The following is a 112,575-nucleotide window of genomic DNA, read 5'->3' as shown; positions in this document are numbered from 1 at the left end:
TCTGGAGCGGCTGGGGGAGGATCTGTCCGTTCCTATTTCCCCTCTGGCTCTGGAGCGGCAGCAGAACGTAGGACAGTGGGTGCTGCTCCACGCCCTGACCCGCCCGGAGGCAGGGGGGGTGAGGAAACTGGCTGGTCTGCCCGATATCAGGGCGGAGGGGCTGGGACCAGCCTGGAACATCCGCTGGATTGATGGAGCCCCCCTAGCAGAGGACCGTAAAACGGAAGGACGTTACACTGACCTGCCGGAGTTGGTACAGAAAGATATATCGGAGCTGGCGGCTCAACTAAGATGGACCTACCCGCAAATGGTTTGCGCCAATGTGCCTTCTAAGCTGACAGCGACCCAGATCAAGGGTCGTCCCCAGGATCAGGAGGCGGCGGAGGAGGCCGGGGAGCTGGTCGAGACTGTTGGGAGAGAGCGCGGAGTCATTTACCGCCCCCGGTTTATGACAGAAGAAAAGGGCCTGACTCCAGCCCAGCGGGGTACGGCCATCCACCAGGCGGTCCAATATATTCCCTTGGAGGGGGACCACAGCCAGGAGAGAATCGGTCAGTTGTTGGACCAACTGGAGGACAGGGGCTTTCTGACAGCCCTCCAGCGTGAAGCTGTATCCGCCCAGCGGTTGGCGGCTTTTTTCCAGAGCCCACTGGGAAAGGCCATGGCCCAGGCAAGAGAGTGCCGTAGAGAATTCAAATTTTCCATCTTGGTGCCGGCGGAGGAGTATTATCCCCGGACGGAGGGAGAGCATATCCTGCTCCAGGGCGTCATTGACGCCTGGTTTGAGGACGGGCAGGGGATCACAGTTCTGGACTTTAAGAGCGACAGGATAGTTCCGGGGGAGGAACTGGCCCGCGCTGAACAGTACCGGGCCCAGTTGGATGCCTACGCGCGGGCACTCTCCACCATACTGGACAGACCCGTGGCAAGAAAGGCGCTATGGTTTTTTGCCACGGATACCGCTGTGGAGCTGTAAGAGAACAGGTAAAAAGGCCGCCCTAGTGGGCGGCCTTTTCTGTGGATACGACGCATTTGTGCCATGGGAGGCGGATGAGCGTTCAACCACGCCTGGGCGTTCTCCGGCTTCCGTGGTCTTCCACCAGAATAATATCCTCTCCAAAGCGCCGAACGGCGCTCCAAGGGATGTATTTATCCTCCTCTCGGCCGAGCAGCCCAAAGAAGCGGCGGCGGCCGGGGACGACCAGGGCTCGTACCTGCCCAGTGTCCATATCTACTTCCATATCTCCTACGTAACCAAATCGGCTGCCATCCTCAACGCTGATGACTTCCTTATAGCGCAGTTCTGCGATACGAGTTTCCATCCTCATTCCTCCCGAATTCTGTGTTGATACAGGGTATGAGGGGAGAGATTGTCCCTATACATAAAATGGGAAAGGCCCCCTCGGACTATTCTGAGGGGGCCGGATCATATTTACTGTGCCAGCAGGCCCTTGTTTACTAGAAACTCTCGGGCGACTTCCTGTACGGAACGACCGTCGACATCCACGGCATAGGTCAACTCCACCATATCCTCACTGGATACCTGGTTGGTAAGCAGCTCCAAAACCTGCTCCAGATTGGGCGCAGCCTCATAAAAATCATCAAACAGGTCGTTGCGTACCAGAAATGCCCCATAGTACTCCGGGAAGAAGCCCTGGTCGTCCTCCAGAATGGTCAGGCCGGCACGCTTGTTCAGGCCGTCAGTGGCGTAGACCACCATGACGTCAAAGGCGCCCTCTTCTACGGCGTTGTACTTCAGAACCACGTCCACCGGCTTGGCGGACTGGAATGTGAGTCCATAGTAATCTACAAAGGGCTGATACTTCATGCTGCCCTCTTCGGTATAGAACTCATGTTCCGCGCCGAAGCGAAGCTCACCCGCGATGGGGATAAGGTCAGAGATCTTGGAGACACCATAGCGGTCAATGATTTTCTGGGTCACGCCGATGGCATAGGTGTTATTCAGACCGACCTTGCCCAACATATGCAGGCCTTCTAGTTCACTCACTGTCTGGTTGACGAAGTCATAGAGCGTCATTCCCTCTGGAATGTCGGTGGTGTCCATCCCAAGGAAGGTGGTGAGGATGGTCCCGTCATAGCTGAACATCAAGTCACAGCTTGGATTGCTGCCCTTTAATTCATTGTGGTTGTTCACCTGAGTCATCTGGTCCAGGATCACCACTTCCAGATCGGTCTTATCCTCCACCAATTGCTCCACCATGGAATGCATCAGCTTCACCTCAGAGTAGTCCCCATCATAGAGGGTGAGCTGGCCTCCCGTATCAGCGGGGAGAAACATAGATACCACCAGAGCAACACCGGCTACGGCTAAGACCGTGCTGCCCACGGCCTTGACAGGGGTGGGCAGCTTCTTCCGACTGTGGCTGGACAGCCTGTGTTCCATATAGCTCAGTCCAGCATCCAAGACAAAGGCCATGACCATGAGTACCAGTGTGCCCACGAAGATCATGCCCATATTTTCCTGACGGATGGCGGTGTAGAACAGGCCGCCCAGACCTCCTCCACCCACGAAGGAGGCAAACACGGCGGTGCCGATGGCGTTGACTGCGGCGATGCGGATGCCTGTGACCAGCATGGGGACCGCAAGAGGGACTTCCACATGGAGCAGCCGATAGGTCCCACTCATTCCCATGCCAGTGGCCGCCTCCTTCAGGTGTTCAGGCACCTGGGACAGGCCGAGAGAGGTATTGCGTACGATGGGAAGCAGGGAATATAGAGTCAAACCGATGACGGCGGTAGGGGAGCCGGGGTCCATTACCACCATGATGATGCCCAGCAGGGCCAGGGCGGGGACGGTCTGGATCAGGTCTACCACCCAGAGAATGGCTTTTCCAAACCGGGGAAACAGGTAAGCCAGCAGGCCCAGGGGAACACCGACGCCCACAGCCAGGATGAGGGCGGAGAGGACCAGAGAGAGATGGTCCCATATCAAAGCAACGTTCATTTCCCCACCCCGCCTTTCCGCAGGCCCCGGGGGACCACATGACGCTGGAGCAGATCCACCAGAGCGCCAAGTGTGAGGGCCAGAACAGCCGCCGGAATGGCCCCTTGGAGGATGAGCTCGTTGTTGTTACTGCTGACGCCCTTATAGACAAAGTCGCCCAGTCCGCCTTCTCCGATCATGGCGGCTAGTACGGCCCAACTGACGGTATAAACGGTGGACAGCCGAAGCCCACCGATGATGGTGGGCATGGCCAGAGGCAGTTCCACCAGATACAGCCTCTGGAAATGGCTCATGCCGCAGCCGCGGGCTGCCTCTTTATATTGGGGGTCCACGCCATTCAGTCCGGTGACCGTGTTTTTCAACACCGGGAACATGGCGTAAATGGACAGGGCAATGATGACGGTGGCCGGAGTCATACCGATCAGAATGAACAGCACACCAATAAAGACAATACCGGGTACTGTGTTCAAGATAGATAACAGGGGAAGCAGATACTTAGCCAGGGTAGGCAAGCGGGAAAGTCCAATACCCAGGGAGAGGCCCAGTACAAAGCCGATGGCCACGCTGATGAGGGTATAACCAGTATGTTCGGCGGTCTTTTGCAAAATGGACAGCAATACTTCGGACATACGCTATCACCCCCACAGCTGTTCAGCCATGGCGGAGGCCATGCTGGTCTTTGTGATGATGCCGGCCACCGTCTGATCGTCATTCAGGACGACCAGATAGGGGAAGCCGCTGGATACCAGCTGGTCAAAGCACTCCTTGGCGTTGTCGCCCCTGTGGACCGTGGGCGTGCTGTTCCGCACCAGAGGGCCTATGGTCTTGACTACATGGCCGGTGAGGCGGATGTCGGCGATGGAGACAGTGCCCTGATAGTGACGGTACTCATCCACCACCAGCAGGGTGTCCACGTTGTGGTGCTGCATCCGGCTGACACACTCGTTGACACCACGGTTCTGGTTGACCGTAATGATTCCGGTACGCATGAAGTGGTCCACCGTCAGCTGTTCAGGGGAGGGCCCGGCGTGATGCTTACCCAGGAAATCCCGGATCTGGTCGGTGGCGGGATTTTCCAGCATCTCCTCCGGCGGGGCCATCTGCACAATATTGCCGTGGTCCATAAAGATGATGACGTCGGCCAGATCCAGAGCCTCCTCCATGTCGTGGGTGACAAAAATAATGGTCTTGTTCAGCTTTTGCTGCAGATTCTTGACTTCAATCTGGAGGGAGCGCCTGGTCATGGGGTCCAAAGCACTGAAGGGCTCATCCATCAGGACAACGGGAGGGGAGGCGGCCAGCGCCCGGAGGATGCCGATGCGCTGCTGCTGCCCACCAGACATCTCCGAGGGATACTTGTGGGCATACTGGTCAAAGGGCATATTGACCATTTCCAGCAGGTCATGGACTACCTGATCACACTTCTCCTTGGGCCATTTCAGCAGTTTGGGCACCACACAGATGTTCTGTGCGACGGTCATGTTGGGGAACAGACCGATCTGTTGTATGACATAGCCTGTGTGACGGCGGAGTTCTACCCGGTCCACGGCACTGATATCCTGGTCATTTAGATAAATATGTCCGCTGTTGGGCTGGATGAGCCGGTTTATCATCTTCAGCGTGGTGGTCTTACCGCAGCCGGAGGGGCCGATGAGAACGGCAAACTGTCCCTCCTGTATTTCAAAGGATAGATCATTTAATATGGTTTGACTGCCGTAAGAGAGAGAAACATGGTCGAATCGAAGCAATATAGACCTCCTTTTCCGTTGGCCGCAAGAGACGGCCGGGCCATAAGGAAAAAATCACCCCACATCAGAACAGAAAAACGCCAGTGGGGAAAATAGCGATTGGTATCCGCAGACAGAAATCTTAGGTGACTTTAAATGAGTGAAAAAGGGCATAATTCACAAAACTAGTATATCAAAAATTGGAAAAGCTGTCAAATTAATAAAATGTAAATTTTAGTCGATGAAAAATAAGGCAGTATTAAGAGCGTGAGGAGGGAGAGATTAAGAATAGCTTTACCAAATCTTAATGAATCCAGCAGTCTATCCTTAATATTTTCCTGTTAGGATCAGAAGCAACAAGACAGGGAGGCGAACAATATGGAAAGACTGCTGCTATCAGCCATTCTGACACTGACGGGCATATCAGGTCTGGCCGTGGCCCTGTGGGGAGGATATTACCTGCTCACCGGATTCATGTCCTGGAGAAAGCCAGTGGACTGTGGCTGGCACCCGGCCAGGACACGTTTCGCCATTCTGGTTGCCGCACGAAACGAAGAACTGGTCATCGGCCCCCTCATTAATAGTCTTTTAATGCAAGACTATCCCCAGGAACTGTACGATATCTGGGTCATTCCAAACAACTGTGTGGACAACACGGCACTGGCCGCTCGAAACTTCGGGGCCCGGGTGCTGGAGTGTCCCTTTCCGGTGCGCAGCAAAGGCGAGGTCCTTCGCTTTGCCTATAACCGCCTCCGGGGCCGGGAGTACGATGCGTGGTGCGTCTTTGACGCGGATAACGTGGTGGACAGTCGGTTTCTGACTGAGATGAATAACGCCTATATGTCCGGAGCCCGTGCCGCACAGGGCTATCGGGATAGCAAAAACCCTTACGATACCCTGATATCCGGCTGCTGTTCCATCTACTACTGGATGATGGACCGGTTTCACAACGGGGGCAAAGCGGGGATGGACCTTTCGGCCATGATCGGAGGGACCGGCTTCATGATTTCCTCAAAAGCACTGGAGAAGCTGGGCGGTTGGAACTCCTCCACCATCAGCGAGGATCTGGAACTCACTGCCCAGTGCGTTCTGGCTGGAGAAAAGGTATGGTGGGTGCCAAAGGCTGTCACCTATGACGAGCAGCCACTTACCTATGAGGAGTCCGTCAAGCAGCGCCGGCGGTGGTCCAGCGGCACGCTCCAGGTAGCCCAGGCCTATCTCTCCCGCGTTGGTTCCTCCGTCTGCCGGGAGGGAGGAGGCCGGCTGGCGGATCTGGGCTTTACTCTGATGATTCCAGCCTATCAGGTGGCAGCGGTAGCCAATCTCCTGCTGTCCTCTCTGGCGGCCGCTCTGTTCGGACAGACGGTCGGACAGGCTCTGGCGGCCTTTTTGGGCGCCCTGGTGTTCAATCTGGGCCTGACCGCCCTTGGCTCCACCCTGGCGGCCGGACTGGTGCTGGCTGTGGAGGGAAAATGGGACAGGCGTCTGTGGAAGGCGCTGGCCCTGTACTGGCTGTTCCTCCTGTCCTGGATCCCAATCACCTTTGGCAGCTTTGTGAAAAAGACCACCGTATGGGAGGAGATCCGCCATACCCGTGCCACCATCCCGGAGGCATTGACCCGGTAAAAAAGCCCCCGGACATCCACAAGATGTCCGGGGCTTTTTTTATTCGGGCTGGAAGTGGCTCTTGTCAGCCCCACACAGTGGGCAGGTATAGTCGTCAGGCATGGGGCCCTCGGTGGCCTCATCATAAATAAAACCACACAGATCGCAGATATACTTCACCAGGCATCCTCCTTCCTTCCTTGGTGGTCAGGGGCTATCAAAAGACCGATATCTTTACCGGCCGGCCCTAGAATAGAAGGCTCGCGTCAGCCGCCAGAAAAGTCAGGTGACAGGCTCAAAGTCACTGGCAGGCCGACGGCAGATTGGGCAGACGAAATCAGGGGGCAGGGTGTCACTCTCATAGATAAAGCCGCAGATCTTACATACAAAGCCCTTGGGCTTGTCCGCCGCGGGCTCCTGGACAGGAGTAGATGCCTCACCTTTGACAGAGGCGGCCAATACCTGGGCCAATTCCTCCAACTCTTTCTCCTGACCTGGGGCAAGAGCGGACTTCAGAGTGATGGGCTCCTGAAGCAACTCCATATTTTTCATCTCACACAGTACCTGGGTCATCAGCTTCCCGCTGGCGGGGGCCCAGGAGCCGTTCTGGATCAGGGCTACCTTCCGGTTTTGCAGGTTGTGATGGAGCAGGTCACGGAGCAGGTGCTCCATAGGGTCGAAGATACCATTATTGAAGGTGGGGGAGGCAAAGACGATGTGACTGTACTTGAAGCAGTCGGACAGCACATAGGAGTAGTGAGTTACCGACACATCATACATTTCCGTCCGGATGCCCAACTCAGACAGCCGGCAGGCCAGGATAGCGGCCGCAGTCTCGGTCCCTCCGTAAATGGAGGCAAAGGCGATGAGGACGCCCTGCTCCTCGGGCTCGTAAGCAGCCCACTTGGAGTATTTGTCCAGAATATAGCCCAGGTCCTTACGCCAGACGGGGCCGTGGAGGGGACAGATCATTTGGATATCCAGCCCGGCAGCCTTTTTCAGCAGGGCGGCCACCTGGGGGCCATACTTGCCCACGATGTTGGTGTAGTACCGCCGGGCCTCATCCAGCCAATCCCGGTCAAAGTCCAACTCATCGGCGAAGAGGACGCCGTTCAATGCGCCAAAGGTGCCGAAGGCGTCGGCGGAAAACAGGATCTTGTCGGTGCTGTCGTAGCTGACCATCACCTCGGGCCAGTGGACCATGGGAGCGTTGGCAAAGGTAAAGGTGTGCCGGCCAGTGGAGATCGTATCCCCCTCATTGACCAAAATGGCGTGGTTCGGATCTGCGCAGTGGAACTGACGGATCATGTTCACCGACTTGCCATTACATACGATGCGAGCCTCGGGATACCGGATCATCAGGTCGCCCAGGGTGGCGGCGTGGTCGGGCTCCATGTGGTGGACAAAGACATAGTCCAGCTTGCGTCCATGGAGGGCCTGCTCCAGATTTTCAAAGAACTGGGTCTGAACGGCCCGATCCACCGTGTCAAAGAGGACGGTTTTCTCATCCAAAAGGAGATAGGAGTTATAGGACATCCCTCTGGGAACGGGGTGGGCGGCCTCGAACTTGGGAGTCTGCCGATCATTTCCGCCAATCCACAGCAAGTCATTTGTCACTTTGCGGATACAGTACATATCTGGACCTCACTTTCTAAAAGGAGATTTTTACCACCGCTATCATACCACATTTTCTTCCAAAAAGATAGTAGGAATAGTTCTTTTTTATTAGAAGCTTTTGATTTCGGAAAAGTACATTGAAAAAGAGGAAAAGATACCGTATAATAAGACAAAATAGCTGCGATAGGAGGGAGTGGCCGTTCCATGTATCACATTGATATTATGACATTATTTCCAGACGTGGTGGGAGATATGCTATGCGAGTCTATTTTAGGGCGGGGACAGGAGCGGGGCTATATCCGCATCGACTGTCACCAGATCCGGGATTATACAAAAAATAAGCAGAAACAGGTGGACGATTACCCCTACGGCGGCGGAAGAGGTGCTGTCATGCAGGCCGATCCCCTCTATCAATGCTGGAAGCATATTTGTGATGAAGCGGGGGAGAGAGTCCACACTATCTATATGTCTCCGGCGGGCAGGACCTTCCGGCAGGCCGACGCCAGACGACTGAAGGACGACTATCAGCGCATTATCCTGGTCTGTGGGCACTATGAAGGGATCGACCAGCGGTTTATCGACGAGTGTGTGGATGAAGAGATCTCTATTGGAGATTTTGTGATGACCGGAGGCGAGATCCCCGCCATGGCGGTGGCCGACGCTGTGTGCCGGCTGGTGCCCGGCGTGCTGTCTGACCCATCGTGCTATGAGAACGAAAGCCATTGGAACGGTATGCTGGAGGCGCCTCAGTATTCCAGACCGGAGGTATGGCACGACCGAACAGTGCCCCCGATTCTTTTGTCCGGCAATCACGCCAAAGTGGAACAGTGGCGGAGAAAGCAGTCCATCCTCCGAACTAGGGAGCGTCGGCCGGACCTGTATGAGAAGCTGGACCTCTCATCCAAAGAGGACAGAAAGCTGTTAAAGGAGCTGGACGAGGAGCTGAGAGATGAGAGGCCCTATGCGGAGAATACCCCTGACTGATTTTTCTTTACTTTCCACGAAGGGTGTGGTAAACTAGTTTGCACAATCTAATTTTAAAGACTATGTTTGGAGATGGGATACATGAGTTTTAAAATCGTTGTGGACAGCTGCTGCGACCTATCCCCCCAGATGCTGAAGGACCCTTGCTTTGTTAAGGTGCCACTGACCATCCGCTCGAATGGCAGTACCTTTGTGGACGACGAGGGCTTCGATCAGGCTGATCTGCTCTGGTCCATGCGACAGAGCGAAGACGCTCCCTCTACCTCATGTCCATCGCCTCAGTCCTATCTGGATGCCTACCGTGGAGGAGCGGAAGATGTCTATGTAGTTACCCTGTCCGCTCTACTCAGTGGGTCCCATAACAGTGCGGTCCAGGGTAAGCTCCTACTGGAGGAAGAGGAGCCCCAAGTCAATGTCCATGTGTTCAACTCCTGCTCCGCCTCCTCCGGTGAGGTGCTTACCGCCCTGAAAATACGGGAGCTGGCCTCCAGTGGTATGGCCTTTAAGCATGTGGTGCGGGAGGTGGAGCAGTTCATCTACCAGATGCAGACCCTTTTCGTATTGGAATCCCTGGAGAATTTGAGAAAGAACGGTCGCCTAACTAGACTCCAGGCAGTGGTCACCGGAGCGCTGAAGATTAAGCTGCTTATGGCCGCAACCCCAGAGGGGGAGATATGCAAGCTGGGTCAGGCCCTCACCACCAGACAGGCTCTGGTCAAGATGGTGGATAAAATGGCCGGCGATCCGGGGCACCAGGGCAAGACATTGGCCATCACCCACTGCAACTGTCTGGAGCGGGCCTTTCAGGTTAAGGATATGGTAGAAGCCAAATGTAAGTTTGCCCAGACCATTATTTTGGAAGCCGGAGGTATCACCTCTGTCTATGCCAACGACGGCGGTATTGTGACCGCCTATTAAAGTTTCTGTAGGTCTGGACTGTGGGGAAGCGTCCTTTACAGAAAAAGGGCTATAGGAAAGAAAAAATAGGAAGTGGATATGATGTCTATCACTAGACAGCAGGCGTGGGACCTGCTGACCAAATACAATGAGGAGCCCTTCCATCTGCGCCACGCCATTACCGTGGAGCACGTCATGGGATGGTTCTCCCAGGAGCTGGGCTATGGTCAAGAGAAGGAGTTTTGGTCCCTGGTGGGCCTGCTCCACGACCTGGATTTTGAACGCTGGCCGGAGGAGCACTGCGTCAAAAGCCAGGAGCTGATGCGGGAGGCTGGAGTAGAGGAGCCCATCATCCACGCGACAGCGAGCCACGGCTGGGGAATGCGGGTGGAGATCAAACCTGAACATGAGATGGAGAAGGTACTCTATGCTGCGGATGAGCTTACCGGACTGATTGGGGCGGCCGCTCTGATGCGTCCCTCCAGAAGTGTGGCGGATATGGAGCTCAAATCGCTGAAAAAGAAATTTAAGGACAAGAAGTTCGCCGCTGGCTGCTCCAGGGATGTAATCGCCAGAGGGGCAGAGCTGCTGGGATGGGACCTTGATAAGCTGCTAGATATGACCCTGCGAGCCATGCGGCAGGAGGAAGCAGCGATTGAACAGGCCATGACAGACCTCGTTAAGAAAGATTAAAAAATCCTGCCCGGTCCTTGACAATGGCAGGAAGTATGTGATACGATGTGTGCTGTTAAGGGGAGTAGTCGGCGCGGCCCTCCGCGCGGCAAGCCAACAAGCATGAAGGTGCCAGTCGCCTTCTGGTTTTGCCTGAAATGACCAGACCTGCGTTCCAAATATGGGAACGCAGGTCTTTTTTTACGGATATCGGGCAAACTTCCCACACAAAGATATTGAAGCTGGAAGAGAAAGGAAGTCGGAAGAATGGGACTTGAGTTTTTGTGGCAGGGTGTGCTGTCCATTACGCCACAGCAGGTTGTCATGTATGTGGTGGGCGGACTGCTTATTTGGCTGGCCATTGAAAAGGGGTTTGAGCCGGCACTGCTGATGCCCATGGGCTTTGGCGCGATTTTGGTAAACCTGCCCCTGTCCGGAGTTATCAACCAAGTCAGCGAGGGCATCGGAGAGACCCACGGTATCATCCAGTGGCTCTTTGAGGTGGGCATTGAGGCCAGCGAGGCCATGCCGATCCTGCTCTTTATCGGTATTGGCGCCATGATAGACTTCGGCCCCCTGCTGGCCAATCCCAAGCTGTTCCTGTGTGGCGCGGCTGCCCAGGCGGGCATCTTCCTGACCATCCTGTTTGCGGCTGGACTGGGCTTTGACTTGAAGGATGCCGCTTCTATCGGTATCATCGGCGCCGCTGATGGGCCCACCTCTATCCTGGTGTCCCAGATACTAAAATCCGACTATGTGGGTGCCATCGCCGTGGCGGCCTACTCCTACATGGCCCTTGTACCCATTATCCAGCCCTTTGCCATCAAGCTGGTCACCACAAAAAAGGACCGGGCTATGCGGATGCCCTATCGGGCCCAGGGAGTGTCTAAGCGGCTGCGCATCCTGTTCCCCATCGTGGTTACCGCCATCGCTGGTCTGGTGGCCCCCTCCTCGGTGGCACTGGTGGGCTTCCTTATGTTCGGCAACTTGATTCGGGAGTGCGGCGTGCTGACCAGCCTGTCCCAGACGGCTCAAAACGAGCTGGCAAACTTGATCACCCTGCTGCTGGGCATCACGATTTCCTTCTCCATGCGGGCAGAGCAGTTCGTTCAGTGGCAGACCCTGATGATCATGGGGCTGGGCCTGGTGGCCTTTGTGCTGGACTCGGTGGTGGGTGTTCTCTTTGTCAAGGTGCTCAACCTGATTACCCCAAAGAATAAGATCAACCCCATGGTGGGCGCCGCGGGCATCTCTGCCTTCCCCATGTCCTCACGGGTCATTGAGAAGATGGGGCAGGAGGCTGACTCCCAGAACCACCTGCTGATGCATGCGGTAGCCGCTAACGTGTCCGGACAGATCGCCTCTGTGGTGGCCGGTGGCGTGGTACTGCAGTATTTCGCTAATAATCCTATCCTGTAACAGTGGAACAAGGAGGAAAAGAATATGAATGAGAATATAATCCATGCCCTTGGAATGATGGGGCAGGGGATGCTGGGCATCTTTGTGGTGCTGGGATTGATTGCCGGGCTGGTAGCCCTGATGCAGAAGTTTGAAAACCGAAAGAAGTAACAGATGTGCCGGGCCCACCTAAGTGGGCTCGGCACGATTTATTTCCAGTCATCTATTACGTCCTCCAGACTGACAGGTCCCACAAGGTTGTCCACTAAAAGGGTCATCAGCTCATCAATGCGGACAGGGCTTGTGGTAATGGATGGCACCGAGGCGGAATCCCCATCTTCCTCGTCAATCCGTACACCATAGTCCTCACAGCAGAACTGACCAACGGGTATCTGATCCACTGTGAGATAGTAGTGAAATGTACGCTGTCTTCCTAGGTCGTCCGCGCAGCTTCTTGATGCGATTTTCATTTCCATCATCTTGTGCTTCATCTCCCGGATTTTCGTTGTAAATACATTATATAGTGGGTAATGGGAGAATGAAAAGAAAAAGATATCGCAAAAGAGAGCCCAATTCGCTGCTATTCGACACTCTTTTTTAGCCAGAGAGAGGAGAAAAGGAAAAACGGGTCGAAAAAAGAGACGTTAAGGGGAAAAGAAATCCCCTCCGCCAGAACCGGCGGAGGGGAGAGGGGTCATTTGACGCGGAGGCGCTTGGATAGCTCACCATCAGGGGTCACCCAGGCGGTTTCATAAGTGGTGTATACCACCATGCCGGGGCGGGCACCAGCGGGCTTTTTCACATACTTTACCGGCGTATAGTCCACTGGGACCTTGCCGCTGTCCCGGCCCTGGGAGAACCAGGCGGCCAGACCCGCGGCCTCGGTCAGGCTCTGGGCGTCGGGCTGCCTCCCCTCGGTCCACAGGATGACATGGGAGCCGTGTATCTTCTGGGTATGGAACCAAATGTCGCTCTTGAAGGCTTGTTTACAGGTGAGCAGGTCGTTCTGTATATTATTTTTACCTACCGAGATGCGCAGCCCGGCGGAGGAACGGAACTCCATAGGCTTGGAGGACACCCGCCTCCCTCGATCACGCGCCTTGGCTTGGCGGCGCAGGTATCCGGTGTCGGTGAGCTCCTGACGGATCTCCTGAAGGTCACGCTCCCCCTCTGCCAGAGTGATATTCTCCAGAACGCTGTTCAGGTAATCTAACTCCTTGCGCCCCTTCTCAAGCTGGATGGTCAGCATCTCCTCCGCCTTTTTGGCCTTGTTATAATCCTTATAATACTTTGCGGCGTTCTGCTGGGGAGTCAGGAGGGGATCTAGCTTGATGTCTACTTCCTTGCCATCCGGGTCATAGAAATCTACCGTCCGAAGTCGGGACATCCCCTTTTTCATCAAATGGAGACTGCTGGTCAGGATGTCACCCAGCTCACGAAGTCGGTCGCGGTCCAGCGTGGCGACCAGCTCCTTTTCCTGATTGCCAATTTTCCGGGCGGTGCGGTCCCTGGCGTTGGTGACAGAGCGGATCAAATCCTGCCCCTTCTGTTTGATCCGTTCCAGACTTTCTTTCTGCTCGTAGAACTGGTCCAGCATAGCGGAGAAAGTGGGCCAGCTCTCCAGCTTCGCCGCTCCACCATACTGAGTAACCGGAAGAAATGTGAAATCCTTTGCCTTCCCATCGAGGTAGATAAGCGTCGGATGAAAGTGGTTTTCCTTCACGGAACGAATGAGCCGTTCCAGTTGGTCCAACAGCCTGGTCCGGCCCGCCGGGCCCAGGACATTCAGACGAATGTCGGTGCTGCCGCCCGCCTGCTGGGCCAGTTCCCGGCAGACTAGGGGAGAGAGTCCTCCAAAAGTGTCCAACAGCCATTTGTCGGCCTGGGCCTCGTCTGGGGCGGTGGACAGCAGTTCCTCCAGCCGCTGCCTGTCCGCATGTAGCGGGTCCTCCTTGCTCTGGGCGGGGGGGAGGCGGTAGAACATCCCAGGCTGGAGGAGCCGTCCGCTCCCGGTGCCGTCAGACAGGCCGGAGTCCACCCGGCGGATACAGTCCAGGATGCGGCCCTCGCCATCCAGCAGGACCAGATTGGCCCGGTGGCTGATAACCTCCAGCATCAGTCGGCGTTCCACCCGGTCGCCCAGCTCGTCCAGGGCCTCCAGACGAAATTCTACCACCCGCTCCAGCGGAGGCTGAGTGACTTCCAGAATCCTCCCAGAGGTGAGGTGTTTGCGAAGCAGCATACAGAACATAGGGGGGGTATCGGGGTTTTCACGGGGCAGCTGAGTGAGCTGGGGCCGGGGGTGGCTGGGATTGGCGGACAGCAGCAGCTTTGCGTTGCCCCCTTGGGTACGGAGAGCCAAAAGGATCTCATCCCGGCCGGGCTGATAGATCTTATCAATCTTGGAACCTGCCAGCGCTGTATTCAATTCATGGACGATGCCGGAAAGGCAGAGTGCGTCTAAGGGCATAGATATCCACCTCGCAAAAGAACTGGGGAGGGATGGGGCGCTTATTCCTCTCCCATCATCACTTCAAACAGCTGATTGAGCCGCTCTGTCCTCCCTTGGAGATACAGCCATCCAAACAGGGCCTCCAGTCCGGTGGCAGCCTGGTATTCTCCCCGGCTGGCCGCCTTGGGGACCGAGTGGGGCGCGGTATTTCGTCCACGCCGAAAGACATCCTCCTCCTCCTGGGTAAGCAGGGGCAGGATTCGCTCCAGCCGCCTGGCCTGAGCGGGCGCGGCCACATAGGTTACGGTCGCCCGGTGGAGGTCCTTTACCTTGGCCTTGCCATGGAGGCAGAGCCAGGAGCGTACCATCACCTCAAATACGCTGTCCCCCAAGTGGGCCAGCCCGAGGCTGGACAGGGCCAGAAGCTGATCCCGGCCCATATCAAGATGGAAATAGTCAGTCATCAAAATAAGACCTCCCTGCGGATTTTGGCCCCTTATGATACCACGTCTGAGTGGAAAATACAAGGGTGGGTGAGGAGCGGGTTGCGACAGTTACAGAGTCCACAGAATCGAAATGTAAAAAACTCTTGACATATTTTGAAGTCTATGATATCTTAAAAATGTCAAAAGAGTTTGACATATATCAATATGGAGTAGGAGGAACCTGGTTATGACTATGACGGAGATCGGCCTGCTGGCCTTTGGCGTATTTCTGCTGCTTCTGATTGTGCTGGATGTGGGGATGATCGTCTCTCTGGTGCGCCAGGGGGATGAGCGGAGGCAGATGATTGTCTGGAAGACCAGTACCTATACATTATTGGGGGCCTCTGGTGCCCTGGTGTTGGATATCATTGAAAATCTGGTGCGGAGCCAGCCCATGGCCGTCAATCCCTTTATTCATTTGGCTTCGACAGCGACGATTTACTTTGTTGTGCTGATGATTTATAGAAAGAAATATGGTGATTGACCGTGGAGAATAGGATCCGTGAGCTGCGAAAAGAGCGGGGCATCTCACAGGAGGAGCTAGCGAAGCTCTGCCATGTATCCCGGCAGACGGTCAACGCCATCGAGAACAATAAGTATGACCCGACGCTGGCCCTGGCGTTCTGCCTGGCCCGGGTGCTGGGCACTCCGGTGGATGCCCTGTTTCGATGTGAATGAAAAAGAAACTCCCCCTGTCCTTATGAGGACAGGGGGAGTTTTTATAGGAAGAATCTGGATAATTTATAAAAGTGTACTTTTCCAAATTTTGGACAGTACATCTTTCTAATATCAAATATAGCATTAACGCCAGAAAAAAGCAACAATTTAATTTTGTTTTTATTCTAATCTCCAAATTTATAAAAGTACACTTTTTCAGGATGCCGATAGCAGATTATTAAAATGAATAAGGAGGTAAATGGGAAGTCGTCCTATACTGCAAGCTCTGCTTCGGCATCCTGATGCACAGCACATTAAAAAAGGAGGTCAAAAAATGAACGTTCCCAGCAAGCGCACATCCCGGATGATCAGTATGCTCTTGGTACTCACCATGCTTATGGGGCTACTGACGGTGAGCGTTTCTGCACAGCCCGCCGCACAGGGCTCGAAAGTGGAAGATGCCATTCTTTACACGATCAATGCAGATAATGAGCTAGAGTACAACGTAGTTTATTCCTCCGCAATGACAGAGGCAACTCATGTGTCAGGAGAGGGCATTAGTTCCATTGACGAATTGAAAACCGCCCTCGGCACGCCTGATGACCTCGGCGATGCAATTACCGCAAATCTAACCATTACAGACGGTTCAGTTACAGAGATACAATCCATTGCCGAACGCCCCATTATCGGAATTTCCTGGAAGAAAGATTCCATTGGAAGTGATTACAGTGGCTTCGCTGAGGCGTTTGAGCGCAACGGCGCAATTTCCGTTTTTCTGCCACAGGTGAAAACGGAAGAAGAGGCCGCAGATGTCCTTTCCTCTATTGACGGTATTTTCTTTACTGGCGGAGAGGACTGGAATCCTGACCTCTATCATGAAATACAAACTCCCCACGGGTCTTCCGGCTGGAACGATGCCCGTGATACCTCAGATATTTACCTGATGCGTAAGGCTGTTGAACTAGACGTGCCTCTGCTGGCCGTCTGCCGGGGTGAGCAGGGTTTCAACGTCGCCCTCGGCGGCAAACTGATCCAGGACGTACCTTATTATCTGGGGCAGCAGGTGCTCAAAGGAAAGATCTCTCCTGCCCGCGTCACTGGCGTGCTTTCCGGCCCCTCTGAGTCGGAAATGGCCCAGCTTGAAACCGTCTGTGAAGAGTTCGGCCTTGAAGGAATCCCCGAAATCCTGGCTGAGTCCGTACAGGACACTGGCTACACCAAGTATGACGAGGACGGAGAAAAACTTGGCAGCACCTACGACAAAGGGACTGGAACTTACACCGAATTTGGTGAAGACTGTAAAGCTGGTCACCTGCGCGTGCAGATTGACGGGCTGGTCCACAGCGGCGGTAAGGGTTATCATAAACTGGACGCCGGCACAGACGGCGATGGCATAGGTATTGCGACGGATTCCAAGTGGCTGTATGACATTATCGGCTCTGATGAGATCGAACTGGTTGCCACTGCCCACCATCAGTCCATCGATCCTGAAAATCTGGCCGATGGACTGACCGTAGTGGCAAAGTCCTCCGACGGCATCATCGAGGCTGTGGAGTACCAAGAGGCTACATTCGCTCTGGCGCTTCAATGGCATCCTGAGCGTGACGCTCTGGAGGATACCAGGGACATTGACGTGGACCAGGATTTGTCCAACGCCCCTCTGCGGGCTCTGGTTGAGTATGCCAGACTCAAGATTGAGGAAGAAGAGGAAGAGATCCCAGGTGGCGGTGATGAAGGAGATGATGAGCCGTTCCAGCCCGCAGTTACCTATGAGTTCACTGTTACTGACGAGGAGCGCGCCGCAATTCACGAGGCTGTAGATAACCTGGCCGGTTACGTTGGTGACATGGTGGTCGGAGACGAAACATATAATCCTTATACATTGGTAGGGGCTCTGGCTGAGGGCTCTAGCTATGACTCTATCTCCTATGGCGCAACTGCATCTGGTGACGCGCCAACGGAGTATCCATTCTATGTGCCCAACACCGAGGCCAATAAAAATGAGCATGATCGCAAGGTAGCCAAGCTAGCTTGGGTCAAGGAACTGGGTGAGGCATTAGGGCTAGAAGTGGTCCAGCGCCAGGAGGATAAGTACGTTTATGTAGAAATTGGCGATCCCGACGCCCCCGAAATGGTCATGGCCCTTAGTCATTTGGACTCGCCTACCGGCTCAATTTCTGATGCCCAGCTGAAACGCTGGAGAGATCCAACCGGGAAGCTGGGTGCAGAAGGCGGTGACCCAGCAGCCTACCACACCCCCTATGTAAAGGACGGTTGGCTGTACGGCGCTGGCGTCCAGGACGACAGCGGTCCCACCCTGGCTACCCTCTTTGCGGCTAAGGCCCTTCAGGACTCCGGTGTGGAGTTCGACCGCCGCATCCGCATAGTCATGGGCTGCTATGAGGATGGAAGTCCTGCAAAACCGAGTGCGGACGACACTTTGAACTATATCGATATTCCATATTACAGCGCCCCTAGCTTCTATGACAACTGGACCTATAAGACGCTGAACCGGGAAGAAATCCCCATCGCTGCCTATACCTCTGATTCCCGGTTTCCTGTGGTGGTAGGCAATACAAAAGCGTGGACTCCCACGCTTACTATGAACCTCTCAGGGGACCTAGGTAAGCCCTTCGCCTTAGTAAGCACCGGCGCCGGCGTGACCCTGCGCGAAGGCGACCCCACTCTGAAGGACATCGTGTACGGTAGTGCCAACCAAATTGCCTCCCGTGCTATTTTCGTGTTGGACACCTCCAATGCGGAGAAGGCCGCTGTGGAGGAATTCTGTCGGAAGGTAGAACAGGCCGCCGAGGAGTGCGGCTGGCTGCCCAAGGAAGATGGCAAGACCCAGAAAGTCCAACTGACCGAAGATAACAGCACCTTAACCATGGAGATCAACACCGATGTGCCCATGGAGTATCCTATGCCCATGTACAGCAAAAACGCCGTGGTCTGGGGGATGTACCTCCTGTCCCAGGCGCTCCCTGAGGACATGGAGCTGAAAAAGGCCGCCGATGGCATCTCCAACCTGTTCTTCCAGAACTGCGTTGAGGGCGAAGCCTATATTGGCAAATACATGGACATCCCCGAAGATCTGTTGCGTAACCCCAATGACGGAACAGCCAATCTGACCATCGCACCCATGGGCACGATTAACGACGAGGACCCCTCGAAGTTCCCATTTTATGACCAGGAAAGCAAGACTTTGGAAATTCCCCTGGTCATCAGAAGCATCCACTCTAATGAATCCGACTATAAGACAGCAACCCAGGCGGTAGTAAGTGCTTGTGAGAAGAATGGCTTTGCTCTCTCTGGAAACGTACCGTCTTTCTCCGCACCCAGTCTGTACCTGACCCATGATAATCCCCTGACCGCTCTCCAGTATGCCAGCTATAAGGCAACTATTAGGTTTGCTCCCGATGAGTTCAGCGGTCCCAATGAACTGCTGGACATCAGCTATCCCGTTGGTACCACAGGCGGTACTCTGGCCAGTGACTATCAGAATAAGATGACCGCCTTTGGCGCTGTCATCCCTGGTAACGAGCGTTGGTGGCACTCCGCCAACGAGCGCATCAGCGTTGAGTCCATTGTGCAAATGACCAAGATGATGGCTGACGGAATGCTGGAGATGGCCCGCTACTCTGGCTCCGCGGGCGCACAGTTTATGTGGGCGGATCTGGAAGGCCTTAATGCTGACCGGGCCGACTTGGACCTGCTGGACGTAACCATTGACACCTACCAGGACGCATCCGATGAAATCAGCACAACCATTCTGGACGGAGATGAATTGATCGGTGCCACTGACTTTGAGATTCATATGTGGGCCAAACGGGGGAACGGCACCAAGAGCCAGATTGCATATGATCTGGGGCACGAATCAGGTGGCGTGTACCTGTCTCTGGACGATCAAGACTTCCAGGAGAACGACTTTGTTCTGCCCATGCGCCTTGAATTTAAGTATGAACGTCCCAGCGACATGAGTTCTGCTGACTGGAACGCTCTCCGCAGCGGAGAACTGGATATGGTCAGTTTCAGTCTGTTGAAGGATGGTACTTCCGTCGCACTGACCGTTCCTGACGATCAGAAGGCTGAGGACTACTTCTCTATCCGTGTGGATGAGAATAATGAAGACGCAGTCTATGTGGCGGTCAATGTGGCTATCATCGACGGCGAGTATACCGGTGTCGAGCCCGTGATGGCCGACTCCAAGACCGACCTGTTTAAGCTGAATGAAGATTGGCTGGCTGCCGGAAACGAGAATCCTTTCCCTGAGCGAGGACAAATCGAGAAGCGCGGTTTCTTCCTATTCGGCGACGATGGGAAGGACGCTTGCTTCCAGTCCCCGGATGCAATCTATGCTGTGCTCAACACGGACCAGATTACAGGTGGCGGTAGTAGCGGCGGTGGCGGCGGCTCCAGCAGCTACTCCATCAGCGTGGACAAGAACATCGAAAACGGCAGCGTGACTGTCTCCCCCAAGAGCGCCTCCAGCGGCCGGACGGTGACCATCACCGTCAAGCCCGACGAGGGCTATGAGCTGGACGAGCTGACCGTCACCGACAAGAACGGGGACGAGATCGAACTGACCGACAAGGGCGACGGCAAGTATACCTTCAAGATGCCCCGGTCCAAGGTGACCATTGAGGCCTCCTTCGTGGAGATCGACCACCAGGATACCTGCCCCGCCGCCGGCTTCCGGGATGTGGACGAGGACGCCTGGTACCATGAGGCGGTGGACTACGCTCTGGACAACGGCCTGATGTCCGGTGTGTCCGACCGGGAGTTCGCCCCCGGCAGCACCCTGACCCGTGCCATGGTGGCCCAGATGCTGTACAGCCTGGAGGGCAAGCCCGCGGCCGGCAGCGCTGACTTCGCTGACGTGGCGGAGGGCGCCTGGTACGCCGACACCATTTCCTGGGCGGCCGGTGAGGGCATCGTGTCCGGCTACGGCGACACCTTCGGCCCCAACGATCCCATTACACGGGAGCAGCTGGCGGCCATCCTGTACCGCTACGCCCAGAACGAGGGGTACAAGACCAGCCAGAGCGGCAAGGGTACAGAGGGCTATCTGGACGCCTCCTCCATCTCCAGCTATGCCGTGAAGGCCATGGACTGGGCGGTGAACGCCGGTCTGCTGTCCGGCAAGGGGAACAACACCCTGGCGCCTACCGCCGGGGCCACCCGTGCCGAGGTGGCGCAGATCTTTATGAACTTCTGTGAGAATATCGCAAAGTAAATATAGGTACTGCAAGCGGGGCGCCCTATGAGGCGCCCCGCTCCTGTTCTTGCTAGATATGCCTTTTCCAACATTCAGTGGGGAAAAGGCCCGGAGGAAGGGCAAAAACAGGTGACCGGAACAATAGATTGGACTTGCTTTTTTCGGCCAGACGTTATAAACTACTTTCATGGCAGAGTAGGATCACACGTGCTGGCCGGGTTCCGGCCTTTAGTGTCGGCGGGACGGGGAGTTGTCCGCCGGACGAACAGCGGTACCGCGCAAGCGGCCCGCGGCAGTGGGTGGTCCGCATCCCGCTGCCGCATATCGGGGTAAAATTGCTTCCTTTGTGCGGCGTTCCCTTCCGGGGCTGCCGAAAAACAAAAGGAGGTATTTTTATGCCACAGACACAAAGTGTTGACCAACTCTACCGTACCCCCCTTACCCCGTCCTATTGGCGGCAGGCGAGGGCGGCTCTGTCCAGCCCTAAAATGCTGGTCTTTGCCGCGCTGATGGTGGCCCTGACCCGGGCCCTGTCCATTCCACCCAGCATCCCTATCGGGCACACCAGTCTGTCCTTCGGATTTTTGGCCCGGTCCCTCTGCGCCTTGGTATGCGGCCCTGTGCTGGGGCTGGCCTTTGGGTTTGTGGAGGATATTCTGGGCTTTATCCTAAAGCCGACCGGCGAGTTCTTTTTCGGTTATACCCTATCCACCATGCTGGGGGTGCTCGCATACGCTCTGTGCTTTTACCGGGCAAGGATCACGGTGTGGCGGCTGGTGCTGGCCAATCTGCTGGTCAATCTGCTGGTCAATGCCGCGCTGGGGTCGGTGTGGACGATGATGGTCCGGGGCGGAGGCTACTGGGGCTGGTTTGTCCCCAGTCTGGGGAAAAATCTGCTGACTATCGTTCCGAAGGCGATTCTGCTCTATATCCTGTATCAGGCCCTGCTGCCCATTCTGCGCCAGATGAGGATCATCCCGAACCAGTTGGGGCCGAAGGGATTGATCTCCTTCTTCTGACCCCAAGCTGATTCAAACGAAAGGGAGGGCCGGACCATGCGGAAATTGGCGATTCTGGCCTTTTCCTTTTCCGGGGCTGTTTTTGCGGCCGCCCGGCTCCTGCCAGAGAATTGGCTTCCTGCCGGTGCTGTGGCTGCGGGATTCCTGTTCCTTGCCCTGCTGGTTTTTCGTCGTGGGCTGGGGGATAGTGGACTGGCCCTCCGCCTGGTCTGTGCGGGCTGCGCCTTGGGGCTGGCCTGGACAGCTGCTTATATCCAGATATTTTTCCAGCCAGCCAGAGAACTGGATGGGCAGACTGTCCTTCTTTGCGCCGAGGCGGCCGATTGGCCCCAGGAGGGGGACTACGGCTGGTCCGTGCTGATAAAGATGAAAACGGACAGGGGGATATCCCTGTCCACCGTTCTCTACTTGGATGAGCAGGGAAGCCAGGTCAAACCCGGAGACCGGCTCTCTACGGTGGCCCACTGCACCCTTGGGGACCGGACTCTGACAGGGGAGGAGATCACCTACTATACCGCCAAAGGCATCTTTCTCCGGGCACATGCATATGGACGGCTGGACATTCAGCGTCCGGAGCGAGTCCCCATCCGGTACTGGTCCGCCCTCCTGTCGAAGGAGCTGAAGGCGGGGATCAGCGCCGCCTTTCCGAAGGATACCGCTCCCTTGATCCAGGCTCTGGTCACCGGAAACCGGGATGGGCTGACCGATCAGTTTACCACATCCCTCCAGCGCACCGGGCTAAGTCATACGGTGGCGGTCTCTGGGATGCATCTGGCCTTTTTGTCCGGCCTTTTGACGCTCCTACTGGGCAGGGGAAAGCGGTCCACCGCTGTTGCAAACCTCGTCTGGGCGGTGCTGTTCTGTGGGATCGCGGGCAATACGCCCTCGGTGCTCCGGGCGGCGGTGATGATATCGATGCTCCAGTTGGCCCCTCTGTTCCGCCGGGAGAGGGACGGGGCCACCGCGCTGGGATTGGCCCTGATGGGCCTGCTGGCCTGGAACCCTTTTTCCGCCGCCCATCTCGGCCTTCAACTGTCCTTTGGCGCGGTGGCTGGGATATTACTGGTATCTGATCGTATCCAGAATGGAATGCGGAGGCTGCTTCGATTGGAGGGCCCTCGAAAGAGTCCTGTGACTAGGTTGCTTCTTGTGGTCCCGGATTTCCTGGTGTCCACCTTATCCGCCACACTGGGCGCGTCCCTGTTGACGGTACCTCTGGTAGCCGTCTATTTTGGTTATCTCTCCCTGATCGCGCCCCTGGCGAATCTGCTGACCCTTTGGGCGGTAGCCGTCCTCTTTGTGGCGGGGTTGTGGCTTGGCGTTTTTGGGGTTATCCTTCCAGGGGCGGCGGCTGTTATGGCAATACCCTTTACAGCATTGGCTCGCTATTTGGATTGGGTGGTGGATGGAATGTCCTCTCTTTCCCTGGCCGCCCTGCCTATGGATTCTTTTTATTATCGGGCCTGGGTCGTCTTTCTCTACCTGATGCTGGGAGCGGCGCTGCTGATCCGGGGGAAGAAGCGGATACTGGTCCCGCTGTGCGCCGGAGCGGCCACGCTGGCCTTCTGCCTGCTCTGTTCCGCGCTTGCCTTTCGGGCGGGGGAGCTGACTGCCGCCGTTCTTGACGTGGGCCAGGGGCAGAGCGTGCTCCTTCGGACTGGGGACTATCTAACGCTGGTGGACTGCGGCGGAGAGGGACAGCGAGACCCAGGGGATGTGGCCGCCGACTACATCCAGGCCCAGGGAATGGCCCGGCTGGATCTGCTGGTAGTGTCCCATTACCATACCGACCACGCTAACGGCATCCCCCAGCTGCTGCGCCGGATCCCTGTAGGGACAATTGCCCTGCCCGACGTGGAGGAGGGCGATCCGCTGCGGGAGGAGATCATCGCTCTGGCCCAGGAGCGGGGAAGCGAGCTGTATTTTATCCGCCGGGATACCAATTTTGACCTGGGTGAGGGGCGCTCCATAGAGATCTTTCCACCTGTGGGCCAGGGTAGGCAGACAAACGAGCTGGGACTGACTGTGCTGGCCTCCTCCGGCGGCTTTGCGGCCCTCATCACCGGGGATATGAGCGGGGAGTCGGAGAAAGAGCTGCTGGCCCATGCGGACCTTCCAGACATTGACCTGCTGGTGGCGGGGCACCACGGCTCACGGGATTCCACCACAGGAGAGCTGCTGGAGCGGGTGCGGCCAGAGCTGGCTGTCATCTCTGCGGGGAAGGGGAACAGCTACGGACATCCCGCCCCGGAAACGCTGGAGCGTCTGGACGGGGTGGGAGCCCTGATTTACCGCACGGACCTCCAGGGGACTGTGGTGGTCCGGGCAGATGGGCAGGCTCCCGCCGAGGGGTGAACCAAACAGAAGAACAGGAGGGTGCGCCATGCCGCCCAAGGGAAAGCCGGATACTGCCGGCTACGAGAAATTTTTAAAAGATCTGGAGAGCGGAATTTTCGGTCAGCTCTATCTCTTTCACGGGGAGGAGACATATCTTCGGGACCACTATTTGGGCCAGTTGAAGGACAAACTTCTGGCTGGTGGGATGGGGGCCTTTAACCTCCATGAAATCGCCCCCAAGGATATGTCCCCTCACGCCATGGAGGAGGCGGTGGACTGCCTGCCCATGATGGGGGAGCGGACTGTCGTGCTGGTGACGGATTTTGACCTGTCAAAAACAGGTGAGAAGGACCGGGAGGACTATATCCGCATTTTTTCGCAGCTGCCGGAATACTGCTGTGTCGTGCTGGTCTATGACTTAATTCCTTACAAGCTGGACGCCCGGACCAAGCTCGCCTCGGCCATAAAGGAGCACGGTACTGTGGTAAACTTTGTCCGGCAGGAGGAAAATGAGCTGGTAAAGTGGGTGACCCGCCGATTCCGTGCCCTGGGCAAGCGGATCGACAGCCGTCTGGCGTCGGAGCTCATCTTTCTGTGCGGCGATCTGATGCACAACCTGGTGGGCGAGATCGAGAAGGTCGGGGCCTATGCCAAGGGGGAGCAGATCACCCGGCAGGACATTGAGGCGGTGGCCACTCCCCAGCTGGATACCGTGGTCTTTCGCATGACCGATGCCATTGGGGAGAAAAATTTTGACCGGGCTGCGGGCGTACTCGGGGAGCTGTACCAGATGCAGGAGACGCCCTATGTCATTATGGCCTCTCTGGGCAGACAGATGCGGCAGCTGTACTCGGCCAGACTGGCCCTGGAGCAGGGGAAAGGGGCCTCCTATGTGGCGGACCTGTGGAAGCTGAAGCCGTACCCGGCCGACAAGCTGATGACAAGCGCCAGGCGGTTTTCCCTAAAGTGGTGCCGGAAGGCCGTGGTCCGCTGCGGTCAGACCGATCTGGCGATGAAGTCCACCGGACAGGACGGCAAGGAGCTGCTGACTACCCTTCTGTTGGAACTGGCCGATCCGGCCTGAGAAACGGGGGCAGAGAGATCCATGCTTCGTATCAGAGAGGCCATCGTGGTAGAGGGCCGGTATGACAAGAATACGCTCTTACAGGTGGTGGATACCCTGATTTTGGAGACCGGCGGCTTCCGGATCTTCAAGGACCCGGACCAACTGGCCCTGCTTAGGCGGGCTGCGGAAAAACGGGGGCTTGTCGTCCTCACCGATTCCGACGGGGCGGGATTTGTCATTCGAAACCACATCAAAAGCGTGATTCCGGGCTCTCTGCTGAAGCACGCCTATATCCCGGATGTATATGGCAAGGAGCGGCGGAAGCGCCAGCGAGGGAAAGAAGGCAAGCTTGGCGTGGAAGGGATGCCGCCCCGGGTGCTGGAACAGGTCCTCCGCCGAGCGGGGGCGACCTTTCTGGATGAGGGAGCGCGTTCGGAGGAGGCGGGGCCGCCGCTGACTAAAGCGGATTTGTTTGCTGCCGGGCTGTCCGGAGGGGCAGACAGCGGAGCCCGGCGGCTGGCCCTGCTGAAAAGGCTGGCGCTGCCGGAGCATATGTCCGCCAACGGACTGCTGGCCGTCCTCAACGGCTGTTACAGCCGGGGGGAGGCGCTGGAACTGTTGAATCAGAAGAAGTGACAAGGCTGTGACCTTTATAGGTCACAGCCTTGCTTTTTCTTTATTGCACCATCTCCGCCAGCAGGTCCAAGTGGTCGGACAGCTTCTCCACCCCGGCGTAGCAGAACACCGCCACCCGGCTGCCCCGGCCCACCGCCGCCATCTGCCAGGGGTCATCCTCCACGGTGGCCAGGATGACAAAATCGGTGCCCGGCCAGTCCACCTCCTCATAGCTCCAGTACAGGTTGACCAGACGGTAGAGATCCATCTGGGCCCGTGCCACCGGCTTGGCCAGAGGGGGGAGGGTGTGGAAATAGGTCATGTCCAGGTTGGGGGAGTAGGTGTACTCGCCACCGTGGGGATCGGGGGAAAAGGTGGACGGTTTTCTCCCCGGCTGGAGGGCATCCAGATCCTGGCTGACCTCGTACCACACCGGGGACAGCAGAGAGAAGTACCGCTGGGCTACATTCTCACTGCTCAACCCGGAGTTTTTCCGGTATACGGTCTCATAGGGGCCCAGGGGGACCTGTTCCAGATCGTACAGGGAGATATAGGGGGCTGTAAACTCCTCCACCGGTCGGAGGGTCAGCCGGCTGTCGCCAAACTGATTGTACAGAACAAGCGCCACTAAAATAGGGCCCAGCACCAGCGCGGCGATGTTCTCCCGGACGATCCGCCTGCTGGGCCCTGGTGACGGGGGCGGCGGAAGCCCATCCTTCAGGGCGTTGTAGGTGGAGAACAGGGCCTTGCGGTCCCGGCGGTCGATGGGGCGGGAGTAGAAAAATATACCGGCCAGAAAGAGCAGGAGAATCGGATCGAAGGCGTAAAGCAGGATCAGGGGCAGGCGGACGAAATTGTCCGGCTGTACATCGTATTGATGGCCCAGGAACAGGGCGGCCAGGAACAGGATACCCAGCAGGCTCCACAGCACGATCTTCCGTCTGCGGTAGGAGCGAAGGCTGTTGGCCAGCCGGTCCAGGGAGAGCCCCTGACTCTGGTAATCGGAAAACAGCTCGGGTGTATGGGGGTCCGTGGTGTAAAACAGGAAATAGGCCCGGCCCACCCGGAAGGCATATTCCCACCCGGCCTGCCGGTACAGCTCCAGCTTTTCCTGGGTAGGCTCCACCCCCTCGCCGGCCCGGTTGGCGAAGGGGTCCAGCCGGAAGCGGGTGCCGGGTACGCCCCGGTCCTCGAAGGTGGCCCAGGAGCCCAGGTGGGTGGGGAACAGCCCCTGGTTTGCCTGGCCCTCCAGCCACTGCTCCAGTCCGGGGATATCATAAAGGGAAAAGGGGATGATTTTTCTGATAGTTGACATAAAATTCACTCCCAATCAGTTATATTATAGCAGACGGACGGTCAGGACGCTTTGCCCTCTGCCATTTTGATAATATCCTCCAGATGGCCGGACAACTCTCCGTGTCCGGTGTAGCGGACCAGGACGACCTTATCCCCTATGGCCACGGCGGCGGTCTGGAACAGGGTCCCCTCCTTGCGGGCCGTGGACAAAAAATTCACACGGGAATCAGAGTGCTTTGACACCTGCCAGGTCCCGCCCTCCGGATTGGTCCACCAGATATCTTCATCTAACCGCATAGCTTTGGACAGCAGTTCATTGGCCAGGGGGACGGAGAGGAAGGACAGGGGGGCGGGGATGTCATACCAGTCGATCTGCATCCAGTTCAGCTTTCCAGCCAGATCCGGCTGTCCGGCCTGAAATACCTCCCACTGGTTCCAGCACAGCAGATAGTGGTTCTTTCGGCTGTAATTGAAGTAGTCCGATTGGTCGTGATTCTCCGTTTCATAAGGGCGGTAGCCCTTCCCCTCCACCTGCGCCAGAGAGAGGGGAGAGAAGTCCGACACCTGGCTGACGGGCCTCATGTCGCCCCCCAGGAAGGGCAGGATGTAACGGGGAAGGATCAGCAGGACGATCAGAAGGATGCATAGAGTGAAGGACAGCAGAGGGACGAGCCGCCGCCGGGAATAGGGGGAGTGGTGGTCCATCGGCTCACCCGCCTCCAGGCGGCGCGCCAGTCTGGACAGGTTCCGCACATCGGCCCAGGCGGCGGGCAGGGCGCACAGCTGGTACAGCGCAAAGAGGAGCAGGGGGACGGCGGAGGTGGTCAATAGATTGAGAATGGGAGTGTCGTTCAGCAGAAGGGCGGTCAAAACAACTGCCAGGACAAGAAATGCCACATTCCCCACAAAGCCCCGGCGGGCGGAACGGTACAGCTTTTTCCACCGCTGGCTCTGGAGCTTCGGATCAGTGTGGAGCTCCGGGGCGTCCAGGTCCTGAGTGGAAAAAATCAGCATGGAGTTGTCCACCGTGTCTATATAGTCCCAGCCGAAGTCCTGGTACAGCTCCAGCATAGAGCGGGGCAGGTCGTCATCCAGGCGGAGCCGAAAAGGCTCCAGGCGGTAGCGGGTCTTTTTTGCCGGGCCGGGGGTAAAGGTGCAGAACAGGGGGCGGAACTTCTTGAGATAGAGCCCCTGCAGGGCCATGTCCTCCAGCCAGCTCTCCAATCCCTCCCCGTCCGCGGAAGACACCGGGGTGATCTTTCTGACATATTTCATAACAGGGCGCCTCCTTTTGGTGCTTTCAGGGGTCCAGCTGGGCCAGAAACAGCTCCAGACATTCCGCCTGGTCGGGGACGCCCCGGCAGAGCAGGCGAAAGACCTGATTGCCCCGGCGGCCCAGGTAGATGTGGTTGGGGGGATCGTCGTCGTATTGCAGGATTGTGTATTCCAGACTGTCCAGGCCGGGGCGGGTCACCGCCTGGAGGGGCTGGTGGACCGTGAGGACAGTGGGGTGGATGAACTGCTCCTGGTTTTTCCGGAACTGCTCCGGCTCATGGGCCTCCTCCGTCCGCAGGGAGGAAAACAGCCACTCTGCCGCCCAGTCTGTCCTGGTTCGATAGAAGTCCACGGCGACGATGGCATTACCGCTGTATCCATCGGAGCGGACCTCTCCGGAACTCCACCAGTCGTACTGCTCCGGGCACAGGAGGGAGGCGGTTCTGGTGTTATACCGGGTCATCATCTGGGGAGTGTCCAGGGTGATGTCCGCCTCCCCGTGGAAGGCTTGCTCCAGGGTGACATGAGGGAAGGTCCACTCCTCCGGGCCGGACAGCTTATGGACGGACTGGGCGCTGACCACACCCACCAGAATGGGAAGGGGAAGGAGCAGAGCGGCAGCGCACCAGCCCGTCACCACCCAGGGGACCCGGTTCCGGCGGCCCTCCTTCAGAGGGATACCGTTGGCCAACTGCCGCCACATCCGCTTCCAGCGCTTCATCATATTCGTCTGAGGCAGCAGGGAGAGTATGGCCCAGCCGGCCAGCAGGATCATCAGGGTGAGGAAAATTTCCGTTTCCAGTACCACATACTGCCCCAGCATCCAGGGCTGGGTGGCGATTTTTACCAGAGTCTTGCGAAAGCAGAAAAGAAGCCATAGCACCAGCAGGAAACGGCGGCGCCGGATTCGGCGGATTAGGGGGGTGAGGGTTTCGCTCTGGGTCACCGGGTCGGTGTGGAGGGGCGGGGCGTCCGCTCGCTCTGTCCGGTAGACATAATACAGATTGGAGAGGGTGGTCACGTAGGTCCAGCCCGCCTCCCCATAGGCCGCATTGCGCTCCGGATCGATGCCGTAGAAGCCGGCGATCTCCAGACCAAAGCGGGTGCCGGGGGTTGGTTCTCCCCGTCGGAACCGGGCGGTTTCCGAGGACAGCTTTACCAGATGGAGCCCCTGGGCCGCCATGTCGGCCAGCCAGCGCTCCAGACCGGCCATGTCATAAATCTCCACAGGGATGATCTTCCGGACCAGCTTTTCTCTCTGTTTCATATGGATGACCTCCTTTGGTCCAAGGTGTCAAAGGGCTTCCAGCATTTCCGCAAACCGAGGGAGAAATTGGGTCAGATCCTTGGAGCCCTCGTACTCTACCCGCATGACGAGGCCGCCTTTGCGGAGGACGAGGTAATAGAAGTCGGGGTTTCGTTCGCTCTGATAATACCAGATCTCCTCCAGGCCGTGAGCGGGCTCCAGAGCCCGATAGTTCTCATGTCCGCCCCAGGCCCTCCACTCCCAGACCCGCCGCTCCGCCACGGCGGGGAGGAGATAACGGGTAATGTTGATTTCCAGATGGGGGATGTCAGCCAGAGAGCCGCCGGAGCCAAAGACCCGGTTTGACTCCCACTGCCGGTAGTACCATTCCTCCGGTGTGAGGGGGGTGTCGCCGTGGGAGATGTAATCCATGTTGAACATGATATCCCCGGTGGGTCGGAACTCCGGCCCCTCGATCTCAGTCATGGTGACAAAGTTGGAGTCGGCCAGGTCATAGGGGAAATAGCCGTGGGTAAAAAAGACGAATACGATCTCCACCGTCACCAGCGCCAGGGGCAGGATGGAGAGGGAGGTCAAAACACCGCCCAGCCGACGGCCGGGGGCAGGGGAGAGAGGCAGACCCTTTTGACTCCGCCGGTGGAGCCGCCAGAGGGTGAACAGGCCGAGCAGATAGGCCAGGTCCACCAGCAGAAGGCCCAGCAGGGCCAGCAGCCAGGGGAGGGGGCCGTCCGCCAGCGCCTCCGCCCAGAAGTAGCGGAGATCGGACAGAGAAAAGGCGTTGGAAAAAGGATATAGGAATTTGTATAACAGAAAATTGACGATTGCCAAACCTATGCCGCCCAACAGCTTCTGCTTGAAAAAGCGGCGGATGGCGTAGTCCAGCACATCGGGGTCTGTGTGGGCCTGGGCCGCCCGGTCGGCGGTGGCGAACACAAAGAAGTTTTTACGGAAGATGCCCAGATAGCTCCAGCCCGCCGCCCGGAACAGGTCAGTCAACTCCGGGTCCTCCTGGTCTGTCTTGTTGTGGGCGGGCTCCAGATGGAAGCGGAGGGGAGCGGGCTCCTGTCGGGCAAAAAGGGTCAGAGGGCCCGCCGTACAGTCAAACACCAGACCCTTGCCAGCCATTTTTTCCAGCCAGATTTCCAGCGCCGGGATATCATATCCACCCACGGGGCAAAGGCGAAAGACAGTGCCGCTCATGTTCTTCTCCTTTCTGATTCAACCAATATGTCTGCGTACAGGTCCAGCCAGCGCTCCAGCCCTTTGAAGTCGTACAGGCCGCAGGGAAGATGCTTCTTGATGCGCTTATTCATCGTTCTTCCTCCTCTCCGTCCAGAACACAGGCCCGAAGCCGGTCCAGCTCCTCATGATAGGCCTGCCGCCCCTGATCTGTCAGCCGGTAGGTGCGCTTTCGTCCATCGACCTCCGTTTCCTGAATAAAGCCCTCGTCCTGAAATTTAGCCAGCAGGGTATACAGCGTGCCGGGACCCAGCCGTACTCTGCCGCGGGTACGGCGCTCGACAAATTCAGTGATCTCGGTCCCGCACATATCCCGGCGGAGAAATGACATCAGGACATAAAACATGGGTTCGGTCAGAGGGCCTCTTTCCTTACCGGCCACAGTAACATCCCCTCTCAATATTGAAATGCGATATCGACTATCGATATTATATGGGAAAAGAAGAAAAATGTCAATGGGAGAGGGGAGGAAAAGGCGGTTTTCCGCAAATTCTTTCAACCGAAATCTGACCGGTTTTTTCCGGTCAAGCACCTATAATAGAGTCTGTCGCCCGCCTTTGGACAGGCGGAACTGGAGAGAGGGGAGCGGTCCGGCGTGACGGTCATCTATGTGGATACCCTGTTTCTGCTCAATGGGATCATTGACTATCTGCTGCTGCTGGCCGCCGCCCGCCTAGCGGGGGAGCCACTGCGTCGGCTGCGCTTCGGAGCGGCGGCCGCTCTGGGTGGGGCCTATGCTGTGGCCATCTTTCTGCCGGGCATGGCGTTTCTGGCAGGTCCCTGGTGTAAGTTGGCCTCCTGCGTTTTGATGCTGGTGGTGGCCTACGGCGGGAGCCGGAGGCTACTCCGCCAGGGGCTCATCTTTGTGGCTCTGGCCTGCGCGTTGGGAGGTGGAGTAGTGGCCATCGGGCTGCTGGACGGCCGGAGCCTGAGTTTGGGGAGCGGAGTGTTTTATTCCTCCCTGGACCTGAAGATGGTGCTCCTCTCTGCTGCGGTCTGCTATGTGGTCCTCACAGCTGTCTTTCAACGAATTGGCAGGCATAATTCCTTGACAGGAGAGCTCCTTCAGGCGAAACTGCGGCTGGGGAAACGGACGGCGGAGTTCACCGCCCTGGTGGATACTGGGAATACCCTGACAGACCCAGTGTCGGGACGGCCTGTGATGGTGGCGGAGGGAGACAGTGTGTCCGGCCTGTTTCCAGAGTGCCGCAGGCCGCGGGCGGCCGACCTCATGGATCCAGCCGGTGCTATGGCCAGGCTTGGAACCGGGGAGTGGAAGGGTCGTTTTCGCCTGTTGCCCTACCGTGCGGTAGGGGTGGACAGAGGACTGCTGTTGGCCTTGAAGGTGGACAGCCTGAATCTGGGTGGAAAGGAGCGTGGGCCGCTTCTGGTGGCCCTGTCCCCAACTCCTGTGTCAGACGGAGGAGGGTACCGGGCTTTGATCGGGCCCCTGGATGGAAAGGACGAGTGCACATGAGCATGAGAGAGATTATTTGGAAACTGCGGGACCATTTGGAAAGCCTGCTGACTAGTCTGGGGCTGTCCCTGCCCGGCAAGGTGATGTATATAGGGGGGAGCGACACCCTGCCCGCCCCCTTGGAAAGAGAGGCGGAGGCGGAGCTCATCGCCCGGCTGGAGCGGGGAGACCGGGGGGCGAGAGACCTGCTCATTGAGCACAATCTCCGGCTGGTGGCCTATATCGCCCGCCGGTTTGAGAATACCGGCATCAATATTGAGGACCTCATCTCCATTGGGACCATCGGGCTCATTAAGGCGGTGGGCACCTACCAGCCGGCGAAAAGCATCAAATTGGCAACTTATGCCAGCCGCTGCATTGAAAATGAAATCCTGATGTACTTGAGAAAGACAGCGAATCAGAAGACAGAGCTGTCCTTTGACGAGCCCTTGAATACCGACTGGGACGGAAACGAGCTGCTGCTGTCCGACATTCTGGGGACCGATGGGGACCTGGTCATGCGGCCCATCGAGGCGGACGTGGACCGCCAGCTGCTGCGCCAGGCCATGGACCGGCTGGAGCCCCGGGAGAGGCAGATTATTACCATGCGCTTTGGGCTGGACGGCCGCCCAGAGCGGACACAGAAGGAGGTGGCGGACCAGCTGGGCATCTCACAGTCCTATATCTCACGGCTGGAGAAGCGGATCATCGCCCGGCTGAAGAAGGAGATCGTCCGCATGATGTGAGGGCAAACTGTACAGAAGCTGGCTGCTTATCGTTGACCATTTTTATAAATTGTGAAAAAACCTCTGGTAAAAGTCGGAGAGATGTGGTATAGTAAGGCCGAGAAATATCCCAGGAGATCTGAGGGGCGGAAGACTTTGATTTCCTGGGATATGTTCTGCTTCGCGCAAATTATGACAGGAAGAGAGAAAGGGAGATGTCGTTATGTATGATGCGTTCGCGGGCTTAATCAGTCAGATCAGCGGTTTCATGTACAGTTACCTGTTGATCGTCATGCTGCTGGGCGTAGGCCTGTACTTCACCTTCCGGAGCAAGTTTGTCCAGCTGCGCCTGCTGCCGGAGTCGATTCGCGTGGTAGGAGAAAAGACGGGGGATCAGCACTCGGTTTCCGCATTTGAGGCGCTGATGGTATCCACAGCCAGCCGCGTGGGTACCGGAAATATTGTAGGTGTGGCCAATGCCATCGCCATCGGAGGCTATGGCGCCGTGTTCTGGATGTGGCTGATTGCCATTGTGGGAGGCGCGACTGCCTTTGTAGAGAGCACGCTGGCCCAGATCTATAAGAAAAAGGACCCGGAGGGCGGCAGCTATGGTGGTCCGTCCTACTACATTCAGGCGGCTCTTAAGAGCCGGGTGCTGGGCGTTGTCTTCGCCATCGCCCTCATCGCCACCTATGCCGGTGGTTTCAATATGCTGGCCTCCTACAACCTGATTAGCAGCTTTACCAGCTATGACTTCTACGCCAGTGCCGGCACCTTTACCCTGGGCGGCAAAGAGTACAGCGTTGTGGCCGTGGTGGGCGGCGTGATCCTGGCCATCCTGGTGGCCATCTGTGTACTGGGCGGCGGCAAGCGGATCGTCAAGGTTACCGGCGTTTTGGTCCCTGTCATGGGTGTGTTGTATATCCTGATGGCCCTGGTGGTCATGGTGATGAATCTGAATATGATTCCCAGTGTCCTGGGCCGCATTTTCAGCGAGGCATTTGATTTCGGAGCCATGTTCGGCGGTGCCGTGGGCTTTGGTTCCTCGGCCATCATGCAGGGAATCAAGCGTGGCCTGTACTCCAACGAGGCCGGTGTGGGTTCCGCCCCCAACGCCGCCGCGGCCGCTGACGTATCCCACCCCGTCAAGCAGGGATTGGTCCAGATGCTGTCCGTCTTTATTGACACCATCCTGGTCTGTACCGCCACGGCCATGATGTGCCTGTGTACCGGCATCGATATCAAGGGCGGACTGGAGGGTGCGCCCCTGGTCCAGGCGTCTCTGGCTACTACCTTCGGCGCGGTAGGCCCCTACTTTATCACCTTTGCGCTGCTGCTCTTCGCTTTCACTACCCTGCTGGGCAACTTGTTCTACTGTGAGGGCTGTTTGAACTACATCGCTAACCGCAAGCTGGGAAGCGTGCCGATGACTGTGTTCCGGCTTATCGCTTGCGGGCTGGTCTTTGTAGGGGCCCAGTTGTCCTTTGGCTTGGTCTGGGACCTGGCCGATGTGCTGATGGGCATTATGGCCATCATCAACCTGCCGGTCATTGTCATTTTGGGCCGTACAGCTATGCGGGCCCTTCAGGACTACATGGAACAGCGCAGGGCGGGCAAGAACCCTGTATTCAAAGCCTCCAGCATCGGCCTGAAGGAAAAAACTGATTTTTGGAACTGAATCTGGCAGGCTTTCTGCCAATAAAAGGCCCAGGGACGACGAATCGTCCCTGGGCCTTTTGAGTCGTAAAAGGATTTGACACAAGGGGGGGCAATCAGGTAAACTATATAAAAACATCATATCCAGTGGCCTCCGCTGTATAGGGGAGGTTGTGCAGATGAGGCGAAAGCTATGAAACGAAATACCCGAGTATCAACGGCGGTGATACGCCGCCTGCCCAGATACTACCGACAGCTCTCAGAGCTTCAGGAGTCCGGCGTTGTCCGGATATCCTCCAATGCCTTAGGGAAATCTATGGGACTGACCGCTTCTCAAATCCGCCAAGATTTGTTCTGCTTCGGTGGTTTTGGGCAGCAGGGCTATGGATATAAGGTGGACAGCCTGAAAGAGGAGATCGGTGATATTTTGGGCATTAATCAGGGCCATACCATTGTGGTGCTGGGGACCGGCAACCTAGGCCGGGCTATCATAGAAAATTTTAAATTTTCCAGTAACGGCTTTCAGCTTTTGGCCGCTTTTGACGTAAATGAGCGGGTGGTGGGGACCAGAATCGCTGGGGTGCCTGTCTATCATGCGGATTCCCTGGAGGCCTTTTTGGGGGAAAACCAAGTGAGCGTAGGCCTGCTGACAGTGCCCATCGCCGCTGCCCAGGAGATGGGGGACCGGCTGGTGGCCGCCGGAGTTCGCGGCATCTGGAATTTTACAAACTATGAGATATCCTGTGTTCGGGATGATGTGGTGGTGGAATCGGTCCATTTTTCTGACAGCCTTTTGGCTCTGAGCTACATGATTACCCAGCGGGAGGATCGGGAGGAAGAGAAGAAGGGGGAGCCACAATGAGAAGGCCTGTGATCGGCCTGCTGTGCGGTGTGATGCTGCTGGGTATGCTGGCCTGCGGCGCTTATGCCCTTTCGGGGGGCGACAGCCTGATCAGCCTCAGCTATCTGACCGGGACTTTTGTGCCCAAGGCTGTGTCTACTGGAAACGAAGCTGCGGAAAAAGCCTTACAGGGCACTTACGAGGAGAGCAAAAAAGGCCTCGATAACCTGCATCAGGGCTATCTGGCGCAACTGGCCGGCGAAGAGAGCGGCGCATACAGCGCCACGCTCCAGGCCAGAGATTGGTCGGATGGCGATGAGATGACACTGACCACTGGGGCTGGAGTCATGTTGATGAACGGAGCCGCCTCCGTTTCTCACGACGGGGCTTTCATAGATGTGACAGACGGAATAGAGCTGGCCTCCGGGGCCCGCCTGACCTCCGGACACCGCTACCTGGTGGGAGAGAATACTGTGGCCAGTGTAACGGTCCTGTCCGGGGCGGCCCAGTTGGGGCTCCAGGGCGTCTATGCCCTGGAAGACGGCAGAGAGGATCCGACGCCCTTCTATGATGTATGCCAGACGGATTGGTACTACGCTCCCGTAGATTATGTGTACCGAAACACACTGTTTTCGGGGATGGACGAGCACCACTTTGGACCGAGTTCAGCTATGAACCGAGCTATGCTGATGACGGTGCTCTACCAGATGGCTGGAGCGCCGAAAGAGGAGCTGGAGCGCGCCAGTGTCACCTTTGCCGACGTGCCGGAGAGTGCCTGGTATGCCCCTTATGTGAAGTGGGGCGCGGAGCAGGGAATTACAGCTGGAACAGGAGCAGACACCTTCAGCCCGGAGCAGCAAGTGACCCGCCAGCAGGTGGCGGCGCTGCTGTACAGCTTCACCACGAGTTACCTTGGGCTGGAAGCGGCTGAGGGGGCCGACCTGTCCGGGTATCAGGACCTGGGGCAGGCCAGCGACTGGGCTCATAATGCCCTGTCCTGGGCTGTGGCGGAGGGAATCATCAGCAGTTCTTCTGCCGACAGCCTGACGCTCAGTCCACAAAAGAGCGCTAACCGGGCTGAAGTGGCCACGATGCTGCGTGCCTTCGCGGAAAAAATTATCTGACATAGGCAGAACCCATCCGCCCCCTCCGCATATGATGAGATTGAGAGCGGCAAACAGCCCCTCTCAGAACTTCATATCAGGAGGTACTTCAAATGGGGTGCTGCAATAACGGTTGGGGCGGCGGAGGCTGCCTGTGGATCATCATTCTGATCATCATCCTGTTCTGCTGCGGCGGCTGGGGCAATAGCTGTGGCTGCAACAATGGCTGTGGCTGTAACAATAACAACGGCTGCGGCTGTGGCTGCTGACCAGGCGATCCAGATTGATTGGGAGGCGCGGACCTGAGAGGGCCCGCGCCTCTTTTATGGTCAACGCGGACAAGCCTGTGCCTGGGGTGCGGCTATGGAAGAGAAGGAAATGCCGGTGGGGTGAAATCCTTTGGGAGAGGGGGAAGAATGCTCGGGAAACAGGTCGTTTTTTTCGAAATCAATCTTGCAATTTTTCCATAAAAGGTGTATGATAAAGCCCGCAAGCAGAACCGACGGACTTGTTTTACAGGAGAAACGGGGTCCGGCGGGTTTTGTCGTGCGTCCGCTGAACTCGGACGCCGCGGGGCATGGGTATGATAGAGGGGCGGGGTCCCCCAGTGGTTTCCAGTTCCTGTCAGGAGGGAAGAGGGGGACCGTATAAAATGCGTGTCCAGGCTCCACAGTTCCAGCGATTGCAGTATAGGGAGGTCGAAATCTGAATGAGTAAATTTCTCAAACGTTCCGCGCAAGGTGCGGGAGTCCCTCATGAAAAAAGGACTTCCAACCTTGAAACGGTAGTGATGCCGCTGCCGTCTAAGATCGTTCTGTCCATGGGACAGCACATTGGCGCTCCGGCTGCCCCCGCCGTGGCCAAGGGCGATCAGGTGTATGTAGGTACCGTGGTAGGCAAGGCCGGAGGCTTCGTGTCCAGCGACATCCACTCCGGCGTATCCGGCACCGTGGACAGCATCGTCACCATTACCGCTCCCAATGGCGCGGCCCAGACCGCCGTGGTCATCATTCCAGACGGGGAGCAGAAGGTGGACCCCGCCGTGGCGCCCCCGGTGGTGACAGACCTAAAGTCTTTCCAGGACGCCATCCGGGCCAGTGGCCTGGTTGGACTGGGCGGAGCCGGCTTCCCCACTGCGGTCAAGCTGGCGCCTAAGAATCTGGATGAGATCGACACTCTGGTGATCAATGGCGCTGAGTGTGAGCCGTACATCACTTCTGACAACCGCTGCCTGATCGAGGACACCCACTTCATCCTGGGCGGCATCAAGGCAGTCATGAAGTATCTGGACATCAAAAAGTGCGTCATCGGCATCGAGGGCAATAAGCCCCAGGCAATCGCCAAGATGAAGGATGCCATTGATATGCCCGGTGTCGAGGTCAAGGAGCTGCCCTGCCGCTATCCCCAGGGTGCTGAGAAAGTCCTGATTGAGAATTGCACCGGACGGGAAGTTCCCTTCCCCGGTCTGCCCTCTGACGTGGGGGTTATCGTCATGAACGTTACCTCTGTGGCCTTTGTGGGCAAGTATCTGGAGACCGGCATGCCTCTGGTCACCAAGCGCCTCACGGTGGACGGCGACATCGTCAAAGAGCCCAAGAACGTCGAGGTCATCATCGGCACTCCTGTCCAGGAGCTGCTGGATTTCTGCGGCGGCTTTACCGACGAGCCCGGCAAGGTGCTCTATGGTGGCCCTATGATGGGCAACTGCATCGCTGATCTGTCCCAGCCGGTCCTGAAAAACAACAACGCTGTTCTGGCCTTCTCCAAGAAGTGGGCCCACATCCCCAAGGCCACAAACTGCATCCACTGTGGCCGGTGTACCAACGCCTGCCCTCTGGGCCTGTCCGCCAAGGAGATCGTCCAGGCCTATAACGACGGCAACGTGGAACTGCTCCAGCAGCTCAACGCCGACCTGTGCATGAGCTGCGGCACTTGTTCCTTTGTCTGCCCCGCAAAGCGGCCTCTGGCACCCTCCATCGCCCTGGCCAAGATCATGATGAAGAATGGAGGTAAGAAGTGATGGCCAACAAACTGATCGTCACCGCCGCGCCCCATATCACCAGCGCGGACTCCACCCAGAAGATCATGCAGCGGGTCTGTATTGCCCTGGTGCCCACGCTGATCGCTTCTGTGTTTATTTTTGGAATTAATTCCCTTATCCTTACCGCTATCACCGTAGCCGCCTGTGTTTTCTTTGAGTGGGGCTACTGCAAGATGGTGGGCCGTGAGGTACCCATCGCTGATTTCTCCGCCGTCGTGACTGGCCTCCTGCTGGCCTTTAACCTGCCCGCCAGCCTGCCTTGGTGGATGGCTATCGTGGGTGCCTTTATCGCCATCGTTATCGTGAAGCAGCTCTTCGGCGGCATGGGCTACAACTTCGCCAATCCCGCCATTGTGGCCCGTATCGCTCTTGCGGTTGGCTTTGCCAGCCGTATGGCCAGCTACCCCAAGCCTGAGAATGGGATTGACGCTCTGGCCTCCGCTACTCCTCTGGCCGTTTTTGACCAGCTGGGCTCCAGTGAGTATGTGACTTTGCTGCTGGGCAATCACGGCGGCGTCCTGGGCGAGACCTGCGCCATCACGATTCTGATCGGCGGCATCTATCTAATCGCTACCAAGGTCATTAGCCCGGTCATCCCGGTTACTTATCTGGCCACTGTGGCCGTCCTGTCCCTGGTCGCTGGCCGGGACCCCATCGTGCAGCTGCTCTCTGGCGGCCTGATGCTGGGCGCCTTCTTTATGGCCACTGACTATGTCACTTCCCCTACCACCAACAAGGGCAAGATAATCTTCGGCCTGGGCCTGGGCATCATCACCTGCGCGATCCGCTTCCTGGGTACGATGAATGAGGGCGTGTCCTTCGCCATTCTGCTGATGAATCTGCTGGTCCCCTATATCGAGGTCAACACCCGTCAGGATAAGCTGGGTATCGCCAAGGTGAAAAAGGGAGGTGCCGCGAAATGAGCAACTGGAATCGCGTATTTAAGCCCATCGTGGTGCTGGTGGTCATCTGTATCATCGTCACCGGGGCTCTGGCCGCTACGAACAAGGTAACAAAGCCCATCATTGACGAGGCCATCCGTGTGGCACAGGAGCAGGCCAGGAAGGAGCTGCTGCCTGACGCGGATAACTTCACCAAGGTGGAGGGTGTCGCGGTGGAGAACGTGTCTGACATCTACACCGCGGATAATGGAGTGGGCACTGTGATTACTTGCTCTGCCAAGGGCTACGGTGGGACGGTCACTGTCATGGTGGCCTTCAATCCCGATGACACCATCAAGCAGATCAAGGTCACCGAAGCCGCCGAGACAAAGGGTATTGGCAGCAATGTGACGGAAAACAGCGAGTATCAGGCCAATTACAGCGGCCTGCCTGCCACTCAGGCCCTGGTCCTGGGGACCGATGTGGACGCCTATTCCGGCGCCACTATTTCCAGTCGTGCGGTGAACAACGCTGTGAACTCCGCCATCGACGCCTATAACCAGATTCCTTGAAAGGCGGTGAGTCAAGATGAGTAGTAATAATAAACTTCATATTTTAACCAACGGTTTTTTGAATGAGAACCCTGTTCTCCGGTTGGTCTTGGGTACCTGCCCCACTTTGGCCACCTCTACTATGGCCTCCAATGGCATCGGTATGGGTCTGGCGGCTACCTTTGTGCTGCTGTGCTCCAACGTGGTTATTTCCGCTCTGCGGAAGGTCATCCCTGACCAGGTCCGTATCCCCTGCTATATTACTGTTATCGCCGGTTTCGTGTCTGTGGTGCAGATGTTGGTCAAGGCATTCGTGCCCGATTTGGATAAGGCGCTGGGTGTGTATCTGCCCCTGATCGTGGTCAACTGCATCATCCTGGGTCGTGCCGAGATGTTCGCCTCCAAGAACGGCATCGTGGACTCCGCTCTGGACGGTATCGGCATGGGCATTGGCTTTACCATTACCCTGACTATCATGGGCTCTATCCGTGAGATCCTGGGTTCCGGTACTTGGATGGCCGGCTTGGGCAGCCTGATTCCCGCTCTGGGCGCCGATTTTGCCATCCAGGTGATCCCGGAGTCCATCGATACCTTCTCTCTGATGACCAGCGCTCCCGGCGGTTTCTTCGTCTTTGGTGTCATGATGGCCGCCGCCACCTGGCTGACCACCCGTCCTAAGAAGGCCGCCGCGCCCGCTCAGGTCGAGGAAGGGGGTAATGCGTAATGGAAATGGCTCTGAAATTGGCCAGCATCTTCTTTACCATGATCCTGGTTGACAACTACGTTCTTGCTAAGTTCCTGGGTATCTGCCCCTTCCTGGGCGTCTCCAAGAAGCTGGACAGCGCCGTAGGCATGTCCCTGGCCGTTACCTTCGTCATGGTGGTGGCCACTGCCGCCACTTGGCCTATCCAGATGCTCCTGCTGACCCCTGCCAGCGGGGCCTGGGACCTGGGTTATCTACAGACCATCGTGTTCATCCTGATCATCGCCATCTTGGTACAGCTGCTGGAGAACTTCCTGAAGAAGTTTGTTCCCGCTCTGTATAAGGCACTGGGCGTATATCTGCCCCTGATCACCACTAACTGCACCATCCTGGGCGTCACCATTTTGAACATCGACAACGGCTACAACTTCATTGAGTCCATCGTCTGCGCCGCCGGCGCCGGCATCGGCTTCCTGGTAGCTATGGTCTTGTTCTCCGGCGTCCGCCGCCGTGTGGAGCAGGCCGTGACTCCTGCCTGCTTTAAGGGCCTGCCCATCACTCTGGTGGCTGCTGCCATGACCTCCCTGTCCTTTATGGGCTTCGGCGGTATCGTGGAAGCCATCTTCCGTGTCTGATAGGAGGGGGAGAGTAATATGGATCCAATTATCCTTGCAATCATTGTCGTCACCGTGATCGGTTTGATCGGCGCGGTGATCCTGGTGGCCGCCTCTATCTTCATGTATGTCCCTGTGGACGAGCGTGTTGAAAAGATTACCGCCGTTTTAGCTGGCGCCAACTGTGGCGCTTGCGGCTGTGCCGGCTGTGCCGACTACGCCAAGAGCATCGTGGAGGACGGCAACGCCATCAATAAGTGTACCCCCGGCGGGGCGAAGTCCCTGGCCGCCATTGCGGAGATCATGGGTGTGGAGGCCAGCTCCGCCACTCCCATGAAAGCGGTGGTCGCCTGTTCCGGCACCTGTGAAAAGACCTCCAAACGCTACGAGTTCGAGGGCATCCACAGCTGCCAGGCCGTCAAGGGCCTCTATGGCGGCGATGGTATGTGTAAGTATGGCTGTCTGGGCTATGGGGACTGTACCCGTGCCTGCGCCTTTGACGCCATTCACATCGTGGACGGGATCGCTAAGGTGGACCGTGAGAAGTGTGTGGGCTGTGGCGCCTGTGCCGCTGTCTGCCCCAATGCGGTCATCTCTATCATCCCCGAGCATAAGCGTAAGCCCGTGGTCCTGTGCCAGAATAAGGATAAGGGCGCCGATACCCGGAAGGCCTGTACTGCCGGCTGTATCGGCTGCATGAAGTGTGCCAAGGCCTGCCCCAAGGAGGCTATCACTGTGGAGAACAACTTGGCACGCATCGACCAGGACAAGTGTATTGGCTGTCAGCTGTGTGTCAAGGAGTGTCCTGTGGGCGTCATCCATGTCCCGGCTGCCGAGTAATCATAAGAAAAGAGCCATCCCGTCCGGGATGGCTCTTTTTATAGGCTTCGGTCCTTTAACCAACTGGGCAGCGCCCTCGCTTTTACACTGGAAACAAGGCCCAGGGCGGCATACAGAGTGACAATGGAGGAACCGCCGTAGCTGATGAAGGGGAGCGTCAGTCCCATGACAGGCAGGACAAAGAGACACATTCCCACATTCAATATGATTTGGACCAGCAGCATCCCGGCGACACCGATACAGACATAGGCGTCAAAGGGAGAGCTGGCGTGGCGTCCCACCCAGAGGCACCGGAAGACCACGGCGCCTAAGATCAGCAGCAGGAGCAGACAGCCTGCCATCCCCAGTTCCTCACCGCACACAGCGAAGATGAAGTCGTTGTACCGCTCGGGGAGGGCATCGCTGTTGGAGGCGTGGGTCTGGATGCCCTGGAGATAGCCCTGACCGAAGAGTTGACCCGAACCAATGGCCAGGATAGAGCGGCTCTGTTGATAGCCCTTTCCTAACGGGTCCAGGTCGTGGTCCAAGACCACCCGGAAGCGCATAATCCGGTAGTCGGTCCATAGGCTGGTCTCGGGCAGGACAAAGAGCCACAGAATGACTACCGCGGCCAGCAGGCCACCGCCCACAAGGAGAAACCACCGCAATTTGACGCCTGAGGCCCAGGCCATAAACACGAAGATCATCATATAGATGACGCACATTCCCATATCTCCACAGACAACGGCAATCAATCCCAGCATAAATACTGTGTGACCGCCGATTTGGATGAGAGAGGGGAGGGAACTAATGTCGCGGCCTTCCTCTTGAATCTGGGTGATCTGTAGCGAGAGGAGAAGGATGAAGGGCAGCTTGACGATCTCGTTTGGCTGAATATCCACCGGAAAACCGGGGATAGACAGCCAGTTTACATTTCCCATTCCATGGTCTGTCCCGAGGGGAGTGAGGAGCAGGAGGATAAACAGGACATTGAAGGCCAACAGCAGCCGCCAGTTTTTTTCGGTGAACAGCCGGAAATCCACAAGGGTTAGCAGCATATAGGCCACCACGCCCAGAAAAATAGCAGCTGTCTGCACCAGCATGAACCGTATAAACCGGTCATTGTCCAGATATTGAGTAGCTGAGTAGATCAGCAGCAGACCGTATCCGCTGGCTAAAAGGGCGAAAAACAGGAGCATCCGGTCTCCCTTTTTAAAAAATTCTCGAATAGGGGAAAAGAGAAGGGACAATGCCTCACCTCCTGCCAAATAATGTGACAATATATTCTAGCACATTTTAGTGGAAACGCAAACCATATCATGGTATAATCTTTTTTGTATGTGAAAATTTTTTGTGAACAGGGAGAGGTAAGCAATGGCAGAGCAGTTCGTGTCCAATTCAGAGGAGGAAACCGAGGCCTTGGGCCGTCGGCTGGGCGAGATACTGGACCAGAGCACTGTGGTGGCGTTTACCGGTGACCTGGGCGCGGGAAAGACCGCGTTTATAAGAGGGCTGGCCAAAGGACTTGACATTCCGGACCGAGTGACCAGTCCTACCTTTACCATCGTAAACGAGTACGAGGGGGGGCGCCTTCCGTTGTTTCATTTTGATATGTACCGGTTGTCCTCTGCCGACGAGCTGTTCGACATCGGTTGGGAGGACTACCTGGCCCGAGGCGGCGTGTGTGCCGTGGAGTGGAGCGAGAATGTAAAAGAGGCTCTGGATCGTCACACCATATGGGTCGAGATCCGCCGGGGAGAGAGCCAGGACCAGCGTGTCATCCAGATCAAGGGGGTGGACCTTTGAATATCTTAGCGTTGGAATCCTCTGCCACGGCCTGTTCGGTGGCCCTGTGCAGAGATGGTGAGCTGGTGGCCCAGTCCTTCCAGAATAGCGGCCTCACCCACAGCAGAACGCTGCTGCCAATGGTACACGATCTGCTGAAGAACTGTGGAGAGAGTTTGGACAAGGTTGATGTGATCGCCGTAGCGGCCGGGCCTGGTTCATTCACGGGGCTTCGCATTGGGGTGGCTACGGCCAAAGGACTAGCCTGGGGCGAGGACAAGGACTGCGCTCCCTGCTCTACCCTGGAGTCTATGGCCTGGCCGCTGGCCCATATGGAGGGCGAGCTTATCGTCTGTGCCATGGATGCCCGGCGTAATCAGGTATACAACGCCCTATTTTTGGCGGAGGGAGACAAGCTGAGGCGGCTGTCTCCGGACCGGGCCATCTCCTTGGAGGAACTGGGAGAAGAACTGAAAAATTACAACAATTCGAAAATTGTCGTTGGAGATGGAGCCAAACTGTGCTATAATATCTTGACGGAAGCTGGTCTGACATTAAAATTGGCACCCCGGTATTTGAGAATGCAGTGCGCCTGGGGTGTGGCACGAGCGGCGGAGGAGTTAGCGGCTCAGGGCGCCCTGGTCAAGGGGCGGGAACTAGAGCCGGTATACCACCGACTTTCCCAAGCGGAACGGGAGCGTTTAGAGCGGGAACGTCAGACCAAAAAATAAAATGAAGGGGATCCTGCCAATGTTTAATGAGAAAGTACATATTCTAGACCACCCTCTGCTGCAGCACAAGGTAGCTATTCTCCGGGACGAAAATACCGGCGTTAAGGAGTTCAGAGAGATCGTATCCGAGATCGCGGCTCTGGAATGCTACGAGGCCACAAGAGACCTGCCCCTGGAGGACGTGGAGATCAAGACGCCCATCGCTACCGGCACCTTTAAGCAACTGGCCGGGAAGAAGCTGGCCATCGTGCCTATTCTGCGGGCCGGTCTTGGAATGGTGGATGGTATCCTGGATTTGATCCCCTCCGCCAAGGTGGGCCACATCGGCCTGTACCGTGACCCTGAAACCCATCAGCCTGTGGAGTATTACTGCAAGATGCCCTCTGACATCGCGGAGCGTGACGTGATCATTCTCGACCCCATGCTGGCTACCGGCGGCTCTGCCTCTGCGGCGATCACATTTATCAAGGGATACGGCTGTAAGCATATCAAGCTAATGAACATTATCGCGGCGCCCGAGGGTATTGCGGTCATTCAGAAGGATCACCCTGACGTGGAAATCTATGTGGCCGCGGTAGACGAGAAGCTAAATGACCACGCCTATATCGTGCCAGGACTGGGCGACGCCGGCGACCGTATTTTTGGAACAAAATAAAGATAGTCCGTTAGATTCAGAATGAATGGGGATAACGGATATTTAACGGCTGATAAACAAGGCTTGACCTTGCTAAATTGCCGGAAACAGTAAGATCAACAAAGGACGCAAGCGGTGTTTCCGTTTGCGTCCTTTTGTCCCTCTATAAAGACAGATGGAAAAGAAACTTTGGAGAGAGAAGCGCAATATATGATCCTTTTCGCCAAGAGATACCACGCTTTTTTCAAGGCCTGTCTTGTGTATTTGGTCCAGGTGTGCTAAAATAATCCATTAGTGTATAAAATGTCATAAGTATGTCTACTGACCAAATGAGGTGTTTGATATGAAGATCGTGGTACTGGCCGGCGGCCTGAGTCCGGAGCGGAACGTATCCCTGTCCTCCGGTTCCAAGGTGTGCCAGGCCCTGCGGGACCGGGGACATCAGGTGGCCCTGGTGGACCTGTTTTTTGGGTTGGAGGATTGGAGCGGCAGTGAGGAAGAGCTGTACTCAACCCCAATCCCGGAAAAATTCAAGAGGGTAGCTCGGCAGGCTCCTGACCTGAACCAGGTGCGGGCCAGCAGAAAGGATCAGGGCCCCTCCGCGATTGGCCGAGGTGTGCTGGAGCTATGCGCCCATGCGGATGTGGTCTATCTGGCCCTCCACGGGACCTGTGGCGAGGATGGTCGGATCCAGGCTGCTCTGGATCTGCTGGGAGTCCCCTATACCGGCTCCGGCTGTCTGGGCTCGGCTATTGCGATGGATAAGGATCTGACCAAGCGGCTGGTAGCCGATAGGGTAACCACGCCCAGTTGGAGGACCGTCACGGTCACGAAAGAGAATATTGGGGCACTGGTTGAGGAGACTTGCCTGCCTGTGGTGGTCAAACCCATCGCCAGCGGTTCCTCCATTGGCGTCTATATTGCCCATGACAGGGAAGAACTGGAGAAGGCGCTGTATGACAGCCTGAAACTGGGCGGCCGAACAGTTTTGGAACAGTACATTCAAGGCCGTGAGATCCAGGTGGCAGTATTGGATGGAAAGGCCCTGCCCTCCATTGAGATCATTCCCAAAGAAGGCTTTTACGACTATGAGAACAAATACCAGCCTGGTGCGGCAGAGGAGATCTGCCCCGCCCATATTCCAGAGGAGTGGGAGAAAAAAGTAGGAGAGGCGGCCCTGGCTGTGTTCCAGACTATCGGGCTGGCGGTATATGCTAGAGCCGATTTTATTGTCACGGAGGACGGTACTCCCTATTTTCTGGAGATCAATACACTTCCTGGCATGACGCCAACCAGTCTGGTCCCCCAGGAGGCGGCCGCTGTGGGGATCGATTATCCCTCATTGTGTGAGATCATTATCCAGAGATCTCTGGAAGCCAGAAAGGAAGGAATGTGATGGAAACCATCACTTTGGGCCAGCTGCTGGAGGCAGTGGGTGGAACGTTGCTGGGTGAATTTCAGGACCGGGAGGCCCTGATTCAACGTGTAGATACAGACAGCCGGAATATCCATGAGGGAGCCCTGTTTATCCCGCTGATCGGCGAGCGATTTGACGGGCACGCCTACATTAATGCCGCGCTGGAGGGAGGGGCAGTGGGCTGTATTACAGCCCGGGAACGAGAGAATTATCTGCCTGGAAAGTTCTATGTCAAGGTTTCCAATACCCAGAAGGCCCTGCGTGATCTGGCGGCATGGTACAAGGGAAGATTTGATATCCCATTTGTAGCCATTACCGGCAGTGTTGGCAAGACAACCGCAAAGGATATGGTGGCCGCTGTATTGGGTACAAAGTATAAGGTGCTGAAGACTGAAGGGAACTTCAACAACAATGTGGGACTGCCCCTTACCCTGTTGCGGCTCACCGGGGAGCATCAGATTTGTGTCCTGGAAATGGGCATGGACAAGGCCGGGGAGATTGACTATTTGGCAGAGATTGTCAAGCCGGACGTGGGAATCATCACCAATATCGGAGATGCCCACATTGAGCGCCTGGGCAGCCGGGAAAATATTTTTAAGGCAAAGTGTGAGCTTCTGCCTCATGTAAAGGGAAATGGTCTGCTGGTATTGAACGGAGATGATGAGCTGTTGTCCACTCTCCGGGGGCACACTACTGTGCCGGCGGTCTTTTACGGCAAAGAGGAGGGACTGGAATATCAGGCCCATATCACAGGAGGCGACAGCGTCAGCCATATTCTCTGTCGGCTGACCACGCCGGCTATGGACCGGGAAGTCCGCATCCCAGCACTGGGAGAACATATGATTTATCCCACGCTGGCCGCCACCGCTGTGGCAGAGCGATTTGGGCTGACTGCCGACGAAATCGAGCAGGGGCTGACCCAGTTTGTACCGACCCGCATGCGGATGAATGTCCTGCGCCGGGGGGAAGGAATTACCATTTTGGACGACACCTATAATGCCAATCCCCAGTCCATGCGGGCGGCTGTCAGCGTGCTGGCGGACAGTCTGGGGGAGTGGAAGGTGGCTGTGCTGGGTGATATGTTGGAGCTGGGCCCCTTTTCCCCCGCCCTCCACAGCGGTGTAGGCGAGTGTCTGGGCCGGGCTGGGATCCAATGCCTTGTGGCGGTGGGAGAGGAATCGGAGCATATTGCCCAGGGCGCCAGGGACTCTGGAGTTCCTCTGGTGTATCACTGCGCGGACAAAGAGGCGGCGAAAGTGGTGCTAGAGGAGCTGATCCGTCCCAACAGCGCCTTCCTGGTCAAAGCGTCCAGGGGGATGAAGCTGGAGGACCTGACAGCCTTCCTGTTGGAGCATACCAAAGAAGCGTAGCATAGAGTTCTACCAAACCGAATCGGTCTGGTGGAGCGGAAATAGATAAACTAAGAGGATGTTATGATCGACATTTCGGTATCCAACCTGGTCAAGGAGTTTGAGGTTGGAAAGAAAATTTTAGATGGGCTCACCTTTCAGGTGGACTCAGGAGAGCGGGTAGGCCTGCTGGGCCCAAATGGGTGCGGCAAGACTACCCTGCTCCGCATCCTGACAGGCGTGGTGGACTGCGACGAGGGAGAGGTGGTCACTGCCCCTGGGAAGCGGATAGGGCTCATCTCCCAAATTCCGGTCTATCCAGTGGGATACCGGGTGGAGGATGTGCTAGACACCGCGTTTCAATCTCTGCGCGACATGGAGGAGGAGATAGCTTCCATCGCCCAAAGAATGGCGGCCGGACACCATGATCCTGCCCTGCTGGCCCGCTATGACAGGTTGAGCGCCTCGTTTCAGACAGGCGGTGGCTATGAGATGGATACCGCGAAAAATAAGGTGTGTAACGGCCTATCCATTCCACGGGCGATGCGGGAGCAGCCCTTTGACAAGCTGTCCGGCGGGGAAAAGACCAGGGTAAACCTGGCCAGGCTGATTCTGGAGGACACAGACATCCTCCTGTTGGATGAACCCACCAACCACCTTGACCTACGGGCCACCGAGTGGTTGGAGGAGTACCTGGAAAAATTCAAAGGTACGGTCCTGGCTGTATCTCATGACCGCTATTTCCTAGATTCCGTGGTGGACCGGGTCATCGAGATCAAAGAGGGAAAGGCGGAGTTTTATTCTGGAAACTATTCCTTCTACGCGGTGGAAAAGGAGCGGCGCTATGAGGAGCAGCTCAGGCAGTATGAGAAGGAGCAGGCCAAGATCGAGCAGTTGGAGAAGGCTGCCCAGCAGCTGCGTATCTGGGCCTACTCAGGCAACGACAAGATATTCAAACGGGCCCAGTCCATGGAGAAGCGCATCGAGCGGATGCGTACCACCGACCGCCCCAAGAAGGAGCGGAAGATGGAGGTCCGCTTTGGGGAACGGGAGTTTCGAGGGGATGAGGTGCTGTCCATCAAAGGGCTGGAAAAGTCCTTTGGGGAGAGAAGGCTGTTTTCTGATGTAAATCTGGAAGTGGAGGGCGGCGAGCGCGTTGCTCTGCTGGGGGACAATGGAACCGGAAAATCTACCCTCATTAAAATTTTAATGGGGGAGGAGACGCCCGACGGCGGAAAGCTCCGCCTGGGCCCCACGGTACGGATTGGCTACCTTCCCCAGATCATCCATTTCAGCCACCCGGAGCGCAACCTGGTGGATACCATGATTTACGATTTGGACTGTACTGCTCAGACCGCCCGGAATCGATTGGCCGCCTTCAAATTCCGAGGGGAGGATGTGTTCAAGCCCGTGTCCGCCCTGTCCGGCGGGGAACAGTCACGGCTGCGGCTGTGCATGCTGATGGACTCCAAGATTAATCTGCTGATCCTGGACGAGCCCACCAACCATCTGGATATCCAGAGCCGGGAGTGGATCGAGGAGGCGGTGGAGGAATACGAGGGAAATCTTCTTTTTGTGTCCCACGACCGCTATTTTATCGACCGATTTGCCACCCGTATCTGGATGCTGGAGGGCGGCCGCATTACCGATTTTAAGGGCAGCTATCAGGAATTCCAGGCCGTCAGGCAGCGGCAGAAGCAGTCTGGTCAGGCAGCCCCGCACCATGCTCCATTTCCAGAGGAGGGGGCAAAAGAGGAGAAACCCAAGCGGACAGGGGGCACCAAGGAACTGGAAAAGCAGGTCAACGCCGCAGAGCGTGCCGTAGCCAAGGCTGAGGAGAGGATGTACGACCTGTCCATTCAGATCGAGGAGGCCGCCGCCGACTATTTGAAGCTCCAGGAGCTGTATGAACAGCGGGAGGCCTTGGAAGAGGAGATCTTGAAGCTGTACGGGACCTGGGAAGGTCTGTCCGCACAGCTGGAGGAGGCCAGGGGATGAGGGCGAGAAGGTCCAAAATAGAGGTAGCCAGTTACAAGGGCAAGCGTTTTGGTCTTGCCTTCAAAGTGATATTGGCTCTGATGCTGGCCGGAGCGCTCACTTTTGCCACTCTGTTGGGGGCGGTTCTCTCCGGGGCCTATGACCACATCAGCGGCGAACCACAGGTGATGATCGTCCTGGGCTGCCAGGTGAAGGAGGACGGGCCCTCCATTCTTCTCCGAGACCGGTTGGATGAGGCACTGAACTATTTGGAGGACCACCCCGATCTGACGGTGGTAGTTTCCGGCGGCCAGGGTCCAGACGAGCCTACAAGTGAGGCCCAGGCGATGGCGGACTATCTGATCGCCAATGGAGTGGACGGGCAAAAGGTTCTGTTGGAAACAGCTTCTCATAATACGGCCCAAAACTTTGCTTATTCCAAAAAGCAAATGGATGAGGCCCAGATAGATTACTCTGACGGGATTTTGGTCGTATCCAATGGGTTCCACCTGACTCGGGCCAGAATGCTGGCCCAGCGAGCGGGTTTTGAGGAGGTATATACTTTGGCCGCGCCTACCAGCCATCTGCCTTCTAGGCTGCATATGTATATCCGGGAGCCTCTGGCCCTGGTAAAGTCTTTTGTGTTTGACCGATAAGGAGTGACCTCATGCTGGACAAGCTTACCGCCATTGAGGCGAAATACAGCCAGATCGAGGCGCGGCTGGCCGCGCCGGAAACCTATGACGATCCGGCCCAGGTGGCGAAACTGAATAAGGAGCAGTCGGAGCTCCAGCCTCTGGTGGAGACCTTCCGTACCTATCGGCGGACCCTAGAGGCCCGGGACCAGGCTCGAGAGCTGATGTCGGATTCTGAGATGAAGGAACTGGCCCAGGAGGAATATTCTCAGGCGATGGAGGACATCCCAAAGCTGGAAAGGGAGCTGCAGATATTGCTCCTCCCAAAGGATCCTAACGATGACAAAAACGTTATTGTGGAAATACGAGCCGGGGTAGGCGGAGAGGAGGCCGCCCTCTTTGCCCACTCCCTCTATCGGATGTACTCCATGTATGCCGAGAGCCAGCGATGGCACTGTGAGGTGGACTCGGCCAGTGAGACAGAGCTTGGGGGCATAAAGGAAATAACCTTTACGATTGAGGGGACAGGGGCTTTTTCCCGCCTGAAGTTCGAGAGTGGCGTCCACCGGGTCCAGCGGGTGCCCGAGACCGAGTCTGGAGGACGGGTCCATACCTCCACGGTGACAGTAGCGGTCCTGCCGGAGATGGAAAGTGCGGATGTGCGACTGAATCCGGCGGACATCGAAATGCAGGTTTTCCGCTCCTCCGGGGCCGGGGGCCAGCATGTGAACAAGACCTCCTCCGCTGTCCGCCTGATTCACAAGCCGACGGGGACCGTGGTGGAGTGTCAGCAGGAGCGCAGCCAGTTCCAAAATCGGGACAAGGCCATGCGTATCCTGGCTTCCCGACTGTATGAGGCCGAGCAAGAGAAGATATCCTCCGAATATACGGCACAGCGGCGCAGCCAGGTGGGCTCCGGCATGCGGAACGAGCGCATCCGTACCTACAATTTTCCCCAGGGTCGTGTTACGGACCACCGCATTGGGCTGACCCTCTATAAGATAGACAGCGTGATGGACGGCGGCCTGGACGAGCTGATCGATGCGCTGGCCGCCGCGGACCAGGCAGAAAAATTGAAACAACAAGAGTAGAAAGCAGGAGAGAGGACTATGGAACTGTATATTCACTATACCAGCCTTCCCCAGGATAAGGAGCTGCCCGATGTGGTGGAGGAACTAAACGAGGTGCTAGAGGAGGGCGGCGTCGTGTGCGGAGGGGAAGACGGCCGCATCGATCTGGAACTGGAGGATGAGAGGCACAACCCTAAATATGCCCAGATGGCGGTGAAGGCCTATCTCCAGCGGGCCGCGTTTGATAAAAATACCACCGTGGAGATCGGCGGCATGGAGATCGGCATTTACGAATGAGGAGCGAGCCATGTTTCACAATGTGATCTTTGATCTGGATGGTACGTTGCTGGATACTATTGACGACCTGGCTGACGCGGGCAACTACGTCTGCCGCCTCCATGGCTGGCCCACCTATACAGTGGAGGAGTACAAGCGGTTCGTGGGAAACGGGATGGCCAAACTGGTGGCCCGTTTTGTTCCGGAGGAGTGGCGTACCCCGGAGGGGGTGGCGGCTATCCTGGAGGAGTTTATGCCCTACTACGATGCCCATAAGGAGGACAAGACCGCGCCCTATACCGGACTTCCAGAGGTGGTCCGGATGCTGAAGGAGGCGGGCGTTTCTATGTCCGTGCTGACCAACAAGGCGGACGAACTGGCAGGACCTGTGGTGGAAAGCTACTATCCGGGTGTCTTTTCTATCGTCCAGGGAGCCATTCCCGGTTATGAGCCCAAGCCGGACCCTGCCCTGCTCCAAAGGCTTATGGAGCGGATGGGAGCAGAGAGGGGAAATACCCTGTTCGTTGGGGACAGCAACGTGGATATCCGTACCGCGAAAAACGGTGGCCTGACCAGTTGTGGTGTCCTGTGGGGATTCCGTGGACGGGAGGAGCTGGAGAAAGAAGGAGCAGATCAGTTGGTTGAGGAACCTCAGGAGTTACTGGAAGTGATTCTCGGCCATGGATAAAACGATTTTGGAGACAGAGCGGCTCCTCCTCCGGGAGATGGGGGACAAAGACTTCCCGGCGCTGTGCCGGATGCTCCAGGACCCAGCGGTGATGTATGCCTACGAGCACGCCTTTTCAGATGAGGAGGCCTGGGAGTGGTTGCGCCGCCAGCAAGAGCGTTATGCTAGAGATGGGATTGGCCTGTGGGCGGCGGTGGAAAAGTCCAGTGGTAAAATGGTGGGCCAGTGTGGCCTGACTTGGCAGGACCGAGGCCAGGGAGACTTGGTAATGGAGGTTGGCTATCTATTGGAAAAAGCCGTCTGGCACAGGGGATATGCCACGGAGGCGGCCCAGGCGTGCCGGAACTATGCCTTCCAGAAGTTGGGCCAGAGAGAGGTTTTTTCCATCATCCGGGACAATAACTTGCCTTCTCAGGAGGTAGCCAGACGAAATGGTATGGAAATCCGGGGACAGTTTATCAAGCATTACTATGGAATAGACATGCCGCATCTGATCTTTTCGGTCAGACGGAAGGCTGAGGATGAGGAGTTTTTGCATTGAACACCCAACTGTTAAACGAGAAGAATATCCAACAGGCCGCCGCTATCCTTCGGGATGGGGGATTGGTTGGGATTCCCACAGAGACCGTATATGGCCTGGGCGCCAATGGACTGAATCCCCAGGCAGTGGCCCGTATTTTTCAGGCCAAGGGGCGGCCCCAGGATAATCCTCTGATTTTACATATTCCATCGATAGACCATCTGGACCGGTATTGCAAGGGGATTCCCCTTACAGCCTATCGGTTAGCAGAACGTTTCTGGCCAGGCCCGCTGACCATGATTCTCGCCCGGCGGGATGTAGTGCCGGATGTGGTCACCGCCGGCCTGGACACGGTGGGAATGCGTTGCCCCGCTCACGCTCTATGCCGGGCTATCCTCAGAGATGCGGATGTCCCCGTGGCCGCACCCTCAGGGAATACCTCTGGGCGGCCCAGTCCCACCTCCGCCGCCCATATGTGGGAGGATATGGATGGAAAGATTGATGCCATTGTAGACGGCGGTCCCTGTGCTGTGGGGGTGGAGTCCACCATTGTGGACTTGTCCTGTGACTCGCCCCGGCTGCTGCGGCCGGGGGGCGTCACCCTGGAGCAACTTGAGGCTGTCCTGGGGGATGTGGAAGTAGACCCTGCGGTGACCCGCTTGATGGGGGCGGGGGAGAAACCCCGCGCCCCCGGCATGAAGTACCGCCACTACGCCCCTAAGGCGCCAGTGACGGTAGTGGCGGGGGAGCCGTCCAAAAGTGCTGGGTACATACTGGACCATGCCGCCCCGGAAGACGGGATCATCTGTTTTGACGAGTTTGTGCCCCTGTTCACGAAACGGCACGAGATGAGGCCTGTCATGAACCTGGGCCCCTCTGCGGATAAGGCGGAGCAGGCCCGGCACATCTTCGACGCCCTGCGTTCCTTTGACCATACAGCGGTGAAGGCCATCTGGGCCCAATGCCCTGACGCTGCGGGCATCGGACTGGCTATCGCCAACCGTCTGAACAAGGCGGCCGGCTTCCATATCATTGAAGTGTAAGAGAAAGGTAACTTTATTTTATGCAATCTCAAATCATCAACAAAATTCCCATACTACGGAGCCTTGAGAGTCACATTACCAGCGGCCCCGCAGCCATGGATGTGATTGCGTCCCTGCGCTATGAAACGGGGGCCAGCGCTGTTGTGTTATACAAGGACTGTCTGGACGAGTCCTTCTTCCGCCTGTCCTCCAAGCTGGCTGGGGAGGTCTTACAGAAATTTGTCAATTACAAAATGCGTCTGGCCATTGTAGGCGATTTCTCCCATTACACCAGCAAGCCGTTGCGGGATTTCATTTGTGAAAGCAACAAGGGCAGTCAGGTAGGCTTCTGGCCTACTGAGGAGGAGGCCCTGGCATGGTTAAACAGATGACCGTTCTAGGCATCACCGGCCCCACTGGAGCGGGTAAGACAACCCTTCTGAAAGAGGTGGAGAAGCTAGGCGGTGCGGTCATTGACTGCGATGCCGTGTACCACGATCTGCTGGAAAGGGATGGTGCCTTACAGCATAGCTTGGAGAAAACCTTTGGGCCGCTCCGGGATGAGCGTGGAGCAATCGACCGAAAGAAGCTGGGTACCATCGTCTTTGGCGACCCGGAGAAGCTGCGACAGCTCAATATCATTGCTCAAACCGCCACAGTGAGGCGCACCCAGGAATTGCTGGAGGGATACCGCCGCAAGGGGATAGCTCTGGCCGCCATCGATGCCATCGCCCTGCTGGAGAGTCCGCTGGCCAAGCTCTGTGACGTTACCCTGGCGGTGGTCGCACCCGCGGAGATACGGGTAAAACGGATCATGGATCGGGAGGGCATCACGGAGGAGTACGCCTGGTTACGGGTAAAGGCCCAGAAGAGTGACGAATATTTTGTGAAAGGGTGCGACCGCACCTTGGTGAACGACTGTGACCAGGTGGAGGAATTTGCCCTCCAGGCCAAGGCGTTGGTAGAATCGATTTTGCAGGAACACATACAATAGAGGTACAAAGGAGGTTTTCCCAATGGATGAAAAAAAAGAACTGACACGGGGCGAGCAGCTTCGCCGGGCCCTGACCTATCAGAAGAAAAACGGCTATGACCGGTTACAGCCCGGTGAGCTGGAGGCCATAGAGGCTTACTGTTCCGGATACAAGCAGTTTCTGGACGGAGGCAAGACCGAGCGGGAGTGTGTGGACCGTACCATTGCACTGGCGGAGACCGCCGGCTTCCGTCCCTATGTCCGTGGCATGGAGCTCAAGCCTGGGGACAAGGTGTACCGGTCCAACCGGGGCAAGGCTGTTATGCTGGCCGTTATCGGCCGAAAAGATCTGGACCAGGGCGTCAACATCGGTGCGGCTCATATCGACTCCCCCCGGCTGGATCTTAAGCAGAACCCTGTGTATGAGGCGGAGGAGCTGGCCTTTTTCAAGACCCACTACTACGGCGGCATCCGCAAGTACCAGTGGGTGACCATTCCTCTGGAGCTCCATGGGGTGGTGGCCTTGAAGGGCGGTAATGTGGTCCGGATATCCGTAGGAAACGGAGAGGGTGACCCCCTGTTTACCATTGACGACCTGCTTCCCCACTTGGGGGCAGAGCAATCTAAAAAGCCCCTGGGAGAGGCCATTCCCGGTGAGAGCCTGAATATTCTGATAGGCAGCCGCCCCCTGGCTGATGACGAGGGCAGTGACCGGGTGAAGGTGGCTGTGCTGGAGCTGCTCAACCGGAAGTACGGCATCGTTGAGGAGGATTTTATTTCCGCCGAACTGTGCGCTGTCCCTGCCTTCCGGGCCTCTGATATCGGCTTTGACCGCTCCATGATCGGAGCCTACGGCCACGACGACCGGGTGTGCGCCTATGCGGCCCTGGCCGCCCTGCTCCAGTTGGATACCCCGGAGCGTACAGCGGTCTGTATGCTGGCTGACAAGGAAGAAATAGGCTCTGAAGGAGTTACGGGCATGAAGTCTGCCTCCTTTGACACCTTTATGGCGGACCTGTGCGCCGCCCAGGGGGTGCTGCCCAGAGCCTGCTATGAAAAATCCTTCTGCCTGTCCGCCGATGTGACGGCGGCCTATGACCCCAACTTTGCCGATGTATATGAAAAGCGCAACAGCGCCTTTGTGAACTACGGTATGGGGCTCTGCAAGTATACCGGAGCCCGAGGTAAGTCCGGCGCCTCTGACGCCTCCGCCGAGCTGGTGGCTTATGTCCGAAAGGTGTTGGACGGTGCCGGTGTGGCTTGGCAGATGGCCGAGCTGGGCAAGGTGGATGCCGGCGGCGGTGGGACCGTGGCCGCCTATATGGCCGAGCGGAACATCGACACCCTAGATGCCGGGGTTCCTGTCTTGTCCATGCACTCTCCCTTTGAAACGGTTGGAAAACTGGATTGTTATATGACCTATAAAGGCATGAAGGCCGTCTTCGAGGCCTGTTAGTCCCAAAAAGCAGATGAAAAAGACAGGGACCGCCCTCTGGCGGTCCCTGTCCTGTCCTAAGGAGGTATCTATGAAATTGGATGAAAAAGCCTGGATGGCCCAATTTTGCCAAGCGGTGAAAGACGAGTTTGGAGGCCGGATCGTCTGTATCGGACTGCAAGGCAGCCGTGGGCGAGGTGAGGAGAGGGAAGACAGCGATATCGACATGGTAGTCGTACTGGACCGGGTGGAGCTGGAGGACTTGGACAGGTATCGCCGGGTAGTGGCTAACCTGCCCTGCCGGGAGCTGCTTTGTGGCTTCGTATCTGGAAAGGAAGAGCTGCTGGCCTGGGAACCGGGCGACCTGTTCCAGTTTTATCACGACACAGCCCCTGTTGTGGGAGATTTGGAATTTTTACGGGGGACATTCGCCAGAGAGGACGCCAGTCGGGCAGTCCATACTGGCCTGTGCAATTTATACCACGGCTGTGTACATAATTATCTTCACGAGCGAGATGAGGCGCTGCTGGCCGCGCTTTATAAATCCGCCGCTTTCACCCTTCAGGCGATATATTGGCTGAAAACCGGGGTGTACGTCAAAAAACATCGAGAGCTGTGGCTGGAGCTAACTGGAGAGGAGCGGTCAGTGCTGGAGCGGGTTCTGGCGTTCCGGGCCGGAGAGGAGCCTGATCTGGAAAAAGACAGCGCCCTCCTGCTTCAATGGGCGGGAGCAACATTGCGAGAGGGCGTGAAGCAGTACTAGACAGCCCTAAAAATGGATCTGCTCATTACGAGTGAACTGTGTTGCCTTCGTGCCTGGGTTGTTTTGCCCGGTCTGGCAGTTATCAAAAAGGACAAGGCTCCTATTCCGGAAGGGAGATAGCAAGGCTAAGTGAGCTGCCTGAAGCGGCAACGCTGAGGGAAACCTCCCCATTATAAAAGAGCTCTCCAAGCGCAACCGCATTTTCCGTGGCAATACCAAGGGTATCATGTACGCTCTGAAACCCGGCTTCCTGGACCGCTTGGAGGTAGGCGTCAACCTCGGCCTCACCAATATCATCCAGATAGACCGCAAAGATTTGATAGCCGGCTGAGTTGCCCTCGGAGACGGCGGTCACGGTGCCAGAGGAAGGTTTGGGTATGGATTGGGTAAAGCGGTTGTCCGGCCATTGATTGGCGGGAGTCAAGGTGGGAGGGGAAGTGGCGCTGCCAACAGTCTGTTGGCCACAGGCGGCCAGCAACAGGATGGCCAGCGTCGATAAGGGGACAAGTATGGCTCGTATCCAATTTCTCATTTCAATTTCCTTTCTAATTTCCAGACTCGGAAGGCCAGAATAATACAGAGGACCAGAAGCAAAGTGGGCAGCCCGACGGACAGCCAGGTGGGAAGGGGTGCGGAGGACACAAAAATAGAGGTGGGGCCATCCACCCCGCCGATGTGTCCCATGTGGGAAGTCCCTGTGGCAAAAAGCTTAGATCCCGTGAAGAATAACTCCAAGGCAAGCGCCAGTTGAGTCAGAGGGCCAACAGCGCATATTGCCGCGATGGAGGTCAGCAGCCAACGCAGCAGCTTCAGATACCGGCGGGCGGTGATCCTCTGGGACTGGTCCATAGCCTGAGAAACAACAGCCTCCGCTTCGGCAGCTGTCAAGCTGTCCCTGGGGTCTTTTTCTCCTCGTATCAGTTCCACAAGTGAGATGCCGAGGGCCTGGGCCAGAGGTTCCAGAAGCTTTACGTCAGGAAACCCCTTTCCAGTCTCCCATTTGGACACGGCCTTGTCTGTGACATTGAGCCGGTCTGCCAACTCTTTCTGGGTCAGGCCCTGTTCTTTCCTCAACTGGGCCACAAAGGCCCCAAAGCGTATGTTATCCATGGGATGACCTCCTTGATCTTTCTCTATTATGAGCATTGCCGCCGCAAAAAGCAACCTACGAAAAGTAGAGAAGCGGTTTTTGACTAAGAAAGGCTCTTCCAGTACAACCTAGAAAGGAGTTTTCATAGGAGGGGTGCTTATTATGGATGAATCTCAAGAGAAAGAGGAACAGCAGACGAGCGAACCCATCATACAGCCAATCATAGATCTGGGGTCCTCCCTGATTCAGACGGACAAAGGGACCATCTACGTGCTGACTATCGTGGGACAGATCGAGGGCCACCAGATGCTGCCCCCCAGCAGCAAGAGTACGAAGTACGAGCATGTTCTCCCTCTGCTGGCCACAGTGGAGGAGAGCCCCCAGATAGATGGACTGCTCATCTTACTGAATAACGGCGGGGGAGATGTGGAGGCTGGGCTGGCCATCTCGGAACTTATCGCCTCTATGTCTAAGCCGACCGTTTCCCTTGTGCTGGGCGGGAGCCACTCAATCGGGGTTCCGCTGGCGGTTTCGGCCAAACGGTCTTTCATTGCGCCCTCGGCTGCTATGACGATCCACCCAGTTCGGCTCAACGGCTTGGTCATCGGTGTACCCCAGACGTTCTATTATTTTGAACGCATTCAGGATCGTATCACACAATTTATCACCGCCAACAGCGGGATCAAGCGGGAGGCGCTGACCAAACTGATGCTTCAGACAGGGGAACTGGCCGCCGACGTAGGCAGTGTGATCTACGGCGAGGAGGCGGTGGAACTTGGGCTGATTGACCAGATTGGCGGGCTGTCTGACGCGCTGTCCTGCCTGCATGGGATGATAGAGGATAGAAAGCAAGCAATAGAAACAGGCGGGCGGGAGTGATCCCGCCCGTTTACATAATGCAAATGAAAAAGACTGGAATTTCCTGTCCTGTTGTGTTAATATAGTATCAGTGATTTTATTGGCTTCTTGCCATTTAGGAGGTAAATACATTGACCTATCCTATGTCCGCTATTCTGGGGTTTGTCCAGGGCGTAGCCGAGTTCCTGCCTATCTCCAGCTCTGGGCACCTGACCTTGTTTCAGCATTTTTTTGGCCTGGCGGAGCCAGATAATTTGTTCAACGTGCTGCTCCACTTTGCCACTCTGCTGGCTGTGTGCATCTACTACTTCCAGGATGTAGCGGAAATGATCGTTGAGTTTTTTCGAGGGATCGCGGCTCTTTTTTCCCGCCATCCTTCCCCTGGTAATCCACCGGAGGCGCGCCGGCTGGTCCTCCTGGTCATCGTCGGTACGCTGCCGCTCTTTGTGGTGCTGCTGATCAAGGATAAGGTGGAGGCTCTTGGATCCAATCCTTATTTTGTCAGCTGTGCTCTGCTGGTGACAGGCTGTATCCTCTTCTGTTCTGACCGAATGGCGGGCGGAAGGAAGAACGCCCGAAACGCCACCCTGAAGGACGTATTGCTGGTGGGCGTGGCCCAGGGCTTTGCCACCATCCCAGGGCTGTCCCGCTCCGGTTGTACCATCTCCGCCGGTATGGCCAGAGGATTCGACCGCAAATTTGCCGTGCGCTACTCTTTCCTTATGTCTCTGCCCGCGGTGCTGGGCGCGACGATCCTGGAGGTCAAAGACGTGCTGGAGATGGAAGGCGGTCTGCCGGAAGGGAGACTACCCATATACCTGATGGGTATGGTCATCGCCGGCGTGGTGGGCTATTTCTCCATCGGACTGGTCAACCTGTTGGCATCCAAGGGCAAGTTTGGCGCGTTTGCCTACTATTGCTGGGGCGCCGGCCTGCTCTCTCTGGTCCTATGCGCCATGGGGTGGACGCTAACGTCGGGTACGATCTGATTTTCCTGGAAAGGTAGGAACCTTTAAGAATGGCAACGACACAAAAGAGATCCGGAGGGGGACGGTCGGCCTCCTCCGGCGGAAAACGGACTACTTCAGCGGCAAGAGCCAAGCCAGCGGCCAAGAGTAGCCGTGCCGACATTTCCTCCCACCGCCCGTTCCGGCGTGAGGTAGGGGCGGTGGTCTGCCTGCTCCTGGCGATCTTCTCCTCCTTTGGATACTTCAAAATGGAGGCGATCTTCATCACCTTCTTTGTGGGGCTGGTCAAGGGACTGGTAGGCTATGGCTTTTGGCTGGTCCCTCCCGCCTTGCTTTTGGGAGCCTATATCCTGGCGTTCCACCGTGGACGGCCGGTCCGTCTAAGGCTGACCTGCGCCCTCCTCCTGCCCCTGATGGTGGCGGGCGTATTCCATGGTATGCTGTCAGATCCGCTTCCTTGGAACGGTGCGCTGGTCAAGGAGTTGTGGAACAGCGGCGAGGCGATGAGATCCGGAGGTGTGCTGGCCGGTGTGCTGGCCCAGGCCTGTGTATCCCTGTTTACCAGCTTGGGCTCCACGATCATCTTTGCCATGGGAGCGATTCTGATGGGACTGGCCGCCTTTGACCGTTCTCTGGTGGATGTGGCGGACTGGGTCTTTAACCGGCCAAAATATGAATATGAGCCAGAGCCGGAGCAGCCACGCCGGAGCCGGACTGAGGAGCGCCAGGGAGAGAGGGCGGCGGAATCGCTGTCCCAGACCCGGACGCGCCGCTCTGAAATCGATATCCCTGTGGATGAGGGACCGTTGGTGGGGAAAGAACCGCCGGCCCCCCAGGAGAAGAAACGGCTGGGATTTTTTGACCGCAAGGCCCGTGTGCCTGCCCCCGACCAACTGTTGAAGGGGTCTACAGAGCAGGAGAGCGTTCCCCCGACAGCAGAGCCCGAGGCTGTAGAGGAACAGCCGCCTGCCCCCGCGGCAGAGCGGCCCCGGCCGATCCCGGTGGTCCCGCCGGTCACTGTGGCGCCGCCGTCCGTACCAGAGGAGCGGCCTGCGGTGCCGCCCACTCCACGGAAGGACGAGCAGCCACAAAAGGTGACCCGCCAGGAGGCGGAAGAAGCGGCAGTTCAGGTGGCACAGGATATCCAGGAAACCATGGACCAGGGCAGCCCGCCTTACCAGTATCCGCCTCTATCCCTGCTCACTGAGGGGACAGGAGATATTGGTGGCGAGGCGCTGGTGGAGCTCAACGCCAACAGGCAGCGCCTCGCTGATACGATCCACTCCTTTGGAATCGACGCCAACATCGTCAACGTGACAAGGGGCCCCTCTGTGACCCGGTATGAGCTGGAACTGGACCAGGGAGTCCGGCTGAACAAGCTGACCAATCTGGCGGACGATATCGCCTTGGCGTTGGGCGCAACAGGGGTCCGCATCGCCCCAATCCCAGACCAGATATCCATGGTCGGGATTGAGGTGCCTAATAAGCTGGTTTCCCCGGTCAATATCCACTCGGTCATCGGCTCTACCGCCTTCACAAACAGCGCCTCTAAGGTATCCTTTGCCGTGGGCAAGGACATTGGAGGAAACTGTATCGTCGGAAACATCGCCAAGATGCCCCACCTGCTCATTGCGGGTACGACAGGCTCCGGTAAGTCGGTGTGTACTAATTCTTTGATCATCTCCCTGTTGTATAAGGCCACTCCAGAGGAGGTCCGTTTGATCATGGTGGATCCCAAGATGGTAGAGCTGGGCATCTACAACGGGATCCCCCATCTGTTGATTCCCGTGGTCACAGATCCCAAGAAAGCGGCGGGCGCCCTTCAATGGGCAGTCACGGAAATGATGAAGCGATACCGCTCCTTTGCCGAAGTTGGCGTGCGGGACCTGGCTTCGTACAATGCTAAGGCCGCAAAGACCGAGGGAATGGAAAAAATGCCCCAGATTGTGGTCATCATCGACGAGCTGGCCGACCTGATGCTAGTGGCGGCGAAGGAAGTGGAGGAGTCTATCTGCCGGGTGGCTCAGATGGGCCGTGCCAGCGGTATGCACCTGATTATTGCCACCCAGCGCCCCTCTGCTGACGTCATCACTGGTCTGATGAAGGCCAATATACCAAGTCGGATCGCCTTTGCCGTGGCCTCCAGCCTGGAGTCACGCATTATTTTGGACATTACTGGCGCAGAAAAGCTGGTCGGCCGGGGGGATATGCTCTATTTCCCGCTGGGCGCCGGGAAGCCAACCCGTGTACAGGGTTGCCTGATTAGCGACCAGGAGGTCGCTTCCGTAGTAGAGTTTGTCAAACGCAGCGGCTCCGCCCAGTATGATGACAACGTCATGCAGGAGATCGAGCAGCACGCCGCCGAGAAGGAGAAGGGAACAAAAGGTGTAGGCGGCTCCGCTCCGGATGAGGTCAGTGATGAGTATGACGAGCTCATCGATGCGGCGGCGGAGGTTGTGGTGGAAACAGGGATGGCCTCTGTTTCCATGCTCCAGCGCCGACTGAAGCTGGGCTATGCCCGTGCTGCCCGCCTGGTGGACCAGCTGGAGGAAAAGGGGATTGTAGGTCCCTTTGAGGGCAGCAAACCCCGCCAGGTCCTGATCACTAAGGAGCAGTGGCAGGAGCTGAAGTATCGGCAGGGGGTCGGGGCGCCTCCTCCTCAGACAGAAGCGGAAATACCAGATCGAACCGATTTAGACAGCACCCAGGTCGATCCGCCCTTTGACGTGGAGGAGTCTCTGGACCGAGCGGAAGAGGATACCCTATAACCCAGGATACGGACAGCAGACCGGATGACAGGCGGTGGACTGAATAGAGGGAGTGGGAGAGATGGAACCATCGAAAAAGCGGGCGGTCCGGCTGTTTACCCTGGTGATCGCCCTTACCGCTTTGGCCAATGGCCTGGGAAGCAGTATTTTTTCCAATTATTTTAATGAGGTCTATCATATCGATTCGATCCAGCGCGGATTCATTGAGATCCCCAGGGAGAGCCCCGGGGTACTGTGCATGGCACTGGTGGCGGCGCTGGGATCTCTGGGCAGCCTGTGGATGTCGGTAGTGGCGCAGCTGCTGCTGTTGACCGGTTTGGTTGTCATGGGTCTGTTTAGCCCCAGCTATGGGGTGATGCTGGTTTTCCTGTTTATCCATTCCTTGGGAATGCACCTGTTCATGCCTTTGAATGACGCCATCTCCATGGATCTGGCGGAAAAGGGGAAAGTGGGGACAGCCTTTGGAAAGTTCAAAGGAGTCAACACATTCTTTTCCATGGCGGCGGCGCTGATGGTCTTTTTAGGATTCCGGTTCGGCGTGTTCCACTTTGGGGAGGGCTTTATCCTGCCCTTTGCCATTGGGGCGGCGGCCACAGCGGCAGCGGTAGTATTGCTGGCCCGGATGGCAGTTAGCATACCCCGGCAGAGCGGCCATGTGAAAAGTCATAAACTTTTATTCCGGCGTGCCTATATGCCCTATTACATGGTTACTTTGGCCTACGGCTGCCAGAAGCGAATCAAAATTGTCTTTGCGCCATGGGTCATCATCAACCTGCTGGGTCAGGGGGCGGATACGGTCGCCCTGCTAACCATTGTGGTCCACTTTGTGGGGACCTGGTTTGCTCCCCTGATTGGCCGCCTGCTGGACCGGATGGGGGTGCGCAGGATGCTCTGGCTGGAGGCCGGGTATATTGTCCTGTCATTCACCGCTATGGGCCTGCTGGCGGGGCAACTGGCTGGTGGAGCTTTCTCTTCCGGCGGCTGGCAGACCTGGCTGGTGTTCGCGGCCTATATCCTCTGTGTCCTGTTTGAGCAGTTCAATATGGTCCATTCTTTTATGATGCGTTCCATGGCATTGGACCCGGGGGAGGTGACCCAGACCCTGTCTGTGGGACTCAGTGTAGACCATGTGATGGCCATTGTCGCCTCGCCCATCATGGGGCTGATCTGGGAGGGCTGGGGAGTCCAGTACGTCTTTTATCTGGCGGCGCTGTCCGCCATCCTGCAGCTGGCTGCAGCCGGTATGGTGGGAAAAACAGAGCTGTCTAGGGTATAAATATTTCATTTTTATTAAATTTGCCTTGTGCCCCTTTACAGGAGCGACTTTTTAGAGTAGACTATTATTAGGTTTTTAGACAGGAGGTGCCCAGAATGGAAGAAATGGATTTTACCAGAAAATTTAGTCTGGGGGACCAGCGGGACCTGGAGATCAAGGCCATCTTGGCCTCTGTCTATCAGGCGCTGCAGGAGAAGGGGTATAACCCCATTAACCAGATTGTGGGCTATATTTTGTCTGAGGACCCCACCTATATTACCAACCACAACAATGCCAGAGCCTTAATCCGCAAAGTGGACCGGGATGAGCTGCTCCAGACCTTGGTCAAATATTATCTGACACACTGATGACCGCAAAGCGGCCCGCCGACTGGCGGGCCGCTTTTTTGATAGAAAAGGAGGGGGCATGATGAAGGACTTTTATAGAACCTATCCTCAAGTAGCGTTATGTGGCCTGAACTGCCTGCTCTGCCCTATGAACATCGGAGGCTGGTGTCCCGGATGTGGCGGGGGAGAGGGAAATCAGAGCTGTCCCCGTGCCCGGTGTGCCCGGGAGCGAAATATCGGTGATTTCTGTTACCGCTGTGAACAATACCCCTGTGAACTCTATGAGGGGATGGGGGACTATGATTCTTTTGTGCCCACACGGCGCAGGGGCGCGGACCTGGACAGAGTCCGTGAACTGGGGCCGGAAACCTATGTGCGGGAGCTGGAGGAGAAGCGGGCTATTTTGGAACTGCTAGTAGGGGAATGGAACGACGGACGGAAGAAAAGCTTTTACACCACAGCGGTCTACCTGTTGGAGCTGGATGACCTGCGCCATGCTGTCCAGCAAGTGACTTCCCTTTCCAGAAAAGAGATGTCTGAAAAGGAGCGTGCGGCCTGTATGACACAGGCCCTTCAGAAAATCGCAGAGCAGCAGGGGTTAGTACTGAAGCTGAATAAAAAACAAAAGAGAAGAAGTAGAGGGAAGCATTTATGAATATTTTGGTGAGCTACTGTTTTTTAGGGGAACCCTGTCGGTATGACGGCTGCAGCCGTCTGGACCGCCAAGTCATCGAACTGCACAAAGCGGGACATACGCTGGTCCCGGTGTGTCCTGAGGTGCTAGGAGGTCTGGACACTCCCAGGGCGCCGGCCGAGGTGCAGGCGGATGGTAGGGTCATCACCGAAGATGGAGAGGATGTCACCGACGCATATCGGGCGGGGGCAGAGGCGGCCCTTAAAATCGCAAGAGAGCATAGCTGCACGGTGGCGGTGCTCAAAGCCAGATCTCCGTCCTGTGGCTGCGGCGAAATCTATGACGGCAGCTTTACCCACACCATCAAGGCCGGATGGGGCGTCACGGCCCGTCTGTTGGCAGAGGCGGGCCTTCGGGTCATGGACGAGGAAAATTTGGAGAGTTGGCTATATGATCCGACGGCGTGGCCATCTGAGATGTAACTGTATCGTACATCAGAGCAAAATCCATCGAAAAGGGTCAGACGATAAAAAATTTAAGGGCCATTGACCCCGTATGAAACTCTCCGCCCCGGAGATACTGGAAACACAGTATCACTGGGGCGGGAGGTTTTTATATGCAGCACAAGGTGGAAATTTGCGGTGTTAATACATCAAAGTTAAAGGTGCTGAAAAACGAGGAGACCCGTGCGCTGCTGTTGAGAGCGAAGGAGGGAGACCAGCAGGCCAGAGAGGAACTGATATCGGGGAATTTACGCTTGGTCCTGTCTGTGATACAGCGATTTTCCAACCGGGGCGAGAATGCTGATGACCTATTTCAGGTGGGCTGCATTGGGCTGATGAAGGCTATCGATAACTTCAACACGGACCTGGATGTTAAGTTTTCCACCTATGGAGTGCCTATGATCATCGGAGAGATTCGCCGCTACTTGCGGGACAACAGCACTATGCGGGTATCCAGAGCGATGCGGGATACGGCCTACAAGGTGTTGCAGGCCAAGGAGGCCTATATCGCTCAACACCAGAAAGAGCCCACAGTGGAGGAGATCGCCAACATCCTGGACATCAAACGGGAGGAGGTGGTCTTTGCGCTGGACGCAATTTTAGAGCCTGTGTCTCTCTATGAGCCAGTGTACTCCGACAGTGGGGATACCATATGTGTGATGGACCAGGTCAGGGACAGCAAAAATACAGATGAGATGTGGTTGGAGCGCATCGCACTGAAGGAAGCGGTGTCGCACCTGTCTGAACGGGAGAAAAAGATTTTGTCTATGCGTTTTTTTCAGGGCAAGACTCAGATGGAGGTGTCCGCTGAAATCGGAATCTCGCAGGCGCAGGTATCTAGGCTGGAAAAGAATGCATTAAGGCAGATACGGAAAGAGATGTAAAGAGGCCGCCTGACAGATCCTGTCAGGCGGCCTCTTAAAAACAGTTGTGGAGAAAATACGTTTAGACAGTGGCGGGGTTGAGTACGTCGTTTTTACGCATGACCCATTCACGCCAAATAAAGATACCCAGGAACAGGGCGGCTACCAGGATGCCCAGCGGGTAGGCCAAGGTGGTGGACATATTCAGACATTCAGGAGCCTGGACAAAGTAGGTCACAGAGACAGCGGACATAAAGGTAGCGGGTAAAGCAGCCATGAAACAGGCTACAGGGGGGAAGCCGTTGCGATGCAGATAGACGGCGCCAGCCCACAGGACCATCATAGCCAGGGTCTGATTGGACCAAGAGAAGTACTTCCAGAGAGTAGCGAAGTCACCCCACTGGGTGATCAGGGCTCCTATGCCCAGCACAGGGACAGACAGGAGCAGACGGTTCTTCCAATTGCCCTGATCGATTTTGAACCAGTCGGCGATGGTCAACCGGGCGGAGCGGAAAGCGGTGTCGCCGGAAGTGATGGGACAGGCGATGACACCCAGCAGGGCCAAGACACCACCGACAGGGCCCATCATAGAGGAACAGATGTTCTCGACAACAACGGACTGACCACCAGCCAGCGCCTCGTTCAGAGCAGCCACATTGCCATAGAAGGTGACACCAGCAGCAGCCCAGACCAGAGCGATAGCGCCCTCAGCGACCATGGCGCCGTAAAATACCTTCCGCCCCTCTTTTTCAGAGGTCATGCAGCGGGCGACCATGGGGGACTGGGTAGCGTGGAAGCCGGAGATAGCGCCGCAGGCCACAGTGACAAACATCTGGGCCCAGATAGGAGTGTTGGTGGGGTGCCCCATCCCTTCCACGCCGATATACTGCCACATTTCAGGCATCGCGGCGCGGTAAGAGGGGTCGATCAGCATTACACCCATGAGGCCAAGGGCCATGATGATGAGGCAGGCCCCGAAGATAGGGTACAACTTGCCAATGACCTTGTCAATGGGAAGGAAGGTGGCGATAAAGTAGTAAATCAGCACGACAGCCAGCCAGAAGTTGGCATCCAGTGTTTCAGGAGTCAGAATAGCCAAAAGCTGGGCGGGGTTCTTGGAGAAGTTGACGCCGACCAGGATCAGCAGGACTACCGAGAAGACACGCATGACCTGCAGCATGAATTTGCCTAAGTAGATGCCCACGATTTCAGAGATAGAGGCGCCGTCGTGGCGCTCGCTCATCATGCCGGATAGGAAGTCGTGGACACCGCCGCCCAGGATAGTACCAAAGACGATCCACAAATAGACACGGGGCCCCCAGCAAGCGCCGGCCAGGGCACCAAAAATAGGGCCAAGACCTGCGATGTTCAAAAGCTGGATCAGGAACAGACGCCAAGTTTTCATTGGGGTGTAGTCCACGCCGTCCGGATGGGCGACCGCCGGGGTCTGACGGTCATCCACACGGAACACCCGCTCAATGAGACGGCTGTACAGTGCGAATCCCACCACAAGGACTACGAGGGAGATCAGGAACGTGATCATAAATTTCTCCTCCTCTTAATTTGCTTTTCCATGACGAAAGACATGAAAAAGGCCTTTATTTTCCACTAAAGGTCTGGGAAGCAAAGGAAACTTTGAGCTATCCCTTAAAAGGCGGCTTCATTATATCACGCTTCTTGAGAAAATCAACCCCCAAATCGAAATTTTTACTAAAATTTTGTAAACGAGGATTTTGTGAAAAAAGTGGGTCAACAGCGGACTTAGCCAAGAGCCACATCCAGGATCATCATAATGAGAAACCCTGCCATGACGCCTAGAGTGCCGGTATGCCCCCCTTCGGTGAGATTAGCCTCTGGGATGAGCTCCTCCACCACGACATAGAGCATGGCGCCGGCGGCAAAGGAGAGCAGCCACGGGAGCAGCGGCTGGATCGCCCCGGCAGCCAGTACAGTGAGCAGGGCGAAGATAGGCTCCACCACGCCGGAGGCCGCCCCGATGAGAAAGGCCTTTCCACGGCCCATTCCCTCCTGATGCAGGGGCAGGGAGATAGCGGCCCCTTCCGGAAAATTTTGGATGCCAATTCCCATGGCGAGGGCGGTAGCAGCGGGTAGGAGGGAGGGATCTCCACTGTGGGCAGCCAAGGCAAAGGAGATGCCGACCGCCATCCCCTCCGGGATGTTGTGCAGTGTTACGGCCAGTACCAGGAGGGCGGTGCGGCGGCGGGAGGTTTCGCCCTCTTTGCAGTGGAAGGATTCCGGTGTGAAGTGGGGGAGCAGATAGTCCATGGACAAAAGGAAAACGATGCCGAGGACAGATCCACCAGCGGCGGGCAGCCAACCGGGCATTCCCATGGCCTCCGCCTCCTCAATGGCTGGGATGAGCAGGGACCACATGCTGGCGGCAATCATCACGCCAGCGGCAAATCCAAGTAGGACGCGCTGAAGAGAGCGAGAGGACTGCTTGCGGAACAGAAAGACCATAGCGGCGCCGGAAGCGGTCATCAGGGCAGTGAACCCAGTTCCGCCGGCAGCCCATAAAAGTGCTTGTGTCACGATGTAATTTCCCTTTCTGAAAACGGCGGCGCGATGTCCGGAGCCGGTCCGCGCCTGTGCGGGTGCTTCCAGAATAGGCTATGCGCCGGATCAGAGAGGGGTGAGCCGGGTGACTGATATTCACCCGGCGCTCTATTCAAAAGACCGCCAGAAACACCTTGGCCATCCAGTAGCCGATGGCCATACAGCCGGGAAAGGTAAGGGCCCAGGCGAGAGCGATTTTGCCGGCAACGGACCAGTCCACAACACCGCCCCCCGCTGCTCCCACACCGAGCAGAGCGGCTGTGCGGGTATGGGTAGTTGAGACGGGAAGGCCCAGCAGAGTGGCGGTCATGAGGCAGAAAATATTGCCCAAATCGGCAGACAGCCCTTCTCGCGGGCCAATCGACACCATTTCACGCCCGACTGTTTCGATGATGCGCCTGCCCCCCATAAGGGTACCGGCGGCCATAAAGCCAGCACACAAAATCATAAGCCAGATAGGGATGAGAAAGGTCTGTTCATCTCCGCGACCCTGGGCCAATGCCGTCCCCAAGAGAAATACACCGAGAAACTTTTGACCATCTTGGGCACCGTGAAGAAAGGCAGTTCCTGCGGCTCCGGGAAGCTGGGCCAAAAGAAATGTATGGTTGGAAGCCTTTACATGTTTTAAGGCACTCTGAAACAACTGTCCAGCCCAGAATCCGGCGGCAGTGGACAGAATCAGACCGAGGAGAACCTTGGCCCAACTGTCCCAGCGGATACAGGAGAAGCCACCCTCCAGAGCCACCGCGGCGCCAGAGATACCAGCAATCAAGGCGTGGCTCTCACTGGTAGGAATGCCAAGTAGCCAGGCAGCCGCGGCCCAGAGCACGATGGCGGCCATGGCGGCACACAAAGCGGTAAGAGCCGCGCGGGAGCCGCCGCCAAAGCTGGCGATAGAATAGACGGTCTCCGCCACAGAAGTAGAGACAGCGGTGACACAAAGCACTCCCAGAAAGTTGCATACAGCCGCCAGCAGGACAGCCAAAGGGAAGGGGAGTGCTCCAGTCACCACTACCCCGGCGATGGCATTGGGTGCGTCGGTCCACCCGTTGACCAGCAGTACCGCGAGGGTGAGGAGAACAATCAGTGCCAGAGCTGGATCGCCCGTCAACTGGTCGAGGAAAGCAAAAAAAGACAGGGGCATGGGTTCACCTCCATGCCCCTGTTGTATGCTACTCCTCCTCCAGATATGACCGGGAGCCTCCAGGCGGGGGCGCATGGCCGCTGCCGCCGGCGGCCTGGGTGGAGGAGGCATGGGAGATGGAAGATTTTCCGTACTTGGCCCGAATGCTATCCATCGTTTCCTCCAGCTTTTCCAGCCGCTCTCTCTTTTTGTCCTGGCCGAAGGCCAACAGATCCAGCTGGGCCGAGACCTCCTCCTCCGGGACCAGAGAGAGTGCTGTTACAGTGAGGGCTCGGACGGGATGATCCATATTCCAGCAGCTTTTGGCCAATCCCATGGCGGCTTGACTGATTTCTCGGGCCAGATTGCTGGGGGAGTCCAGACGCTGCTGCCGGATGATATCCCGAAAGGCGGGGTCCCGTATGGCAAGTGAAATACCATTACATTTCATGTGATACCGACGAAGGCGGGCAGCCACTTGGTCCGAAAGGCGGGTGATCCCAGCCTGTATATCTTCCTGCCCCCGCAGATCGTGAGAAAAGGTGAGACCATTGCCCACTGACTTCGGCGGGACGTACTGGGCGGCGGGTGTGACGGGGGAGCGGTCCTCCCCACTGGCAAAGTCATGGAGCTGGGCGCCATTTTTACCCAGCAGAAGAAAAAGTTGCTCCCGATCAAAGCGAGCCAGGTCGCCGATGGTGTGGATATCAAAGCGATCAAAAGTCCGGGAGGCGGCCCGCCCGACATAGAGCAGGTCGGTGACCGGCAGAGGCCATACAATCTGTTTAAAATTTTCCCGGGTGATGAGCGTGGTAGCATCTGGCTTTTTGTAATCGCTGCCTAATTTGGCAAAGACCTTGTTGAAGGACACTCCCACAGAGATGGTCAGCCCAAAGTTGCCCCGCACATGCTCTCTAAGCTGGTCCGCCAGCGCCTCCGGATCCCCGCCGAAGAGATGGAGGGTACCAGTGACATCCAGCCAGCTCTCATCGATCCCAAAGGACTCTACCAGGTCGGTGTAGTCCTGATATACCCGGTTGATCTGCCTGGATAGCTCACGGTATCGGTCATGGTGGGCGGGAAGAAGGACCAGTTCGGGGCATTTTTTTCTGGCCTGCCAGATGGTTTCAGCGGTCTTGACGCCAAAAAGCTTGGCGGGCTCATTTTTTGCCAGGATGATGCCGTGGCGGCTGTTCGGGTCTCCGCATACCGCCACCGGCAGGTGACGCAACTCCGGATGGTCCAGCAGCTCTACCGAGGCGTAAAAGCTATTTAAATCACAGTGAAAGATGACCCGTTCCACCGGACAGCGCCTCCTTTTCATTCAATAAAAAAATTATATTCCAGGCCAAGAAAAAAGTCAAACTAATGTTCGAATTTTCTTGACAGGAAAGGGGAGAGACTGGTAGGATAAGAAAAAAGGAGGGGAGAGGACATGGAATATATACCGGCTAAACATCTGCTCCATAGAAATAGAGGTACGGAGTGGTTTGGTACCGACCATACCATGAATATTTACCGTGGATGTTGTCATGGCTGCCTCTACTGTGACAGCCGAAGCAGCTGTTATCAAAATCCAGATTTTGATACCGTGAAAGCAAAGGCTGGGGCCCTCACTATTTTGCGGGATGACCTGGCCCGAAAGACGCGTCCGGCATTTATCAGTATGGGTTCCATGAGCGACCCCTATAACCCCTTCGAGGAGGAGCTGGAACTGACCCGTCATGCCCTAGAGTTGATAGACGCCTACGGATGTGGGGTGGCGGCTGCCACAAAAAGTGATCTGATCGTCCGGGATATCGACCTGTATCAGTTCATTCAGCGCCATTCCCCAGTGATCTGTAAACTGACGGTGACTACGACAGACGACGCGCTGGCAGCCAAGATCGAGCCGGGGGCTCCCTCACCCAGCCGCCGTTTGGCGGCGCTGAAGGAGCTGGCGGGAGCGGGGATCTTTTCCGGTGTCCTGCTTATGCCGGTCCTGCCCTGGCTGGAGGACAGCGTAGAAAATGTGCTGTCGGTGGCGGAGGCGGCTGCCGAGGCGGGAGCACGATTCGTCTATCCGGCCTTCGGTGTGACCATGCGGGATGGGCAGAGGGAGCATTTTCTAAACGGACTGGACCGGGCTTTTCCAGAACAGGGGCTGGGGGAGAAATACCGCCAGCGGTATGGAAACCGGTATATCTGCTCCAGTCCCAGAGCGGGGAAGTTGTGGGAACGATTTTCCAAACGCTGCGGGGAGCTGGGGCTGTTGTGTGAGATGCGCTCTATCATTTCCGCTGCCACCCGTGGATATCAGGATCGGCAGCTCACCTTTTTTGACTGATTTTTCCCCCGGTTGCCGGTTGGTTGCTGGACTTTGTCCTTCTGGTCTGCTACTATTTGACCAAGGAGGTGGGAAGAATGCCATTGGGAGAACGCCTGAAAGCACTGCGGAACCAAATCGGTTTTTCTCAGGAGATGGTGGCGGAGCGAGTGGGCGTGAGCCGCCAAGCGGTGACCAAATGGGAGTCAGGACAGACGATACCCACCGGTGAGAATCTGGCCGCGTTGGCGGAGCTGTACGCCATCTCACTGGACGAGCTGATGGAGGACCGCTCCGGCTGGGTAAAAGATGGGGAGGACAACCCTATCCTGCGGGAAAACAGAACTGTAATGGCTATTTCTGCCCAACTGGGCGCACTCTATGCCTGTGTCTGGACATTACAGGATATGCCGCATGGAGAGCAGCTTGGGGGCGGCTACCTTTTGCCCCTGTTCGGAAATATCGTGATGTTGGCACTGTGCTCTATGTGGATGGTGTGGAACCTGTCCTGTGAGCTGGATTTGGACCGGCGGCGGAACAATTTGAAAATTGAGTTGCGCTATATGCTGGCACAGCTCCTTTTGACCGTCTTAAGCTTCTATTTTCATCTGGGCTTGGCCGGATTCCTGCTGTCTATAGCCATTCTGCTTTTTTATCTGCGTGTGATAAATCCCCGATATATGGGGAGAAAGCTGTGGTGGAAGAAACCAAAAAGAGCGGTCTGTAAGATGAAAAAGGGCTCAAGGGATGGCTCTTAATTGAGGTCCATCCCTTGAGCTTTTTTTGTTTTACCAACCAGGAACAAGCCAGCGCACAGTGCGGTAAAGGGAGCGACTGTTACCAGACCGAAGGAGCCGATGACGGTATGGATCATCTCGGCGGCTACATACTTATAGTTCAAAATATTGGAGATCGGCGTGCCTTGGGCCATAAATACCATCAGCAGTGCCACATAGCCACCGGAGTAGGCGAACAGCAAAGTGGTGGTCATGGTCCCCATGGCCGCTCTGCCTACGTTCATCCCGGATTTGGCCGCCTCCCACCAACTAAGGTCAGGTCGTTTCTCCACGACTTCGTGGACTGCGGAGGTGATATCTACGCTCAAATCCATGATTGCTCCGGAGGCCCCGATAAAAATGGAAGCCATGAAGATCCGGGTCAGATTCAGATGCTGATAGCCGGCATAGAGCAAACTTTCTGAGTAGGACATGACCGCCCCGTGGACCTGAAATAGGTCAGTGAACAGGATGCCCATGATACAGGTGACCAGAACACCAAGAGCGGAACCAGATGAGGCGGCCCAGCATCTCCGGTCGAAACCATAGACCAGGGCGATGATAAGCAGAGTGAGGGCCAGTGTTATGGCAAGGCCGACCCAGATAGGGTCCCAGCCTTTGAGATAGAGCGGGACCATCACCTTCCATATCATCAAGACAGTAAGGAGAAAGGAAAGCACAGCCCTTAGACCAGTCTTTCCCGCAAAGAGGACCAGCAGGAGGACAAATAGTCCGCCCATCAATAATTCCCAGGGCATCCGGTAGTGGTCAATGATGGATACACTGAGGATCTGCTCCCCTTGGAAATTGATACGGACCAGAGCCTTATCACCGACAGAAAAGATCTTATCCTGTTCCAGAGAGCCGTTCAGGGTGTTTTTTCCCTCTACCGTCTGCCCTTTGAACTGTCCTCCTAGTACCTCAAGCTGACAGCGCTGCTCGCCGGACCGGACGAGCCCGGTATCAATAACGGTTGACTCATCGGTAGACAGTACCAGAGCCGGCTGAATATCAGATTCCTGAAAAACGATGTTATCCTCATATCCCGTGGGCAGGGCGAGCAGGACAACGGTGAGAAGAAGGCATACCCATACAGGGGCATGGTAACGAAGAAAATCAGCTTTCATCTGCTTTAACATATAGTGTTGCTCCTTGAAGAGAGAATATCACTGGGAAGTACCCGTATCTGGAGGGGGAGTGGAGGAGGAGAAGAAAAATGAAAACAAATTCGCCCGGTGAAAGGCGGATATCCGAAAGCTGCGGGGGTACCACCAAATGAAAATGCAGGGGTAAGCCCGCTCCAGTTGGATCGACTGGAGCGGGCCGTTGATATCGTGTTCTCAAGAGAGGGTTACCGAACCGCCAGCATCTGGGCCAGCTTATCGTAGATTGCAGTGTTGTCGTAGTAGCCCTTGAAGAGTTCGGCGTTGATGCCATCCGCAAATACCGCCACGGGGAGTCCGGTGTGGCTGTACGAGGTAAAGGAAATACCGGATTTGTTGTTGAGGATGTGGGTGATGGTGACGGACAATGGTTCATAGGTACCGTAGGCCACGTATTCCTCCTGGTCGGCCATGCCGGTATCCTTCTCGTTGACAGATTTCTCATAGGCGGTCTTCAGCAGGCCCAGCTCATAGTCGGTGAGCACCAGACGGTCGCCCGCCTCACCATTGACTTTCAGGCCAAAAAGCGTTTCAATGTCCTTCAGGACAGTTTCAAAGGGAGTCTTATTCGCTTTGTAAGCGGCCACATAATCGCTGTCATACTTGGCATAGGAAATAGTTTGGCTGTTGAGCTGGCTGAGATAGGTGTCGTAATCAGTCCCGGCAAATCCAATGGACAAGCCGCCGGTCTCATGGTCTCCTGTGACCAGAATCAAAGTTTCTTCGGCGTGGTCCTTGGCGAAGTCGATGGCTACCTGTACCGCGTCGGCCAGGGCCAGGGTGTCATGAATCGAGGCGGCGGCATCGTTGGCATGGCAGGCCCAGTCGATCTTGCCCCCTTCGCACATCATGAAAAAGCCTTTGTCGTTGTCCAGTACCTGGATACCCTTTTTTACATAGTCTGCCAGGGACCACATATCGTCAGTCCTGTCCAGCTCATAGGCCATGGCGTCAGAGTCGGCCAGATGCTCATCCACGATGATAACGGGGCCGGAAGTGACCTGCTCCGCTTCCGCCTGAGTTTTTACCACAGTATAACCTGCTTCTTTGGCCAAATCATACAGGTTGTCCTTATCACCGTCTGCTCCGTCTGGCTTCAACAGGGCGCCGCCGGCAAAGTAATCAAATCCTGAGTCTATCAGCTCCAGACCGATTTCATAATAGCTGTTGCGGCTGGCCTGATGGGCATAGAAGGCGGCTGGGGTGGCGTGATTCAGATTGACAGAAGAAATGACGCCCACCTTCATACCAAGCTGCTCATGGACCTTTTCCGAAATAGTCTCATAAGAGATGGTAGCAGTTTCATCCACATTGATAGACCCAGAATAGGTCTTATGGCCGGCAGCAATGGATGTGGCTGTGGAGGCAGAATCAGGGGCGAAGGAGTTAGAGTCATAGGTCACAGCAGAGCCAGCTACGTCAAAGCCCATAAAATTCAGAGCGACAGGACCGTCCAGAATCGCGCCCTGGTTGTCATCCAGACTGGGCTCGGCCAGCAGGTAATCAGGATCGGCCATGGAGCCTAGATAGTCGGATGCGGCCTGGAACTGTGGATAGCTCATTCCATCACCAATAAACAGAAAGACATATTTCGGAGATTTTAAGGCTTCAGCAGTGGTCGACATGGGAGCGACCTGCGTGACCCCACTGGTTTGTACTGGGCTGCCTGCGGCATCCCTTGAAGATGTGCCGGAGCAGCCAGCCAAAGACAAAGCTGCCATGGCCAGCGCCAACGCGGCGGAAAAAAATCGTTTCATACTGTTTTCCTCCTGACTGTTTACACTTATTCTTGACATTGGGGACAGGTCTATTCTAAGGTCCGCCTGTTAAAACGGCTACAGCCTTTGGGTGAAAGATAGGTAAAAGATAGCTATGAAAAAACAGCGCGCTGCCAAGAAGCAGCGCGCTGTTGCTGTATCTTACATCATAACGCTCCCTTTGAGGAATGGGAAACGGAAAGGAGGGATCATCTTTTCTTCTTGGCCTTTCCGGAGAGATCATCCATATCTACCCGCCACACGGACGTGACAGAGAGGCTGTGCTGGATAGCGGCATTGAAAAGGCCCTCTGTCATATACTGTGGGGTGAGCTTCTGGCAGAGAGCCCGCAAGCCGTCGATCTTTTCCTGATCGTCCTCCACCAAAACTACAGTCCCGGTAACGATGGCGGACTGAAAATAGGTGGTATAGTTATTGGGCGCCTCAAAATTGGGGTCGTCCTGGGCTACAAAGGTAATACATATGCGGGGACATCGTTTCAACAGCTCCACCTTGCGCCCCTCACGGGCACAATGAAAATAGAGGCTGTTACCCACACGGACAAAGGAGAGGGGAAGACAGTAGGGAGTATCCTCCCCGGTTGTCAGAGCGGCTACCCCGTGGGTGCAGCGGTCAATAACGGACAGACAAAAGTCCCGGTCCTGTGCGCGGTCTGCTCTTCTCATGATGACATTTTCTCCTTTATGAGTTTTGTGATCCATTCCGCTGGGTCAACAGTTGAATGATCTGCCGATAAAAGTCTGTGGGCTCATCCTGAAAACACTGGGCCATGGTGTCCGCCTGTTTCCGTTCTGGGACCAGCAGCTCCAGATGGAGAAGCGGTGTGGTTTCATCATTGAAGTCAAGCTTGAGCGTACAGGTCCCGTCTTGATTCTCCGACACCTGGGAGCGGACCTGGGCTTCTCGGCGGAGAGCTTCGTTGACCTTGACCAGATTCTCGTCACAATGCATCCGGACCGAGTAGGGGAGGCTGCTCTCACAGATCTGACTGTTTCGCACCCCCTTTTCGGTGATAGAATAGCGGTCGCCTTCTTTGGACAACTGGCCGGTCTCCACCATATGTTCCACAGCCTTGGTCAGAGAAAAGTAGTCCACGCCCGCGTCGCACAGGGCCAGCTCCAGAAGCTGAAGAAAGGTAATGGGCCCGGCAGTCCGGGCCATGATATACAGAACTAAGAACTTCAGATCCAGCTCATTTTGAATAAAGCCGATGGGGGCCATGGTGTCCACTCCTTTTGCAAGAGGCATTAAGGTACACTCCATTATACCCGATTCAGAGGAAAGCCGCAAGAGTGGGATAGAAAAGAGATGGAGCAGCACAAAATACGGAGCGCCTCATAAGATGGAATGTAAGCGAAACCCAAAGGGGCGGCTTTGACCGTCCTTACCATCCAAATCTAGGAGGGAACCATATGCCAGAAAAGGTCGTGCCCGGCCCCGTCTGCGAAGACCGCAGTATCCGGGAGGCCGTGTGCATACACACGAAAAAAATCTTTGACTCCTGCAAAGACAAAGATTGTATTGAAGACATCCGCGTCTATCCTACCAGAAGTTCTCAGGCGGTCATCGACCGGGCCCAGTCGGTAAAAGCGGGGACTGCTGAACTACTGTATGCGTACATCGATGTGGAGCCCATCAATTTCAACCGGGGCTTCTATACGGTAGATGTGCGGTACTTCTACCGCATCACTGCTGACGCCTTCGTGGGAGCCGCCCGCCCGGTGGAAGTGACCGGGCTGGCCATCTTTGACAAGCGGGTTGTTCTCTTCGGAAGTGAGGGAAGCTCCAAGATATTCTCGACTGGAGTAGTAGGAGAAGGGCCAGAAATCCAAAACCTGCCTCAAACTAATCTGCCCAGCGCGGTAGTAGAGGCGGTAGACCCCATTATCCTAAACCTGAAGTTGATGGACGCCTGTAACTGCCACTGCTGCGACAATAGTTATCTGGATATCCCACCCGCTATTACCGCTGTCTTCCAAGAGGATCTGATCGTAGACGGCGATATACACAGAATGTTCGTAACACTGGGCCAGTTCTCCATCATCCGCTTGGAGCGGGATACCCAGCTTCTGATCCCAGTCTATGACTACTGCCTGCCGGAGAAGGAGTGCACCTGTGGCTGCGGCTGCGAGTGCCAGGAGGACCCCTGCGAGATGTTCCGTAAGGTTCAGTTCCCCTTCAACGAATTTTTCCCACCCAACAGCATCCAGAGCAAGGGGAATACCACCTATCAAGAGGTACGCTCCGGCTGTTGTAGCTAAAGCGGCAGGGTGCCGATAAAAAGGGCCGCCGCCACTCCAAACAGGAGGGCGGCGGCTCTTCCGCCTTTTTATTCTCACATCAGAGGAGCAAAGATACGCAGGATGCTGCGGTAGAGCTGGAGCAGGATGTTCAAATGTTTGAACCTTCGTGGAGTAATTGGCTCTGAACAGGTCAACGTCCGTTCAAAGTCCGCGCGGATATCTCGGATACAGGGCGCTTCGCACAACCAGACACCGTCCTCAAAGTGAAGAAACAGGCTGCGATAGTCCAGATTGACGGTGCCAACGGTAGCAAAACGGTCGTCTACCACAAAGTTTTTGGCGTGGATAAAGCCGGGGGTATACTCATAAATCTCTACTCCCGCATCCAGCAGAGGGGGATAGTGGGCTCGGGTCACCTCAAAAACGTAGCGTTTGTCCGGGATATGGGGCGTGATGATTTTTACGTTTACCCCTGACTTGGCGGCGTTGCACAGGGCGGTGTTGGTCGCCACATCTACCACCAGATAGGGGGTGGTGATATAGATGTAGTTTTTGGCCTTGGAGATCATATTGAGATAGACGGCCTGTCCCACCGCCTCACGGTCCAGAGGGGTATCCGTGTAGGGCTGTACATAGCCGGTCCAGGGCCGGACAGGAGAGGCCGGGGGACGAAACCGGTCAAAATTTTCATCCCAGCCACAGCAGTAATCCCATAGGGTCAAAAACATGACGGCCATAGACCAGACCGCGTCTCCCTCCAATAGGATCGCGCTGTCCTTCCAGTGCCCGAATCGCTTACGAATGTTGATATACTCATCAGCCAGATTGAGTCCACCGGTGAAGCCAACCTTCCCATCAATTACCATCAGCTTCCGATGGTCCCGGTTGTTCAGACGGAGGGACATCACCGGCAGGAAGCGATTAAATACCCGGCACTGGATTCCCTTCTTCATTAACACCTGGTCATAGTCCCGGGGAAGGGTGAACATACAGCCCATATCATCATACATCACACGCACTTCAACGCCCTGGGCCGCTTTTCGTTCCAGGATGGCCAGGATGCTGTCCCAAAAAATACCGGGCTGTATAATGAAGTATTCCAGAAAAATATAGTGCTCCGCCTTTTCCAACTCCTCCAGCATACGCGGAAAGGCCTGGTCCCCCAGAGGGAAGTATTCTGTTTCTGTATTCGTGTAGGAGGGACAGGCGGCGTATTGCTCCATATAGTGGGCCTGGCTGGCGGCGTCGCCGCCAAGGGAGATAAGGTCGTCGGACTTAAAGTCATCTTGTAGGGCAAGGGCGGATTTTTTCAAGATTCCCTGCATCCGCTTTTGCGTCCGGCGGGGGATGGTGCCTCCCCCCACCAGCAGGTAAAAGATACCGCCAAACACAGGAAAGGGCAGAATCAGGATCAGCCAGGCAATTTTGTAGCCAGGCTCCATCCTGCTGCAGATGATAGCTAAGGCGGCTAGGATGCTGATCACGATACAGCACCAATAGAAGGACTCTGTATATTCGGAGAAAACGACTACCATAATGACTAGCGTGGCAAACTGGGCCAGCAGGGCCAGACAGACAAAAACAGAGCGGTGAAACAGAATATAGAGCAGCTTTTTCACTTGACAGCCTTACCTCCTTTACGGCTAAAAATTAGTTTACAGGAAATATCTCACAGTGGAGAGTTCCATCCTTGATCTCAATAAACCCATAGCTGGAACGACTGGAACCCGGATTCATGACCCAAAGCCCGTCCTCCAGCTGATGGCACAGGGAGCGGTGGGTATGCCCAAAAAGAAGCACATCGACTTGAGCTGCTTTGGCGTCGGAAATTGCGTGGCTATATCCACTTTTTACACCCCACAGGTGGCCGTGGGAGAGAAGAAACTGTTTGCCGGCCAGAGTGATCTGGCGTTTCAGAGGCTCGGTAGTCCAGCCATCACAGTTACCGGGCACACGACAGATCGGGAGGCGCGGATAGATATCCGCCAGCATTTCAGCGTCCTGGAGCAGATCTCCCAGGTGAATGACCTGGTCTGGGAGATGTCTGTCAATGGCTGAATACATCCCGGACATGGACCGGTGGGAGTCGGAAAACACGAGAATTTTCAAATTTGTCACCTTACCATTCTAGCCGCATATACTGGAATGAAATCAAATCGGGAGTGAGCGATTGTGAATTTAAAACAGGGTCAAGACAATCTGAAAAAAGGGACTACTGCCGCTGATCTGGTGAAAAACCGTGAAGTGATCTCCAAACTGGCTAAATCCAGCGATGCCCAAAAGCTGATGTCGATTTTGAACCAGCAGGGAGGGGTGAAGGAGGCGGCCAAAGCGGCCGCTGACGGGGACCCCAGCGCCTTGATGTCTATGATGGACCGGCTGATGAGGAGCCAGGAGGGGGCGGAACTGGTAGATAGAATCGGACGCAAGGCAAAAGAGGCGGGGCTGGAATAGGAGAAACCACAGCCGGGTAGAAAGGTGGCGAGACCGTGGCCGAATTTGAGGAAAAATTGAACTCGATCCTGGGGAATGAAAAGGCCATGGGGCAGATCATGGCTCTAGCCCGGTCGTTATCAGGGGAGAACGGGCCCCAGGGGGATGGGACACAGAGCGCGGAAGAGGTCCCCGCCCAGTCTCCGGAACAGAGCGGCCCGTCCGATGGATCCTGGGACCTGTCCTCGCTGCTGGGGCAGATAGACCCGCGGATGCTCCAGATAGGGGTGCAGGTGCTGCGGGAGTATCAGAGTACCGATGATAGAAACGCGGCTCTGCTATCCGCGCTGCGCCCATTTTTACGAGAAGAACGGCGGGCCCGGCTGGACCGAGCCCAGCAGATAGCACGCATGACCCGCCTGATCCGGGTGGCCCTGACCGCTATGGGCAGGAAGGAGGAGGAGGGGAGTGTATAACCGCTACATATCAGAGGACACACCTTATGTCCCTATCCAGGAGGCCGAGCACCCCCAAGGAGGGGGCAGATCCAACAGCGGAACAAAGGGCCATGGTCCGGCCTCCACAGGGGGCTTCAGGTTTTCCTCTCTATTTTCCGGAAAGGAGGGGCTGGGCGCTCTATTGGGCGGAAAAGAGGGGGCGGGAAGCCTCTTTTCATCTGGAGACGGCAGCGGGGGGCTATCCGGGCTATTGAAAGCCCTGAAGTTAGAAGACATCGACCCGGGGGATATCCTTCTGCTGCTTATCATCCTGTTTCTTTTGGTGGAAGGAGACGATCTGGAACTGGTGATAGCCCTGGGGCTGGTCCTGCTCATGGGACTTGGAGATCGGGAAGGTGAAGATTGAGGTATCAGGATGGGACGGCCTCCGGCCGTCCCATATTTTACCTGGTATATAATATGTCACCATTGGGCAGAGCGAAGGAGGCCTCCGCTGGACAGGGAGATATAACAGTACCGTAGGAGGTCATCTGATAGACGAGCGCCCCCTCCTTTTCCAGCTCCGCGCAAATCAAAAGGCCGCTCTCCACGCTGACCCAGTATCTCTCCTGATAGGCAGGGTCTTCACGGGCCACTTCTACATAGACACAAGGAACTCCCTCACGAAGCTCATAGCCGGCGTGGGTGATCTCATCAGGATCTAATTCGGTCACGACCTCATAGGTCGGGATCCGCTGTGTCAAATCATGGGACAGGCTGTCCGCGGGAGTGGACTCCCAGCGGGAGGAGCCCTCATACCAGTAATAAAGAGTGCCATCCCCCACCAGATCGTGCCTGACCGCGCCGGAGGGAAGCACCTGTCTGCTGTGGGACCAGCCGCCGTCTACCCAAGTCTGTACCGGAATAGAGGAGGAACCACCGTCCCAGAAGGTCGTGATGGTGAGTTCTCGGTAATAGCTGTCTTTGCGGGACAGAGTCCGAATCACGCTGCCAACAGTCTGAGGTGTGACCTCCACCGCCTGGTATTGTTCTAGACCAGTTTGAGGACCGCTGACATCGCCAGTCTGTCCGTCGCCGTTCACATTGGGCAGGACGACCGACGGAGTATTGAGGGCAAAAAGATTGCGCCCAAAACTGGTGAACATAGCAGCTACGATGAGGACGATCACAGTGATTGCGATTAAAAGACGATTTTTAGGTTCCACGTCCTCACCTCCAAGATTTTTTGGGATTAATAGAGCAGATGAGTCAAAACAGACTCAAATCAAAAATTCGTCCGGAGGCTCCTTGCGCTGGCCGAAGTGCCACTGGATAGCGTCCACAATCCGGCGGCAGGCCTGGCCATCTCCATAGGGATTGACGGCATGGGCCATCGCGGCGTAGGCGTCTGGGTTTTCCAGAAGTTCCTCGGCCATCGCTGTGATGCGGCTGTAATCCACGCCGGCCAGTCTAGCCGTGCCCGCCTTAACGGCTTCAGGTCGCTCGGTCTCCCGGCGGAGGACAAGAACGGGCTTACCAAGAGCGGGAGCCTCCTCCTGAAGACCGCCGGAGTCAGTCATGACCATATAACACCGGGCCATCAGATTGTGCATCTCCTCCACATTTAAGGGGGGGATCAGGTGGGCGTTTTCAACGCCGTCTAGATGCCGATGGGCGCACTCCTGGACCACAGGGGAGAGGTGGACAGGGTAGACCAGAGATACCTCGGGATGAGTCCGGGCAATATAGGCCAGAGCAGCCATAATATCCTCCATGGGCTGACCATAGTTTTCCCTCCGATGGCAGGTAACTAATACAACTTTTCGTTTTTCATACTCCAACTGGTCAAGGAGCCTTTCTGTAAAGGGAAAATCCTTTCTCACTGTAGTTTGAAGGGCATCAATGACCGTGTTACCTGTGAGAAAAATCCCGTTCGTAATATTTTCACGGGTTAGGTTGTCCCGGTTTGACACAGTGGGGCAAAAGTGCAGATCGGCGATAGATCCCACCATTTTTCGGTTCATTTCTTCTGGAAAGGGAGACCACTTGTCATAGGTTCGAAGGCCGGCCTCCACGTGGCCTACTGGTATCTTGTGATAGAACGCGGCCAGGGCCCCCGCAAAGGTAGTGGAAGTATCCCCGTGGACCAGTACAAGGTCAGGCTTCGCCTCCTCCAGCACCTGCTCCATGCCCAGCAGGCATTTAGAGGTGATAGTGGATAAGGTCTGTCGGGGCTCCATGATATTCAAGTCGTAGTCAGGTTTTAACCGAAAAATATCCAGTACAGAGTCCAACATCTCCCGGTGTTGAGCTGTGACACAGCACAGAGCGTCTATGCCGGGGCGCTTCGATAGCTCTAGGGCCAGAGGGGCCATTTTGATGGCCTCCGGCCGGGTGCCGAAGATCGTCATAACTTTCAGGTCGCTCATTTTTCAGACTGGTCCTCCTCACCAAAGAAGTTGTCGTTGCCAGAAATCTGTGTCTTGTGATGCCTTCCTGGGTCCTGAGGCGTATGCCTCCCGTCATTGTGTGTCAGAAACAGGCCGGCAGCCAGACCGCCGGCCGCGCAAAGCGCGACCAGAAACAGCATGGCTTTGAATACCCCACTGGTGGTCAGCACTACGGCGGACAGGCCTAGGATCGCACTGATGATATAGAGCACAGCGACTGCCTGCTTTTGGGAAAAGCCCATGTCGATCAGTCGATGGTGGATGTGCCCACGGTCTGGAGTCATAGGGGACTGCCCCTTGGATACCCGACGGAGGATTGCGAAACAGGTGTCAAAAATGGGCAGACCAAGCATGAGGAATGGGACCGCAAAGGAGATGATCATGTGGAACTTGAACAGACCCTGAATGGACACAGAGGCCAGGATAAAGCCCAAAAAGGTTGACCCGGTGTCCCCCATAAAGATTTTGGCGGGATTCAGGTTATAGGGCAGGAAGCCGATGCAGGCGCCGGCCAGGGCGGCCATCAGAAGGGCCACATCCGGCTCAGATACAGTCAAAGCGATGACCAGCAGAGTCATGGAGCTGATGGTGGAAACTCCGCAAGCCAGTCCGTCCAGACCGTCAATCAGATTGACGGCGTTTGTGATGCCCACGATCCACAATACAGAGATGGGGATAGACAGCCATCCCAGCTCCCAGTAAGGCTCGCTGCTGAAAATATTAGGGTTGGAGAGAAACTCGATCTTATTCCCCGCCCACACGGCGACAAGGGCAGCGGCGATCTGTACCAAGAATTTAGGTTTGGCGGGGAGGGCATAGATGTCGTCAAAAATTCCTAGTATGACGATGATGACACCGCCTAAAAGCATTCCACGCAGCTGCTCCGTCAGCGGGACAAATAGGAGGACGCTGAGCATGAAGCCAAAAAAGATGGCCAGTCCACCCATACGGGGGATCGGGTGATCATGCATCCTCCGCCCGTCCTTTGGGATATCCACCGCGCCGACACGAAAGGCCAGCGATTTCACAACAGGAGTGGCAATCAGAGATACCACCGCAGCGGTTAGCAGGGCGGCCAAAGCCATCCCCACCACAGAAAGTTGAATCGGCATATCAAATCCTCTTTTGCGTTTTTCTGACCAGCTTTGCCCTTCGGGCCAAGCCGCAGAGGCGGATGAAGTGGCAAAATAGAGTCAGCGGGCCACAAAGCCTACCTTTTTATAGACCTTACGAAGCGTCTTGTTCGCTACATAGGATGCCTTCTGGGCCCCTTCGGTGTAGACCTTCTCCAGATAAGCCTTATCCGCCAAAATGTGGGTAGCCTCCTCCCGGATGGGGCGCAGGCACTCCACGACTGCCTCGCCCACAGCGGGCTTGAATTTGCCATAGCCTAGGCCGTCAAACTCGGCCTCAATCTCCTCAAAGGTCTTACCAGTGACGGCGGAATAAATGTTCATCAGGTTGGCCACTCCTGGCTTGTGCTCCGGGTCGAAATGGACGCATCGCTCCGTGTCGCTGTCGGTGATAGCCCGCTTGAACTTTCTGGCGATGTCCTCCGGCTTCTCCATCAGGAAGACACAGCCCTCTGGGATGGACTTAGACATCTTGGAATCAGGAGTAGTCAGTCCCATAATACGGGCACCGGCCTTCGGGATATAGGGCTCCGGCATTTTGAATACATCACCGTAAATCCCGTTGAAACGCTGGACAATGTTCCGGGTCAGCTCCACGTGCTGCTTCTGATCCTCTCCAACGGGGACAAAGTCGGGCTGGTAGAGGAGAATATCGGCCGCCATGAGAGCGGGATAGGTGAACAAACCGCCGTTGATGTTGTCCTTATGCTTGGCGGATTTGTCCTTGAACTGAGTCATCCGGGACAGCTCGCCAAACATGGTGTAGCAGTTGAGTACCCAGCCCAGCTCCGCGTGGGCAGGGACATGAGACTGGATGAAGAGAGTGTTTTTTTCAGGATCCAGGCCGCAGGCGATGTACTGGGCCAGCTGCTCCAGCGTGCGGCGCCGCAGGGCGGCGGGGTCCTGCCGGACTGTGATGGTGTGCATATCTGCCATAAAATAGTAGCAGTCGAACTCCTCGGCCCGGGCGGCCCAATTTTTGATGGCACCCAGGTAGTTACCCAGGTGCAGATCTCCGCTGGGCTGGATGCCGGAGAGCATTACTTTTTTTTCGTCCATCTGGTGTTGCTCCTTTATTTTAGGGCACAGAGGATAAGCGCCCATATAATATCATTTTATTTTAACACTTTATAAAAAGAATGGCAATAAAAGATTGAACGAAGAGGGATGATTTCCTTGTAGATGTTTTATTTCTGTGATAGACTTTTTCTGGAAAGAAAAATATTGGAATCGTTTTCTTCTGATACCGGCACATCCCATTTTTTCACTATGATTCAGCAAGGGGGGAGAGGAGTGTCGTGGTTTGTTTATATCCTCCGCTGTGGAGATGGGACACTGTATACTGGGATCACCGACGACGTAGACCGCCGCCTAGCCGCTCACCGGGCGGGCAGAGGGGCCAAATATACCAGGGGGAGAGGCCCGCTAGAGCTATGCTACACAGAGGCGCAGCCAGACAAGCCTGCCGCCCTGCGCCGGGAGCTGGCGCTCAAAAAGCTTCGCCGGGAACAGAAAGAGAAATTAATCCAAACATGGCACAGGAGCGCCAGATAACTGGCGCTCCTGTGTGACTTATGCCTTGGGCTGTGTGATAATAGCGGTGAGGCCATCGGCTCCGCCGATGACGCCGATCTGCTCACTGTCCAAAGGGCTGAAAGATGAGTCCGCGGGCTGGGGGGTAGTGTCGGTGGGGCTATCAGCTTCGCCGATGACGTCCAAAATGGCCAGGGAATAGCCGTCCAGAATACTGCTTTGGCTCCCTTCGGCGGCCACCACGTGGTCAATGGTGACCAGGTCCCCAACATTCAAGGTGACTACCTCACGGTTCTGAGCGGCGGAGATGGAGTAAAACACGTCCTCTCCCTCCAGACGGACGAAATAGTAGGTGTTGCCCTCCAGCACAGCACTCCGAATTTCTGCCACAATGCCGCTGACCTGCGTCTGGGGAAGCTCTTCCGCCTGTGTTACTCCCTTTTCGGTGAGCTGACGGATATAGGCCTGCTCACAGGCGGTGACTGAGTTTCCAGTCGCCACGATATCATATCGGGCCACATTGACCATAGCGTAACTCTTTACCAAACTGGCTGCATCCTTAAGGGGGATGAAATAGGTGGGCTCTCCAGCGATGTTCAGCAGCAGGGGGAAGGTAGCCTCATATCCCAAGTCCTGGACCACGCCCTGTGCAGAAGCCATGGCGGCATACTCTGTAGCGCCGGGAGCATCATAAAATTTGGTCTCCTTGGTCCTCTGGTTACTGAGCAGGAAGCCTAGGTTGGACTGGTCAGCGTTTGCGGAAGTAATACCAGTATACACATACACGTCATCGTTGAGAGCGATATAGTTATACCCCTCGGTGGTGACAGTCACACCCCGCTGGCCCAGAATGGAATTGATGAAGCCGTTGACCAGGGTTCCATGGTAATCGTACTGCTCCATGATCAGGGCGGGGGTATACACATTGTCTACCCAGGTTGGGACTTCGCTGATGTCGTAATAGACGCTCTCCCCGGTAATGGCGTCGCACAGTACGGCCCCCTGGATATCCCGGCCACCGAACAGACCGATGGTCTTGACCACTCGGGGAGCGATCCACCAGGGGTGTCCATCCTCGTCAATCTCAAATTGGGGGGTGTCAAAGAGAAAAGTGGGGTACTGGAAACGGAGATGGCGCATGATGTTCCGGTTCAGGGGCTCGGAGAAGGAGTACTTCATGCCCTCAGTCAAGCGAGTAACTGTGGCCTCCTGGGTGACCATATCTACCAACACATAGGCGGGCAGGCCCTCGCTCCGGTTGGTGAACCACTTGATGAGATCAGCGTAGGCGATAGGAGCCACCCGGACAGGCCGCCCCTGGTAGTTGATCTGGGTGGAGTCATTGGAGTATTCAAACTGACTGACCATATCGCTGAGTGTACCCATCTGACGGTCGCCCAGATACTCGGCGGACTCCCGATCTAGAGTGGGGATCTTATCAAAAGAGATTTGGCTGATGTCTTCCGTGAACTTACCATCCTCTACTGTGAGCAGATCCCGGTAAGAGGACGCGCGGAAGATGGGCAGGGAAATAATCTGCCCCACCAGCGCGACCGCCAATACCACCACGAACAGGATGCCGACCGGAAGACAGCGGCTCTTGACAAACCGGACCCACTCCTTCAGCTTTTCAGCCGGGGTGCGTACCACGTTGTCTCTGGGGGCACCGGACAGCAAAAACACACAGATCACATAGACGACACATAGAAGGGCGAGGAAGGTGTAAAAATCACTGGACTGGGGATTGATGGCAGGCAGACTGACATAAAAGTAGAGGAAGCCAACCACCGCTGTGATGACCAGACTGAGAAGGGTGCGCCCAAAGCCTGTTTTGAGGAAAGGGGACCCAGACCGTTCTTTTTTCAAATTAATTCTCCTTTTATCATAGTTCTGAGGGTGCTGAAAAAATATCATAATATATCATAGACGATTTTTTAAAAAAAAGCAATCAAGAGCGCATTAAAATTGGATAAAAACGGAACCGCTGGAAGAAATGAGAAAATAAAAAAACAGGGTTGACTTTTACGCAACGTCAACTGATACAATGCAGAGCAAGGAGGGAAAGCGATGGAATATTCGATTCAGGAAATGTCGAAGCTGGCTGGCGTGACCACCCGCGCGCTGCGCTGGTACGACAAGATCGGCCTGCTGAAGCCGAGCCGTACCGCTGAGAGCGGATACCGTTATTATGGCCCGGCTGAGGTGGACCGACTCCAGGATATCCTGTATTACCGTGCCCTCGGGGTGGAGCTGGCGCGGATACGGGAAAGTCTGGACGACCCCTCCTTCGACCGATTGTCTGCCCTGCGGAGTCATCTGTCCACGTTGATGGCAGAAAGGGCCAGAATCGAAAAGCTGATAGGTTCTGTAAAGGAAACTATCCTGTCATTGGAAAGGAATGATGTTATGATGGATGAACAGAAATTTCAGGCTTTTAAGCGGCGTGCCGTAGAGGAAAATGAGAAAAGATATGGGGCGGAGATCCGCCAAACATACGGTGACCAGGAGATGGACCAGGCCAATGCGTCTGTGATGGGGCTGACACAAGAGCAGTATCGTCAGTGGGAGTCTCTCGGTCAGGAGATACGCTCCAAACTTCGGCAGGCTGTAGAAATGGGTGACGCCCCATCGGGAGAGAAAGGGGAGGAGCTGGCGGCTCTCCATCGCCGCTGGCTTACGATCTCCGGAAATCAGTATGATGTGGACAGGCATAAGGGACTGGCCGAATTATATGTGGCAGATGAGCGGTTTACCGCTTACTATGACAGAGAGACAGATGGATGTGCACAGTTCCTGCGAGATGCCATCCTGCATTGGGCAGGTAAGCTGTAAGGAGAAGGAGGCGGGCGCCCGATCTGTTCGGGGCCCGCCTCCTTAAAAAATCCTTGACAAAAGCAGGTTACAGTTGTAGACTTATAAAGGGTTACAAGTGTAGACTGCTTTAGGAGGTAGGTACCATGCAGGACATAGCGGCCAAAATATCAGATTCAGAGCTGGAAGTGTTAGAGGTGCTCTGGGAGGCAGAGGAGGCCCTGCCCATCGCGCCCATACGAAAGCGGCTGGAGGAGCGCCGTGGTTGGGACAGCTCTACAATCAAGACTCTTTTGCGCCGCCTGTGCGAGAAAGGGGCGGTAGAGGCCAGAAGGAGAGAGTCCTTTTATTATCGCCCTGTCTTGAACAGGGAGGATTATCAGCGATGGTCTACCCGCTCTCTGATTCAGAGGGTTTACCGGGGAAGTGCCAAAGATTTGGTGGCCAGCCTGGTGCGGGGAGATCAGCTGACCGATCAGGACTTAGATGAGCTGAGGGCTCTGCTGGACCGGGAGGGGAGCCATGGCTGATCACTTGCTGCTGCTGATGTCGCTGGCCCTTTCAGGAAGCCTGATGGCTGTGACAGTGGCATTTTTCCGCACCCTGTTAAAGAAACGAACCCCGAGAGCCTTTTGGTATTATCTTTGGCTATTGGCACTGCTCCGGTTCCTGTGCCCTCTGGGTACCCAGCAGAGCCTGAGTGACCGGCTGATGGAGCGGCCGGCGGAGCTTTGGGTGACGGTTTCTGAAGCAGGGGAGGGGCGGCCTGTTCCGGAAAAGGAAGGGGCCATCACGATTGCTGGAGAGGGAGATAAATCGGAAACGAAATTTTGGCCTTATGTACTGGCTGCCCTTTGGGGCTTAGGCGCTATCACCGCGCTGGCGGCCCGCTATTTTGGCTGCCGCCGCCTCCGGCAAGAGCTGGACAGAACGGCTTACCCAACAGACGAATGGGAACAGGCGGTCTATCGGCAGTTGGCTGGCAGGCGAAAGGACGTCCCACTCCTCTTGCGGACAGGGGGAGTCGAAAGCCCTGTACTGATCGGCCTATTCCGCCCCATCATTTACCTTCCAGAGGAGAAGCTGGAACGACGCGCCCTGCTCTATGCCCTCTCCCATGAGCTGGTCCACTGGCGGCGCCGGGACCTGGCCTATAAACATCTGGTGGTATTGGTGACCTCGCTGTACTGGTTTGATCCAGTTGTCTGGCTGATGGCAAGGGCCATAGACAGGGATAGCGAGCTGTCTTGTGACCAGGAGGTGGTCAAAAATATGTCCCTGCACCAGCGGACGGACTATGGAAGGACGCTATTGTGGGCGGCGGAGCGCCAGGGCAGGGGAGTGCGTCCTCTCTCTGCACCCTTTGGAAGTCAAAAAAATTGTTTGAGAGAAAGGATTGAGGCGATTATGAAGGTAAGAAAAACATCAAAGCTGACAAAAGCGGCCCTTTGGGTGGTGACAGCCGCCGCAGCGATCTCTTTTGTAGTGGTAGGGGCCTACGCGGGCGGAGAGCGTACCTCCTCCGCGGCGGAACCGACTGTAGTACAGGGGCCTGTGCCGTCGGAGGAGATGTCCGTCCCTTCCGAGTTGTCCTGGCCCTTTGATGGGGGGAAAGAGGTCAAGATCAGTGCCCTGTTTGAAGGCAGAGTCCACCCAATTACCGGGAAGCGATCGGAGCATACGGGGATCGACTTCGTTTTGGAGAAGGATACCCCCGTGCTGGCTGCCGCTCAGGGTACAGTGATCGAAGTGGGCTATAACACGGAGTACGGCAATTATGTGGAGCTCTCCCACGGCGGAGGTCTAAGCACCAAATACGCCCATCTTGTGTCTGGCGATTTCTGCCAGGAGGGCGATCAGGTCACAGCTGGTCAACAGATCGGGGCGGTGGGAAAAACAGGAAAAAGCACCGGATACCACCTCCATTTTGAAACGATGCTGGATGGAGTTTGGGTAGACCCTATGGACTATTTCCCAGAGGCGAGGGTGACCAACGGGGCGGCATAGGAAAGAAAATTGAAAGCTGAACCATCTGCGGGGCCGTTTTTCGGCCCCGTATTTTTAAAAATGAAACAAAATAGAGAAAACCCTTGAAAAGGGCTGGAATAGCGGCTATGATAAAAAAGTTGTGTGTTTTATTATTGAGGAGGAGAAAAGATGACTGATTTAAAACCCCAGCTTTTTCGATGTCTAAAGGGCTATTCCAAAGATCGGTTTTTGAAAGACCTGGCCGCAGGAGTGATCGTCGCCATTATTGCCCTGCCGCTCTCCATTGCTTTGGCTCTGGCCTCTGGTGTATCTCCGGAACAGGGCCTCTATACAGCTATTGTGGCTGGATTCTTGATCTCTGCCTTGGGCGGGAGTAAAGTGCAGATCGCAGGTCCCACCGCGGCCTTTGCCACCATTGTAGCAGGTATCGTGGCCCGCAGCGGAATGGCTGGACTGGCTACGGCTACTTTGCTGGCCGGCGTCATGCTGGTACTGATGGGGATTCTTCATATGGGCAGTATGATTAAGTTTATTCCTTATACTATTACAATCGGATTTACTGCCGGTATCGCAGTCACAATCGTCATTGGCCAGCTAAAGGATTTCTTTGGGTTGACCTTTCAGCAGGCCCCTGTGGAAACGATGGAAAAGCTGGAAGAAGTGGTTCGAACCTTCCATACCGTCAACCCGGCTGCCATGGCGGTTGGGATACTGTCCCTGTCGATTCTGCTCCTCTGGCCTAGGGTTTCGAAAAGGATACCTGCCTCACTGATCGCGGTACTGTTGACGGCGGCGGTGGTTGGACTGCTGGATCTGCCGGTCAATACGATTGGCGATCTCTATGTCATTTCCAGTGCGCTGCCTGCGTTCCAAATGCCCGATTTGTCCTATGAGACAGTGTCCGCGGTCCTGCCGGACGCCTTCACCATCGCTGTGCTGGCGGCCATCGAATCTCTGCTGTCCGCAGTTGTGGCAGATGAGATGATCGGCTCACGGCACAATTCCAATATGGAACTGGTGGCCCAGGGGGTAGGAAATAGCGCCTCGGCCCTGTTCGGAGGAATTCCGGCGACCGGTGCCATCGCGCGTACCGCCGCCAACATCAAAAACGGCGGCACATCCCCTGTGGCCGGCATGGTACACGCTCTGGTGCTGCTTCTGGTTCTGGTCCTTCTGATGCCTTACGCGGCGCTGATTCCGATGCCCTGCATAGCGGCCATCCTATTCCAGGTGGCCTACAATATGAGTGGCTGGCGTACTGTACTGAAGGTAGCAAAGACTTCACCCAAAAGTGACATCGCGGTTTTGGTCCTCACTTTTATCCTCACAGTAGCCTTTGATCTGGTGGTGGCCATTGGGGTGGGGCTGTCCCTGGCCTGCCTGCTGTTTATGAAGCGTATGGCCGACGTAGCGGTTGTCAAGGAGTGGGAGTATGTGGAGGACACGGGAGATGAACAGGGCCGCCTGAAGCCTGTACCGGCCTATGTCATGGTATATGAGATCAGCGGTCCTATGTTTTTCGGCGCCGCCGATAAGATCCCACATATGGAGCGGGACAATGGATGTCGGGTTCTGATTTTGCGGATGCGGTCAGTCCCCGCTATGGATATCACAGCCTTAAATGGTCTGCGCCGCCTTTATGACGAGTGTGTAAGAAAAAATATTAATGTAGTATTTTCCCATGTGAACGAACAGCCCATGTCAGTCTTTCGAAAATCTGGTATGTATGATTTGGTAGGAGCGGAAAATTTTCAGCCGAATATCGATGTAGCGCTGGAACGAGCTATCTCAATAGGTGGTATGCCTGTATGAGAAAGGTTATTCTCTATATTGCCGTGAGCTTAGACGGTTTCATCGCAGACCGCCAGGGAGGGGTGGACTGGCTGGAACAGGCATCTAAGGGTGAGGAGAACAGCGGCTATGACGAGTTTATCCAAAAGGTCGATACTGTTCTCATGGGATATAAGACCTACCATCAGGTGACCACACAGCTCTCTCCAGATCAGTGGCCCTATCAGGGGTTGACGACCTATGTATTGACCCACCGCCATCTGGACGATCAAAAAGGCATCCATTTTTTTAACGGGCCGTTGGATCAACTGTTAGACTGTTTGAAGGAAGAAAAAGGGAAGAATATCTGGTTGTGCGGAGGGGCAGAGCTGGTCCGCCAGGCGGCAGAGGCCGACCAAATCGACCAGATTCGTTTGACCATCCTGCCTGTCCTGCTGGGGGGCGGCTTCCGCTTGTTCGGAGAGCGGGAGGAGAGTACCTTCCTGCATCTGACTGACTGTTGCAGGCGGGGAGAAATGGTAGAATGTATCTATGACAGAAGGTAAACAGAACAGGAAAGGGAGGGAAAACCGATGGTTTTCCCTCCCTTTCAAATTTGACAGGTTTTTTTCAGGGCTTCTATATCCCATACGAAGATGGTGCTGTAGCCCAGTTCAATGATGCCCTGCCGAGCCAACTGGCTCAGAACGCGGCTCACGGTCACTCGGCTGGCAGATACAGAGGAGGCGATGTCCTCCTGTGTACAGCGGACCGGGCCGCCAGTGGGGGAGAGTGACAGCAGATATCGGGCGATCCGCCATTGGGCCGGGCGGAAGGCCATCTGGTCCAGTTGAGTAGAGAGCAGACGCACAGTTCTGGCAAGATATTTCATCATAGCCAGGGCCAGTTCTGGGTCCTTTTCAATCTCCTCGGTGACCAGCTCCCGGTCAATCGCCACGATCTCACAGCTTGTGAGGGCCACAGCAGAGGATACTCGCGGCAGCTCGTCAAAAAAGGAGGCCTCTCCAAATAGGCTGCCAGGGCCGTAGACATTGAGCGCCCGCTCCGCGCCGTCCTCTGACTGGATGAAGCTGCGCACTTGCCCCTCCTTCAGATAGTAGAAGCAGGTGGCCTCGGTCCCCTGAAGATAGATCAGATAGCCCGGTGAGCACCGGATTGGGGGACGCCCCTGGGCAAAAGGCGCCCAGATGTGAGCGGGAAAGTCCAAATCAAAGGCATTCATATAGCGTATCGCTCCTGATTATCAACTGATATCGAGACAGATTAGAGTTCGTCCTGATAGGGAGGGGAGAAGAGGTCACATTCCAACCAGTTTCCTGACAGTGTTTGCCGTTCGGATGGTCAGTTTTCTACTAATAGCGGCGCTGGCGGTCTTGGGCCACCAATTTGTTTTCTGATAGTCCTTCCGGCTGAATGACCAGAAGATAGCTTCTTTATAGTTCTGAATCTGTTCCAGTCCTTCTCTGGGCGTCCCAATCTCGTCCAATACCTGGGAAAAGACAGCCGGCGGCATAATAAAGATCAGGTTATCGTATATCCCTTCTCGTCCGGCGCCCCACCAAGCGGGGGCGTTTTGCAGGATATCCTCCAGATCCTGCCTTAAGATGACAAAGACCGGTATGTCAAAACCAAATTTGACTTTTATCATGCTCTCAATCTGACTGGCTAATTCCTCTCTGCCGTTCCGGTCGCTAGAAAAGAGGACATTTCCACTATTTAGGTATGTTTTGACCGCTCCAAAGCCCAGATTTTCAAAACCTGTTTTTAGTTCCGCCATGGGAATTTTATTTTTGCCGCTGATATTGACGCCCCTTAAAAAAGCGATGTACAGATTCATTGAATCAAGCTCCTATCTGATTGCCTATATTTTTATCTGAGTGTTTCTGACCGGATCATTTCACATTGACAGTGAAAGAAATGGAGGATCTCATTTTTAGAGAACGGCCAGCAAGGTTCTTCACCATACTCATCTTGGAAAAAATCGATCATTTCTTCGCTGGTCATTGGAGATAGGCTCGCCTTATAGCCGCGCCAAAACTCAAGTTGGATTTCCTGCCAATCCTTATAATTCTTCTTGCTTATAAGGATACAATCTTCCAAGTAGATCAGTGTTGCCCTATTTTTGCCCATCCTGCTCACTCCTGAAAATGGCATTTGTCATTTTGGGCTGCCAACGGCTCCCGTCTAAAAGAGGAAAATCAATTTTTGATTTAATTGTAACATAGTTTACATTCTTTTTCAAATCTGTTTGCTACCATATCGTTAACAACGGCAAGGAGGTAAATTTTATGGGAATGACCATGACACAGAAGATACTGGCCAAACACGCTGGACTGGAACAGGTGGAAGTAGGGCAGCTCATTGAGGCCAAGCTGGATATGGTGCTGGGGAATGACATCACCACTCCTGTGGCTATTACCGAGTTTGAAAAGGCCGGATTTACCCAGGTCTTTAACAAAGATAAGATCACCATTGTCCTGGACCACTACACCCCCTGCAAGGACATCAAGTCGGCCCAGCTGTGCAAGCAGGCCAGAGAATTTGCGCATAAGCACCAGATCACAAACTTTTTCGATGTGGGCCAGATGGGCGTGGAGCATGCTCTGCTCCCAGAAAAAGGCCTGTGTGCCCCCGGTGAGATCATCGTAGGGGCCGACTCCCACACCTGTACATACGGAGCTCTGGGAGCCTTCTCCACCGGCATCGGCTCCACCGACATGGCTGCCGCCATGGCCACGGGACTGCTGTGGTTCAAGGTGCCCTCCGCCATCAAGGTCACATTGAAGGGCAAGCTGCAGCCCCATGTGTCCGGCAAGGATGTCATCCTCCATCTTATCGGGACCATCGGAGTGGATGGAGCTCTGTATCAGTCCCTAGAGTTCACGGGCGAGGGAGTATCTTCCCTGACCATGGACGACCGTTTCACCATTTCCAACATGGCCATTGAGGCAGGGGGCAAGAACGGTATTTTCCCAGTAGACGAGAGGACCATGGAGTATATTAATGGCCGTGTGAACCGCCCCTGTGAGGCATTTTGCGCCGACTCCGACGCCGTATACGAGCGCGAGGTGGTCATTGACCTCGACCAGTTGGAGCCTACTGTGGCTATGCCGCATCTGCCGGAAAATACCAAGGTGGTCAGCGAGGTGGCTGGGCTGCCCATTGACCAGGTGGTCATTGGCTCCTGCACCAACGGACGTATCCAGGATCTGCGCATCGCCGCCGCTATCATGAAGGGGAAAAAGGTGGCCGCAAATGTCCGGTGTGTTGTTATCCCCGCCACACAGGAGATCATCCTTCAGGCCATGAAGGAGGGACTCATTGAAACCTTTATCCAGGCCGGGGCAGCTGTATCCACCCCAACCTGCGGCCCCTGTCTTGGTGGTCATATGGGCGTCATGGCGGAGGGAGAGCGTACCGTTTCCACCACCAACCGCAACTTCGTGGGCCGCATGGGCCATGTGACCAGCGAGGTCATCCTGGCCTCTCCCGCTGTGGCCGCCGCCTCCGCCATCGCCGGGTGTGTAGCCGATCCACGCAAGTAAAAAGCAAAGCCTTTTATTGAGGTTTGCATTAAAATTTAGAAGTTAGGGATCACCAGGGAGCACACAGCTTGGTAAAACCTGCCTTGAGCTTCTGGAGCGAAAGGACACCATGTGTTTCTCATTCTTAACTCCTAACGACAACGGACTCCTTTGACTTTGAACAGAAAGGAACAACTCCTATGAAAGTATATAAATACGGCGCCAACGTGGACACCGACGTGATCATCCCCGCCCGGCATTTGAACGACCCCAGCCCCGCCGCTTTGGCCTCCCATTGTATGGAGGACATCGACGCTGGATTCGCGTCCTCTGTCCAGCCCGGCGACATTATCGTAGCCGGTCCCAACTTCGGCTGCGGCTCCAGCCGGGAGCACGCCCCTCTGGCCATCAAATCCTGCAAAGTAAAATGTGTCATCGCCCCCTCCTTTGCCCGTATCTTCTACCGCAACGCCATCAACATCGGGCTGCCTATCGTGGAGTGCGCCCAGGCGGCGGAGGAGATCCAGGCCGGGGACCAGGTGGACGTGGACTTTGCCACCGGAGTCATCACCGATCAGACCACCGGCAAGACTTATCAGGCCGCCCCCTTCCCGGAGTTTATTGAAGGGATCATCCGGAGCGGCGGACTGCTCAACTCACTGAAGGAGCGGGGGGTAGCGAAATGAACTTTAAGATCGCCCTGATCCGGGGCGACGGCATCGGCCCAGAGGTGGTTGGCGAGGCCGTCAAAGTCATGGAGGCCGTAGGCAAGAAATTTGGCCATAGCTTCTCCTTTGAGGATGTGCTGATGGGTGGCTGCGCCATCGACGCGGTGGGCAAGAGCTACCCCGAAGGCACCGCCGAGAAGTGCAAGGCCTGTGACGCTGTGCTGTTAGGCGCGGTGGGCGGCCCCAAGTGGGGCCACGCCTCCGACCCGGAGAAGCGGCCGGAGACCGCCCTGCTGTCCATCCGCAAAGACCTGGGGCTGTATGCCAACCTACGCCCCGCCGCCCTGCGCCCCGCCTTGGCGGACGCCTGCCCCCTGAAGAAAGAGACGGCGGAAAAGGGCATCGATCTGATGATGGTGCGGGAATTGACAGGCGGCATCTATTTTGGCAAGCGGGAGCGGTATCAGACTGAGGACAGGGGTGAGGAGGCATCTGACCGGATGGCCTACTCCCAGATGGAGATCGAGCGTATCGGACGCCGGGCTTTTGAGCTGGCCCGCCTGCGCCGCCACAAGGTATCCAGTGTAGATAAGGCCAATGTGTTGGAGACCTCCCGCCTGTGGCGGTCTATCATGCACCGTCTTTCAGAGGAGTACTCTGATGTAGAATATGAGGATGTACTGGTAGACAATGCCGCCATGCAGTTGGTGAAGGACCCCAGCCAGTTTGACGTGGTGGTCACAGAAAATATGTTTGGTGACATCCTTTCCGACGAGGCATCTATGGTCACCGGCTCCATCGGACTGCTGCCTTCTGCATCCATCGGTGATACTGCCCCCGGCCTATATGAGCCGATTCATGGCTCTGCCCCGGATATCGCCGGTCAAGATAAGGCTAATCCAATCGCAACGATCCTTTCTGTGGGGATGATGTTCCGCTATTCCTTCCATCTTCCACATGAGGCTGATGCTATCGAACAGGCGGTAGATGCCGTGCTGGCTGAGGGCTGGCGGACCCAGGATATTGCGAAGTCGGGAGAGCAGACCATTGGCACGGTTCAGATGGGAGAGCTAATCCGAAGGAAACTATAAAAATAGAAGAAAGAGATCTGGTTCGCCAGGTCTCTTTTTGTTTCTCTTTCCCGGAGGCAACAAGTAGAAATTGCAAAATTAATTTTTTTCTCTTGCATTTTGGATCGTAATCGAATATAATATGCGTTGCAAAAATTGGGCCTCAGAATGAGAGGTTGAAGGAGGACACATGATATGAAGGAACTGTCTAAGATCGCCCTGGCAGTGGAGCCCTCTACTACTATGGCCATCGACGCTATGTTTAAGCAGATGAAGGCGGAGGGGCAGAATGTCATCGGCTTTGGTGCTGGAGAGCCTGACTTCCCCACCCCTGATTATATTAAGGAGGCTGGTATCCAGGCCATTCGGAACAACGAAACGAAATATACCCCTGCAGCCGGCACCATTGAGCTGCGCAAGGCTGTCTGCCAGCGGCTGAAGGAGGACTGCGGTGTAGACTATGAATATACCCAGATCGCTGTCTCTAACGGCGCGAAGCCCTGTGTCTATGTGGCCCTCCGCGCGCTTGTCAATCCAGGGGATGAGGTCATCTTGCCCGCTCCCTACTGGGTCAGTTATATCGAGCTGATCCGTATGGTGGGCGGTGTTCCGGTTGTGGTAGAGGCTACCGAGGCAGAGAATTTCAAGATTACGCCAGAGAAGCTGGCCGCCGCCATCACCTCAAAGACCAAATGTATGATCCTTAACAACCCATCAAACCCCACTGGCATGATGTATAGCCGCCAGGAGCTGGAGGCCATCTCTAAGGTCTGTGTGGAGCAGGATATTTATGTCATCTCTGACGAAATCTACTACGGGCTGGTCTATGACGGCGGACAGTTTGTCAGCCTGGCTGCCTTAGGCGAGGATATTAAAGAGCGCACCCTGCTGATTAACGGCGTGTCCAAGTCCTATGCCATGACCGGCTGGCGAATTGGCTATGTGGCTGCCCCCGCCAAGATTGCAAAGGTCATCGCCAATTTCCTCAGCCATTCCACTGGCTCCCCCTGCTCTATCTCTCAGAAAGCCTCGGCTCTCGCACTCTCCGCTTCTCAAGACTCCATTGAGGAGATGCGCAAGGCCTTTGAGGAGCGGCGCAACTATATGGTGGAACGGATGAATCAGATTGAGGGGGTCAGCTGCATCAAGCCTGAGGGCGCTTTCTATGTGATGATGAACATTGAGAAGCTCATTGGAAAAGAGCTCCATGGTACGGTGATTAAAGACTCTGATGACTTCGGAAACCTCTTCCTGAAGTACGGGAAGGTGGCGGTTGTCCCCGGGACCGGCTTTGCGGCACCGAATTTTGTCCGCTGGTCCTATGCCACCTCTATGGAGAACATCAAAGAGGGACTGGACCGTCTGGAGCGATTCCTGGCGGGAGAGACAATCTGAATACGATGAAAAATGGCCGTCCCTATGGGCGGCCATTTTCAATCATTAAAGTTTTGTGAAACTTTTAAGAAAGAGTAGCGGGGGAGAAGAAAATACGATATAATGAAAACAACGATCAAGAAGAAAGCGGGTGGGCTTGTTTGAAGAGAGAGAAGTACGGGCCATTTATCGCGGCGGGAGTCACGGCCTTTTGTGTGGTGGCCGCGGCAATTTTACTGTTTTTCCTGATCTTCAACGCAGCCTCGGTCCGTGCTTTTTTCACGACGCTGTCACATATCCTGCGCCCTATTTTTATGGGGATGATACTGGCCTTTCTGTTGCTGCCAATCCAAAGGCATATCCTCAAGTTTATGTTGGCCATGACACCAAATCAGAAGCTGAAAAACAAGAACGATGTCCGATTTTTATCTATAATATCCATCGTCTTGAGTCTGCTGGTTGCCTTTATCCTGCTGTATCTGCTGCTGGCCATGGTAATTCCCCAGGTATATGACAGCATCGTCGGATTGGTCATGGCTTTCCCAGAGTACATTGAGAGCGCCCAGGTGTGGTTGTTAACCTTCCTGGAGGACAATCCAGAGATACAGTCCGCTATCATGCCTATCTATAACTCGGCGGCCACCTCTCTGGAGCAGTGGCTCTCCTCAGATATCCTGCCCAATTTAGAGTCGGTGTCCTCCACGCTGGACTGGCTGCGAGCTACGGTCCTACCGAACATTACCGGAGTTGTGTCCGGTGTATCCGCTATTTTGTTGGCTGCCTTACTGCTGATCAAGGACCTGTTGATTGCCATCATTGTTTCTGTCTATCTCCTTGTTCGGAAGGACACGTTTGCTGCTCAGAGTAAGAAGATTGTTTACAGTATCTTCCGTACAGACCACGCTGATTTGATTGTGTCTGAAACGAGAGAAGCCTACCGCATCATGAGTGGGTTTATTAATGGAAAGCTGTTGGATTCTCTCATTATCGGAATTATTTGTCTGGCCTGTTGTAATCTCTTTCACTTTCCCTATCCGGCTTTGGTTGCGACCATCATTGGTGTGACCAATGTGATTCCCTTTTTTGGTCCATTCATTGGAGCGATTCCCTGTATCCTGCTGATCTTTATCATTGATCCCATCCAGAGCATATATTTTGCCATTTTTGTTTTAGTGCTTCAGCAGTTTGACGGAAATATCCTGGGTCCTAAGATCTTGGGTGAGTCTACCGGGTTGGCCTCTTTCTGGGTCTTGTTTTCTATTATTCTGTTTGGCGGACTGTTTGGTTTTGCTGGGATGGTGCTGGGAGTGCCAGTATTTGCTATGATCTACAGTATAATCAGGCGGCTGGTCTGCTATGGCCTGCGCCGTCATAAGCTGCCAACTGAAACAGAGGTGTATATGGGGCGTACAGGCCCCATGTCCCTGCCAAATGGTCATAAGGAATAAAAAATCAGCCCCGGAGAGCAGCTCCGGGGCTGATTATATTTTAGATTACATATCAGTGGTCAGCACTTTCTTCAGATGGGCGAAGCGGGGGAGGGAATGTTCCTTGGGAGCGTCAGTTTCGCCTTGGATTAGGGGGAGTACATAATCGATGAAGGGCTGCTCCACGCCGTTTCCGGCCTCGTTGATCCACTCACGGGGGACCTTCTTCTCGAAGTTAGCCACGATGTCCAATGGCTCCAGAGAGGTCTGGCACTGATAGCCGCCCTCGCGGGTGCATTTGAAGGCCACCATCTTATCGGTTGTGCCGGCCACAGCGGCTTCAACAGCAGCGGAGCCAGCCTGCCAGGCTTCTTCGACATCGGTCTTGGAGGCGGCGTGGGAGGCACAACGCTGCAGCAGAGAGAGCTCGATTCCCCGGACCTTGGCGCCAGTGTGCTTCTTGATGACATCAGCCAGCATTACGGCCAGGCCGCCCAACTGAGCGTGGCCGAAGCCGTCGGTGGCGGAGGTTTCCGCCTCAGACACGAACCGGCCATCGGCGTAGTGGATACCCTCGGATACAGCGACCATGCACTTGCCGGTCTTATCATAGATGCTCTTGACATCGGCGATGAACCGGTCCATATCGAAGTCCACTTCGGGCAGGTAGACAAGGTCGGGACCACAGCCGGCGAGGGAAGCCAGAGCGGCCGAACCGGCCAGCCAGCCGGCGTGACGGCCCATGATCTCAATGACAGTGACCATGCCAGTGTCATAGACGTGGGCGTCCTGCCAGACCTCGGCGCAGGAGGTGGCGATATACTTGGCGGCAGAGGCGAAGCCGGGGCAGTGGTCTGTGCCGTTCAGGTCGTTATCAATTGTCTTGGGCACGCCCATGATGCGGCACTCATAGCCTACCTTCTGCATATACTTAGAAATCTTATTGCAGGTATCCATAGAGTCATTGCCGCCATTGTAGAAGAAGTAGCGGACGTTGTACTTCTGGAAAATCTCAAGGATCCGCTTGTAATCAGTGTCATCCTTGTCGGGGTCAGCCAGCTTGTAGCGGCAGGAGCCCAAAGCGGAAGAGGGGGTATACTTTAGAAGATCCAGTTCAGCGGGATCCTCCTGGGACATATCATACAGCTTGTCCTCCAGTACACCTTTGATGCCATGGGCAGCACCGAGAACACGGGTAATGCAATCGGACTTCAAAGCGGTCTGGATGACGCCCTGAGCGCTGGCGTTGATGACAGCGGTGGGGCCGCCAGACTGGCCAATGATACAAGCTCCGGTCAGTTTCTCCATGTTTGCTTCCTCCTTAAATATAAAAATACGTGGAAAAATGATTTAACTCAGAAATTCTCTTCTAAATTCTAGCACAGATACTTGTAATTATCAACTGTTAATGGTACAATAAGGATTACCAAATTCAAAGGAGATGGTAATTATGCCATTGGTTACTACTACAGAAATGTTCAAGAAAGCCTATGATGGCGGTTACGCAATCGGTGCTTTCAACGTCAATAACATGGAGATCGTTCAGGGCATTACCGAAGCTGCCAAGGAAGTCAATGCTCCCCTGATCCTCCAGGTCTCCAAAGGGGCCCGGGCTTATGCGAACCACACCTATCTGATGAAGCTGGTGGAGGCTGCTGTGATTGAGACCGGCCTGCCCATCTGCCTGCATCTGGATCATGGCGACAGCTTTGAGACCTGTAAGTCCTGTATTGACGGCGGCTTTACCTCCGTTATGATCGACGCCAGCTCCAAGCCCTTTGCCGAGAATATTGAGATCACCAAGAAAGTGGTGGAGTACGCCCATGACCACGGCGTGGTGGTTGAGGCGGAGCTGGGCGCTCTGGCTGGCGTTGAGGACGAAGTGAATGTGTCTGCTGAGGCCTCCCATTATACCCGCCCCGAAGAGGTAGAAGAGTTTGTGTCCAAGACTGGCTGTGACTCTTTGGCCATTGCTATCGGCACCAGTCACGGCGCTTATAAGTTCACCGCCGCTCAGTGTACCCGTAACGAGAAGGGCGAACTGGTGCCTCCACCCCTGCGATTTGACATCTTGGATGAAGTTGTGAAGCGCCTGCCCGGCTTCCCCATTGTGCTTCATGGCTCCTCTTCCGTGCCGCAGGAGTTTGTCAAGATGATTAATGAGAACGGCGGAAAGATGCCCGATGCCGTCGGTATTCCTGAGGAGCAGCTCCGTCAGGCCGCCCGTGGCGCTGTGTGTAAGATCAATATTGACTCCGACCTGCGTCTGGCCATGACTGGAACCATCCGCAAGTTCATGGCTGAACACCCTGATAAGTTTGATCCCCGTGAGTATCTAAAGCCTGCCCGTGCCGCTATCCAGGCTATGGTTAAGCATAAGCTGATTGATGTTTTGGGCTGCGACGGTAAGGCCTGATAATTTTCAAAAAGCAACGACTCCGGCCCCAGATCCGCTACGGCGGGTCTGGGGCCCTTTTCTGATCTCTCTGCATAAGATGAGAGAAGGGGGGAGGAAGAATGCTAAAAATCATACCTTATGACCGTTTTGCTGGAGTTGCCTATGCGCACCGCTGGGCCTATGAAAGAAACCCTAAATATATGAATTTCGATGAATTAGGAGGGGATTGTACTAACTTTGCTTCCCAGTGCCTCTATGCCGGGGCTGGAGTCATGAACTTCACACCCACCTTTGGCTGGTACTACAACAGCGGGGAAGACAGGGCTCCGGCGTGGACAGGGGTACCTTATTTTTTTAACTTTTTAACGAGGAAGCAAAAGACACCCGGTCCATTTGGGAGAGAGGTCCTGCTGGAACAGGTGGAACCGGGCGATTTTATCCAGCTTCGTTTCTCCGGACATCAGGAATTTAGCCATAATCCAATCGTGGTAGAGATAAAAAGAGAGAATGGGCCGGGCTCTATTCTTGTGGCCGCGCATAGTCAGGACACGGATTTTCGTCCCTTGAGCACCTATCCTTATGTACAGCTAAGATGTATCCATATCTTAGGTACATATCAATGGGGATGAAAGATACCATTAAAAAGCACCCAAAGTAGATACTTTGGGTGCTTTTTTAATGCTTCTTTGAATTGCGATGGCTTAGTTTCCTCAACCAGATCACCACTCCGGCCAGCAGAAGAACGATAACAAGAGTCAAAGCCGAACTAATAGTAGACATCATATCATAGGTGAGAAAAGGAAGAACTTCAATGGAGAAATTCTGTATGATAATGACACCATTCTCGGTAATGGTCTGAGTAAACATTTGATTCTGCAGCATACAAACAGCAGATTCCACTAGAGCGATAATGCCAGCAATAGCATAGATGAGGCGCAGAGGGAGGCGGACTCGCATCTGATCTTCCTCTGAAATATCAAAAAAACGGTACATCTGTCCAGAACCTTTAATTGAAACATAAAACAAATAAAAAGCAACGATTAATTGAAAGGAATCAAGGAATGCGGTAGGCATGGGTTCCTCCTAAAATACTGTTTAGCGAAATAAAAGTTAACAACAATAATAATATATTGCGGACCAATGATTGTCAACTGATTTAGATGCCACTTCACTTTGAATAAAAATTGAACTGCCTACAGACTCATAGGGTAATGCAAGAATGCAGCCATCAAATTTCATTATAATATGACTGAGTTTCAATTACAATAATTTTATCTTTACGACTTAAACAAATTTTGGCTACAAATTTGACATATCATACAAAAAGAATAAATATAGAAATGTTAGCGTTGACATTTTGCATGTACTGATATTAAAATAAACAACAAGAATTTGATTCCATAATAAGAGATAATATTTCATAATATGAAAAAACGATATTAAAGAGAAGTCTCTCTTTAGTATAATATTTGATCAAACAGGAGGAAAACAATGAAAAAGGTTCTTGCATTTGCGATGGCTTTGGCGATGGTGTTTTCCATGGCCGGCTGTGGAAACGGTAGTAATAGCGGCTCTACCAACAGCGGCGGAGATGAGGTAGAAACATTAAAAATTGGCGTTGTTTGCCCCATTTCTGGTGTCTCTGCTATTGCTGGAAAGTACATTACGAATGGTGTCGAGGTTGTAGAGAACGAGCTAGGCGGTAAGATCGACATTAAGGGCAAAGAGTATAACATCGAGTTCATTTACATGGACAATGAGGCATCCGAGGAAAAAACAACAAATGTGTTTCAGAAGTTAATTGAGGAAGAAAAGGTTATTGCTATAGTCGGCCCTGATATGTCCAAATGCGCATTGGCTGCTGGTCCGATTGCTCAGAATGCCAAATGCCCCATCGTTACTACCTTTGCGACTAACACTGCGGTTACTGAGGTAGGCGACTATATTTTCCGGGCCTGCTTTATTGATCCTTTCCAAGGGCAGATGGCTGCCCAGTATATCTGGGAGTCCGGATATGAGACTGCCAGCATTATGTTCAACAACGCTGATGCCTATGCGACTGGACTGAAGGACGCATTTATTGAAAGCTATGAAGCGCTGGGCGGTCAAATCTTGGCTATCGAAGAGTATTCCGGCTCTGATGTTAAGGACTATAACGTCCAGTTGACGAAGCTGGCCGCTGCCAATGCAGAGAGTGTATTTTTCCCCAACCTGCTGAGTGAGCTCGGCCTCCAGATCCAGCAGGCCCGCTCCGCTGGCATCACTTGCCCCATTATCTGTGGTGACTCTGCTGATACTCCTGAAGTCGGACAGGTGGCTGGTGCTGCTGTGGATGGCGTAGCCTATGTTTCCGCTTTTTCTGCTGAGTCTACCGATCCCGCTGCTGTTGAGTTTGTTGAGAAGTACACTGCCCTGCATCCCGATGAGCAACCCAATTCCAATGCTGAACTGGCTTATGAAGCTACTATGATGGTTCTCTATGCGTTGCAGAATGCAGAAGAGCTGACCCGCGATGGTGTCCGTGACGCTCTGGCTTCTATTGAGAATCTTCAACTGCCCTCTGGTCCTATGACGATGGGTGAGGATCGTAACCCCATTAAGGGTGGCGTGGTTATGCAGTATGATGCTGATGGTGTTTCCCATTATGTTTCTTCCATCAATCCTAGCTGATTTCTTTTGGATTTTTCATCGGTGACATAGGGCAGCAATTCTTTCTTAGGCATAACTGAATGTGCCGGCTGCGTTTGATACCAGCCGGCACATTTCCTTTCTTAGTAAATCCATTTTTTAGACATGATAGGAGGCGTTCCTGTGGCTACGATCCTACAATACTTAGTTTACGGCTTGCAATTGGGCAGCGTATATGCGTTGCTTGCATTGGGCTATACCATGGTCTATGGGATTGTTGGCATGATCAATTTTGCTCATGGTGACTTTTTGATGATTGGTGCATTGGGCACCTATTTTATTGCTCAACTTTTCTCCAGCTATCAGATTGATGGAACATTCCCAATGCTTATTGTAGGGATTATCATATTGATTGCTATGCTGGGCACTGGCGGAATCGCTGTAGCGACTGAGGCGATCGCTTACAGACCTCTGCGCAATAAACCTAGAATGATCGCGTTGATCACAGCTGTAGGTGTCTCCATGTTTTTGGAGAACTTTCCAAGGGCCTTACCTTTTATTGGCCCGAATCCTCGCTCGTTCCCCACACTATTTACGCCCAAAACCTTTAATGTTTTAGGGGCGTCTATCACTTCGACCCAGATTATCATGATCATATTGGCTGCTGTTACTATGATGGCACTATATTTCATGGTGAATGGCACAAAGATCGGTGGACAGATGAGGGCCGTCAGTATGGACAAGGATGCAGCTTCTTTGATGGGTATCAATGTCAACCGCGTCATTTCCATCACATTCTTCGTAGGCGGCGCTCTGGCCGCAGTGTCTGGTATTTGCTATGCCAGTGCCTATCCTCAGGTTGATGTGTATATGGGTTCCTGGCTGGGCAATATGTCATTTGTCGCAGCCGTTCTGGGTGGTATCGGTGATATTAGGGGGGCCATGTTGGGGGGCTTTATCCTTGGGATCGCCCAAATATTTGCTACCGCTTTGAACTCTACCTTCGGCTATGCTGTCGGATTCATTATTTTGATTGTTATCCTTTTGGTCAAGCCTGCCGGTATCATGGGCAAGCTGGTCATAGAGAAAGTTTAAGGAGGGGTGATCTTTATGAATATAAAGAAATTGATTAAGTCGATTTACCCCGCCTTAATTGTTGTCCTTTTATATGTAGTTGTAACGGTCCTGCGCTCTGTGGGTATCCTAAATGGCTATTATATTCAAGTCATGATGTTTGCCGGCATCAACATTATGATGACAGCCAGTCTGAACTTGGTCAATGGCTTTACTGGACAGTTCTGTATTGGCCACGCTGGCTTTATGTCCCTAGGTGCTTATGGAGCCGCGGTCATTACCACCATGGTATTTGATGGTAAGAATATTCCGGTAGTTGCCCAGGTCCCTGTCTTTTTGTTAGGCCTACTGGTAGGAGGGTGTGTGGCTGCCTTGGTAGGAGTGCTGATTGGGATGCCCTCCCTAAAGCTAAAGGGGGACTATTTGGCCATTGTTACTCTGGCCTTTGGTGAAATTGTCCGCGCTATCCTTCGTCTGATCCAGCCGATTGGCGGAGCCAGAGGCATGATTGGCATTCCAAATTACTCCAATTTTGCCTGGATCTTATTCTTTATGGCGTTGACGTTATATCTATTGCGTAACCTTATCTATTCTCCCTACGGCCGCGCCTTTATCGCAATTCGGGACAATGAGATTGCTGCAGATGCCATGGGCATCAATACTACCCGCTACAAGATCACATCGTTCTGTATCGCTGCCTTTATTGCCGGCGTAGCAGGCGGCCTGTATGCTCATGTGCTAGCCTTCATTCAGCCGGACTCCTTTAGCTTTACAAAGAGCTCCGATTTCTTGGTCTACTTGTATGCCGGGGGTTCCGGATCTCTGACTGGTTCTATTTTGGGCGCCACACTGTTGACCATCCTGCCTGAGGTTCTCCGCTTTTTGGCCGACTGGCGCCTGGCGGTGTATGCGGCTATTCTGGTCATTGTGATGCTCTATCGCTCAGAGGGGCTTTGTGGTGGCAAGGAAGTTCCCTTTATGCGTATTTCTCGTGCGTCCCTGTACGAGACTCCGCTGTTTGGCTCAAAGAAGGATAAAGAGCCTGCGGGTGTCTCTAAGTCCTGAGAAGGGAGAAGTGGTGATATGAGTCTTCTTGAGGTCAAAAACCTCTCTATCATGTTCGGTGGGCTTTGCGCCGTGGATAATTTTAATTTGGAAGTTGAAAAGGGCGAATTAATTGCCATTATTGGGCCAAACGGTGCAGGAAAGACAACCGTATTTAATATGCTGACCGGTATTTACAAACCCACCACCGGTACCATTAAGCTAGATGGGGTGGATATGGTAGGGCTTAAACCCTATCAGTTTGCGCGACAGGGGATTACCCGAACTTTCCAGAACATCCGCCTGTTCTCTAATGCCAGTGTGGCGGACAATGTAAAGATGGCCCATACTATGCATAACGACCAGAATCTAGCCAAATGTTTTTTGCGTACACCGGGCATGGTGAAGAGCGAAAGGGAGCTGGATGAGAAGGTCATGGGTCTGTTAGACCGTCTGGGACTGGCCGACAAAGCAAATTTACTAGCAAAAAATCTGCCCTATGGCGATCAGCGCCGTCTGGAAATTGCACGTGCCCTGATGACGGATCCCAAGATCCTGTTGTTGGATGAGCCAGTAGCTGGTATGATTACCACTGAACTGGAGGATATGGCGAACCTGGTAGCACAGATTCGCAAGGACTTTGGTGTGACTATCATTTTGATCGAGCACCACATGAACTTTGTAATGCCTATTGCGGACCGCATCAAAGTCTTAGACTTTGGTAAGACCATAGCTGAAGGGGTGCCCGCCGAAGTGCAGGCCAATCCGAAGGTTATCGAGGCATACTTAGGAGGAGGCTATCAGAATGTCGCTACTTGAGATTCGGGATCTTCATGTGTCCTATGGAGCCATTAATGCGGTACAAGGCGTTTCCTTCTCGATGGAAAAAGGGGAGATTGTGGCGTTGATTGGGTCCAATGGCGCTGGAAAGTCCACCATTCTGCGCACCATCTCTGGTCTGGAGCACGCAAAAAGCGGGTCAATTCTGTTTCAGGGAACAGAATTGACCAAGATGAAGCCCCATAAGATTGTAGAACAGGGCATTGCCCATGTGCCAGAAGGCCGCCGGGTATTTTCGAAGATGTCCGTCACTGAAAACCTGACTATGGGAGCCAATCTGATAAAAGATAGAGCTTTCATAAAAGATGGTCTGGAACGGGTATTTACTATCTTTCCACGACTGAAGGAGCGTGAAAAGCAGCAGGCTGGGACACTTTCTGGAGGTGAGCAGCAGATGCTGGCGTTAGGCCGGGCCTTGATGACCAACGGAAGCCTGTTAATGCTAGACGAGCCTTCCATGGGGCTGGCTCCTATTGTTGTAGAAGATATTTTTCGCGTCATCAGGCAAATTAATGAAACTGGCACTAGCATCTTGCTCATCGAACAGAACGCCTTTTTAGCTCTGAATACGGCCTCCCACGCTTATGTGCTGGAGACGGGGAAAATTACCATGCAAGGTGCCTCTCAGGATTTGCTAGCTGATGAGCGTGTGAAGGCAGCCTATCTGGGTGCCTAAGCATATACAACAAACTGATTTGTAGGAGTGAATGAACGATGCAGTTGTCAAATTTGGCCCAAAATCTGGGTGGATCAGTCATTCGGGAGATGTTCAATGAGGCCTTGAAAATGGAGGATACTATCAGCTTTACAGTTGGCGAGCCGGACTTTATCACTCCGCGCCCCATCATTGAAGAGGCATGCCGATGCTGGGAGTCCGGTATGACTCACTATACCCCGAACAGTGGCGTGTTGGAACTGCGCCAAGCGATTGCGGAGTACCATGCCAATGATCTGAAGCCTGATCCCACAAACCAAATTATGGTGTCCTGCGGTGCCACTGAGGCGATCCAGATGGCTTTGTTCACCTTGGTAAATCCCGGTGATGAAGTCATCGTAATCACACCGGCCTGGCCTAATTATTTTGGACAGATTGGTATGGTGGGCGCCAGAATGATCTGTGTCCCAGCACGTGAGGAAAACGGATTTATCCCAGATCCTGATGACATCAAGGCCGCGATCACACCTAAAACAAAAGCTATCATTCTCAACTCACCCTCTAATCCTACCGGTGCGGTGATTGACAAGGATACTTGCAAAGCCCTGGCTGACCTGCTCCGCGAGCGGGATATCTTTATCATTGCCGATGAGATATACAGCCGGTTAGTTTATGATGATGCGGGCTATACCAGCATTACCTCCTTTGATGGAATCATGGAAAAGACTGTGTACATTAGCGGCTTCTCCAAAATGTTTGCCATGACTGGCTGGCGCCTTGGTTATGCGATCTCCCAGCCTGATATTATCCGTAACATGACTAAACTGCACGAGAACGGAGCTTCCTGTCTGCCGGCCCCCAGCCAGATTGCGGCCGCCTGTGGGCTACGTCAGTGCCAGTCTGAGATTGAGAATATGCGGCAGAGCTATCTTCGCCGCCGTGACCTGATCTGTTCACTGATTGACCAGACCCCTGGTCTGTCTATTAAAAAGCCAAAGGGTGCCTTCTATGCCTTTGTCAATGCCAAGGAACTGACAGAGTTCACCGGGATGAATTCCCGTGACTTGTGTATGGATCTACTGAAGAAGACCGGGGTCGTTACTGTCCCTGGATCCGGATTCGGTGACAGTGGGGAAGGATTCATCCGAATTACCTACGCCACCTCTGACGAAAATATTAAGAGGGGCTTTGAGCGCATCCAGGGCTATATTCAGGGCCTGGGATTTTGAATCTAAATCTATGATCAAATGAAGGGCAGGGGCCTTGTCTGGGGACAGGGCCTCTGCCTTTGTTTTGATTCCCTTGAATTTTGTTTTGGAAAATGCTATGCTGGAATCAAGAAACTACAATGGAGCGGATAATGAATATGTTAGCCTATACTTTTTTGGAACAAGGAACATTCAAATTGTTGGAGAAAGAGAGACCAGTGATCTTGGATGACCGAGACGCGATCGTGCGGGTCACCTTAGCCAGCATTTGTACCAGTGACCTCCACATCAAGCATGGCTCTGTACCAAGAGCAGTGCCAGGTATTACGGTCGGCCATGAGATGGTGGGCGTAGTAGAGAAGGCTGGTCCTGCTGTATTATCAGTGAAGCCTGGTGACAGGGTCACCGTAAATGTAGAGACTTTCTGTGGGCACTGTTTTTTCTGCCAGCATGGCTGGGTGAATAACTGCATAGACCCAAATGGTGGCTGGGCCTTGGGCTGCCGCATCGATGGCGGGCAGGCAGAATATGTGAGAGTTCCCTATGCGGACCAGAGCTTGGATAAGATCCCTGATTCCGTGACTGACCGTCAGGCCCTTTTTGTAGGTGACATTCTGTCTACAGGTTATTGGGCGGCCCAGATATCAGATATCAGCCCTGATGACACTGTGCTTATCATCGGGGCCGGCCCGACAGGTATATGTACCTTACAGTGTGTTTTGTTAAAAAGTCCAAAACGTGTGATTGTATGTGAGCGGGAAGAACAGCGCCTCCAGTTTCTCCACCGTTACTATCCTCAGGTGCTGGCGACCACACCGGAAAAAGCACTGGACTATGTACGGCGAAACAGCGACCACGGCGGCGCGGATGTAGTGCTCGAGGTCGCTGGTGGAGCGGAAACCTTTCGTATGGCCTGGCAGTGTGCCAGACCCAATGGCACTGTGGCAGTAGTGGCGCTGTATGACGGTCCTCAGCAGCTGCCCTTGCCCGAAATGTACGGGAAAAATCTGACCTTCAAGACTGGTGGTGTGGATGGTTGCAGCTGTGCGGAGATATTAAAGCTGATCAAGGAGGGAATGCTGGACACCACGCCGTTAATCACCCATACCTTTCACCTAGAGGAGATCGAGGCGGCCTATGACCTCTTTGAACATCGGCGGGATAACGTGATAAAAGTGGCTATTGAGATGGGGGAGAAGTCCTAATGATCTTATATTTTTCCGGAACTGGAAACAGCCGTTATGCCGCTGAACTTTTGTCAGAGCAGTTGAATGAAGAACTCCTGGATCTAGGAAAACGAATCAAAAGTGGTGAAAAAAGCCCAATTTTTTCTACTGGGCCTTGGGTTTTTGTAAGTCCTACCTATGGTTGGCAACTTCCT

The 112,575-nt window shown here is 55.1% G+C and carries 113 protein-coding genes and 1 riboswitch (2 of these 114 only partly in view); of the genes, 77 read left to right on the top strand and 36 right to left on the bottom strand.

What is annotated here, in order from left to right; genetic code table 11:
* Positions 1-976, top strand: partial view of a helicase-exonuclease AddAB subunit AddA gene (gene addA / locus ACEVJK_RS06175; protein WP_374740225.1) — the 3' portion only. The gene continues 2,648 nt to the left of window position 1, outside the view; 976 of the gene's 3,624 nt are visible here — the last part of the coding sequence; the start codon falls outside the window, past its left edge; its stop codon occupies positions 974-976.
* A gap of 82 nt (positions 977-1,058) precedes the next feature.
* On the opposite strand, the gene ACEVJK_RS06170 is transcribed toward addA, so the two are convergent.
* The 4 genes from ACEVJK_RS06170 to ACEVJK_RS06155 form a co-directional block, all read right to left on the bottom strand.
* On the bottom strand, positions 1,059-1,322 hold the full coding sequence (locus ACEVJK_RS06170; RefSeq protein ID WP_147571938.1) for a YlmC/YmxH family sporulation protein: 264 nt from the start codon (positions 1,320-1,322) through the stop codon (positions 1,059-1,061).
* A 110-nt stretch (positions 1,323-1,432) separates the two neighbouring features.
* Entirely contained in the window at positions 1,433-2,965 is a 1,533-nt protein-coding gene (locus tag ACEVJK_RS06165; RefSeq protein WP_374740224.1) for a glycine betaine ABC transporter substrate-binding protein, read from the bottom strand.
* Positions 2,962-3,594, bottom strand: a complete 633-nt coding sequence (locus tag ACEVJK_RS06160; RefSeq protein ID WP_147571936.1) for an ABC transporter permease — start codon at positions 3,592-3,594, stop codon at positions 2,962-2,964. The genes ACEVJK_RS06165 and ACEVJK_RS06160 overlap by 4 nt, the downstream gene beginning before the upstream one ends.
* A gap of 6 nt (positions 3,595-3,600) precedes the next feature.
* The gene (locus ACEVJK_RS06155; RefSeq protein ID WP_262670390.1) at positions 3,601-4,713 is read right to left on the bottom strand and encodes an ABC transporter ATP-binding protein; all 1,113 of its coding nucleotides are present in this window, start codon (positions 4,711-4,713) and stop codon (positions 3,601-3,603) included.
* A gap of 357 nt (positions 4,714-5,070) precedes the next feature.
* Here ACEVJK_RS06155 and ACEVJK_RS06150 point away from each other — a divergent pair, with 357 nt between their 5' ends.
* Positions 5,071-6,318: a glycosyltransferase family 2 protein gene (locus tag ACEVJK_RS06150; protein ID WP_262670389.1), complete on the top strand. Its 1,248-nt coding sequence runs from the start codon at positions 5,071-5,073 to the stop codon at positions 6,316-6,318.
* Between the two features lie 39 nt (positions 6,319-6,357).
* Here ACEVJK_RS06150 and ACEVJK_RS06145 read toward each other — a convergent pair whose 3' ends face one another.
* Positions 6,358-6,477 (bottom strand): rubredoxin, encoded by a 120-nt coding sequence (locus tag ACEVJK_RS06145; protein WP_374740223.1) that lies wholly within the window; start codon positions 6,475-6,477, stop codon positions 6,358-6,360.
* 102 nt (positions 6,478-6,579) lie between these two features.
* Entirely contained in the window at positions 6,580-7,932 is a 1,353-nt protein-coding gene (locus ACEVJK_RS06140) for an MBL fold metallo-hydrolase (protein WP_147571932.1), read from the bottom strand.
* Between the two features lie 186 nt (positions 7,933-8,118).
* Between ACEVJK_RS06140 and trmD the strand changes: the two genes are divergently transcribed.
* The 5 genes from trmD to ACEVJK_RS06115 all read left to right on the top strand — a co-directional run bounded on the left by trmD (position 8,119) and on the right by ACEVJK_RS06115 (position 12,036).
* A complete protein-coding gene (gene trmD, locus ACEVJK_RS06135; protein ID WP_147571931.1) occupies positions 8,119-8,898 on the top strand; it encodes a tRNA (guanosine(37)-N1)-methyltransferase TrmD in 780 nt (259 codons plus the stop codon).
* Between the two features lie 81 nt (positions 8,899-8,979).
* Positions 8,980-9,816 (top strand): DegV family protein, encoded by an 837-nt coding sequence (locus ACEVJK_RS06130; protein WP_147571930.1) that lies wholly within the window; start codon positions 8,980-8,982, stop codon positions 9,814-9,816.
* 81 nt (positions 9,817-9,897) lie between these two features.
* Positions 9,898-10,488: a hydrolase gene (locus ACEVJK_RS06125; RefSeq protein ID WP_207721983.1), complete on the top strand. Its 591-nt coding sequence runs from the start codon at positions 9,898-9,900 to the stop codon at positions 10,486-10,488.
* A gap of 246 nt (positions 10,489-10,734) precedes the next feature.
* The gene (locus ACEVJK_RS06120) at positions 10,735-11,886 is read left to right on the top strand and encodes a sodium ion-translocating decarboxylase subunit beta (protein WP_147571928.1); all 1,152 of its coding nucleotides are present in this window, start codon (positions 10,735-10,737) and stop codon (positions 11,884-11,886) included.
* Between the two features lie 24 nt (positions 11,887-11,910).
* Entirely contained in the window at positions 11,911-12,036 is a 126-nt protein-coding gene (locus ACEVJK_RS06115; protein ID WP_147571927.1) for a sodium pump decarboxylase gamma subunit, read from the top strand.
* 38 nt (positions 12,037-12,074) lie between these two features.
* On the opposite strand, the gene ACEVJK_RS06110 is transcribed toward ACEVJK_RS06115, so the two are convergent.
* The 3 genes from ACEVJK_RS06110 to ACEVJK_RS06100 all read right to left on the bottom strand — a co-directional run bounded on the left by ACEVJK_RS06110 (position 12,075) and on the right by ACEVJK_RS06100 (position 14,781).
* Positions 12,075-12,344 (bottom strand): DUF6514 family protein, encoded by a 270-nt coding sequence (locus tag ACEVJK_RS06110; RefSeq protein ID WP_147571926.1) that lies wholly within the window; start codon positions 12,342-12,344, stop codon positions 12,075-12,077.
* 215 nt (positions 12,345-12,559) lie between these two features.
* Positions 12,560-14,335, bottom strand: a complete 1,776-nt coding sequence (locus ACEVJK_RS06105; RefSeq protein ID WP_374740222.1) for an NFACT family protein — start codon at positions 14,333-14,335, stop codon at positions 12,560-12,562.
* Between the two features lie 41 nt (positions 14,336-14,376).
* Positions 14,377-14,781, bottom strand: a complete 405-nt coding sequence (locus ACEVJK_RS06100) for a Mini-ribonuclease 3 (RefSeq protein ID WP_147571924.1) — start codon at positions 14,779-14,781, stop codon at positions 14,377-14,379.
* A 208-nt stretch (positions 14,782-14,989) separates the two neighbouring features.
* On the opposite strand from ACEVJK_RS06100, the gene ACEVJK_RS06095 reads away from it, so the two are divergent.
* The 7 genes from ACEVJK_RS06095 to ACEVJK_RS06065 all read left to right on the top strand — a co-directional run bounded on the left by ACEVJK_RS06095 (position 14,990) and on the right by ACEVJK_RS06065 (position 25,735).
* On the top strand, positions 14,990-15,286 hold the full coding sequence (locus ACEVJK_RS06095; RefSeq protein WP_240287563.1) for a hypothetical protein: 297 nt from the start codon (positions 14,990-14,992) through the stop codon (positions 15,284-15,286).
* A gap of 2 nt (positions 15,287-15,288) precedes the next feature.
* Positions 15,289-15,480, top strand: coding sequence for a helix-turn-helix transcriptional regulator (locus ACEVJK_RS06090; RefSeq protein ID WP_374740221.1), 192 nt, complete (start codon positions 15,289-15,291; stop codon positions 15,478-15,480).
* A gap of 313 nt (positions 15,481-15,793) precedes the next feature.
* On the top strand, positions 15,794-20,695 hold the full coding sequence (locus ACEVJK_RS06085) for a M20/M25/M40 family metallo-hydrolase (protein ID WP_374740220.1): 4,902 nt from the start codon (positions 15,794-15,796) through the stop codon (positions 20,693-20,695).
* Between the two features lie 171 nt (positions 20,696-20,866).
* A riboswitch (THF riboswitch) is annotated at positions 20,867-20,996 on the top strand.
* 76 nt (positions 20,997-21,072) lie between these two features.
* Positions 21,073-21,696, top strand: coding sequence for a folate family ECF transporter S component (locus tag ACEVJK_RS06080; RefSeq protein ID WP_147571921.1), 624 nt, complete (start codon positions 21,073-21,075; stop codon positions 21,694-21,696).
* 36 nt (positions 21,697-21,732) lie between these two features.
* A complete protein-coding gene (locus ACEVJK_RS06075) occupies positions 21,733-24,051 on the top strand; it encodes a DNA internalization-related competence protein ComEC/Rec2 (RefSeq protein ID WP_374740219.1) in 2,319 nt (772 codons plus the stop codon).
* Positions 24,052-24,079: 28 nt separating this feature from the next.
* Positions 24,080-25,117, top strand: coding sequence for a DNA polymerase III subunit delta (gene holA, locus ACEVJK_RS06070; RefSeq protein ID WP_262670287.1), 1,038 nt, complete (start codon positions 24,080-24,082; stop codon positions 25,115-25,117).
* 21 nt (positions 25,118-25,138) lie between these two features.
* Entirely contained in the window at positions 25,139-25,735 is a 597-nt protein-coding gene (locus ACEVJK_RS06065) for a toprim domain-containing protein (RefSeq protein ID WP_262670286.1), read from the top strand.
* A 40-nt stretch (positions 25,736-25,775) separates the two neighbouring features.
* Here ACEVJK_RS06065 and ACEVJK_RS06060 read toward each other — a convergent pair whose 3' ends face one another.
* The 5 genes from ACEVJK_RS06060 to ACEVJK_RS06040 form a co-directional block, all read right to left on the bottom strand.
* Positions 25,776-27,029, bottom strand: coding sequence for a DUF2812 domain-containing protein (locus ACEVJK_RS06060; protein WP_262670285.1), 1,254 nt, complete (start codon positions 27,027-27,029; stop codon positions 25,776-25,778).
* 41 nt (positions 27,030-27,070) lie between these two features.
* Positions 27,071-28,285, bottom strand: a complete 1,215-nt coding sequence (locus ACEVJK_RS06055) for a DUF2812 domain-containing protein (RefSeq protein ID WP_374740218.1) — start codon at positions 28,283-28,285, stop codon at positions 27,071-27,073.
* 25 nt (positions 28,286-28,310) lie between these two features.
* Positions 28,311-29,552: a DUF2812 domain-containing protein gene (locus ACEVJK_RS06050; RefSeq protein ID WP_374740217.1), complete on the bottom strand. Its 1,242-nt coding sequence runs from the start codon at positions 29,550-29,552 to the stop codon at positions 28,311-28,313.
* 27 nt (positions 29,553-29,579) lie between these two features.
* A complete protein-coding gene (locus ACEVJK_RS06045) occupies positions 29,580-30,752 on the bottom strand; it encodes a DUF2812 domain-containing protein (protein ID WP_374740216.1) in 1,173 nt (390 codons plus the stop codon).
* 109 nt (positions 30,753-30,861) lie between these two features.
* Entirely contained in the window at positions 30,862-31,173 is a 312-nt protein-coding gene (locus ACEVJK_RS06040; protein WP_262670281.1) for a PadR family transcriptional regulator, read from the bottom strand.
* 213 nt (positions 31,174-31,386) lie between these two features.
* On the opposite strand from ACEVJK_RS06040, the gene ACEVJK_RS06035 reads away from it, so the two are divergent.
* The 12 genes from ACEVJK_RS06035 (at position 31,387) to ACEVJK_RS05980 (ending at position 42,202) form a co-directional block, all read left to right on the top strand.
* Entirely contained in the window at positions 31,387-32,268 is an 882-nt protein-coding gene (locus ACEVJK_RS06035) for a sigma-E processing peptidase SpoIIGA (protein WP_186852632.1), read from the top strand.
* Complete coding sequence (gene sigE, locus ACEVJK_RS06030; RefSeq protein ID WP_262670279.1) at positions 32,265-32,993, top strand: RNA polymerase sporulation sigma factor SigE; 729 nt, start codon at positions 32,265-32,267, stop codon at positions 32,991-32,993. The genes ACEVJK_RS06035 and sigE overlap by 4 nt, the downstream gene beginning before the upstream one ends.
* 202 nt (positions 32,994-33,195) lie before the next feature.
* Positions 33,196-34,650: a sodium:alanine symporter family protein gene (locus tag ACEVJK_RS06025; RefSeq protein WP_147571912.1), complete on the top strand. Its 1,455-nt coding sequence runs from the start codon at positions 33,196-33,198 to the stop codon at positions 34,648-34,650.
* Positions 34,651-34,821: 171 nt separating this feature from the next.
* Positions 34,822-35,490, top strand: coding sequence for a redox-sensing transcriptional repressor Rex (locus tag ACEVJK_RS06020; protein ID WP_147571911.1), 669 nt, complete (start codon positions 34,822-34,824; stop codon positions 35,488-35,490).
* Entirely contained in the window at positions 35,487-36,593 is a 1,107-nt protein-coding gene (locus ACEVJK_RS06015) for an S-layer homology domain-containing protein (RefSeq protein ID WP_186852630.1), read from the top strand. Before ACEVJK_RS06020 ends, ACEVJK_RS06015 begins: the two co-directional genes overlap by 4 nt.
* Positions 36,594-36,685: 92 nt before the next feature.
* A complete protein-coding gene (locus ACEVJK_RS06010) occupies positions 36,686-36,841 on the top strand; it encodes a hypothetical protein (RefSeq protein WP_186852629.1) in 156 nt (51 codons plus the stop codon).
* A gap of 440 nt (positions 36,842-37,281) precedes the next feature.
* A complete protein-coding gene (rsxC, locus tag ACEVJK_RS06005) occupies positions 37,282-38,592 on the top strand; it encodes an electron transport complex subunit RsxC (RefSeq protein ID WP_147571909.1) in 1,311 nt (436 codons plus the stop codon).
* Positions 38,592-39,536, top strand: a complete 945-nt coding sequence (locus ACEVJK_RS06000; RefSeq protein ID WP_147571908.1) for an RnfABCDGE type electron transport complex subunit D — start codon at positions 38,592-38,594, stop codon at positions 39,534-39,536. Before rsxC ends, ACEVJK_RS06000 begins: the two co-directional genes overlap by 1 nt.
* Positions 39,533-40,066, top strand: a complete 534-nt coding sequence (locus ACEVJK_RS05995) for an FMN-binding protein (RefSeq protein ID WP_186852628.1) — start codon at positions 39,533-39,535, stop codon at positions 40,064-40,066. Before ACEVJK_RS06000 ends, ACEVJK_RS05995 begins: the two co-directional genes overlap by 4 nt.
* 16 nt (positions 40,067-40,082) lie before the next feature.
* Positions 40,083-40,769, top strand: coding sequence for an electron transport complex subunit RsxE (rsxE, locus tag ACEVJK_RS05990; RefSeq protein ID WP_147571906.1), 687 nt, complete (start codon positions 40,083-40,085; stop codon positions 40,767-40,769).
* Between the two features lie 5 nt (positions 40,770-40,774).
* Positions 40,775-41,383: an electron transport complex protein RnfA gene (locus ACEVJK_RS05985; protein ID WP_262670290.1), complete on the top strand. Its 609-nt coding sequence runs from the start codon at positions 40,775-40,777 to the stop codon at positions 41,381-41,383.
* 18 nt (positions 41,384-41,401) lie between these two features.
* Positions 41,402-42,202, top strand: coding sequence for an RnfABCDGE type electron transport complex subunit B (locus tag ACEVJK_RS05980; RefSeq protein WP_147571904.1), 801 nt, complete (start codon positions 41,402-41,404; stop codon positions 42,200-42,202).
* Between the two features lie 38 nt (positions 42,203-42,240).
* Here ACEVJK_RS05980 and ACEVJK_RS05975 read toward each other — a convergent pair whose 3' ends face one another.
* Positions 42,241-43,431: an FtsW/RodA/SpoVE family cell cycle protein gene (locus ACEVJK_RS05975; RefSeq protein ID WP_147571903.1), complete on the bottom strand. Its 1,191-nt coding sequence runs from the start codon at positions 43,429-43,431 to the stop codon at positions 42,241-42,243.
* Between the two features lie 124 nt (positions 43,432-43,555).
* On the opposite strand from ACEVJK_RS05975, the gene tsaE reads away from it, so the two are divergent.
* The 16 genes from tsaE (at position 43,556) to ACEVJK_RS05895 (ending at position 57,456) form a co-directional block, all read left to right on the top strand.
* A complete protein-coding gene (gene tsaE / locus ACEVJK_RS05970) occupies positions 43,556-43,987 on the top strand; it encodes a tRNA (adenosine(37)-N6)-threonylcarbamoyltransferase complex ATPase subunit type 1 TsaE (RefSeq protein WP_374740210.1) in 432 nt (143 codons plus the stop codon).
* Positions 43,984-44,697: a tRNA (adenosine(37)-N6)-threonylcarbamoyltransferase complex dimerization subunit type 1 TsaB gene (gene tsaB / locus ACEVJK_RS05965; protein WP_374740208.1), complete on the top strand. Its 714-nt coding sequence runs from the start codon at positions 43,984-43,986 to the stop codon at positions 44,695-44,697. The genes tsaE and tsaB overlap by 4 nt, the downstream gene beginning before the upstream one ends.
* A 19-nt stretch (positions 44,698-44,716) precedes the next feature.
* Positions 44,717-45,352 (top strand): uracil phosphoribosyltransferase, encoded by a 636-nt coding sequence (gene upp, locus ACEVJK_RS05960; protein WP_186852625.1) that lies wholly within the window; start codon positions 44,717-44,719, stop codon positions 45,350-45,352.
* A gap of 322 nt (positions 45,353-45,674) precedes the next feature.
* Complete coding sequence (locus ACEVJK_RS05955; RefSeq protein WP_374740207.1) at positions 45,675-46,727, top strand: D-alanine--D-alanine ligase; 1,053 nt, start codon at positions 45,675-45,677, stop codon at positions 46,725-46,727.
* Positions 46,727-48,118: a UDP-N-acetylmuramoyl-tripeptide--D-alanyl-D-alanine ligase gene (murF, locus tag ACEVJK_RS05950; protein ID WP_374740206.1), complete on the top strand. Its 1,392-nt coding sequence runs from the start codon at positions 46,727-46,729 to the stop codon at positions 48,116-48,118. The genes ACEVJK_RS05955 and murF overlap by 1 nt, the downstream gene beginning before the upstream one ends.
* 63 nt (positions 48,119-48,181) lie before the next feature.
* Entirely contained in the window at positions 48,182-50,095 is a 1,914-nt protein-coding gene (gene abc-f / locus ACEVJK_RS05945) for a ribosomal protection-like ABC-F family protein (protein WP_374740205.1), read from the top strand.
* The gene (locus tag ACEVJK_RS05940; protein ID WP_374740204.1) at positions 50,092-50,730 is read left to right on the top strand and encodes a YdcF family protein; all 639 of its coding nucleotides are present in this window, start codon (positions 50,092-50,094) and stop codon (positions 50,728-50,730) included. The genes abc-f and ACEVJK_RS05940 overlap by 4 nt, the downstream gene beginning before the upstream one ends.
* Before the next feature lie 11 nt (positions 50,731-50,741).
* Positions 50,742-51,800, top strand: coding sequence for a peptide chain release factor 1 (prfA, locus tag ACEVJK_RS05935; RefSeq protein WP_147571895.1), 1,059 nt, complete (start codon positions 50,742-50,744; stop codon positions 51,798-51,800).
* Positions 51,801-51,818: 18 nt separating this feature from the next.
* On the top strand, positions 51,819-52,076 hold the full coding sequence (locus tag ACEVJK_RS05930; RefSeq protein WP_147571894.1) for a hypothetical protein: 258 nt from the start codon (positions 51,819-51,821) through the stop codon (positions 52,074-52,076).
* A gap of 10 nt (positions 52,077-52,086) precedes the next feature.
* A complete protein-coding gene (locus ACEVJK_RS05925) occupies positions 52,087-52,743 on the top strand; it encodes an HAD family hydrolase (RefSeq protein ID WP_240287585.1) in 657 nt (218 codons plus the stop codon).
* A complete protein-coding gene (locus ACEVJK_RS05920) occupies positions 52,736-53,284 on the top strand; it encodes a GNAT family N-acetyltransferase (protein ID WP_186852621.1) in 549 nt (182 codons plus the stop codon). The genes ACEVJK_RS05925 and ACEVJK_RS05920 overlap by 8 nt, the downstream gene beginning before the upstream one ends.
* Positions 53,281-54,306 (top strand): L-threonylcarbamoyladenylate synthase, encoded by a 1,026-nt coding sequence (locus ACEVJK_RS05915; RefSeq protein WP_240287587.1) that lies wholly within the window; start codon positions 53,281-53,283, stop codon positions 54,304-54,306. Before ACEVJK_RS05920 ends, ACEVJK_RS05915 begins: the two co-directional genes overlap by 4 nt.
* A 20-nt stretch (positions 54,307-54,326) precedes the next feature.
* The gene (locus ACEVJK_RS05910) at positions 54,327-54,677 is read left to right on the top strand and encodes a DUF4180 domain-containing protein (protein ID WP_186852619.1); all 351 of its coding nucleotides are present in this window, start codon (positions 54,327-54,329) and stop codon (positions 54,675-54,677) included.
* The gene (gene coaE / locus ACEVJK_RS05905; protein ID WP_240287589.1) at positions 54,662-55,279 is read left to right on the top strand and encodes a dephospho-CoA kinase; all 618 of its coding nucleotides are present in this window, start codon (positions 54,662-54,664) and stop codon (positions 55,277-55,279) included. Before ACEVJK_RS05910 ends, coaE begins: the two co-directional genes overlap by 16 nt.
* A 22-nt stretch (positions 55,280-55,301) precedes the next feature.
* Positions 55,302-56,714, top strand: coding sequence for an aminopeptidase (locus ACEVJK_RS05900; protein ID WP_240287591.1), 1,413 nt, complete (start codon positions 55,302-55,304; stop codon positions 56,712-56,714).
* 70 nt (positions 56,715-56,784) lie between these two features.
* Positions 56,785-57,456, top strand: coding sequence for a nucleotidyltransferase domain-containing protein (locus tag ACEVJK_RS05895; RefSeq protein WP_374740203.1), 672 nt, complete (start codon positions 56,785-56,787; stop codon positions 57,454-57,456).
* Between the two features lie 100 nt (positions 57,457-57,556).
* Here the strand turns inward: ACEVJK_RS05895 and ACEVJK_RS05890 are convergent, their stop codons facing one another.
* Positions 57,557-57,988, bottom strand: coding sequence for a hypothetical protein (locus tag ACEVJK_RS05890; RefSeq protein WP_374740202.1), 432 nt, complete (start codon positions 57,986-57,988; stop codon positions 57,557-57,559).
* Positions 57,985-58,566, bottom strand: a complete 582-nt coding sequence (locus ACEVJK_RS05885) for a helix-turn-helix transcriptional regulator (protein WP_340405754.1) — start codon at positions 58,564-58,566, stop codon at positions 57,985-57,987. The genes ACEVJK_RS05890 and ACEVJK_RS05885 overlap by 4 nt, the downstream gene beginning before the upstream one ends.
* A gap of 142 nt (positions 58,567-58,708) precedes the next feature.
* Between ACEVJK_RS05885 and ACEVJK_RS05880 the strand changes: the two genes are divergently transcribed.
* The 8 genes from ACEVJK_RS05880 to sigG all read left to right on the top strand — a co-directional run bounded on the left by ACEVJK_RS05880 (position 58,709) and on the right by sigG (position 66,763).
* Positions 58,709-59,425 (top strand): ClpP family protease, encoded by a 717-nt coding sequence (locus ACEVJK_RS05880; protein WP_147571884.1) that lies wholly within the window; start codon positions 58,709-58,711, stop codon positions 59,423-59,425.
* A 110-nt stretch (positions 59,426-59,535) separates the two neighbouring features.
* Positions 59,536-60,393 carry an undecaprenyl-diphosphate phosphatase gene (locus ACEVJK_RS05875; RefSeq protein ID WP_374740201.1) on the top strand — a complete coding sequence of 286 codons (858 nt, stop codon included), beginning with the start codon at positions 59,536-59,538 and terminating at the stop codon, positions 60,391-60,393.
* A 29-nt stretch (positions 60,394-60,422) separates the two neighbouring features.
* Complete coding sequence (locus ACEVJK_RS05870) at positions 60,423-63,140, top strand: DNA translocase FtsK (RefSeq protein WP_374740200.1); 2,718 nt, start codon at positions 60,423-60,425, stop codon at positions 63,138-63,140.
* Between the two features lie 61 nt (positions 63,141-63,201).
* The gene (locus ACEVJK_RS05865) at positions 63,202-64,416 is read left to right on the top strand and encodes an MFS transporter (protein ID WP_147571882.1); all 1,215 of its coding nucleotides are present in this window, start codon (positions 63,202-63,204) and stop codon (positions 64,414-64,416) included.
* A gap of 95 nt (positions 64,417-64,511) precedes the next feature.
* Complete coding sequence (locus ACEVJK_RS05860; RefSeq protein ID WP_147571881.1) at positions 64,512-64,763, top strand: IreB family regulatory phosphoprotein; 252 nt, start codon at positions 64,512-64,514, stop codon at positions 64,761-64,763.
* 61 nt (positions 64,764-64,824) lie between these two features.
* Positions 64,825-65,397, top strand: coding sequence for a DUF3795 domain-containing protein (locus ACEVJK_RS05855; protein ID WP_374740199.1), 573 nt, complete (start codon positions 64,825-64,827; stop codon positions 65,395-65,397).
* Entirely contained in the window at positions 65,394-65,858 is a 465-nt protein-coding gene (locus tag ACEVJK_RS05850) for a DUF523 domain-containing protein (RefSeq protein ID WP_147571879.1), read from the top strand. Before ACEVJK_RS05855 ends, ACEVJK_RS05850 begins: the two co-directional genes overlap by 4 nt.
* Positions 65,859-65,992: 134 nt before the next feature.
* Positions 65,993-66,763 (top strand): RNA polymerase sporulation sigma factor SigG, encoded by a 771-nt coding sequence (gene sigG / locus ACEVJK_RS05845; RefSeq protein ID WP_147571878.1) that lies wholly within the window; start codon positions 65,993-65,995, stop codon positions 66,761-66,763.
* A gap of 61 nt (positions 66,764-66,824) precedes the next feature.
* Here the strand turns inward: sigG and ACEVJK_RS05840 are convergent, their stop codons facing one another.
* From ACEVJK_RS05840 to dinB, 4 genes are all read right to left on the bottom strand, one after another.
* On the bottom strand, positions 66,825-68,285 hold the full coding sequence (locus ACEVJK_RS05840; RefSeq protein WP_147571877.1) for a carbon starvation protein A: 1,461 nt from the start codon (positions 68,283-68,285) through the stop codon (positions 66,825-66,827).
* A gap of 218 nt (positions 68,286-68,503) precedes the next feature.
* On the bottom strand, positions 68,504-69,244 hold the full coding sequence (locus tag ACEVJK_RS05835) for a ZIP family metal transporter (protein ID WP_374740265.1): 741 nt from the start codon (positions 69,242-69,244) through the stop codon (positions 68,504-68,506).
* A 187-nt stretch (positions 69,245-69,431) separates the two neighbouring features.
* The gene (locus ACEVJK_RS05830; RefSeq protein WP_240287607.1) at positions 69,432-70,463 is read right to left on the bottom strand and encodes an inorganic phosphate transporter; all 1,032 of its coding nucleotides are present in this window, start codon (positions 70,461-70,463) and stop codon (positions 69,432-69,434) included.
* 28 nt (positions 70,464-70,491) lie between these two features.
* Complete coding sequence (dinB, locus tag ACEVJK_RS05825; RefSeq protein WP_147571875.1) at positions 70,492-71,745, bottom strand: DNA polymerase IV; 1,254 nt, start codon at positions 71,743-71,745, stop codon at positions 70,492-70,494.
* A gap of 132 nt (positions 71,746-71,877) precedes the next feature.
* Here dinB and ACEVJK_RS05820 point away from each other — a divergent pair, with 132 nt between their 5' ends.
* Both ACEVJK_RS05820 and ACEVJK_RS05815 read left to right on the top strand, forming a co-directional pair.
* A complete protein-coding gene (locus ACEVJK_RS05820) occupies positions 71,878-72,768 on the top strand; it encodes a radical SAM protein (RefSeq protein ID WP_374740198.1) in 891 nt (296 codons plus the stop codon).
* Between the two features lie 77 nt (positions 72,769-72,845).
* Positions 72,846-73,505, top strand: coding sequence for a helix-turn-helix domain-containing protein (locus ACEVJK_RS05815; protein WP_374740197.1), 660 nt, complete (start codon positions 72,846-72,848; stop codon positions 73,503-73,505).
* On the opposite strand, the gene ACEVJK_RS05810 is transcribed toward ACEVJK_RS05815, so the two are convergent.
* The 4 genes from ACEVJK_RS05810 to ACEVJK_RS05795 form a co-directional block, all read right to left on the bottom strand.
* Positions 73,502-74,662, bottom strand: coding sequence for a YibE/F family protein (locus tag ACEVJK_RS05810; RefSeq protein WP_374740196.1), 1,161 nt, complete (start codon positions 74,660-74,662; stop codon positions 73,502-73,504). The genes ACEVJK_RS05815 and ACEVJK_RS05810 overlap by 4 nt on opposite strands.
* A gap of 212 nt (positions 74,663-74,874) precedes the next feature.
* Positions 74,875-76,443 (bottom strand): alkaline phosphatase, encoded by a 1,569-nt coding sequence (locus tag ACEVJK_RS05805; RefSeq protein ID WP_374740195.1) that lies wholly within the window; start codon positions 76,441-76,443, stop codon positions 74,875-74,877.
* A gap of 209 nt (positions 76,444-76,652) precedes the next feature.
* Positions 76,653-77,129 (bottom strand): pyridoxamine 5'-phosphate oxidase family protein, encoded by a 477-nt coding sequence (locus tag ACEVJK_RS05800; protein ID WP_340405748.1) that lies wholly within the window; start codon positions 77,127-77,129, stop codon positions 76,653-76,655.
* Positions 77,130-77,145: 16 nt separating this feature from the next.
* Positions 77,146-77,712, bottom strand: a complete 567-nt coding sequence (locus ACEVJK_RS05795; RefSeq protein WP_186852607.1) for a DUF4364 family protein — start codon at positions 77,710-77,712, stop codon at positions 77,146-77,148.
* Between the two features lie 164 nt (positions 77,713-77,876).
* Between ACEVJK_RS05795 and ACEVJK_RS05790 the strand changes: the two genes are divergently transcribed.
* Positions 77,877-78,725: a hypothetical protein gene (locus tag ACEVJK_RS05790; RefSeq protein ID WP_186852606.1), complete on the top strand. Its 849-nt coding sequence runs from the start codon at positions 77,877-77,879 to the stop codon at positions 78,723-78,725.
* 74 nt (positions 78,726-78,799) lie between these two features.
* Here the strand turns inward: ACEVJK_RS05790 and cls are convergent, their stop codons facing one another.
* Both cls and ACEVJK_RS05780 read right to left on the bottom strand, forming a co-directional pair.
* Positions 78,800-80,326: a cardiolipin synthase gene (gene cls, locus ACEVJK_RS05785; RefSeq protein WP_240287619.1), complete on the bottom strand. Its 1,527-nt coding sequence runs from the start codon at positions 80,324-80,326 to the stop codon at positions 78,800-78,802.
* A 31-nt stretch (positions 80,327-80,357) separates the two neighbouring features.
* Positions 80,358-80,771 (bottom strand): YfcE family phosphodiesterase, encoded by a 414-nt coding sequence (locus tag ACEVJK_RS05780; protein ID WP_366460873.1) that lies wholly within the window; start codon positions 80,769-80,771, stop codon positions 80,358-80,360.
* Between the two features lie 108 nt (positions 80,772-80,879).
* On the opposite strand from ACEVJK_RS05780, the gene ACEVJK_RS05775 reads away from it, so the two are divergent.
* From ACEVJK_RS05775 to ACEVJK_RS05765, 3 genes are read left to right on the top strand one after another with little or no spacing between them, the layout of a single operon-like run.
* Positions 80,880-81,161 (top strand): hypothetical protein, encoded by a 282-nt coding sequence (locus ACEVJK_RS05775; RefSeq protein ID WP_240287623.1) that lies wholly within the window; start codon positions 80,880-80,882, stop codon positions 81,159-81,161.
* 35 nt (positions 81,162-81,196) lie between these two features.
* Entirely contained in the window at positions 81,197-81,616 is a 420-nt protein-coding gene (locus ACEVJK_RS05770) for a hypothetical protein (protein WP_147571824.1), read from the top strand.
* Positions 81,609-82,004, top strand: a complete 396-nt coding sequence (locus tag ACEVJK_RS05765) for a hypothetical protein (RefSeq protein ID WP_147571823.1) — start codon at positions 81,609-81,611, stop codon at positions 82,002-82,004. Before ACEVJK_RS05770 ends, ACEVJK_RS05765 begins: the two co-directional genes overlap by 8 nt.
* Positions 82,005-82,041: 37 nt before the next feature.
* Here ACEVJK_RS05765 and ACEVJK_RS05760 read toward each other — a convergent pair whose 3' ends face one another.
* The 4 genes from ACEVJK_RS05760 to trpS form a co-directional block, all read right to left on the bottom strand.
* Positions 82,042-82,803, bottom strand: coding sequence for a hypothetical protein (locus ACEVJK_RS05760; RefSeq protein WP_147571822.1), 762 nt, complete (start codon positions 82,801-82,803; stop codon positions 82,042-82,044).
* Positions 82,804-82,857: 54 nt separating this feature from the next.
* Positions 82,858-84,006 (bottom strand): non-hydrolyzing UDP-N-acetylglucosamine 2-epimerase, encoded by a 1,149-nt coding sequence (wecB, locus tag ACEVJK_RS05755; RefSeq protein ID WP_374740194.1) that lies wholly within the window; start codon positions 84,004-84,006, stop codon positions 82,858-82,860.
* Positions 84,003-85,139 carry an MraY family glycosyltransferase gene (locus tag ACEVJK_RS05750; RefSeq protein ID WP_147571820.1) on the bottom strand — a complete coding sequence of 379 codons (1,137 nt, stop codon included), beginning with the start codon at positions 85,137-85,139 and terminating at the stop codon, positions 84,003-84,005. The genes wecB and ACEVJK_RS05750 overlap by 4 nt, the downstream gene beginning before the upstream one ends.
* Before the next feature lie 81 nt (positions 85,140-85,220).
* The gene (gene trpS, locus ACEVJK_RS05745) at positions 85,221-86,219 is read right to left on the bottom strand and encodes a tryptophan--tRNA ligase (RefSeq protein ID WP_147571819.1); all 999 of its coding nucleotides are present in this window, start codon (positions 86,217-86,219) and stop codon (positions 85,221-85,223) included.
* A gap of 234 nt (positions 86,220-86,453) precedes the next feature.
* Between trpS and ACEVJK_RS05740 the strand changes: the two genes are divergently transcribed.
* A complete protein-coding gene (locus ACEVJK_RS05740; RefSeq protein WP_147571818.1) occupies positions 86,454-86,714 on the top strand; it encodes a GIY-YIG nuclease family protein in 261 nt (86 codons plus the stop codon).
* Between the two features lie 18 nt (positions 86,715-86,732).
* On the opposite strand, the gene ACEVJK_RS05735 is transcribed toward ACEVJK_RS05740, so the two are convergent.
* Complete coding sequence (locus tag ACEVJK_RS05735; RefSeq protein ID WP_374740193.1) at positions 86,733-88,559, bottom strand: CvpA family protein; 1,827 nt, start codon at positions 88,557-88,559, stop codon at positions 86,733-86,735.
* Between the two features lie 201 nt (positions 88,560-88,760).
* Here ACEVJK_RS05735 and ACEVJK_RS05730 point away from each other — a divergent pair, with 201 nt between their 5' ends.
* The 5 genes from ACEVJK_RS05730 to ACEVJK_RS05710 all read left to right on the top strand — a co-directional run bounded on the left by ACEVJK_RS05730 (position 88,761) and on the right by ACEVJK_RS05710 (position 93,829).
* Positions 88,761-89,525, top strand: coding sequence for a MerR family transcriptional regulator (locus ACEVJK_RS05730; RefSeq protein ID WP_240287631.1), 765 nt, complete (start codon positions 88,761-88,763; stop codon positions 89,523-89,525).
* Positions 89,526-89,650: 125 nt separating this feature from the next.
* Positions 89,651-90,034, top strand: a complete 384-nt coding sequence (locus tag ACEVJK_RS05725) for a BlaI/MecI/CopY family transcriptional regulator (protein ID WP_147571816.1) — start codon at positions 89,651-89,653, stop codon at positions 90,032-90,034.
* Entirely contained in the window at positions 90,027-91,511 is a 1,485-nt protein-coding gene (locus tag ACEVJK_RS05720) for a M56 family metallopeptidase (protein ID WP_374740192.1), read from the top strand. Before ACEVJK_RS05725 ends, ACEVJK_RS05720 begins: the two co-directional genes overlap by 8 nt.
* A gap of 150 nt (positions 91,512-91,661) precedes the next feature.
* On the top strand, positions 91,662-93,305 hold the full coding sequence (locus ACEVJK_RS05715) for a SulP family inorganic anion transporter (protein WP_374740191.1): 1,644 nt from the start codon (positions 91,662-91,664) through the stop codon (positions 93,303-93,305).
* Positions 93,302-93,829: a dihydrofolate reductase family protein gene (locus ACEVJK_RS05710; protein ID WP_374740190.1), complete on the top strand. Its 528-nt coding sequence runs from the start codon at positions 93,302-93,304 to the stop codon at positions 93,827-93,829. Before ACEVJK_RS05715 ends, ACEVJK_RS05710 begins: the two co-directional genes overlap by 4 nt.
* 44 nt (positions 93,830-93,873) lie before the next feature.
* Here ACEVJK_RS05710 and ACEVJK_RS05705 read toward each other — a convergent pair whose 3' ends face one another.
* Both ACEVJK_RS05705 and ACEVJK_RS05700 read right to left on the bottom strand, forming a co-directional pair.
* Positions 93,874-94,506 carry a Crp/Fnr family transcriptional regulator gene (locus ACEVJK_RS05705; protein ID WP_374740189.1) on the bottom strand — a complete coding sequence of 211 codons (633 nt, stop codon included), beginning with the start codon at positions 94,504-94,506 and terminating at the stop codon, positions 93,874-93,876.
* Between the two features lie 75 nt (positions 94,507-94,581).
* Positions 94,582-95,121 (bottom strand): DUF1697 domain-containing protein, encoded by a 540-nt coding sequence (locus tag ACEVJK_RS05700; protein ID WP_374740188.1) that lies wholly within the window; start codon positions 95,119-95,121, stop codon positions 94,582-94,584.
* A gap of 451 nt (positions 95,122-95,572) precedes the next feature.
* On the opposite strand from ACEVJK_RS05700, the gene leuC reads away from it, so the two are divergent.
* The 5 genes from leuC to ACEVJK_RS05675 all read left to right on the top strand — a co-directional run bounded on the left by leuC (position 95,573) and on the right by ACEVJK_RS05675 (position 101,368).
* Positions 95,573-96,829, top strand: coding sequence for a 3-isopropylmalate dehydratase large subunit (leuC, locus tag ACEVJK_RS05695; RefSeq protein WP_147571810.1), 1,257 nt, complete (start codon positions 95,573-95,575; stop codon positions 96,827-96,829).
* Positions 96,830-97,008: 179 nt separating this feature from the next.
* Complete coding sequence (locus tag ACEVJK_RS05690) at positions 97,009-97,494, top strand: 3-isopropylmalate dehydratase small subunit (protein ID WP_147571809.1); 486 nt, start codon at positions 97,009-97,011, stop codon at positions 97,492-97,494.
* Positions 97,491-98,567 (top strand): 3-isopropylmalate dehydrogenase, encoded by a 1,077-nt coding sequence (gene leuB / locus ACEVJK_RS05685; RefSeq protein WP_147571808.1) that lies wholly within the window; start codon positions 97,491-97,493, stop codon positions 98,565-98,567. The genes ACEVJK_RS05690 and leuB overlap by 4 nt, the downstream gene beginning before the upstream one ends.
* Positions 98,568-98,741: 174 nt before the next feature.
* Positions 98,742-99,941 (top strand): pyridoxal phosphate-dependent aminotransferase, encoded by a 1,200-nt coding sequence (locus tag ACEVJK_RS05680; protein ID WP_374740187.1) that lies wholly within the window; start codon positions 98,742-98,744, stop codon positions 99,939-99,941.
* Between the two features lie 140 nt (positions 99,942-100,081).
* Positions 100,082-101,368: an AI-2E family transporter gene (locus tag ACEVJK_RS05675; protein WP_374740186.1), complete on the top strand. Its 1,287-nt coding sequence runs from the start codon at positions 100,082-100,084 to the stop codon at positions 101,366-101,368.
* Between the two features lie 45 nt (positions 101,369-101,413).
* Here the strand turns inward: ACEVJK_RS05675 and ACEVJK_RS05670 are convergent, their stop codons facing one another.
* Entirely contained in the window at positions 101,414-102,655 is a 1,242-nt protein-coding gene (locus tag ACEVJK_RS05670) for a 6-phosphofructokinase (RefSeq protein ID WP_240287642.1), read from the bottom strand.
* 142 nt (positions 102,656-102,797) lie between these two features.
* Between ACEVJK_RS05670 and fba the strand changes: the two genes are divergently transcribed.
* Positions 102,798-103,763, top strand: a complete 966-nt coding sequence (fba, locus tag ACEVJK_RS05665; protein ID WP_147571804.1) for a class II fructose-1,6-bisphosphate aldolase — start codon at positions 102,798-102,800, stop codon at positions 103,761-103,763.
* 101 nt (positions 103,764-103,864) lie between these two features.
* Positions 103,865-104,374 (top strand): amidase domain-containing protein, encoded by a 510-nt coding sequence (locus ACEVJK_RS05660; RefSeq protein WP_374740185.1) that lies wholly within the window; start codon positions 103,865-103,867, stop codon positions 104,372-104,374.
* 46 nt (positions 104,375-104,420) lie between these two features.
* Here the strand turns inward: ACEVJK_RS05660 and ACEVJK_RS05655 are convergent, their stop codons facing one another.
* On the bottom strand, positions 104,421-104,819 hold the full coding sequence (locus tag ACEVJK_RS05655) for a hypothetical protein (protein ID WP_186852595.1): 399 nt from the start codon (positions 104,817-104,819) through the stop codon (positions 104,421-104,423).
* A 417-nt stretch (positions 104,820-105,236) separates the two neighbouring features.
* Here ACEVJK_RS05655 and ACEVJK_RS05650 point away from each other — a divergent pair, with 417 nt between their 5' ends.
* The 8 genes from ACEVJK_RS05650 to ACEVJK_RS05615 all read left to right on the top strand — a co-directional run.
* Positions 105,237-106,415 carry an ABC transporter substrate-binding protein gene (locus ACEVJK_RS05650; protein WP_186852594.1) on the top strand — a complete coding sequence of 393 codons (1,179 nt, stop codon included), beginning with the start codon at positions 105,237-105,239 and terminating at the stop codon, positions 106,413-106,415.
* Positions 106,416-106,556: 141 nt separating this feature from the next.
* Entirely contained in the window at positions 106,557-107,468 is a 912-nt protein-coding gene (locus tag ACEVJK_RS05645; RefSeq protein ID WP_262670249.1) for a branched-chain amino acid ABC transporter permease, read from the top strand.
* A 15-nt stretch (positions 107,469-107,483) separates the two neighbouring features.
* On the top strand, positions 107,484-108,512 hold the full coding sequence (locus ACEVJK_RS05640; protein WP_207721925.1) for a branched-chain amino acid ABC transporter permease: 1,029 nt from the start codon (positions 107,484-107,486) through the stop codon (positions 108,510-108,512).
* An 18-nt stretch (positions 108,513-108,530) separates the two neighbouring features.
* Positions 108,531-109,310 (top strand): ABC transporter ATP-binding protein, encoded by a 780-nt coding sequence (locus ACEVJK_RS05635; RefSeq protein ID WP_186852592.1) that lies wholly within the window; start codon positions 108,531-108,533, stop codon positions 109,308-109,310.
* Positions 109,297-110,007, top strand: coding sequence for an ABC transporter ATP-binding protein (locus ACEVJK_RS05630; RefSeq protein ID WP_186852591.1), 711 nt, complete (start codon positions 109,297-109,299; stop codon positions 110,005-110,007). Before ACEVJK_RS05635 ends, ACEVJK_RS05630 begins: the two co-directional genes overlap by 14 nt.
* Positions 110,008-110,045: 38 nt before the next feature.
* On the top strand, positions 110,046-111,215 hold the full coding sequence (locus ACEVJK_RS05625; RefSeq protein ID WP_240287646.1) for a pyridoxal phosphate-dependent aminotransferase: 1,170 nt from the start codon (positions 110,046-110,048) through the stop codon (positions 111,213-111,215).
* Between the two features lie 176 nt (positions 111,216-111,391).
* The gene (locus ACEVJK_RS05620) at positions 111,392-112,399 is read left to right on the top strand and encodes an alcohol dehydrogenase (RefSeq protein WP_374740183.1); all 1,008 of its coding nucleotides are present in this window, start codon (positions 111,392-111,394) and stop codon (positions 112,397-112,399) included.
* Positions 112,399-112,575 carry the beginning of an EFR1 family ferrodoxin gene (locus ACEVJK_RS05615; RefSeq protein WP_374740181.1) on the top strand. Its footprint extends 582 nt past the window's final position, so only the first 177 of its 759 coding nucleotides appear in the window; the start codon lies at positions 112,399-112,401; the stop codon falls past the right edge of the window. Before ACEVJK_RS05620 ends, ACEVJK_RS05615 begins: the two co-directional genes overlap by 1 nt.

It is taken from the genome of Flintibacter sp. P01028 (assembly GCF_041925235.1).
Classification (GTDB): Bacteria; Bacillota; Clostridia; order Oscillospirales; family Oscillospiraceae; genus Lawsonibacter; species Lawsonibacter aceti.
The sequence above is the reverse complement of the archived record's forward strand: the minus strand, read 5'-3'. Positions and strand labels throughout refer to the sequence as shown.

What these genes read in the sequence shown, in the direction of transcription:
- ACEVJK_RS05855 (WP_374740199.1), top strand. Translation starts at nt 64,825, where the DNA reads ATGAAGGACTTTTATAGAACCTATCCTCAAGTAGCGTTATGTGGCCTG.
- ACEVJK_RS05750 (WP_147571820.1), bottom strand. Translation starts at nt 85,139, where the DNA reads ATGCCGATTCAACTTTCTGTGGTGGGGATGGCTTTGGCCGCCCTGCTA.
- ACEVJK_RS05940 (WP_374740204.1), top strand. Translation starts at nt 50,092, where the DNA reads ATGAGGGCGAGAAGGTCCAAAATAGAGGTAGCCAGTTACAAGGGCAAG.
- abc-f (WP_374740205.1), top strand. Translation starts at nt 48,182, where the DNA reads ATGATCGACATTTCGGTATCCAACCTGGTCAAGGAGTTTGAGGTTGGA.
- ACEVJK_RS06170 (WP_147571938.1), bottom strand. Translation starts at nt 1,322, where the DNA reads ATGGAAACTCGTATCGCAGAACTGCGCTATAAGGAAGTCATCAGCGTT.
- ACEVJK_RS05880 (WP_147571884.1), top strand. Translation starts at nt 58,709, where the DNA reads ATGGATGAATCTCAAGAGAAAGAGGAACAGCAGACGAGCGAACCCATC.
- ACEVJK_RS05635 (WP_186852592.1), top strand. Translation starts at nt 108,531, where the DNA reads ATGAGTCTTCTTGAGGTCAAAAACCTCTCTATCATGTTCGGTGGGCTT.
- tsaE (WP_374740210.1), top strand. Translation starts at nt 43,556, where the DNA reads ATGGCAGAGCAGTTCGTGTCCAATTCAGAGGAGGAAACCGAGGCCTTG.
- ACEVJK_RS05835 (WP_374740265.1), bottom strand. Translation starts at nt 69,244, where the DNA reads ATGACCGCTTCCGGCGCCGCTATGGTCTTTCTGTTCCGCAAGCAGTCC.
- murF (WP_374740206.1), top strand. Translation starts at nt 46,727, where the DNA reads ATGGAAACCATCACTTTGGGCCAGCTGCTGGAGGCAGTGGGTGGAACG.
- ACEVJK_RS05850 (WP_147571879.1), top strand. Translation starts at nt 65,394, where the DNA reads ATGAATATTTTGGTGAGCTACTGTTTTTTAGGGGAACCCTGTCGGTAT.
- ACEVJK_RS05865 (WP_147571882.1), top strand. Translation starts at nt 63,202, where the DNA reads ATGGAACCATCGAAAAAGCGGGCGGTCCGGCTGTTTACCCTGGTGATC.
- ACEVJK_RS05650 (WP_186852594.1), top strand. Translation starts at nt 105,237, where the DNA reads ATGAAAAAGGTTCTTGCATTTGCGATGGCTTTGGCGATGGTGTTTTCC.
- ACEVJK_RS06150 (WP_262670389.1), top strand. Translation starts at nt 5,071, where the DNA reads ATGGAAAGACTGCTGCTATCAGCCATTCTGACACTGACGGGCATATCA.
- upp (WP_186852625.1), top strand. Translation starts at nt 44,717, where the DNA reads ATGTTTAATGAGAAAGTACATATTCTAGACCACCCTCTGCTGCAGCAC.
- ACEVJK_RS05995 (WP_186852628.1), top strand. Translation starts at nt 39,533, where the DNA reads ATGAGCAACTGGAATCGCGTATTTAAGCCCATCGTGGTGCTGGTGGTC.
- ACEVJK_RS06060 (WP_262670285.1), bottom strand. Translation starts at nt 27,029, where the DNA reads ATGTCAACTATCAGAAAAATCATCCCCTTTTCCCTTTATGATATCCCC.
- ACEVJK_RS06085 (WP_374740220.1), top strand. Translation starts at nt 15,794, where the DNA reads ATGAACGTTCCCAGCAAGCGCACATCCCGGATGATCAGTATGCTCTTG.
- ACEVJK_RS06010 (WP_186852629.1), top strand. Translation starts at nt 36,686, where the DNA reads ATGGGGTGCTGCAATAACGGTTGGGGCGGCGGAGGCTGCCTGTGGATC.
- ACEVJK_RS05705 (WP_374740189.1), bottom strand. Translation starts at nt 94,506, where the DNA reads ATGAATGCCTTTGATTTGGACTTTCCCGCTCACATCTGGGCGCCTTTT.
- ACEVJK_RS06115 (WP_147571927.1), top strand. Translation starts at nt 11,911, where the DNA reads ATGAATGAGAATATAATCCATGCCCTTGGAATGATGGGGCAGGGGATG.
- ACEVJK_RS06140 (WP_147571932.1), bottom strand. Translation starts at nt 7,932, where the DNA reads ATGTACTGTATCCGCAAAGTGACAAATGACTTGCTGTGGATTGGCGGA.
- wecB (WP_374740194.1), bottom strand. Translation starts at nt 84,006, where the DNA reads ATGAGCGACCTGAAAGTTATGACGATCTTCGGCACCCGGCCGGAGGCC.
- ACEVJK_RS05690 (WP_147571809.1), top strand. Translation starts at nt 97,009, where the DNA reads ATGAAAGTATATAAATACGGCGCCAACGTGGACACCGACGTGATCATC.
- ACEVJK_RS05800 (WP_340405748.1), bottom strand. Translation starts at nt 77,129, where the DNA reads ATGAGAAGAGCAGACCGCGCACAGGACCGGGACTTTTGTCTGTCCGTT.
- ACEVJK_RS05670 (WP_240287642.1), bottom strand. Translation starts at nt 102,655, where the DNA reads ATGGAGAAACTGACCGGAGCTTGTATCATTGGCCAGTCTGGCGGCCCC.
- ACEVJK_RS05730 (WP_240287631.1), top strand. Translation starts at nt 88,761, where the DNA reads ATGGAATATTCGATTCAGGAAATGTCGAAGCTGGCTGGCGTGACCACC.
- ACEVJK_RS05795 (WP_186852607.1), bottom strand. Translation starts at nt 77,712, where the DNA reads ATGCCTCTTGCAAAAGGAGTGGACACCATGGCCCCCATCGGCTTTATT.
- ACEVJK_RS05780 (WP_366460873.1), bottom strand. Translation starts at nt 80,771, where the DNA reads ATGTATTCAGCCATTGACAGACATCTCCCAGACCAGGTCATTCACCTG.
- ACEVJK_RS06025 (WP_147571912.1), top strand. Translation starts at nt 33,196, where the DNA reads ATGTATGATGCGTTCGCGGGCTTAATCAGTCAGATCAGCGGTTTCATG.
- ACEVJK_RS06050 (WP_374740217.1), bottom strand. Translation starts at nt 29,552, where the DNA reads ATGAAACAGAGAGAAAAGCTGGTCCGGAAGATCATCCCTGTGGAGATT.
- ACEVJK_RS06045 (WP_374740216.1), bottom strand. Translation starts at nt 30,752, where the DNA reads ATGAGCGGCACTGTCTTTCGCCTTTGCCCCGTGGGTGGATATGATATC.
- rsxC (WP_147571909.1), top strand. Translation starts at nt 37,282, where the DNA reads ATGAGTAAATTTCTCAAACGTTCCGCGCAAGGTGCGGGAGTCCCTCAT.
- ACEVJK_RS05955 (WP_374740207.1), top strand. Translation starts at nt 45,675, where the DNA reads ATGAAGATCGTGGTACTGGCCGGCGGCCTGAGTCCGGAGCGGAACGTA.
- ACEVJK_RS05640 (WP_207721925.1), top strand. Translation starts at nt 107,484, where the DNA reads ATGAATATAAAGAAATTGATTAAGTCGATTTACCCCGCCTTAATTGTT.
- ACEVJK_RS05840 (WP_147571877.1), bottom strand. Translation starts at nt 68,285, where the DNA reads ATGATCACGTTCCTGATCTCCCTCGTAGTCCTTGTGGTGGGATTCGCA.
- ACEVJK_RS05895 (WP_374740203.1), top strand. Translation starts at nt 56,785, where the DNA reads ATGAAATTGGATGAAAAAGCCTGGATGGCCCAATTTTGCCAAGCGGTG.
- ACEVJK_RS05680 (WP_374740187.1), top strand. Translation starts at nt 98,742, where the DNA reads ATGAAGGAACTGTCTAAGATCGCCCTGGCAGTGGAGCCCTCTACTACT.
- ACEVJK_RS05920 (WP_186852621.1), top strand. Translation starts at nt 52,736, where the DNA reads ATGGATAAAACGATTTTGGAGACAGAGCGGCTCCTCCTCCGGGAGATG.
- ACEVJK_RS05655 (WP_186852595.1), bottom strand. Translation starts at nt 104,819, where the DNA reads ATGCCTACCGCATTCCTTGATTCCTTTCAATTAATCGTTGCTTTTTAT.
- ACEVJK_RS06125 (WP_207721983.1), top strand. Translation starts at nt 9,898, where the DNA reads ATGTCTATCACTAGACAGCAGGCGTGGGACCTGCTGACCAAATACAAT.
- trmD (WP_147571931.1), top strand. Translation starts at nt 8,119, where the DNA reads ATGTATCACATTGATATTATGACATTATTTCCAGACGTGGTGGGAGAT.
- ACEVJK_RS05985 (WP_262670290.1), top strand. Translation starts at nt 40,775, where the DNA reads ATGGCTCTGAAATTGGCCAGCATCTTCTTTACCATGATCCTGGTTGAC.
- holA (WP_262670287.1), top strand. Translation starts at nt 24,080, where the DNA reads ATGCCGCCCAAGGGAAAGCCGGATACTGCCGGCTACGAGAAATTTTTA.
- ACEVJK_RS05625 (WP_240287646.1), top strand. Translation starts at nt 110,046, where the DNA reads ATGCAGTTGTCAAATTTGGCCCAAAATCTGGGTGGATCAGTCATTCGG.
- ACEVJK_RS05900 (WP_240287591.1), top strand. Translation starts at nt 55,302, where the DNA reads ATGGATGAAAAAAAAGAACTGACACGGGGCGAGCAGCTTCGCCGGGCC.
- coaE (WP_240287589.1), top strand. Translation starts at nt 54,662, where the DNA reads ATGGTTAAACAGATGACCGTTCTAGGCATCACCGGCCCCACTGGAGCG.
- sigE (WP_262670279.1), top strand. Translation starts at nt 32,265, where the DNA reads ATGAGCATGAGAGAGATTATTTGGAAACTGCGGGACCATTTGGAAAGC.
- ACEVJK_RS06065 (WP_262670286.1), top strand. Translation starts at nt 25,139, where the DNA reads ATGCTTCGTATCAGAGAGGCCATCGTGGTAGAGGGCCGGTATGACAAG.
- ACEVJK_RS06100 (WP_147571924.1), bottom strand. Translation starts at nt 14,781, where the DNA reads ATGACTGACTATTTCCATCTTGATATGGGCCGGGATCAGCTTCTGGCC.
- ACEVJK_RS06075 (WP_374740219.1), top strand. Translation starts at nt 21,733, where the DNA reads ATGCGGAAATTGGCGATTCTGGCCTTTTCCTTTTCCGGGGCTGTTTTT.
- ACEVJK_RS05715 (WP_374740191.1), top strand. Translation starts at nt 91,662, where the DNA reads ATGACTGATTTAAAACCCCAGCTTTTTCGATGTCTAAAGGGCTATTCC.
- leuB (WP_147571808.1), top strand. Translation starts at nt 97,491, where the DNA reads ATGAACTTTAAGATCGCCCTGATCCGGGGCGACGGCATCGGCCCAGAG.
- ACEVJK_RS06020 (WP_147571911.1), top strand. Translation starts at nt 34,822, where the DNA reads ATGAAACGAAATACCCGAGTATCAACGGCGGTGATACGCCGCCTGCCC.
- sigG (WP_147571878.1), top strand. Translation starts at nt 65,993, where the DNA reads ATGCAGCACAAGGTGGAAATTTGCGGTGTTAATACATCAAAGTTAAAG.
- ACEVJK_RS06160 (WP_147571936.1), bottom strand. Translation starts at nt 3,594, where the DNA reads ATGTCCGAAGTATTGCTGTCCATTTTGCAAAAGACCGCCGAACATACT.
- ACEVJK_RS05885 (WP_340405754.1), bottom strand. Translation starts at nt 58,566, where the DNA reads ATGGATAACATACGCTTTGGGGCCTTTGTGGCCCAGTTGAGGAAAGAA.
- ACEVJK_RS05710 (WP_374740190.1), top strand. Translation starts at nt 93,302, where the DNA reads ATGAGAAAGGTTATTCTCTATATTGCCGTGAGCTTAGACGGTTTCATC.
- ACEVJK_RS05890 (WP_374740202.1), bottom strand. Translation starts at nt 57,988, where the DNA reads ATGAGAAATTGGATACGAGCCATACTTGTCCCCTTATCGACGCTGGCC.
- ACEVJK_RS05805 (WP_374740195.1), bottom strand. Translation starts at nt 76,443, where the DNA reads ATGAAACGATTTTTTTCCGCCGCGTTGGCGCTGGCCATGGCAGCTTTG.
- ACEVJK_RS05830 (WP_240287607.1), bottom strand. Translation starts at nt 70,463, where the DNA reads ATGCCCCTGTCTTTTTTTGCTTTCCTCGACCAGTTGACGGGCGATCCA.
- ACEVJK_RS05630 (WP_186852591.1), top strand. Translation starts at nt 109,297, where the DNA reads ATGTCGCTACTTGAGATTCGGGATCTTCATGTGTCCTATGGAGCCATT.
- ACEVJK_RS05870 (WP_374740200.1), top strand. Translation starts at nt 60,423, where the DNA reads ATGGCAACGACACAAAAGAGATCCGGAGGGGGACGGTCGGCCTCCTCC.
- leuC (WP_147571810.1), top strand. Translation starts at nt 95,573, where the DNA reads ATGGGAATGACCATGACACAGAAGATACTGGCCAAACACGCTGGACTG.
- ACEVJK_RS05925 (WP_240287585.1), top strand. Translation starts at nt 52,087, where the DNA reads ATGTTTCACAATGTGATCTTTGATCTGGATGGTACGTTGCTGGATACT.
- ACEVJK_RS06055 (WP_374740218.1), bottom strand. Translation starts at nt 28,285, where the DNA reads ATGAAATATGTCAGAAAGATCACCCCGGTGTCTTCCGCGGACGGGGAG.
- ACEVJK_RS05815 (WP_374740197.1), top strand. Translation starts at nt 72,846, where the DNA reads ATGCCATTGGGAGAACGCCTGAAAGCACTGCGGAACCAAATCGGTTTT.
- ACEVJK_RS06130 (WP_147571930.1), top strand. Translation starts at nt 8,980, where the DNA reads ATGAGTTTTAAAATCGTTGTGGACAGCTGCTGCGACCTATCCCCCCAG.
- ACEVJK_RS05725 (WP_147571816.1), top strand. Translation starts at nt 89,651, where the DNA reads ATGCAGGACATAGCGGCCAAAATATCAGATTCAGAGCTGGAAGTGTTA.
- ACEVJK_RS06110 (WP_147571926.1), bottom strand. Translation starts at nt 12,344, where the DNA reads ATGATGGAAATGAAAATCGCATCAAGAAGCTGCGCGGACGACCTAGGA.
- ACEVJK_RS05790 (WP_186852606.1), top strand. Translation starts at nt 77,877, where the DNA reads ATGCCAGAAAAGGTCGTGCCCGGCCCCGTCTGCGAAGACCGCAGTATC.
- prfA (WP_147571895.1), top strand. Translation starts at nt 50,742, where the DNA reads ATGCTGGACAAGCTTACCGCCATTGAGGCGAAATACAGCCAGATCGAG.
- fba (WP_147571804.1), top strand. Translation starts at nt 102,798, where the DNA reads ATGCCATTGGTTACTACTACAGAAATGTTCAAGAAAGCCTATGATGGC.
- ACEVJK_RS05810 (WP_374740196.1), bottom strand. Translation starts at nt 74,662, where the DNA reads ATGTTAAAGCAGATGAAAGCTGATTTTCTTCGTTACCATGCCCCTGTA.
- ACEVJK_RS05930 (WP_147571894.1), top strand. Translation starts at nt 51,819, where the DNA reads ATGGAACTGTATATTCACTATACCAGCCTTCCCCAGGATAAGGAGCTG.
- ACEVJK_RS06165 (WP_374740224.1), bottom strand. Translation starts at nt 2,965, where the DNA reads ATGAACGTTGCTTTGATATGGGACCATCTCTCTCTGGTCCTCTCCGCC.
- ACEVJK_RS05820 (WP_374740198.1), top strand. Translation starts at nt 71,878, where the DNA reads ATGGAATATATACCGGCTAAACATCTGCTCCATAGAAATAGAGGTACG.
- ACEVJK_RS05700 (WP_374740188.1), bottom strand. Translation starts at nt 95,121, where the DNA reads ATGAATCTGTACATCGCTTTTTTAAGGGGCGTCAATATCAGCGGCAAA.
- ACEVJK_RS06015 (WP_186852630.1), top strand. Translation starts at nt 35,487, where the DNA reads ATGAGAAGGCCTGTGATCGGCCTGCTGTGCGGTGTGATGCTGCTGGGT.
- ACEVJK_RS06080 (WP_147571921.1), top strand. Translation starts at nt 21,073, where the DNA reads ATGCCACAGACACAAAGTGTTGACCAACTCTACCGTACCCCCCTTACC.
- ACEVJK_RS05660 (WP_374740185.1), top strand. Translation starts at nt 103,865, where the DNA reads ATGCTAAAAATCATACCTTATGACCGTTTTGCTGGAGTTGCCTATGCG.
- rsxE (WP_147571906.1), top strand. Translation starts at nt 40,083, where the DNA reads ATGAGTAGTAATAATAAACTTCATATTTTAACCAACGGTTTTTTGAAT.
- trpS (WP_147571819.1), bottom strand. Translation starts at nt 86,219, where the DNA reads ATGGACGAAAAAAAAGTAATGCTCTCCGGCATCCAGCCCAGCGGAGAT.
- ACEVJK_RS06000 (WP_147571908.1), top strand. Translation starts at nt 38,592, where the DNA reads ATGGCCAACAAACTGATCGTCACCGCCGCGCCCCATATCACCAGCGCG.
- ACEVJK_RS06120 (WP_147571928.1), top strand. Translation starts at nt 10,735, where the DNA reads ATGGGACTTGAGTTTTTGTGGCAGGGTGTGCTGTCCATTACGCCACAG.
- ACEVJK_RS06095 (WP_240287563.1), top strand. Translation starts at nt 14,990, where the DNA reads ATGACTATGACGGAGATCGGCCTGCTGGCCTTTGGCGTATTTCTGCTG.
- ACEVJK_RS05980 (WP_147571904.1), top strand. Translation starts at nt 41,402, where the DNA reads ATGGATCCAATTATCCTTGCAATCATTGTCGTCACCGTGATCGGTTTG.
- ACEVJK_RS05860 (WP_147571881.1), top strand. Translation starts at nt 64,512, where the DNA reads ATGGAAGAAATGGATTTTACCAGAAAATTTAGTCTGGGGGACCAGCGG.
- ACEVJK_RS06105 (WP_374740222.1), bottom strand. Translation starts at nt 14,335, where the DNA reads ATGCCCTTAGACGCACTCTGCCTTTCCGGCATCGTCCATGAATTGAAT.
- ACEVJK_RS05720 (WP_374740192.1), top strand. Translation starts at nt 90,027, where the DNA reads ATGGCTGATCACTTGCTGCTGCTGATGTCGCTGGCCCTTTCAGGAAGC.
- ACEVJK_RS05910 (WP_186852619.1), top strand. Translation starts at nt 54,327, where the DNA reads ATGCAATCTCAAATCATCAACAAAATTCCCATACTACGGAGCCTTGAG.